A 115,343-nucleotide genomic window follows, 5' to 3' on the forward strand; every position below is an offset into this window, starting at 1 on the left:
TTCCCAGTGGCCGGTAGCGTAGGGTTTAAACCCTACGCTACCGGCCACTGGGAATTTTTCATTGCCGTCTGCTTTAGCTGACGGATTAAAGCCCTCCATTTCAGAAGTTTCCCGTAAAAGAGAAGAAAAACTAATAACCTTTTCTTCAGAAGCATTATGGCAAACCCTGAAATCATAGATATTACGCCGGCCGACCTTACGAATTACGCCGGATTCTGGCGCCGCGCGGCTGCCCTTTTCATCGATCTGCTTATTCTTTCGGTTCCTACTTATTTTCTGGCGGTAATGCTAAGCGACGATCCCGCGGTCAGTACCAACACAACGGAAACGGTACGGACGCATGCTATCAACGTTTACAACATGGTTAGCTTACTTATAAACTGGCTCTATTTTTCGATCATGGAAAGCTCGCCCCGGCAGGCCACATTCGGTAAACAGGCCGTGGGCATTTTTGTAACCGACCTGGCCGGAAACCGCATTTCCTTCGGCAAAGCAACCTTGCGTTATTTTGCCAAGGTACTTTCCAGCCTTACGTTATTGATCGGCTATTTAATGGCTGCCTTTACCGAGCGCAAACAGGCCTTGCACGACTTTATTGCCGGCACCCTTGTGTTAAGCAAAGAGTAGGATTTTTCCTCAGAAAAGTACCAGCAACCCATTTGCAAGCTGTTCGTTAATTCAACTTGGCGTAGTATGCGCCATTCCTGAATCTATGAACACAGTAGTCCAACTTCCCCAGCCTGGTATCGATGCCTTTCCGTTTCAAACGATATTAAGCTTTTCTCCGATAATTGAATACTGGAAGGCCAAAACCAACGACCCCAACAAAGCCTTGTCGCTGGTAGCCCGGCAGATTGCCAAAGAACTGAAAGACGCCCCTGAATTATTAGAACCGATCGAAAACTTTGAAGTACTGGAAAAGCATTACGAACTGGTTGGCCTGCTCATGTCGGCCATTTTCCCGCCGGCCACATTCGAAACCGAAACCGTGGGCGCTATTACGCCTTTGCAGGATTTCAGCTTTTATTTTTCGCCCAAATTTTCCGAGATTATTCTGAACGAAGACCATCATTTAAAGCAACCGCTGAACATGGATGCTGAAACCCGCCGGTATTACCTTACCCGGCTGGCGTACCTGCTCATTCTCGAAAAATTCTACCACATTCCCCAGCCGGCCCGCGAACCTCTGATCTTTACCATTCCCGATTACAAAACCGGCCTGTACCGCCACTACAACATCGAACTGAACGCTTCATTCCTGAAAGTGCGGCACGATGGCCCGGTGCAGGAACTTAGCCAGGAGGCCATTACGAGCCTTTACGACAACTTTCACGACCTGAACCTGTGGCTGGAGATCCTGCCGCCGGACCAGTTTACGCTGGAAGGCTTTTACATCATGAAAATGATCGATGTAACCGACCAGGAAGTACTTTCTTCGCTTAAATACGACCTGCTGCAAACCGATGTGATGCTGGCGGCCGACCGGTTCGAGCAATTGCAGGAAAAGATTCGGGTACTCTTCCGGCGGCCGAATTTACAATTAGGAGTAACCGCTTTCCATAAAGACCGCAATACCTTCGTAAACTTCGGCGATAAAATTAACCATAGCTTTCTGGTGCAACCGGCTACCGGCGAACCCAATTTTACTCGTGAGTTCCGCTTTTTATACAAGCAACTCATGCTCGACAACAAACCGCTGGTGGTAAAAGATGTGGCTACTTCCAACCTGCCGGAAAAGGTAAAAAAAGAACTGCTCCGCCTCGGCATCAACAACATTATTCTGGTATTGCTTCGCTCCCACGACGAAACCCTGGGCATTCTGGAACTTGGCTCGCCCAACCCTAACGACCTGGACAATTTTTCGCTGGCTAAGATCGAGCAGTTCCTGCCCTTGTTTTCGGTAGCCGTAAAACGGAATGCCGAAGAGATCGAAAACCGGGTGCAGGCCATTATCAAAGAAAGGTTCACAGCCATTCACCCGGTACTGGAGTGGCGCTTCCGCGAAGCGGCCATCAACATGATCGAAAATGCCGAGAACGGTAAATTCCCGGATATGGAGCCCATCGTTTTTTCGGAAGTCTACCCCCTGTACGGCGTTTCCGACGTCCGCGGCTCTTCCACCGAGCGGAGCAACGCCATTCAGGAAGACCTGATCGAGCACCTGCACCTGGCCGAAAACATCCTGAAAGCCGCTATCCAGCACCGCGAATTGCCCATTCTGGACGAACTTAAATTCTTCATTTCCAAAAACCTGCGCAAACTGAAGCACGGCCTGTTTTCGGAAGATGAAGTAAGCATTTTCGAATCCATTAAAACCGAAGTGGAACCGCTGTTCGAGTACCTGGATGCCACCCTGCCCGAAGTAAGGCCGGCCATTAAAGCGTATTGGGATGCTATGGACCCGAAACTGGGTATTTTGTACAAGCGCCGGAAAAACTTCGAAGAAAGCCTGACCACCTTAAACGAAGCCATTTCCGACCTGCTGGACGAGGAAGAAGAAAAAGCCCAGGCCATGTACCCGCACTATTTCCAGAAGTACAAGACCGACGGCGTAGAGCACAACATTTACGTAGGTGCTTCGCTGGTAGCAGGCCAGCCCTTCGATACGGTAGTGCTTAAAAACCTCCGGCTCTGGCAACTCATGATGATGTGCCGCATTTCCAAAACTACTGCCACATTGAAACAGGACCTGAAGGTTTGCCTCGATACCACGCACCTGATCCTGATCTACGGGCAACCGCTTTCCATCCGCTTCCGCCTCGACGAGCGACAGTTCGACGTGGACGGCGCCTACAACATCCGGTACGAGATTCTGAAGAAGCGCATCGATAAGGCATACCTGGCCAACTCCGATGAGCGGCTTACGCAGCCCGGAAAAATTGCCATTGTGTATTCCCAGGCCAAAGAAGCCACCGAATACCTCGAATACATCGATTACCTGCAGCATAAAGGGGTTCTGACCGATGAGATCGAGAACGTGGAAATTGAAGAGCTTCAGGGGGTAAAAGGGTTGCAGGCCTTGCGGGTTAAAGTGAAACTCTAACCCATTCCCCTTGCTTTTTCAACCATTCACGAACAAAACACGGCATTTCCTTCATTTTGCTTTACTTTGCATTTGCCTGTGTTAAATAATACCTATATTCAGGCCTGCAATCTTATGTTGGTAAGAACATAATTAAATTTCGTTTCTTACGGATGCGAAGAAGAAAACTTAATTATGCTCCAAGTGCTGCCGGGTATGGCATCCCGGTGTTTCAAATAAAATGAAGAAATTACTATTCCTGCTCCTCTTTTTTTCCGCTTTAAAACTCACCGCCTGCCCGCAAACCGACTCCAGGCTGGATAGCTTGCTGCAGGCTTTACCCACCGCCTCCGGAAATGACCGGGTTAATATCCTGAACCAACTTTGCTGGCTTAACCGGGAGCTTTCACCGGATAAGGCAATAACCTACAGCAAACAAGCCCAGGAACTGGCAAAAAAGAATGGATTCCGCAAGGGACTGGCACAGGCTTATAAAAATTCGGGGATCTTATTTTATGACAAAGGTAATTTCGACCAGGCGCTGGAATTCTATAACCTGGCTTTACCGATCCGGGAGGAACTGAAAGACCAATCCGGTATTGCCTCTTTGTATAATAATATTGCCCTGGTGCAGGATGCCCGCGGCGATCACAAAGGCTCCCTGGCCAGCCATTTAAAAAGCCTCCGGATCTACGAAAGTCTGGGCGATAAACCGGGTATCAGCCAGACCCTGAATAACATAGCCGTAGTACACCAACGCTCGGGAGACCTCGAAACCGCCCTGGCCTACCAGCACCGGTCGCTAAAAATAAAAAAAGAAATTCACGACCGCCTGGGCCATGCCACAGCCCTGTTAAACATTGCTACCATTTACGAAGGCCTGAATCAACTCGACAAAGCGTTGGCCTATTCTGAAAAAGCCTTGGCTGACCTTCGCCAGCTGGACCATAAAGAATACCTGGCTGCCGTGTTAAACAACCTGGCTATATTATACATGAAGTCTAACCGGCACGTGCAAGGCCTTACGTGTGCTCAAGAGGCCTACCACCTTATTAAGGAAACCGGCAACCGCAAGGCCGAAGCGGCCATGCTGCTTACCATGGGCGAAATATACACCGCGGAACAGGATTTTACCACTGCCGAAAATTACTACCGCAAAGGCCTTGCTCTGGCCCGAAGCATGGACCAGCAACCCGTAATGGCCGATGCCTACGAATTGCTGGCCAAAAACCAGGCTGCCAGGCAAAACTACCGGCAGGCTTTCGAATCGGTTCGCCAGTATGCCAGCGTAAAAGATTCGCTTTTCAATAAAAACATGAGCGACCAGCTGAATTCCTTGCAACAGCGCTACGAGAACCTGAAGCAAGCCGACCAGATTGCCCTTTTAAACCGCCAGAAAGAGATCCAGCGCCTGAATATCCGGCAACAGGAACTCCTGCTCAGAGAGCAAAAAAGCCAGCTATTATACTTGTCCTGCTTATTGATCGCAATAGTAATTATTGCGGCCTTCCTGTATAGCCGGCGCCGGTTAAAGCAGCATTTGAAGGAAAAGCAATTATTGCTCGTTACCCAGAAACAGCGTTCCCTGGCCGTGGTGGAAGCAGAAGAAAAGGAACGCAAACGCATTGGGTCCGACCTCCACGATGGCCTGGGCCAGTTGCTTTCCATTGCGCGTTTAAACCTCTCGGGCCTGAAGGAAGATCTGGATACGGCCAGTGAAATGCAGCAACAGCTGCTTCAGAATGCCCTGGATGTTCTGGATGAAGCCTTAAGAGAAGTCCGCGTTATTTCGCATAACCTTGCTTCCGATCCGCTCCGACAACAGGGAATTGCGCGGGCGGTTCAGCTTCTCCTCGACCAGATAAGCCAGACCGACCGTTATACCATTCATTTCGAAGCCATTGGTTTAAAGGAAGAACCGGTACCTCAGTTTATAGAAAAAGTAGTTTACCGCGTTATCCAAGAGTGCCTGAGCAATATTCTGAAGCACGCCCAGGCCACCCACATTTCCCTGCAACTGATCCGGCACGAACATGAACTTACCGTCATGATCGAAGATAACGGCCGTGGGTTCGACCTCCATGAAATAAACCAGAAGCCCGGCATCGGGTTAAAAAATATCCGTTCCCGCGTGGAGTACCTGAACGGTACGGTCCATTTCGATTCCGACCCGACGCGCGGAACGATCATCAGCATTGCCATTCCCTTATTATCCACCGCTTCACCTACTATGCAAAATCATGAACCAATCTCTACGCAGCATCCGCTTACTACTCGTTGACGATAACCCGATGATGATTTCCGGCCTGAAAATGCTGCTCCGGCAGGAAGCCGGGATCTATATATGCGGCGATGCCCCAAATGGCAAGGAAGCGCTGGAAAAGCTGGAATATCTGGATGCTGATATTGTAATTACGGATATAAACATGCCCGTAATGAACGGGATAGAACTTACCGCCCAGATAAAAATCCGGTTTCCGTTGGTACAGGTAATTGCCCTAACCATGTATAGCGACCCGATCTATGTAAAAGACATTATGGAGGCAGGTGCTTCCGGTTACGTGTTAAAAAACACCAGCCGCGCCGAGCTCCGGGAAGCCATTATGCTGGTAGCTGCCGACAATACCTATTTCAATAACGAAATAGCGGGTTCGGTTTTAGACGCCATGCTCGATTTTCCCAAAACTAAAAACAACGGTTTTGAAGAAAGCCACCTGGTAACGCTCACGGAGCGGGAACAAAGTATTCTGCAACTTTCATCTGAAGGCCACAGCCTGGAAACGATAAGCCGGAAACTGGCCTTGCAGCTACCCACCATCGAGATGTGCCTGAAAAACATATACCGGAAAACGAACACCAAAAACAATAAGGAACTGCTGAATTACGGAAAGATCCACAACCTGATACGGTCAACGCCGGCGTAAAGCCCGGAGCTTTTTAAGGCGCCGGCGCCGTTCCCGGAAATAAAAGAATTGTTCGAGTTGCGGCACCAGCACTACTACCAGGGCACACCAGAAAATACCCGCCGAAAGCCCGGCCAGTACGTCGGTGGCATAATGCACGTTCAGGTAAACCCGGCTGAAACCGATCAGAAGTTGCCAGCAGACCAGAAAGCCGCACGCCAGCCAACGAACCAATTTATCAGGGGTATTTTTCCAGATCAGGTAAACCACGATGCCGTAAAAAGCAGCCCCGATCATGGCATGGCCGCTCGGGAAGCTGAAACCGCCTTGCGGATAAAAAGCGGTAACCGGGCGTTCCCGGCCGAAAGAGTTTTTCAGATACTGGTTTAAGGCAGCGCTTCCGGCGGTAGACAGGAAAATGTAAAGCGAATACCACCGCCACTTTTTAAAGAACAGAAAAAATAAAATGAGCGCTACCGGTACCGAAACAAAGAAACGGACCGAACCAAAGTAGGTCACAACTTTCATAACCTCTGTGAATCTGTCCGAACGCAATTCAGCTACTAGTTCGAAAGCAGCCTGATCGAAAGCCTGGTTCCGGGAGAGAAACACCTGCCAGGTGAGATAGAAGAAAAAGGAAAAGGACAGAAAGAAAAGCCCCAGTAATAAAAGCGCTTCTAAGGTAAAGAAGGTCCAGAAAGTAAGTTCTCTTTTCTTTTCGTGCCGCATACTTCCGGTTAACTTTTACCTGCAACGGAAGTTTGGGTTTCCTGTTTCGCAACCCAAAAAAATTATGGAGCGGTATTCAATAAATTTTCGGCCGGAAAACGGTAGGTTTTAAAACAAAAAAGCCGATCGGTTAAGATCGGCTTTTAAGACAGATGCTTCGTGCATCGTGCGCACGGGGAGACTCGAACTCCCACGGGACAACTCCCACAGGCTTCTGAGACCTGCACGTCTACCAGTTCCGCCACGTGCGCATTCGGTAGACTAAAACCGGTCCGGGAAACCCTTTTTCGATTTAGTGTTGCAAAGGTACGCTTATAAATTTATAATTTGCAATACTTAGGCAAAAAAAATTATTCTGTTTTTACGACTGCTTCCTGCACGATCGGGTCCAGATTCCGCCGCGAATACCTTTCCATTCTCCTTAAACCATAGATCCCTAATATAACCCACAGAAAACCAGCGGCAAAGCCAGCCATTACATCGGTAGCGTAGTGCACGTGCAGATAAACCCGGCTGCAACCGATGAGAAAAATAGTTGCAATTAAAATAAACGTGAACAAATGGTGCAGCCGCCTGTCCTGGATATTATGCCAGGAAAGGTAGATCAGTAGCCCGTAAAACGAAGCACTTACCATGGAATGTCCGCTCGGGAAACTCAAGCCTGAAGCTTCTACCAGATGCGGAATAATAGGCCGCTGACGGTTAAAGAAATACTTGGTAACCAGGTTCAGGGTAATGCTGCCCACGGCAATAACCGGCACTTTAAGCGAATACCAACGGTGCTTTTTAATGAAAAGGAAGTACACGATCAGGATAATGGCAGCTCCGGTAATAAAGGGCGCCGAACCCAGAAAAGAAAAGAACACCGCTACCGAAGTTAAAAAAGGTGTGGCAATGGTATCCATGTAATGAAAAGCGGCCTGGTCGAAGTACACTTCCCGGCCGCCCAGAATTTCGCGGCCCAGCAGCAGGAAAACAATAATGCAGGTCAGAAATAAAGCCAGAACTACGATCAGTTCCACGGTAAAAAGCGCGAACATGGCCGCCAGTCGGATCCAGGCCCGCTCAATAACTTTCCTCATAAGGCAAAAACAGTAGGTTCAGGGAGTAAAAAACTAAGTTTAGCCTGAAATTTAAATAAAATTCGACAGGGTTACCGCTCTTTTAGCGCACATCTTCGTAAAAAGTTATTCTTTAAGCCCGGAAAATCTACGCTATGAAACATTACGCCCGGTTATTTGTTGCCGCTCCGCTCCCGGAAACCGTTGTTTCGGCCCTCCAGCATTACTTGCCCGGTTTCGAGGTGCCCGGCGTTCGGATCGTACCGGAAGAAAACTGGCACCTGACCCTGCATTTCATTGGCAACGTGCCGCACAACCAGGTTCCGGAAATAAGCGCGAAGCTTTCCGAAATAGCGGCCGGCTTTAATCCGTTTCAATTAAAATTATTGCGGGTTTCGCCCGGTCCGAACAAAAAAACGCCCCGCCTGGTCTGGGCGCAATTTGCCGAAGATAAAAGCTTTGAAAAACTGGTGCGGGCTACCACGTTGGCTTTAGGAGCAAAAGTCCAGAACCAGCACCCGATCCCGCACGTAACCCTGGCGCGTTTGTCTAAAGAAAACCCGCCGCGCAACTTGCCGGTACTCGCCGCCACCGAAAACCTGACGCTGGAAGTAAAAGAACTGGCCTTATGGGAATCGGAGCTCCGGCAACCGCACCCGCGTTACAGCGTATTGCAGCAATTTCCGCTGGGCATTTAAAAGCTCAGCGTTCCTGAAAACAAGCTTAATTCCTTATGAAAGTATCCGACATCAGCCGCATTGTGCAGAAACTGCAAAGCCAGGGTTTAACCGTGGCCTTTGCCGAAAGCTGTACCGCCGGCCTTCTGGCTTCCGAATTTGTAAAAGGCAAAGGCACCGGCAGCGTCTTGCTGGGCAGCATTGTAACCTACAACGAGATGGTAAAGCAAACCCTGCTAGGCGTAAAAAAACAAACCATTTCGCTTTACACCTGTGAATCGCAGCAGGTAACGAACGAAATGGTAATGGGCCTGCACAAATTACTCAAAGCCGACATCAGCGTTGCCGTTACCGGCCTGGCCGACTCCGGCGCTTCCGAATCCGAAGACAAACCCGTAGGCACCGTCTTTTTTTCCGTTTATTACAAGGGCAAAGTAGATGAGTTCCGCGAAGAATTTGACGGCACCACCGAACAGATCCGCAAACAGGCAGTAGAATTCATTTTCCAGAAACTGGAAGACATCCACGAAAAGCATTTTTCATAATCAGAATCAGGATTTGCAGGATTTAAGGATTTTCAGGACTATTGCCTGAATCAGAATTTACAGAATTTATAGAATTTACAGAATCCTGGTTTTAAAAAATTTGCACGGACCAAAGCATATCCGATCAGAGTAAATGAGGAATTAAGGCAGAAACTTGAATTCCAAAAGCTCCCCTCCTTTTTTCAAGGAGGGGCAGGGGTGGTTCTGTATCATGCAGCACCACCGTACGCTTCAGAGAACCGAATGGATGAAAATTATTCCGTCATCTCGACGTCAGGAGAGATCCCATCAAGTTGGTAATACCTTTTATTCAGGACTTTCTTCTTTAATCCGAAAATTTGGCTTCAAGGAGCGTTTTGTTTTCTCCTTCTGCCGAGATGACTTACAATACTAAATTTCCGTAATTTCGACCAAACCTAACCCACCAGGAAAACTCCCCGCCTTTGCAAAACAACTTCAACCGGATAGCTCCTTTTTACGACTTCCTGGCCAGACGCATCTTCGGCAAAGCCATTCAGAATTCCCAAACCTGGCTCCTGCCCTTCGTTCCCGAAAATGCCAACGTCCTCATCATCGGCGGCGGCACCGGCTGGATCTTGACCGAATTCCTGAAACACACCAACTGCCGTTCGATCCTGTACCTGGAAGCCTCTGGGAAAATGCTGGAACTGAGCAAAAAACGGTATGATAAAGCCCAGAAAACCACCACCGATGTAGCATTCCGCCTCGGCACCGAAACCGTATTAAAGCCCGAAGAAACCTTCGATGTAGTTTTCACTGGCTTTCTGTTCGACCTTTTTCAACCCGAACCCTTACACGACTTAATGACCAGGCTGAACGCACACCTGAAGCCCGGCGGCAGTTGGCTGGTAGCCGACTTTGAGCCCAAAAACGCTACCAGTTTCTGGCAAAAAAGCCTGCTGAAAAGCATGATCCTGTTCTTTAAACTTACCGCCAACCTGCAGGCCAACGAGCTACCCGACCTGGAAAAAGAATTCGCCCACTTTCCTTTAAACCTTCAGCAGCAAAAGTTCTTTTATAAGAAATTGATTGCGGCCGGCGTTTACCGGAAACAGTAGGCTTTTCACCCTAAAAAGTAAAACTGCCAGGTTGCTGCTTTTCGAATGAAGCCCACAATTCGTACCTTAGCCTGTTTACCGATCCAATACTATGAAATTCCTGACCTGCCTTTTAGTTGCTTCCTTTTTCAGTTTAGAGCTTTTGGCGCAGACCGATACCCGCTATACGCTTGCCTTCCCGAATGCCGTGCACCACGAAGCGCAGGTTACGGCCACTTTCTCCGGCATTAAAGCGCCGGTGCTGGAAGCGCGCATGGCCCGTTCCTCGCCGGGCCGGTATGCGCTGCACGAATTTGCCAAGAACGTGTACACCGTAAAAGCCGAAGACAGCAAAGGCAATCAACTGAAAATTACCCGGCCAAACCCGCACCAGTGGAACGTTTCGGGTCACGACGGTACCGTAAAAATAACCTACACCCTTTTCGGCGACCGCACCGACGGCACCTACGCCAGCATCGACGAAACGCACGCCCACCTGAACGCGCCGGCTACGTTCATGTACGCGCAGGGCTTCGAACAAAAACCTTCGTTTATAAAATTTGAGCTTCCTGCCGAAAAGAACTGGACAATTGCTACCCAATTGAAACCGGAAAATCAGCCCAACACGTATTCCGCACCCAATTTCCAGTACCTCATGGATTCTCCCGTTAAAATAGCCGATATGATGTGGCGCGAATGGCAGGTGCAGGACAAAGGCAAAACCAAAACGATCCGCTTTGCGCTCCACCACAACGGCACGGCTGCAGAATTCGATAAGTATGTGGAAGAAACCAGGAAAATCGTAAAAGAGGGACAAGCGGCATTCGGCGAACTGCCCGATTTCGATTTCGGCAACTACACCTTTATAGGCTGCTACATGTCCCACGCCGCCGGCGACGGCATGGAACACCGCAATTCTACGATCCTGACTTCACCACGCCCCTTAAAAACTTCCGCTTCCGATAACCTGGGTACCGTTTCGCACGAGTTCGTGCATGCCTGGAACGTGGAACGCATCCGGCCGAAAAACCTCGAACCTTTCAACTTTGCCGATGCCAACATGAGCGATGCCCTCTGGTTTGCCGAAGGCGTAACGAACTACCTGGACGATCTGCTTCTTTGCCGTACCGGCGCCCTCAGTCAGGAAGATTATGCCAAAACCATAGGCAACAGCCTTAACTACTTCCTGCTGCTGCCGGGTAAAAACTCATATTCGCCGGTGGAAATGAGCATTCAGGCGCCCTTTGTGGATGCCGCCCGTTCCGTGGACCCGACCAACCGCCTGAACACCTATGTGTCATATTACAATTACGGCGACGTACTTGGCCTGGCCCTCGACCTGATGCTCCGTTCCCGGTACAACACTTCGCTGGATGCCTACATGCAATTGCTCTGGCAAACCTACGGGAAGCCCGAAAAGCCCTACGACCTGCCGGAACTGGAACAGGCATTAGCCCAGCTCACCAAAAACGAAGCTTTCGCCAGTGAATTCTTCCAGAAACACGTTTACGGCCACGTATTACCCGATTTTAATGATTTGCTCCGGGAGGCCGGTTTTGAATTACGTGCTGCCAAACCTGGCGAAGCCTCCCTGGGATATGCCCCGCTCTCATTTTCCGGCAACCGCGCTACCCTGCAGACCGGCACCATCCTGGATTCGCCCCTTTACAAAGCCGGCGTAGAAAACGAAGATGTGCTGTTAAAACTGGCCGGCAAAACTCTGAAAAGCGACCAGGACCTGAAAAGCCTCCTCAAGAAGCACAAGCCCGGCGATACAATAGAACTGGAGTTTGAGCAACGCGGCCAGCGCAAAACGGCTAAGATTACCCTGATCGAAAACCCGGCCGTAGAAGTGGTGGCCATAGAAAAAACCGGAAAACCCTTAACCGACAAAGCAAAGCAGCTAAGAAATGGATGGTTAAGCCCGAAGAGTTAATAAATAACTGACGTTACGCAAGCAGGAGAAGAGTCCCCCTTTGGAGGGGGTAGGGGGAGGATTTTTACATTATTTGATTTTCAAAAATGATCAGATAAATCTCCTGTCCTCCCCCTACCCCCTCCAAAGGCAGGGCCGTTTCATTCTACGAAACTCTCCCCTTCAGGGGAGCCAGAGGGGTGTAAACTACCGGTATATCCTTGCAGAAACAGCCCTTTTGAGGCTATCGCCTCACTGAAGTTGAAAACTTCAGGCTATTTGTAGGTCCAAGTTACCGCTTCGCTCAAACTTAAACCAGCAATTTTGTGAATGAAACGGCCCTGTCTCTAAAGGGGGACTTAAAAAAAAATGCTTAACGTCAGTAAATAAGTAAGCGGACAATCTTAGTTTGAATAATGTAATGTTCACTCAATGTCCTTCTGGAAGTCGTAGTGGTTTAAAGTAAATTTGTTCGCTTAGGTAAAGGCTTGAAGCCGAAGAAAACCGCTTCGTTGAACAGGAATACTTATTTTACCGTTTAATCGTTTAAGAAAAGTACAGCAGAATTTTATAACTTGCTGAATCTGAAAGTTGCTGCCCTATGAAACTGAAATTTGCTTTTATTGCCCTCTTCTCCGCTTTTGGCCTGAATACGTTTGCCCAGTCTGAAAAAACCGCGCTGGAAACAATGCCGGTTGCAACCGTGGCTCCTGACAGCGCCGTGCAAACCAAAGTAGCCGAAAACAAGCCTGAAGGCACCAAAACAGTAGTGCAGGCGCCGAAAAAAGTATTTTACAACTTATCGGCCGGAGCCGGCTTCAGCAATTTCGGCAACTACACTTATATTTCGCCTTCGGTTTTTTACCGCCTGAACCCGAAGTGGAGCGTTTTCACCAGCTTAACCTACCTCAACGGCAATTTCAGTTATTTTGGCGGGGATAACCGCCAGCCGATGGCCACTAAAAATTACCTGCTGCACGCCGGCGCCGCCTACGATGTAAACGATAAGCTTCGGCTTTCCGGCAGCGTATGGCGCGATTTTTCCGGCGCAACCACCCAGTTCAACAACAGCGGTTTCCGTCAGCCGGCCATTTACGGTACTGAATTTCATGCCCGGTATAAAATCACCGAGAACCTGTCGGTTTCCGGCGGCATCCGGACTACCAACGGCAATTTCTATTCTCCCTATAACTATAATTCCTATTACAGCCCTTCGCCTTTCCTGGGCTTCTAGAAGCTATCTCAAAAAACTGTCATCCTGAGCGATAGCGAAGGACCTCGTTGGCTCTCAGCACCAAAGCCAGATTTAAAGTTTTTACCAGGAGCCGACGGGTTGTTTCTCTATTTTTCAACATTACTGCCATTATTGAGATAGCCTCTACTCTCTTTTCAGAAATCAGAAGCTTTTCCTACCGCCGCCTGTAAATGGATAAAATTACCTACCTCCGCAACGAGCACCTGAATACCATAAAACCCGGTTATCCGGGCAATAAGCTCATAAACGGCAGGTTTGCGAACGGCGAGGAATTTTACGCGCCTTCTTTTTTAACGGTGCTGAAGTGGAAACTCGGCCCGAAGCCCCAGGCAGCAGAAAAAGCGAACGATACTTTCAGGGTAGATGTAAAGCCTTTACTGGCAGACACTTTTTCGGGAAAAGAAGATACGATTATCTGGCTGGGCCACGCTACTTTTTACATCCGCTTAAACGGCGTTTCCTTTTTAACCGATCCGGTTTTATTTGACATTCCGTTGCTGAAGCGCAAAAGCGACCTGCCCTGCCAGCCCGAAGAGATCAAAAACCTCGACTTCCTGCTGCTTTCGCACGGCCACCGCGACCACCTCGACGAACGTTCCATCAAAACGCTCATCCGCCAGAACCCCAATCTGAAAGCACTGGCTCCGCTTAAAATGCACCAATTGCTGAAGGAATTTGCGCCGGAACTGCCCGTGGAAGAAGCCGGCTGGTTTCAGCAGTTTTCGCCGGAACTCACCAAAGGCTCAGATGTATTTTATTTACCGGCCCGCCACTGGCACCGACGCGGCCTATTCGATATAAACAAAATTCTCTGGGGCAGTTTCCTGTTAAGAACCAAAGGCAAAACCGTTTTCTTCGCCGGCGATTCCGCTTCTGGTCCGCACTTTTCCGAAATTCATGAATTGTTCGGCAGTCCGGATTATTGCCTGATGCCGATCGGTGCCTATAAACCGGCCTTTCTGATGCAAAAAAGCCATCTAAACCCGCGGGAGGCCGCAGTTGCTTTCAACCAGTTAGTCGGCAAACATTTTATTCCCATGCACTTCGGCACCTTCGAGTTATCTGACGAACCGGCCTCAGAACCGATCAGAATCATAAAAGAACTGGCCGCAACAGGCAAGCTTTCAGGCAAACTGATCGCGCCGGCAGTGGGCGAGGTTATTTCGATCTGATTTTGCTCCTTTATAAGAATCTCTTTTTAAAAATCAGGCTTTTCCAAGCTTGCCCCTGTTGATGTTTTTACCATAGCAGTCAGGCCAGGAAATAGTGGGGTATTTGATCGTAGAGACGCACTATAGTGCGTCTTTTTAATATTGCGCCATCCCTGAGTGAGGCCGAAGGAACTAACGCATACCGACCCCAAACGAAAGGCATTTATTACAGCTACGCTGGGTCCATTCGACTCCCGTCTCAGGAATACTCAAATGCCATAGCAGTAACCAAAAGTTTAGCTCCGCTGAATCTTCGATTTCTTCGACAAGCTCAGAATGACCTGCTTTTTGGCTTTAGTTGATGGCAATGGTGAAATCATTGCAAAGGCTTTTCTAGCTGAAGGAAACAGGAAAAAGCAGTTACCAAATCCGAAGTAACCTATTCCACCCGCTTTTCCTTATATTTGCCCTACGCTATTTCCAATTCCGAAAATACATGTCGCCACAACTCATAATGGGCATTATTATCGCCTATTTCTGTATCCTGATCTTTATTTCCCTTATAACCAGCAAGAACACCGATTCGCAGGCATTCTTTCTGGCCAACAAGCAATCGCCCTGGTTTATCGTGGCCTTTGGCATGATCGGTACTTCGCTTTCGGGGGTAACGTTCATTTCCATTCCCGGAACGGTGGCTACCAATGCCTTTTCGTATTTGCAGCTGGTGCTCGGGTATTTGCTGGGTTACCTGGTAATTGCCACCATCTTAATGCCGCTATATTACCGCCTGAACCTGGTTTCCATTTACACTTACCTGGAGCAGCGGTTTGGCTACTGGAGCTATAAAACCGGCGCTTTTTTCTTTTTGCTTTCCCGCACCATTGGCGCAGCCTTGCGCCTTTACGTGGTGGCCGGCGTGCTGCAGCTGGCCGTTTTCGACACCCTGGGTATCCCCTTCTGGCTCAACGTTTTAATTACCATTATGCTCATCTGGGTTTATACCTTCCGGGGCGGCATGAAAACCATTATCTGGACCGATACTTTCCAGACCCTGGCCATGCTCATTTGCGTGGGAACCAGCATCGTGCTCATTTCGCAGGAACTGGATTTGAGTTTTCAGGGCATGATCAATACCATTTCGGAAAGTAAATACTCGCAAACCTTTTTCTGGGAGCCGAAAGACAGCAAATATTTCCTGAAGCAATTCTTTTCCGGCGCCTTTATTACTATTGTAATGACGGGCCTGGACCAGGACATGATGCAGAAAAATCTGAGCTGCAAGAACATCGGCGAAGCGCAGAAAAACATGTTCTGGTTCAGCATCATTCTGGTATTCGTGAATATTTTCTTCCTGGCCCTGGGCGCGCTGCTTTACATTTATGCCGAACAAAAAGGCATTGCATTACCGGCCAAAGGCGACGACGTTTTCCCCTTCCTGGCTTTAAATCATTTTAACATGGTGGCCAGCATCGCTTTTATAATCGGGATCACTGCCATTACCTACGCCTCCGCCGATTCGGCCTTAACCGCGCTTACCACTTCTTTCTGTGTCGATTTCCTGGATTTTGCCAAACGCGACGAACACCAGCGCGTGCGTTACCGTTACGCGGTGCACTTAGGTTTCTCTTTCCTGCTCATGCTCGTGATCCTGATCTTCCGGGCTATAAACGACCAGAGCGTAATTGCGGCCGTGTTTAAAGTAGCCGGTTACACCTACGGTCCGTTGCTTGGGCTATATTCTTTCGGCCTGTTTACCAAACGTCACCTCCGCGATAAATGGGTACCGCTGGTTTGCGTGGTTTGCCCGATCCTGACCTACATAACCAATGCGAACTCCAAAGAATGGCTCTGGGGCTATGAGTTCGGCTTCGAAATTTTAATGCTAAACGGCTTCCTGACCTTTATGGGACTACTATTCATTTCCAGCCGTCGGCCGGAGCAGGTTTCGGCACTGATGCCGGTAGCACCGTAAAACGATAGGATTTCTGCTGAAAAAACCGAAAGGCTACTAAAATGAAGCATTAAAAGCCCTGCTCCCGTTTTCCTGAAAAAACTAAAAATCCCTGAACTGCCCTATTCCGGCAATTCAGGGATTTTTAGTTTGCAGATAGTGTCCGACCAATTTATTTTATAGTATTTGCCTGACGGAATTTGTAATCCCACTTTTTTACAAATCAACTTGGCAATGCAGTATGTTACCCTCACTGCGAGCCTTTCTCACAAATATTTCCGAATGTGATTATTCTCTTCAATCCAAAACCGGCTATTGTAACTAACGAAATTGCATAAAGGCCACTTCCTGCTGGTTCAGGTTAGTTAGAAACCGGTAAAGTGCGCATTTGCAAAAGGCAATAAAAAAAACAGTTCCTGAAGACTTTATTCCAGCCGGTACTTTAACATGGTTTTAAAGCCCGCTCCTTTAATTTCTTTTTCTTTCTGAAAAGTTAATCGTAGTACAATATAACGCTACAGTAGTTACTGCTCCTTTATCAACTACCCCCCATTCAGTCAGGGAATGGGGTGGTCAAGTTGCTTCCGAGGCAATCTAATTCCAGTTTCAACCCAATAAAACAACAAGCTTTTGCTGGTTGACGCCACCTGCTGCCTTTTAAATGTTCTTTAACTATAATTCTATCCTATGAAAACAAACTTACCTAAAAAGAATCCTAATACAAACAAAGCCATCCAGGTTAAATCAGGCTATCGCGTTCTCTTTTTGCTTTCAGCGTTCCTGTTAAGCTCGGTATTAGCCAATGGGCAGACAAAAATATGGAACAAGGCTTTTGGTGGCTCTGCCAACGATGAACTGGAGTTCCTTGAATATACCAACGATGGCGGATATATTCTGGGCGGTTCTTCCGCATCAGGAAGCAGCGGAAACAAAACCCAGCCCAGCCGGGGAGGCATGGATTACTGGGTCGTAAAGATCAGTTCTCAGGGCAAAAAACAATGGGATAAGCGGTTTGGCGGCTCCGGGCGCGATGAACTGAAGGTTATCCGGCAAACCTGCGACGGCGGCTACATCCTGGGCGGCTCCTCCGACTCTCCGGAAAGCGGCGACAAATCGCAAAACAGGCGCGGCACAGTTGGTACCGATTACTGGGTGGTAAAAATTAGTTCCAAAGGCAAAAAGCAATGGGATAAAACTCTCGGCGGAACCAGTACAGATGGTTTAACCGACCTAATCCAAACCAAAGACGAGGGCTTTTTACTGGGCGGCTGGTCCAGCTCCGGAAGCGGCAAAGATAAATCCGAAGCTTCCCGGGGCGGCAACGATTTCTGGGTGGTAAAACTAACCAGTTCAGGATCAAAAAGCTGGGATAAAACGTTCGGCGGTAATTCTGCGGACGATCTTAAGGCCGTTCTTCAGACCCCGGATGGTGGTTACCTGCTGGGCGGCGCCTCGGTTTCGGTAGTAAGTGGCGACAAAACCGACCCGCAGAAAAGGTTTTGCGATGATGAATGCGAGTTCGATATGTGGATAGTGAAAATTGATGCTAAAGGCAGGAAAATGTGGGACCGAACCATCGGCGGTGTTGGCGGAGAGCAAGGTGAAGGCGTGCAGGCAATGGTCAGTACCAAAGATGGCGGCTATTTGCTGGGGGGAACTTCGGATTCGGGGGCCGGGGCCGATAAAACAGAACCAAATAAAGGCTTTTACTCCGACTCCCAGGATTTCTGGGTGGTGAAAATAAATGCTACCGGAGTTATTCAATGGGATAGAACGATTGGCGGCCCCGGCAATGAGGCGCTTGGAGCCATGGTAGAAACCAAAGACGGCGGATTTCTTTTAGGGGGCCGCTCCAATTCTGATATTGGCGGCGACAAAACCGAAGCGCCCAAAGACAACGACATCAACTACGATGATTACTGGATAGTAAGGCTGACTGCTACGGGCAACAAACTCTGGGACAAGACCTATGGGGGCAGCGGCGACGATAAACTTACCACTCTGGACAAAGCCGGCCCGAACAAATATGTAATAGGCGGTAGTTCCGATTCCCCGATAAGCGGCGACAGAACCAAACAAAATTTTGGCGGCTACGATTATTGGGTGGTAAAACTCGAGGAGAATGTCCACACTGCGCCAGAACTATCCATTACCTCTGCCCCAGGTTCCAATATTCAATCCCTGGCCTCCTGGCAGGCGTATCCGAATCCTTTAACTACCAGCACTACCCTTGCCTTCACGCTTCCGGAAACGCAAGAATATACCCTGGAAGTGTACAATTTGAACGGCGAACTGGTGAAACGCTGGCCTTCAGCCAGAGCTGAAGCAGGCCAGCAGGTACAAATAGCCTGGGCCCCATTCCGGGCAAAAAACGGCCTTTATACTGCCCTGCTAATAACCAAATATGGCGTACAACACCTGCATTTAATTAAGAAGTAACGGATCTGAAAAGAGAAAGCCCTGCAGGATGAACCTGCAGGGCTTTTCTGATTTACTTCGCAGACCTAACGTTTCAATCTTCGAACTTTTTAACCCAAGATTTTCTACAGTTGGAGCAGTTTTACAAGTTTCATTTTAAGCGATTCGTACAATTCGATTCCCATTCGGTCTATTGAAAATAATTATTCATGTCCTTCACATAAGAGTTCTGTATTCCTCTATTTTAAATATTTTAATAGAAAACAGCTTATCAATCTTTGCTCTTTATTTCCATAATATCGAGATAACAGCAAAATTGATCAAAAATTATTACTGCTTACTGAATTATTACTTTCATTACTTGTACGTTCTCTTCCAACACTACTCTAAGCAGGTAAACTCCAGGGGCAAGTCCGGTAGATTCTATTAAAACCCCCTGCTTATTTCTTCGACTTTGTCTTGTTTTAATTGGTTGCCCAGTTAAAGTAAAGAGCTGAGCTGTAACGTTTTCAGCAAATCCTTTCACCTTAACTTCAAAATTTCCTTGACTTGGATTTGGGAAAACGCTTATCCCTTTAACAACTTGTGCTTCCTTTATGCCAGTAGGATAACTTATAGAAATATTATCCAGGTGAAAACCGTAAGAAACTGCATCTGCTATCGTACCGCCGGTGCCGAAAAAAGCAATCATTATCTCCTGCCCGGCGTATGCACCCAGTGAAAAGGAATAAGGTGTGAGCACATTGGTAAGGCTGCCAACCGTAGTTGCGTTAAAGGAGTAAATAAGGCGGTAGGTTTTCCCGCAATCTGTAGAAACTAATACCTGTACGCTATCATCTGTACCAGCCATGCCCAGCGGAGCCGGGTTTTGGGTTCCCCAATTTGTAATAGCAGCATCGAACATTAACTGGGAAGAAGCAGTAGCGGTAAATTTTGGACCGATGAGCCAGTCCCGCTGCCAGGTATCATGCAAATACAACTCAGCTGTAGCGTTCCCGGAAGATCCAAGGCCAGTGGCGGCACCCCAATAGGGGGCTGGGGCAACTACCGGAACCTGACCGTAAGCCTCGCGCCATTCCGGGAAGACAGTGCTGAGGTTGGTACCGTTATAACCGGTGAAATCTACTGCTGAAGGACCAGAAACTACCGGGTAACGGATGCGTATGGCGTTTGTCGTGTCGTTGGTGGGTATGTTATCGCCGGCAATGGTGATATATGCTTTAAATTGATACGTTCCTGCCGGTACCATATTCAGCCCGGGCGTTAGAACTACGGTTTGGGAAGCGCCCCCAGCCAGGGTTCCGGAATTAAGGACCGCCGAAAAGGTTGCGTTAGACGCGCCGCTTACTTCTACGGTAACGGTAGCATTGTGAAGTCCAAAATCGATCTGGCTGGCATGGAAATTTTGCACTGTAACTTTTACTCCTTCGGCATTGGTGTAGCAGCCGGTAGTTAAAGGCGTTACCAAAGCAGTAACACCCAGATCAGCCGGCGGCGGGCTGCCAATAAAAATATCATCAACGTTAAAATCAAACTTATTAGGGTTGTTTATCAGGCCATCGGTTGCAAAAAGGGCTACAATAATTTCCTGCCCAGCATATTGGCCTAATGGAAAAGTAAAGGGGGTAAGGGTATTAGAAAGACCAGCAGTATTGCTGGCATCGAACGTATAAATAGGATTAAAAGAAATACCGCAGTCCGTGGATACCATAACCTGTACTTTATTATCGGTATTAGCCATGCCAGCATACATAGTCGGTCTGTTACCGGTAATTTCAGTAATAGCGGCTTTAAAACCAAATACCGTAGTGGCAAGGGGGACAATTTTGGGGCTGACCAGCCATTCATTCCTAAAGTTTGAAGTTAGCGGAATATATGCGCTTATATTCCCCGAAGGACCTAGCAGATTTTTGTTTCTCCAGCCATTAACCCTTAAGCCAGGAAAAATTGCACCCGTGGCTTCATACCAGCCTGGAAAGATAGTGGAAAGATTACTATTCCCCCCTGTTGATACATACCCACTGAAATCACTGCTTTGCGGAAGCGGGTAAACGGCACTGGTTTGACGTGTAGCTTTAATCGTATCATTAACCGGAATATTATCGCCGGCCACGCTCGCCGAAGCAATAAAATTATACACACCTGCTGCCTGCATGTTAAGGGTTGGGCTAACCGTTACATTTTGCGAAGCCCAAGGCATAAGCGTACCACTGTTTATAGTAGCTGTAAGGGTATTTGGCAGATTAGGTCCCGTTACAGTTACCTGTACCTGAACCGGGTTAGTATTAAAATCAAGCAGGTTAGCGCCATAGTTCTTTATAGTGAGCACTACGTTCTCGGCCCCGCTGTAACATTTTTTTGGGACCGGGCTTTGCAGGGCTATCACCCCTAGATCGGTTACAGGCAAGATGCCAATGAAAATGTCATCGAGGTGAAAGGTATAATCGTAATTATTTATAACGCTGCCATCGGTAGCATAAAAAGCGAGAATTATATTCTGCCCGGCGTAAGCAGAGAGGTTTATTTGCTGATCAGTAAGCACGTTGGTAAGCCCTGCTGCTGAACTGGCGTTGAAAGAGTAGATCTCGTTAAAGGAAAGACCGCAATCCGTAGAAATCATTATCCGGACCGAATCATCGGTGCCGGCAATGCTGGGTACTGCCACATTGTTGCCGCTCAAAGAAGTTATGGCCGTTTTAAAACGTAACACCGTTCCGGAGCTTACCGTGAACTTCGGGCTTATCAGCCAGTGATGATTTTTCGAACTTCTTCGAAACCGGAATACTCCGGTAGTATTTCCCGCAGTTCCCAGATCAGAGGCGAAGCTCCAATCTGAACCTGAGGTTTGCCTTTTATTTCCGCCGGCTTCCGACCAGCCCGGGTATAAGCTGCCCAGGTTAAAAGCATTGAAGCCGGTAAAGTTTAGGTTTTGCGGTAATGCCACATTGGGCGGCACCTGGCGGCTTATCGCTACTATAAGAGAATCATTTGCCGTATTGCCGTCGCCGGCTATGGTTGCCGTGGCATTAAAAGTATAACTTCCGGCAGCGCTCATGTTGTAATTATTGGCTACGGAAACTACCTGGCTGCTGCCCGGAGCCAACGTGCCGGTATTTACCAGCACCGGCGGAAAGACGAGCGGGTTCGGGCCGCGTACTACAGCCTGCACGGTTACAGGAGTAGCCGCCAGGTTAAGCGGGTTGCTGCCGTTGTTTTTCAGGTTAAACCGTACCGGTTCGCTGGTGCCAAAACAGCCACTGGGTGGTGGAGTGGATAGGCCCGTTATGCGCACATCTACCGGCAATACCGGAGGTGGGGTAAACGTATAAATCTGACCCGTAGCCGGCCAGGTACTAAGGGTATCGGTTTCAGTGGTATAACTAACAGCAGGGTTAGGGCCGGTATTGTTCAGGGATAGAAAATTACCCGAGCCAATGGCTGGGCCGACAATACCGATAGAAGCGCTGCCGCCTAAAGGCGCATTGGCTTCCCGGCGGTAAAGGAATTCGATCTTATTCGTTCCTTCATAAAGTTTCACCTGGAAAGAAATTACGGGAATACTCCTAAAGAAATCCCACTCCATGTTTTCCCATTCAAAAGTAAAGATCTGGGCACCAGGCGGGCCGGTAGTTTGATAAGCAGTTCGTGAGTTTGGAAGACCTACATCTAAAGCATCCCAGAGAGGGGCAAGCAGTGGCCGCGAGGTAATAACTCCGGCTCCCTGACCACCGCTTTGTAAGTTATTTTGACTGGAATGGACCGCATTGGAATTAAAAGATAAAAAGCCGTGCAAACAAGCGTACACATCTGTGTAATTGGTTCCGGCAAAATTAAAAGTAAAACCAAGCGGCACCGGCTTTATTAATGGGTTGGTAGTAAACGAAACCACAGATGCTGAACCGCCCAGCGAAGTGTAATTTCCATTGGAGGCAGAAAACTGGTAATCGGAAACAAATTGAGCCTGAATGGCGGAAGCTGAAAGGAAACTCAGAAAACTGACCAGGAGAACAGTTCTAACTATAGGGGAGAATGTAAATTTATGCATAAGGGTGAGATTTAAAGTATTTTGCCTTAATCTATAAAAATAGATTAAGGCAAAATACTGCTTGATGAAAAGCACTTAATTAAAAATATTAAACCAATTTCTCATTGCAATACTTTGTAATTATTGCAATGATTATTGTTTTATCAGCTTAATTATTTTAATTCCATCAGGTGTATTTATATGCAAAACATAAAGACCAGGCTTAAGATTTTCGCCTAAACTAATGAAGGAATTAGCAGCAACCTGCTTTGAAAGAATCTTTTTACCCTCTATTGTTAAAATGGAAAGGTTGAAAGAATCGAATTTATGGCTTTTTACCTGCAATGAGCTTTGATTTGAAAATGGATTTGGAGCAAGTGTTACTTCAAAATCAGATTTATCGGCCACATTAGTTGGTGAGTGAGTACTGGTATTGCTTCCAGATAAACTTACCCTATATTGGCTTTCAGGGCAATACTTCAAGCAAACATCCTCCGTTACTTTTGGGTCTACAGCCTCGATGGAAGAATTATAACCAAGCGTTGCATCATTATCGACCAAGCTATAGTCCATCAAAATTTGTGAACTTCTTTCATTCAGTGGCCAGAAGCCTATTAGCTTGTCAAAGTTATTTGGACTACGTAGATTCTTAGCACTATTGATTTCATCTTCGGATCGATAGATCTGCCAAAATCTAACTTCATCTAATCTTCCGTATAATGGGTTTATTCTGCGCATCTCATCAAATCCCATAACCAACATTTCGGAATTATCAATGATACCAGTATTACTTCCTTTACCGACTATCACACCATCCAAGTAAAATACTACATCGCTACCATTGCGGCTTACAGCTACATGATGACACTTACCGTCATAGATTGAACTTTTAAACATGGAACTTTGAGTTGTCTGGCCTTGAATTGTCAATTCTAATGTTACTCCCTTTTCACCAATTGAGAAAATAAAACCAGTATCTTGCCAGTCGCCTTTTGAAATTAAAGCTGACTCTTTTTCTACACCTGGATCTATCGTAACCCACGCTTCAAGTGTAAAGTCTTTATCAAGAACGTTATACGCTGGATTATCTGGTGCTGTGATTCGATCATCCTTTCCATCGAAATAGAAATTACGGTTTTTACCAAAAACATGGAGCGGTAGGGTAGTAACCTTTGTACAATTACCAATGATTGCTGTATTTCTGACTGTATAAACGCCCGGTGTAGCAGGCGCGGTCATGCTGCAAAAGCTATTAGTACTATTACAGGAATTTACCACTGCCCCATTTTCATCTAAAATATCAAACGTATTGGAAGTTGTTGGTTCCAGTGGACCTACGAAGATCATATCCTCCGTGCAAACTCCGTCAACATATCCTTCAATGGTGAAATTGCCATTAGATACTTTTATTGGATGTTCATTATTGATCTGACAATTATTTCCAAAATCCGTAATAAAAGTTTTAAAAGTGTAATTTCCAGGCGAACTAAATGTTCCTCCTACATTATAGCTAACAGTCTGGCCAGCAGGGATGGTAACATTTCCTAATGCTGGGCCATAAACCTGGGAATAATTGCCCTGACCTGTTACGTTGTAACTAACTGATAAATTATGACTGGAAGTACAATCCAAATTTTGTACATGAATTGTATAGGAGCCAATATCACCAGCACAAAGAGCAGGGCTTGTGGAGGTTACCCAGGTTCTTATTGGATCTGTAATTGCTGTGATAGTTTTACGAGGACTTTCAACTCCCTGAGAATTAACAGCAGCCACATAATAATATTTAAATGTATTTAATGTTGCTATGTTAGGAGTGTATTGATTGGATGTACTTACCGGGGTTCCACCAGCTGGAACTGTATACCATTTATAAGCACATGCGCCGGAAGCAGTGAGCGTCAAGGAACCAGGACCGCACCTTGTCACGCAGTTTGGCGCTGTTGGCATAGCCGGAGCTACTGCCGGGCAGGCATCAAAACTTACATCGTCAATTAGAAGGTCACCTCCGTTCCCTCCATTTGGGTCACCATATACAATAAGGTGAACATGATAATTTGGAGTTAGCGTGCAAGGCGATGTCCATGTACCTTGTACCTTAACCCATGGGCCTAGCTCTGGTAAAGTAGGCGAGGCGGCTACTGTTACTTCAGGATACGTCTGTGAATTATCCATAGGCATCACCTTTAACTTTATTGACGGAAAATCAGGTAGGCCCCAACAAACGGCATTTTTGACATAAGCAGTAAAGGTGTAAGTGGTATTCGGCTGGATGTAAATTTCTTTCGTCTTAATTATATCTCCACCGCTGGTTCTCATATCAACAACCATCATTTTATTACCAGTACGTGGAGTACCCAAAAATTTTTGGTTAAATTGGGTTGCGTTGGAAGTAAACATATAGGTGCCGTTAGTACTACAACACGTAGTTTGACATGAATAACCGGAACCATGGGCAAAATATGTTCCTGGAGAACTGCAAGTAGAATTTTCAAAGCTGCCTTCAGGAAAAAGGTTGCCACAAGGAACTTGGGCAAAAGCCCCAATACCCATTAGGGTTAAGCTACTACCAAGGAAAACCTTCCTTAGTAGGGAAAGAGATAATTTTTTAATCACAGTTTTAGTTTAAAGGGTTTATATAAAATGAACTTTAAGCGTAAACTGATTTGCAGTAGATAATTTGAAGGGCGTTTGTTGTTGTGACAAATATATACAAAGCATAATATAAAACAACACAACTCAAATTATTTTTAAAATTATTTAAATCCTGGAACAAATATTAAGTAATCCATTTATTTTCAACAAAGTATCACCAATTAAAACAAGTGCCAATGTTGTTATGATGCATCAATTTTTATTAACAGATTTGCAAATCTTTAGACTAGTAAATTGTAAGCTGTTTAAACAAATTAAACCTAAAACCTACAAAGTAATCATAGGAAGACGCCCGAGGATGCATTAAAACTTGATAAATGTCTTAGCAACAAAAAACCGCAACTAAAGCTAGCTGCGGTTTTTTAGAAATGTATCGATCAGGTAGAATGAAGCCAAACGCCAAAATAAAAGGTCAAGTAAGATTGATAATGATTCCTTAGAGCCTGTTTAAATATTAGAGGAATAAGATAAGGGGGAGCTATCAGGCGTAAATAAAGGTGCAAACCTAATTTAATTTACGATGGCTTATTCAACCGACCTGACAGACTCCCAATGGTATATAATCGAGCAAGTAACATTTGAGAAGCGGAAACGGCAGCACAGTATGCGTTTGATCTGCAACCTGTTGTTTTACTTACTTAAAACGGGTTGCCAGTGGCGGGAGTTGCCTGAGCGTGGGATAAAATGGCAGGTGGTTTATTATTATTTCCGTAAGTGGCAGGCTTTAGGAGTAGTGGAGCAGCTGCATGAACTGCTTTACAAGCAAAACCGGCAACGAAGTAAAAGGAACAGTTTTCCTACGGCTGCGGTACTTGACAGTCAATCGGTGAAAACAGCATTGGCAACCGATGCAGTAGGCTATGATGCGGGCAAGAAAGTGAAAGGCAGAAAGCGACATCTGCTGGTCGATACGCAAGGCTATGTGTTGGCTGTAAGAGTAAGCTCGGCAGCAGCAACAGACCGGCAAGCAGCTCAGGAAGTAATAAGAAAGGCCGATAAGCTGCAGATATATAAACTAAAGTTGGTATACGCTGATGGAGGTTACCGGGGGAAATTAATAAACCAGGTAAAGAAACAGTTTGGTATTCAGCTCAACATTGTCAAAAAGAAAGCTAAGGCAGGTTTCAAAGTGTTGCCGAGGCGGTGGGTGGTAGAAAGAGCCTTTGCCTGGCTAGCCAAATGCCGACGCCTGAGCATCGATTATGAAAGACTAACTGCCACCTCAGAAGCTTTTATCCTCCTAGCCATGTATAGGTTAATGCTAAACCATTATAAAAATTGAATATTTAAACAAACACTTAGAATTAACCAATCTTTTAGTGCGTTGCGCAATTTGCGGTAATCTGGCAGAGTATTTTTGCTTAAAGAAGCCTGATTATTATCCATATACCGCTGAATAGCTATTATAATGGTAAGGTCTTCAATTTTTAGCTTTGGTACTGGTTCTGGAACCGGGTCTTTTTTTATAACCTTGCCAAGCTTTAGCAACCGGTTAATTTCATCGATCATTAGTTGAGCCTGAGCGCGGCGGTCCTTCTCAATCTTATGTTTATTAATTCCAGAGCTTACCCGTTTGCGGTCTAGGTCATTTTTATTTTCAATCCATATAGAGAATTCTATGTACCAATCCCACGAAATATCACCTGAATAATCCACTAAAGGGGCCAATTCCTAGGGCTTGTCAGGGTTGGCAATTTCCACTTTTTTGGCTGAAAAATTTGGCAGAAAATCCTTTAAAACATAAAATCCCCTTAAACAGCGCGTTTAAGGGGATTTTACTTCGCAGAGAGGGAGGGATTCGAACCCCCGGACCTTTAACAGTCAACGGTTTTCAAGACCGCCGCAATCGACCACTCTGCCACCTCTCTGTTTGATGATACAAAAGTATGCAGCCGAATTGAATTTACAAAGCTCTTATCGAAAAAAAATTCAGAAAAGTTTCAAAAAATTTTGCTCCGGAGCGCCTAAGAAGGCTATACTACTGATTATGACGCAATTCGGAAATACTACCCTCCGGCAATTCTACCAGCACCCGAAATTCAAGTTCGCTAAGTTCAGGTTTGTTGTCGCGTAAAATACCTTTCGTAGTTTTAAAATAAAGACTCAGCCGAACTTTGCCGATGTTAGCTTCTGCGGTAAGTAACTGATCGGCGGGTTGCGTCGCATTTTCTTTCAGCAGGTTCCTGAGTATAGGACGCAAATCCAAAGAACTGGAATCCTGCTGGTTCCATTTGAATTGCAGGCGGGGTGTAATTTCATTCGGATCGGGTTGGCTGCTGATCTCCAGTCTATGGGTTCCTAAATTAAAAGCCTGCCTGTTATCTCCATTAGCATAAAACCGCAGCGAAACAAGGTAATCGAAACCACTCGTGCGTACGGGGGCATACTCCGAACCGTAAAACTTGAATTCCTTGAGTATGGGAACCGGTGGGGAATTCTCTGCCTGCGAAACAACGGTAGTAGAATCTTCCGGGAAATAATAAAGCGACCTTTCCAGTTGCAGCGCTCTTATTAGATCGTCAACCTGGGAATGCTCGTAGCGCCTATCCGGGTAATATTGCGCATAAATTGAATCGATCTTCGGATTAAACCAGGGCCGGATGGATTGCAAATCATGTTTTTCGTCAAGATATTCCAAAATGGAAGAAATTTCCCGGGCGTCCTCCAGCGTTACTTTTTTGGGTGCCGGCCTGAGTTTTCCGCCGGAAAGCATAGCATTTTTCTGAAAATAATATTTAAGCCGGTTTGTCTGGCTACGCTCGGAAACGGAAAATGCGCCCCAAGGGCCAAAGGCAGAGAAAAAAGCCAGCAGGCATAAGGTAAGCGGAATGAACTTAATATTTTTTGATCGGCTCAAAAGAAAATAAACGGCTACAATCAAAAGCCAGGCTGCCAGCAGGATTACGAAATAGCGTTCTTCCGTTATACCATAATCGGATACCCGCCGCCAGATGGCCAGTGCAAACAACAGCAGCAAAGGAAATAAGGCGCGATAAAACCACCGGGCATAAGTGCGGATCCAGGTATTGCCTTCGGTATTCCGGAGCGGATAAATTAGCAGCAGCGAAAAGATACCAACCACAGAAAAGCTCAGCACCAGACTTGAAACCCACCCCCGGGGCCAGTTCCAAAGAAAAATAATCTTCAGCAAATAACCGTACAGGATCAGCAGGTATACCGAAACCAGCGGCAGCAGCACAAACTGGGTAAACACTTTCAGGCCTTTTGGGTAGGTTATTTCAGGCTCCAGGGCCTGCAGGTTACGCGGAACGCCGGCCAGGAAAAACCAGGGATGAAAAACGCCGGCCAGGAAAAGGAACAACCACACGTAAACCTTGTCGCCGAGATTAACCTGAAACAGTTTGGTAATTGCCAGGATAGCAATACATAAGCCCAGGTACAGTACGGAAGTATAAAGCGTGGCCGTTAAAAACCGGATAAATAACTTTTCGTTGAATTGCCAGAATCCGTTTTCGGTGCGCGGGTTCAGGTAAGCGGCAACCGAAGCCAACAAATGCAGACTGAGCGAAAACAGGAATAACTGAATGTATTGCCGTTCGGCCAGCACTGCTGGTAGAAGAAAATAGTACCCAATTAAGGCAGCAAGTCCGGTCAGAAAAACTATTCCTGACTTTTTCGGATCAAGACCATACCGTTCGGTTATTATTTCTAAGTCGAAAAAAAGGATCAGGCCAAGCCAGGCAAACCAAAGCAGCTTCCACCAATATTGATGCGCTTCTCCCCCGCTGTCAGCAAGTTCGACCAACTGGTAGCAAACGGCAGTTCCGATAAGAGCCGAAAGCAAGGTAAGCGGAAAGCGGCGAAAAGTAGCTTCTGCTCCCTGGGCAGCCTGCTGCAACGAAAGATTATTCCCAAACATAAAACAACTTCTAAAAGCCGGATCAAGGTCGGGAATAATTCCGAAAGGCTATATATAATTACATAAAAAGCACCACCTATTTTTCCAGGCGCTTGGTAACCGTATCGATGCTGATGTTGATCTCAAAACCCAGGATCAGGATCATGGAAACGAAATCGAGCCAGATCATTAAACCGACCAGCGCACCGATGGAGCCATAAAGGTGGTTGTAGGTATCGAAGCTACTGATATAGAGGGAAAACAACCAGGAAACCAGAAAGATAAGAATGGTGGAAACTACCGCGCCCGCCGAAACAAAAGGCCATTTGTCCTGAATAGCCGGCACGTAGTAGTAGATCAGGCAGTCAGCCAAGAGGAAAAGCAATACCACCACTACATATTTCAGCACCTGAATAAGGCCGTAGGTAGAGGTCTCGGTTACGATGTCGTAATAAACCAGAGCATCCAGGATGTAGGTACCGAAGAAGATGGCGGCAATGGAGATAAACAGGATAAGCGCCAGCACAATGGTGAGAACCGTGGCAATGAGCCGCCTTTTTAAGTAGCTCCGCTGCCGGAAGGTGTGGTATTTTTTATCGAAGGCATCGAGCAGGGCCATAATGCCGTTACTGGAAAGCACCAGGGCAAACAAAAAACCGACGGACAATAATCCGCCGCGCGGCTGGTTCACAATATCGTTTATCGTTCCTTCGGCGGCCGTAAACATTTCGGGCGGCATGAAGTCGCGCAAAAAATCGATGATGTTCTGGTTAAAGTCCTGACCGCCGATGTAAGGAATGAGGGTGAACAAAAAGATAATGGCCGGAAAAATGGAAAGCGTAAAGTTATAGGCCATATACGAAGACCGCTTCGTTACCGAATCGAGCTTCATTTCATTGATAAGCACCACGAGCACGTCGTAAACGGAAGCCTGCCCGTTATTGAACCGCAACTTCTTCAGAAAAACGATGAACTTGCGGTACGGCTTGCTGTGCTTTATGTATTTATTGTGAAACCCCATCTGCAAAATAAGGCGCCATTATTCCCTGAATTTCTGCTGGCGTAGGCGTAGGCCGGCCGGTTTTCATGTCTACAAAAACCATAGTGGTTTCGCCAATGGTGAGTAATTCTTCGGCTTCGTTATAAACCTCGTATTCGAACTTTATGCGCGCACCGGTCGGGTTTTCCTTTAACAGCAACCTGATGGTAAGCAGATCGTCGTACTTGGCCGGACGAAGGTATTTGGTACGTTGCTCCAGTACCGGCATCATTACGCCGTCGGCTTCCATTTGCTTGTAATGAATGCCCAGTTGCCGGAAGGTTTCGGTGCGGGCCACTTCAAAATAAGCCGCATAATTGCCGTAGTACACGTAACCCATCTGGTCGGTTTCGGAATAGCGCACTCTTATCTGAACTTCGTTCTGGTACATTTTAAATGGTTAAATGGCTTAATTGTTAAATGGTTTACGTCCGGCTTTTAAGGCTTCTACCCTACCGTTTCTGGTTTTCCGCCGGAAAGCTTACCGTTTTTAAGCCCGGAAAGTTAAGGATTTTGTTTTAAAGCAGGAGAAAAGTCCCCCTTTGGAGGGGGTAGGGGGAGGACAGGAGAATTATATGATCGCTTTTGAAAATCAAATAATGTAAAGATCCTCCCCCTACCCCTCCAAAGGCAGGGCCGTTTCATTCTGGAAAAAACTGTTTGCTCTTCCGGATTTATAAATCCGGAAGTAACCTGATAGGGGTCTATTGACCCCAGTGTGCCATTTTAAAGCCTAAACACGGGGATTAATAAATCCCCGACAGGTGGTTTTCGGATAAAAATATCCGAAAAAGCATTTCTTAGACCAGCAATTTTGAGAATGAAAAGAACCTACCTCAAAAGGGAAACCTCAAAAAACTTACGCTACCTTACTTATTAATATGAACGCTTAAAGGATTAAATTATTAAATGCCTGAATTAAGCAACGACCTGCTTTATAGAAAAACGCTACGTTTTCAACCCAAAAACCCAACCATTTAACAATTCAACTATTTAACCATTTAAATTACTTCATGATCTTGGCGGCTGTTAGGGCTTTCTGGTAGCGGCGGGCATTTTCCATGTGCTCGGAAAAGGTAACGGCAAAGCTGTGGTACCCGGAAAAGTCTTCTTTGGCGCAAAAGTAAATGTAGTCGTGTTTTTCCGGGTTCAGCACCGCATCTATCGAGGTAATGGAAGGCAGGTTGATCGGCCCCGGCGGCAAACCTTTATTTTTGTAAGTGTTGTAAGGCGAATCGGTTTTCAGGTGCACATTCAGTACGCGGCGGATGGTGAAATCGCCTACTGCATAAACCACGGTTGGATCGGCTTCAAGCAGCATGCCTTTTCTAAGGCGGTTCAGGTAAGCACCGGCAATTTTCGGACGTTCGTCGGGGTGCTGGTTTTGCTCGGCTTCTACAATGGATGCCAATACTGAAACTTCGGTTTTGGTTAAACCCAGTTTCTGGGCTTTGGCAAGCCGCTCTTTGGTCCAGAAACGGTCATACTCCTTTTTCATCCGTTCCATGAGCTGTTCCGGCGTGGTATTCCAGTACAGTTCATAGGTGTTCGGAATGAACATCGTCATGATGGTGGTTGGGGTAAAGCCGAATTTTTTCAGGTATTCCGTATCGTTGAACATTTCCCGAAATTCGTCTTCGTCGGCATCCAGGTTCTGGGCCAGCTTGGCGGCCAGGTCGTCTTTCAGGCGTACGTTATTGAAGGTAAGGCGCAAAGGGGTTTGCCGGCCGGAACGCAAAATTCCGATCAGTTCGTAGTTCGTAGCTTGGTTAGGAATTTCGTACATACCCGGTTTTACCAGTTCCGGGTAATTCATGAGCTTGGCCATAAACCGGAAAGCCAGCTTATCTATAATAACTTTTTTAGCTTCAATAGAATCCATTACCGCCTCGTATCCCTGCCCGTTCCGGATGCGTATGTAGGTCGTTTGGCCCTTGGTGTCTACGTTGGCGGTGTACATAAGCTGGTAGGCATAATACGAAAAGCTCACGAAAAGAAAAAGCAGCAATACGAGCAGATAAGTAACTTTTGTATTCCGCGGTTTAGATTTTGTTTTGGATGCCATAGGAAATTAATTAACAAACCATTAACTTTAGCAGGTTTGGCTCACTGCCAAAATTTAAGTAGTTTTGAACCACAAAATTAACACTTATTTCAGTCGGATTATTCAACTTAACTATTAAATATGAAACATTCTTACTTAAAGAAGCTGGGATTATTGGCTTTGGTGGTAGGTGGCAGCCTGGTTGCCTCAACTGAAGCTTTTGCCCAAACGCGCATTGCTCAATATTCTTTCCCGAATTCTACTGGTTCGGAAGACTCTATTGCAGTGGATGCGCAACCGGCAAATGCAACTTTCCGGCATATGAAAAGAGGAACTGGTGTAACGCCAAGCGGTTCAGCAGGAACTATTTCCGCTTCCGCCTGGAGCACCGGAGCCCTGGACCTGGATGATTATTTTACTTTCAGCGTAAAACCGGCTGCTGGTTACCAGATCACCATCGACAGTATTAAACTCGACGAAAGACGTTCCGGAACCGGTATCCGGGATTGGGCAGTTCGCTCCAGCGTTGACAATTTTACAACGAACATCGCTACTTTTAATGTTCCTGACGATACCAACACCCGGAAAAACAATAAAATAACGCTGGGTTCTGCATTCGACAATCTTACTACGGGCGTTTCTTTCCGTTTTTATGGCTACACCGCTGAAGCCGCTGGTGGTACCTGGCGCCTTGATAGTGTAGAAGTTTATGGTTCTATTCAATCTGCCGGCCCTGCTGCTGCTACGCTTAATTTTGCTTCGGCAACTTCTTCAGTAGCAGAAAACGTAACTGGCGGAACCCTGAACATTCCGGTAACCATTACCAATCCAAGCGCTACCACGGCTACCACCGTTACAGTTGCCGTTGCTACTTCTGGTGGTACTGCTACTTCCGGTACCGATTACATCCTTACAACCGGTACCTTAACGTTCCCGGCCGGCAGTAGCACCAACCAGGAGGCAGTATTAACCATTACCGATGACATTCTGGTGGAAGGCAACGAGACCATCAACCTGATCCTGACAGGCGCTTCTACGGGAGCAGCCATTGGTGCAAACAGCACCCATACCGTTACCATTACCGATAACGAAATTGCTCCGGAAATTTCCTTTGGCACACCAGTTACTGCTACCGTTGCAGAAAACGTAACCGGTGGCACGCTAAACATCCCGGTAACCATTTCAGCGGCATCTACTTCTCCGGTTACGGTGGAAGTTGCCCTGGCAAACCCATCTGGAACGGCAACCGCCACTTCCGATTATGTGTTTGCCCCGCAGATCCTGACCTTTACTCCAGCTGGCGCGCTTACCCAGAATGCCGTTCTTACCATTGTAAACGACAGACTGATCGAAGCAAATGAAACCGTTATTCTGACGCTGAGAAACGCCACCGGCGGTAACATTGGCACTGCCAGCACTTATACCGTAACAATTGTAAGCGAAGATGCTATTCCGCTTTACACGGTTGCCCAGGTTACCACCAACCACCCTACCACTTTTGTGGCCGATTCTTTAAACAAGATCGTAAGCTTAAGAGGAACCCTTTACGGCGTAAACCAGCGTTCTGCTGGTCTGCAGCTTACTTTAATTGACAATACCGGCGGAATTGGCCTGTACAAGAACGCTATCACCCTGCCGGCGCAAGGCTGGCCTACTGTTATGCCGGTTGAAGGCGACAGCGTTCAGGTTTGGGGAAAAGTTGCCCAGTTCAATGGTCTGACACAAATAGAACTCGATTCTGTTCATACATTAGGCACACAACCGCTGCGTACCCCGAGAATTGTTACCGGCCCGTTAACCGAAGCTGAAGAATCTGAATTCATCCGTTTAGCCAACCCGGTTACCTTGGTTACACCATCGCAGTGGCCAACTACCGGTACTGCTGCCGTAGATGTTGACGTAACGGATGGCACCAACACTTACAGATTACGCATTGTACCTAGCTCAGGTCTGGTTGGCACACCTGCACCTTCCGGTCCGTTTACCGTAACCGGTATTGGTGGCCAGTTCGATAATGCAGACCCACGTGATACCGGTTATCAGTTGCTGCCACGCCGCACTTCTGATATCCAGGTTGTATTAGGCGTTTCTGAAGATCTGAGCAGCGCTGTTTCTATTTATCCGAACCCGGCTTCCGGCATTCTGAACCTGAACTTAAGCGCTTTAGCAGGTAAAAAAGCTACCATTACGGTAGTGAATACCTTAGGCCAGGTGGTTGCCACGGTACCGGCTAACGCTACTCAAATCAACGTTTCTAAGTTCCCGGCCGGCATTTACACCATTCAGGTGGTAACCCCGGAAGCAAAAGCAGTAAAACGTTTCGTAAAAATTAACTAATCCAATCCAAAACCTATTTAAAAGGCTTCAGTATTAACTGAAGCCTTTTTTATTAATTTGCCTACCGTTTCCCTCGAACTATGAGTAACGCTTTATTTCTGAAAATCCACCCCGATAACCCGCCGCAGCAAAGAATTCTGCAGGTAGTGGATGTGCTCCGGCAGGGTGGCATTGTTATTTACCCGACCGATACTATTTACGGTATGGGTTGCGATCTGCATAATGCCCGGGCCATTGAAAGGCTTTGCCAGATAAAAGGAATTAAACCCGACAAGGCGAACCTTTCCTTTATCTGCTCCGACCTCACCCACATTTCCGATTATGCCCGGGGTATTTCCACCCAAACGTATAAAGTAATGAAAAAGGCGCTGCCTGGTCCGTTTACCTTTGTACTGGAGGCAAGCACCAAAGTGCCTAAATTTGGCGGCGCCAAAAAGAAAACCGTGGGAATCCGGGTGCCGGAAAACGAGATCTGCCTTTCGCTGGTGCGGGAACTTGGCAACCCGATCATCTCCACCTCCATCCGCGATGAAGACGAGATCATAGAATATTCCACCGACCCGGAGCTGATCTACGAAAAATACCGCAACCTGGTAGATGTGGTAATTGACGGCGGTTACGGAAATAATATTGCTTCCACGGTAGTAAACTGCGTAGACGATGCTTTCGAGGTTTTACGCGAAGGCGCCGGCGACCTGGACGAATATTTGTAAGTTATCTGGCTTACTAACCTTAAAAGCGGAACGCTATCCTTTTTTCGGTAAAAGGGATAGCGTTCCGCTTTTTTAATAACTTTTAATAACTACTAATACTCAGCAAAGTTGTCTGAACACGATTTTTAGGATTAAAAAGATAGACAGGATTTTTATCCCCCAAAAATCACTTCAGGTTCAGCTACTTGTGTAAGTTAATTACTCCCATTTCGCTCCTCTTTTCAGTAATTCGCTCAACTTTTCAGCAATCTTTTATCAGGAAATCCTGTCTATCCTTTCAATCCTGAAAATCGTGTTCAGACAATTACAGCCAATCCCTGAACGAAGCGTCGCTTAACCTCGCCCCTTCTTCATGCCGATTACAGAAGCAGTCTTCTGAACCTGGTCGGGCTTTTTATGTTTCCAGCGGCGGTGCGACCAAAGGTAATCGGCCGGGTTTTCGCGGATCCAGCGTTCCAGGATTTGGGCGTAGCGTTCCGTAATCTCGAATTCCGTCACCGTTGATTTGCCGTCGTAAATGGCTTCGAAGCCGTATTCGTAATGCCCTCTTTTTATGCGTTTTGCCCCCACAAAAATAACCGGGTAATGGAAGGAAGTAGCCAGTTTGTCGGCGCCTACATAAAAACCGGTATCCTGGTTCAGGAAAGTGGTCCAGTACTGGATCTCACTTTTAGGCGGGGTCTGGTCGGAAAGCAGGCTGATGAGGCGGGGAATTTTCTGGCGCCGGATAAAATCGCGCAAGGTATCTTTCATCGGGAACAGATGCGCTCCCAGGCGGGTACGGGTGTGCTGCATGAACCTTTCGAAAAAATTGCTCGACAAAGGCTTGTACACGCCATCGGCCGGAAACGGGAAATGCACGGCCGCGCCCGATAAAGCCCACTCCCAGTTTGCCAGGTGCGAGCCCAGCACAATTACCGGCGAACCGGCTTCCAGATGCTTAAAGGCAACTTCCGGATCCGGAAAGCGGGTTCTTTTCTTTAACGTTTCGGCATCTATGGTAGCCAGCTTTAACGTTTCTACTATTACATCGCAAAGGTTCCGGTAAAAAGCCGGCAACAAAGCGTTTATTTCAGCAGTTGTTTTTTCCGGAAACGAGCGTTCCAGATTCTGCCGCACCACTTTTTTCCGGTACCCGAAAACCCGGTAAAGCAGCAGGAAAAGAAAATCGGAGAATAGGTACAGTACCGGAAAAGGCAAGCGCGAAAACCCCGTTAAAAGCCACCAGAAAGGGTAATAGCGTTTTTCGAGGGGTTTGTGCATCATCATTCGGTAATTTAAATGGTAGGTAGCAATACTAAATAACCGTATAATCTGAAAAGAAATACAACTATATAATCTGCTTTATTATAAGGTCTTATAAAAATTCAGTCCTGATACCAGTATCCAGATACCAAAATCTTTAATTCTTATTGCGGCTCGGTAGTTTCGTTGCCTTCCCGGTCGAAGGTGCGGTTATTGCGCCGGTTCCGGTCTTTTACCCCCTGGAACTTCTGGCTGCTCCTGCGGCGCCATTCGTTATCGGTAATTTCGCCTTTGGCCGTGGAATGCACCAGGGCATAATTGCTGTTCCCCAGGTTCTCCTGCAAAAACACAAAGATCCGGTTGCTTTGGTTTTCGAGCTGGTAGTAATGCCAGATCTGGTAAGGCTTGGAATCGAAGTTGTTTACCGGGCGGTTAATATCGTCGCGTTCGTTGCTGATCTTGTTCGGCTGACCATATTGCAGGTAAACCCGGCCCCGATCGGTTTCATATCCGTGGAAGGTCAGGTTCCGGAAGTTTTTTTCTACGTATTCGATGCGCTGCTTGTAATCGAGCCAGGCCTGCACCGGGCTGGCGGCCGAACGGCGCTGCCAGAACGTGTACAGGTAATTCTGCTTCTGCAATACGGTTCCTTTTTTAGTTAACGATTCAATGGTACTTCCTTCGGCCGAATTCGATAAAGGACGCAAAGACATCAAATAAAGATCCAGTTTGGTTGAATCCAGGTCCGTAGAAAAAGCCGGCGGCAAGTTTGATCCGGGAGTGGCAGCGGCTACCGTTCCGTCCGGATTAACTTCTGCCGGGTTGCTCCGCTGAATAAAGCGGCGCTGGGAGGCAATGGTTTTGTTTTCGGCGTTTCGCACTTCAATAAACAGCTCGTAGTTGCCGGAAGCTACCGTACTGATGTCTACATCCTGCATAAACACGTTTACCGACGCGGTTTTCTGAACTTTCTGTCCGCCAACGGTCAGCTTGGCCATATTGTCGCGGGTAGGCACCAGGCGGTAAAAAACTACCACCGATTTATCTTTACCCACTACGGCTTCGGTATTGTAAATTTCCAGGTAGAATTTCAGCCGGTCGAAACCTTTCGGGTAAAAACTGGAAACGTAACTCACCAGCTTCATGCCGCTTTTGGTGTAGTCATTTTTCTCGGCAGACTTTTCGTAGCTTTCCAGCAGCTGGATATCACTGATCTCTACTTTGCTTTTATCGAAGTTTACCTGCAATGGCACCTCAATATCGCTGGCCGGTTTGGCAGAATTTACGTCTTTGGCCTTCCCGGCGAACGTAAAGTTTCCGTTCTTCACGAAATAGCGTTTCTGGAGGTTAAAAGGCACCATCAAACCAGCGGTATCTGCTACCAGCGGCGATTTTAAATTAAGCTTATCGAAATATTTTACTCCGGTAGAATCGGAGATCTGAAGCTCCAGGGCCACCACTGCCTGGTAACCGCCGGGTACTTTTTTATATACTACCGAATTCCCGTTTACCGAGCAGTAAAGCTCTACCATGTTCTGGGTTTCAGAGGCCTTGAACCGTACCAGATCGAAGGTGGCATCGAGCTGCTGAGCAACGGCTGAAGTAAAAAGGGTAGCAAAAAGAGCTAAAAAAGTAAAACGTTTAAAGAACATACGCCTGCAATAAATAACTTAAAGTTACGTAAAATAAGTAATATCGCAATCCGGAAGTTCCCCGACCCGCTTATGATTTTACTATCCGAATTGCATTACCACCCCAGCATCCAGTTTTTTCAGCAAGCCTTTAAAGCCGACGAAGTTTTAATTGAAGCGCGCGAAAACTATATTAAACAAAGTTACCGCAACCGCTGCCACATTTTAACCTCGCAGGGGCCTCTGGCTTTAACCGTTCCGGTAAAAGGCGGCAACAGCAAAACGCTTATTACCGAACTGGAAATAGATTACGAACAAAAGTGGGTAAACATGCACTGGCGCACCATCCGGTCGGCCTACGGAAATGCGCCTTATTTCGAGTTCTACGCCGATTATTTCGAAGCCATTTACAACCGCAGGCCCCAATTTTTGTTCGAGTTGAACTTGGAATTTTTAAAGCTATATATTAAATTTTTGAAATTTTCAAAACCCCTGCGTTTTACTAACCGTTATGATGAAAAATACGGGTCAGAGGTGCTGGATCTCCGGTCAACGATCCATCCGAAGAAGAAAACTGACAGCCTGGCAATAAAACCGTACAATCAGGTATTTGGCAAACAATTTGTACCGGACCTGAGTATACTCGACCTGCTGTTCAACCAGGGCCCGGAAGCGGTACACTACTTGTAGAAGCCTCTGATTTCCAGACTTGAACAATAAAAGCCGAAAGGGTGTTAATACTAACAGGCGAAAACCGGAACCAGGGTTAACGCTACTTAAAAACCAGATTACTTTACTAAATACAATACATGGAAGCTAAATTCTCAAACCGAGTGAAGGAAGTGATCTCCCTCAGCCGCGAAGAAGCGATCCGGCTGGGTCATGATTACATCGGCACCGAACACCTGCTCCTGGGCATGATCCGCGAAGGGGAAGGTACGGCCATTGCTTTGCTCAAAAAACTCGGCGTTTCCATCGAAGAATTAAAATATTCCATCGAACAGGCAACCCGCAATACCGCTTCGCCGAATACTAACATTACCGGGAGTATTCCGCTAACCAAGCAAACCGAAAAAGTACTGAAAATAACGTACCTGGAGGCCAAGATCTTCAAAAGCGATATTATCGGGACCGAACATTTGCTCCTTTCAATCCTCCGGGATGAAGACAATATTTCATCACAAACTCTAGCCAAATTCAACGTGAACTACGAAGCTATCAGAGATTCCTTAGACTATCAGCAGAACAACCCGATTGCTTCTTCTGATACGGACGACAACGACGACGACAAGTTATTCGGCAGCAGCAGCTCTTCCCGTTCGGGCAGCGCCGCTTCTAAAAAGCCGGGCGAAAAATCCAGAACTCCGGTTCTCGATAATTTCGGCCGCGACTTAACCAAACTGGCCGAAGAAGACAAACTGGACCCGATCGTTGGCCGTGAAAAAGAAATTGAGCGGGTGGCCCAGGTACTGAGCCGTCGTAAGAAAAATAACCCGATCCTGATCGGTGAACCGGGCGTTGGTAAAACCGCCATTGCCGAAGGTCTGGCCTTAAGAATCATTCAGAAGAAAGTTTCGCGCGTGCTGTTCAACAAACGCGTAGTTACGCTGGACCTTGCTTCTCTGGTAGCCGGTACCAAATACCGTGGTCAGTTCGAAGAGCGGATGAAAGCCGTAATGAACGAGCTGGAAAAATCGCCGGACGTAATTCTGTTCATCGATGAGCTTCATACCATTGTAGGTGCCGGTGGCGCTTCCGGTTCTTTGGATGCTTCCAACATGTTCAAACCGGCTTTGGCCCGTGGCGAAATTCAATGCATTGGTGCTACCACTTTGGACGAATACCGTCAGTACATCGAGAAAGATGGTGCGTTGGCCCGTCGTTTCCAGATCGTAATGGTAGACCCGACTACGCCGGAAGAAACCATCGAGATCCTGCACAACATTAAAGATAAATACCAGGATCACCACCACGTAACCTACACCGACAAGGCGATCGAGGCTTGCGTGAAGCTGTCTGACCGTTACATGAGCGACCGTTTCTTACCGGATAAAGCAATCGATATTCTGGATGAGGCTGGTGCCCGCGTACACATCAACAACATTGTGGTGCCGGACGATATCCTGAAACTGGAAGAATCTATCGAGAACATTAAGGTAGAGAAAAACCAGGTGGTGAAATCTCAGAAATACGAAGAAGCTGCCCAGTTGCGCGATAAAGAGAAAAAACTGATCGACCAGCTGGATAAAGCCAAAGCGAACTGGGAAGAAGAAACCAAGAAAAAACGCTATTCCGTGAAGGAAGAAAACGTGGCCGAAGTAATTGCCATGATGACGGGAATTCCGGTACGCCGCGTGGCCCAGAACGAAAGCCAGAAGCTGCTCAACATGGGCGAAGAGCTGAAAGGCAAAGTGATCGGTCAGGATCGTGCCATTTCGCAATTGGTAAAAGCCATTCAGCGTACCCGCGTTGGTCTGAAAGATCCAAAAAAACCAATTGGTTCGTTCGTATTCTTAGGCCCTACCGGGGTTGGTAAAACCGAGTTAGCCAAAGTGCTTGCCACGTATCTGTTCGACAAAGAAGATTCTCTGGTTCGGATCGATATGAGTGAGTACATGGAGAAATTCAGCGTAAGCCGCTTGGTGGGAGCGCCTCCGGGCTACGTGGGTTACGAAGAAGGTGGTCAGCTTACCGAGAAGATCCGCCGCAAGCCGTATTCTGTGGTATTGCTGGATGAGATCGAGAAAGCGCACCCGGATGTTTACAACCTGCTGTTGCAAGTGCTGGACGATGGTATCCTGACCGACGGTTTAGGCCGCAAGGTTGACTTCCGGAACACCATCATCATCATGACATCCAACATTGGCGCCCGCGACCTGCAGGACTTTGGAGCCGGTATCGGTTTCGCAAGCAAAGCCAAACAGGACAACATGGATGAGATCATGAAGTCTACCATTCAGAATTCCCTGAAGAAAACCTTCTCGCCGGAATTCCTGAACCGTCTGGACGACGTGATCGTGTTCAACTCGCTGGCCAAAGAAGATATCTTCAAGATCATCGATATTTCGCTCAGCAAGCTGTACAAACGCATCGAAACTCTGGGTTACCACATTGAGCTTACCGATAAAGCAAAAGACTTTGTGGCCGAAAAAGGATACGATCCGAAATACGGCGCCCGTCCGCTGAACCGCGCGATCCAGAAGTACATCGAAGATCCGATTGCCGAAGAGATCCTGAAAGCGGAAATGGCGCAAGGCGACATTATTGTAGCCGACTACGAAGAAGGAAAAGAACAACTGACCTTCTCTTCGAAAAAATCGGACAAGCCTGCTCCAAAGAGCGCCTCAGACGAACTGCCGGAAACAACCGGAACAGATCCGAAGGCTTCGGAATAATCTGAGTTATGAATAATAAAAAAGCTGCCTATTTGGCAGCTTTTTTTGTTTTAAATGGTAGGGTTTTGGGTTGGAAAAGTCAGGTTTTGTAAGGAGTTCTCGTCTAATGGATTTTTATATTTAGTTTCCATTCTTTTATTCCCATTAAGTTTAAAATAAGTATTCCGCTAATTCGATACAATAAGATATTTGCTTGTCTAAGTTGTTCGGGGTTTATTTGGTCAATGCTACCATGCGTAATGTTGTTCCGAAGCTTTTTCAAATCGTCAATTTTTACAGGAAACGTTTTGGTATCTAAGTTTTGGCTTTCCAAAAACGAAACCAATTGATTCTTCATTGGTTTATTTTGTAAAAATGTTTGTACGCTGTGCCAACGCTTTTTAAAATCTTCGTGTTCTTTCTTGTCTATTGTTTCCAATAGTTTTTCCAGTGCTTCATTTTGTTTTGCTTTTGTTTGTTTCTTATCGAGGGCAGACGTAAATCTTACGTTGTCTTGTTTTTGTTTGTCACAAGTTTCAATGATGTTGTAGCGAATTAAAAACGTAGAATAACTATCAACTAAAAGCGATTGATTAAACAAAGCAATTGCCTTTGAAAGTATCGCAAAATTTTTTACAGTCTCTTTTTGCCAACTTGCTTGCAGGAACTTATTGAAATTCCAATAGATTTCAAAACCCCAAAGATTTCCGCTCGTGTCAAGGAAATTTTTCTGCTCAATGTTTTTTATCGTAATTGTATTTTCGGGCAAATGTATTCTGCTAAGAATGTAATCAATCTTAATGTGGTGATAAAATGAAGCCAACTTTAAAACTACATCACCATAAAAAACAGCTTCTTTTTCTGTAATTCCTTTTTTGTATTTGAATTGAATTTTGGGCTCTTTCGTAACTGTGGCAACTCTTTCTTTGCGATTGTCTTTTGCAACAAAATTAAATTCTGGACGAAAAGATGACTTTCCTAGTTTGTAAAACATAGTAGAGCTTTTCATTCTTCCAATGTCAAATTTGCCATCATTCCTTAAAAAGGATGTTGGAGACAAAAATGAATAAAAAGGCTCAACAACTCTAAAACCTTTGTCAGCAAAGTAAAATTCGGCTGTATGGTTTTCGCCTTCAACAGGATCCCAATAAAACTTTACAGTGTCAATTTTTATTTTAATGTATCTTTTTCTGTCTTCGTAATACCCAGAACTATCTGTACAACTAAGTAGTTTTGCTTCCGATAAATCAACTCTTTGTAAGCGTTCGTTTTTGTAGTTTTTCGTCACTTCTACTTTTAAGAATGAACCGAATTTTTTCCAATCAACTTTGCTTGCCCAATCCATCAACTTTTCGCCGAAATAGGTCTTGTCATCAAAGAAAATTCTAAGTTCAATTTTATTTTTCTTTGTGTACAAATGAGCGTGGTGAACCTTACTAACTTCAGTCCCTCTTTTTATAGAGTATAGATTAAAATCAATATTTAAAAATTCAATATCTAAACAATGGTAATTACTCATACAAGATCAACCTTATCTATTTTCGTCTAAAGTTATAATAATCTTTATCCTGGGCAGCTTATTTTCAGTTTTGTGAAGGGTTAGCGAAGCTTTCTAATGATAACAGAAGCTCAATAATTTCCCAAAACGCTACCCAATTCCCCCTAAAAACCCCTGCCCCTGAAAAAACAGCCTTAAAAAATAGTATTGCCGCCGGACTTTAATAAATTTGAGGTCGAATTAAGCAATCAGATTTTACCATGCCACATACCGTTACCGGATCCAAAGTAGAAATTTTAGAGAAAAAGAATGCCGAAGCCCTCTTGGGCGGCGGCGAAGACCGTATTGCTGCTCAGCACAAAAAAGGCAAACTAACGGCCCGCGAACGCATTAACCTGCTGATGGACGAAAACTCTTTCGAAGAGATCGGCAAGTTTGTAATGCACCGCTCCAAAGATTTCGGCCTCGATAAGGAATACTATTTAGGCGATGGCGTGGTAACCGGCTACGGTACCGTAAACGGCCGTTTGGTATACGTTTTCTCACAGGATTTCACCGTTTTCGGCGGTTCGCTTTCTGAAACCCACGCGGAAAAGATCGTGAAGATCATGGACCTGGCGATGAAAAACGGTGCACCAGTAATTGGTCTGAACGACTCCGGCGGAGCCCGTATCCAGGAAGGCGTAGTTTCACTGGGCGGTTATGCCGATATTTTCTATAAGAACACCTTAGCTTCCGGCGTTATTCCGCAACTTTCGGCTATTATGGGTCCTTGCGCGGGTGGTGCGGTTTATTCCCCGGCCATTACCGACTTTATTCTGATGGTTGAGAATACGTCGTACATGTTCGTAACGGGACCAAACGTAGTAAAAACCGTAACCCACGAAAACGTAACTTCCGAAGAACTTGGCGGCGCGAGCACGCACAGCGCGAAAAGCGGCGTAACGCATTTCTCCTGTGCCAACGAAGTAGAGTGCATCAACAACATCAAAGCTTTGCTGAGCTACATGCCGCAGAACTGCGAAGATACCGCGCCGATGCTGCCTTACGAAGCCCAGGAAGACGAAAGCCGTCCGGCGCTTGACAACATCATCCCGGAAAACGCGAACCAGCCGTACGACATGCGCGAAGTAATTGAAGGCATTATCGATGCGGATTCGTTCATGGAAGTGCACAAAAATTTTGGCGAGAACATTGTAGTTGGTTTTGCAAGACTTGCCGGCCGCAGCATTGGCATTGTGGGTAACCAGCCAGCCGTTCTGGCCGGCGTTCTGGACATCAACGCCAGCACTAAAGCTGCCCGCTTCGTCCGTTTCTGCGATTGCTTCAACATTCCGCTTTTAGTTTTAGAGGACGTACCAGGCTTCCTGCCGGGCACCGACCAGGAATGGCGCGGCATTATTACGAACGGCGCAAAACTGCTGTATGCCTTCTCCGAAGCTACCGTTCCACGCATTACCGTAATTACCCGCAAAGCCTACGGCGGCGCTTACGACGTAATGAACTCCAAGCACATCGGCGCGGACATGAACTACGCCTGGCCTTCAGCCGAAATTGCAGTAATGGGCGCTAAAGGTGCAGCCGAAATTATTTTCAAACGCGAAATTGCCGCTGCTGCCGATCCGGAAGCGAAGCTGGCCGAAAAAGTGGCTGAGTACCAGGAGAAATTTGCCACGCCTTACCGGGCAGCGCACCGCGGCTTCATCGATGAGGTAATCATGCCTTCCGAAACCCGCACCAAACTGATCAAGGCCTTCAAGATGCTGGAAAACAAAGTAGACAAACTGCCGCGTAAAAAGCACGGGAACATTCCGTTGTAATTTCTTTTCAATAAAGTTATAAAAGGCTTCGGAAGGTTACTTCTGAAGCCTCCTTTTTTTATGGCACCATCCCGGATCTATTCACTTGACTACCTGCGGGGATTAACCGCGTTCGGCATCATGTTCTTCCATTTCACCTCCTGGACCCTCGGCAGCTATTCGGCGGAAGATTTTCCGGGACGGATCGGCTTGTACGGGGTGTCGGTTTTTTACGTACTCAGCGGTCTTACCCTTTTCCTGATCTATTACGAAAATCTGAAACCAACCTGGCGCTCGCTTACCACCTTTGCCATAAAACGCACCTTCCGGATCTTTCCTTTGCTATGGCTCACGGTAGGTTTAACCTTGCTGCTTAATCCGAAACTGTTCGATCCGCGTTTGCTTTTCCTGAGTTTGACCGGGCTTTTTGGGTTTCTGGAGCCATCGAAAGGATTAGGAACGGGTGTATGGTCTATTGGGAACGAATTGGTTTTTTATGCTTTTTTCCCATTCCTGCTGCTGCTGGCCCGGTATAACCGGCTCTTATTCCTGCTGATCTCGGGATTTCTAATGGCTATCTGTGTTTATTTTGCCTTCTTTGTTCTCCGGGCAAACGAACCGCTGGGGCCGCAATGGCCCGATTATGTAAATCCACTGAATCAACTAATTTTATTTGTTGGCGGCCTGGTGCTGGGTAGCTTCACGGTAAACGGAAACTTCGGAAAACCAAATGCGGTAATAGCGACAATCGTTATTGCTGCCGCCCTCCTTTTATTCATTTTTTACCCGGCAGCCGGCGACCGCATTGTGCTCGTATCGGGCTGGAACAGAATAATTTTCCTGGCTCTATCGTTTACCATTTGTGCAACCGTTTACCTGGCCAATTACCAGCTACCGTATTTCCTGCACAAGCCTTTGGCATTTACCGGCGAAATTTCGTACAGTTTATACCTGCTTCACCCTATTGTTTATACCATAGTATTTGGGGCAAACAAAATTCTTAAACTTGGCGTATCTCCTGTCTGCCTTCTGCTCCTGGCCTTTATTGGGGCTTTTGCAGTCAGTTTTCTGGTTTTCCGTTATTTCGAAACCCCAATGATAAATGCTGGCAAAGCGCTCTCGGCAAAGTTACCGGCAGCCACTTCCGTCTAAAAAACGGATTGAATTTTCTTTTTTATAACCTTTGTTCTTCCTAAATTCAAGCCCCATTCACCCCAATTGATATGAGAAAAGAATCTTTCGAATTTTTAGAGAAATATTTAAATAACGCCTCTCCTACCGGTTTCGAAGCGGAAGGTCAGAAACTGTGGCTCGAATACCTTAAACCATACATCGACGAATATTTTGTAGACACCTACGGCACCGTGGTTGGGGTAATTAACCCGGAAGCAGAATACAAAGTGGTAATAGAAGCGCACGCCGACGAGATTTCGTGGTTTGTGAATTACATTACCGACCAGGGCTACATTTACGTGCGCCGCAACGGCGGTTCCGATGCCCTGATCGCCCCAAGCATGCGCGTAAACTTCCACACGCGCAAAGGTTTGGTAAAAGGCGTTTTCGGCTGGCCCGCCATTCACGTGCGCAAAGTGGAAAACGACAAAGCCCCTACCATTGAAAACATCTTCATCGATTGCGGTGCCAGCTCCAAAGCCGAAGTAGAAGAAATGGGCATCCATGTGGGCACGGTAGTTACTTTCACCGACGAAATGATGGTGATGAACGATAAGTATTACGTGGGCCGCGCCCTGGACAACCGCATCGGTGGTTTCATGATTGCCGAAGTTGCCAGAATGCTACATGAAAACAAGAAAAAACTACCCTTCGGTCTTTACATCGTGAACGCTGTTCAGGAAGAAATCGGTTTGCGCGGCGCGGAAATGATCGCCCACCGCATTAAGCCGGACGTAGCCATCATTACCGACGTTTGCCACGACACGCAAAGCCCTATGTACGAGAAAAAGACCAACGGCGACCAGCATTGCGGCAAAGGCCCTGTTTTAACCTACGGCCCGGCCGTGCAAAACAACCTGCTGCAAATGATCATTGATACGGCTCAGAAAAAGGAAATCCCGTTCCAAAGAGCTGCCGCTACCCGCGCCACCGGCACCGATACCGATGCTTTCGCTTATTCTTCTGAAGGTGTTGCTTCCGCTTTAATTTCCCTTCCGCTGAAGTACATGCATACTACCGTAGAAACGGTGCATAAAGAAGACGTGCAAAACGTAATTAAGCTGATGTACGAGTTCGTGATTCAGCTGGAAGCCGGCCACGATTTCCGGTATCTGAAGTAACCCCACCCAACCCTCCCCTAATTCAGGGGAGGGCTTTTTTTATTGCATTCTCTTGGCTTTCAACCGTCATCTCGACGTCAGGAGAGATCCCCTGAATAAAGTAGTGAAGCCAGAATAAAAGGTAATACCAACTTGATGAGATCTCTCACTCCGTTCGAGATGACAAGCATTGGGAAAGAAACATTCGTCTAAATTTGTAGCATAGTCTTTCCCTTGGTCTGTGAGGCACAAACCAGAGCATCACTGTTCGTTTTACATGGTATAGTTTTACCAACAAAACTCCATACCGGAAAATCGTAGATCGTAAATCCAAAATCGTAAATCAAAACCTAGTGCCTCACTTCACAGACCAGCTTCAAAACAGTATCTTTTTACCGGAAAAACCCAGACGGATCGTTTCGCTCGTGCCTTCGCAAACGGAACTGCTTTTTGATCTGGGGCTGGAAGAGGAAGTGGTGGGCATTACCAAATTCTGCATTCATCCGGCCGAAAAAGTAAAAACCAAAACGAAGATCGGCGGCACCAAGAATTTCAACTTCGAAGCAATCGATGCGCTGCAGCCTGATCTAATCATTGGCAACAAAGAAGAAAACTACCAGGAAGGCATAGAAAAACTGGCTCAAAAGTACCCGGTCTGGATGAGCGATATTTTCACCCTGGAAGATGCGCTGGATATGATCCGGAAAGTGGGTGAACTCACCGGAATGGCTCAAAATGCTTTAGAAATTGTCGGGAAAATTGCAGCCAGATTTGCCAGTCTGTTGAAGCCTGAATCGGAGCTTACTGCAGCCTATTTCATCTGGAAAAATCCGTATATGGTCGTTGGCAACAACACCTTTATCGATGATATGCTTCAGCGTTGCGGTTTCCGGAATGTGTTTGAAAACGAAACGCGGTATCCGGAAATCAGTATCGAAATGCTGCAAAAAAGTAAACCGGAAGTAATTTTGCTTTCTTCCGAACCCTACCCTTTCAAAGAAAAACACCTGCAGGAATTTCAGGAAATGCTGCCTGAAGCAAAGATCATGATCGCGGACGGGGAAATGTTCAGCTGGTACGGCAGCCGCTTATTGCAAGCTCCCGCGTATCTTCAGAAATTACTTTCCGAAATCTGAATAAAGCTTTGCAGGTCTTTGTCTCTCTTAAATGCAAGGCCATATCATTCTTAAGTGCTGGTTCAAGTTTAAGCGAAGCGGGAACTTGGACCTACAAATGATCTGAAGTTTTCAACTTCAGTGAGGCAACAGCCTCAGAAATGGCTTCCGAAAATAATTTGAACTAAATAGTATCCCGTCAGAATTAAAATATACAGAATGAAACACCTCTTGAGGGTAGAGTCGTTTCACTCCCAAAACTCTCCCCTTGAGGACAAGCCCCAACGGGAGTTTTGAGCTTGCGAGCATAGCTCACAGAGAGGTGTTAATTACCGGTTGCTCCTTGCAGAGACAGTACCATTTGAGGCTACCCCCTCACTGAAGTTATAAACTTCAGATTATTGATAGGTCCAAGTTCCCGCTTCGCTCAAACTTGAACCAGTATTTCTTGAAATGAAATAGCCCTATCTCCAAAGAAAACTTTCTTCCAGCTAAACTTCCGCTATCACAAATCCAACCTTCCTAAGTTCCTTCCAAAACTTCGGATAAGATTTTCGCACTACTTCCGGATCTTCAATTTCAATTTCCTGAAGCAAAGCCAGCGGCGCAAAAGCCATTGCCATCCGGTGATCGTGATAAGTTTTGATCTGATTTTTTGAATTTGAAAGAGGATGGGATTCGAACCCTTCACCCTTAAAATTGCTAGCGTTTTTCACTAAAAAAGCACCGGGCTTGATTTCCGTTAAAGCCACGCCGAATTTTGTAAGTTCCGTTTGCAAAGCCGCAATACGGTCAGTTTCCTTAATCCGCAAACTCTCCAGGCCGGTCATTTCAAGTTCCACGTTTTTAGTGGCTGCCAGCACGGCAAAGGTTTGCGCCAGATCCGGAATATCGGAAAAATCTATAGCCGTTTTTTCTTCCGGTTCAGCAGTTTTCGTAAGCAGCGCGCCTTCCGGCAGAAAGGTGGTTTTTACGCCGAACCTTTTCATTAATTCTGCTACTCTGCTATCACCTTGCAGGGAATTTCCCTTTAAGCCTAAGAGCAAAATTTCAGCCTCTTTGGCAAAGGCCGCAATGCTGTACCAGTAACTCGCCGCCGACCAGTCTGCTTCCACTGCAAATGCGCCACCTGCATAATTCTGCTTCTCCACTTCGATGCGCTTTCCGGCAAAAGCAGCTTTCACACCAAACTCCCGCATCAAAGCCAGAGTCATTTCGATGTAAGGCCGGGAAGCAATTTTTCCTTCCAGCTCCAATTCTAACCCGGCGGGAAGCGCCGGAGCGCAAAGCAGCAAGGCCGAAATATACTGGCTACTCACATCGCCGAGAAGTTTTACCTTTGCCTTACCGGAAAACCTTGGCTTGAAGCTTAGAATTTCCAACGGTGGGAAGCCTTCTTTATCCAGGTAATTAATTTCAGCACCTAACTCCCGCAAGGCTTCCACCAGAATACCAATTGGCCGCTGGCACATGCGTTCGGTTCCGGTTAAAATTTTGGATTGGTTTGTCAGACTGAAATAGGCCGTAAGAAAACGCATTACCGTACCGGCATCTTCGGCATTAATTTTCTTTTCCGGAGCATGTAGCAGGCGTTGCAGCAAAACGGTATCGTTGGCATCGGAAAGGTTATGCAGCGTGATTTTTTTCTGGCTTAATGCCTGAATTAAAAGGGCGCGGTTGCTTTCACTTTTGGAGGCCGGAAGCTGTACCTTGCCGCGCAAAATGCCGGTCGGGTGATAAAGTTTGATACCGTTTGCGCTCATACGATCTGGTAATATTGCAGCGAACGCTCCACTTCCGCTACCGTAACGGGCTGGTCGTAAACGGCCTTGCCGATGCCTTCCAGCAACACGCAATTGATAACCGCATTCCGGTTTTTCTTGTCTTGCTGCAGGTACGGCAAAATACCAGCAATATCTTCTGGCTTAAGCTTCACCTTCTCATAAACCATAGCCATAAACGTTTCAATCCGGCTTAGTTCGGCTTGGCTCAGCAAACCTTTTTGCTCGGACAAATAACTTTCGCAAACCAGACCCACTGCAATGGCTTCACCGTGCAGGAGCTCCCGCCCCAGTTGCGTTAGAAAATAACTTTCCACCGCGTGGCCTACCGTATGCCCGAAATTCAAAATTTTGCGCACTCCTTTTTCCAGCGGATCAGCTTTTACTATTTTGCTTTTTACTTCTACCGATTCCGGAATCAGTTTCTGCCAGTCGGCAGCCAAAAAACCGACCAGGCGCTGGGTTTCAAAAGCCGCGGCATCGGCAATGAGCCAATGTTTAATTACTTCCGCGTACCCCGATTTTATTTGTCGTGCCGGTAGCGTTTCCAAAAATAACGAATGAATGAAAACAGCCCTAGGTTCCTGAAAAACGCCTAACTGGTTCTTGAAACCCAGAAAATCGATCCCGGTTTTGCCGCCTACGCTCGCATCTACCATCGCCAGTAACGTAGTGGGCACATTCACAAACGTAATTCCTCGTTTATAAAGGGCCGCACAAAAACCGCCCATATCTCCGATTACGCCCCCTCCCAAATTTACTACTACGCCCCAACGGTCGAAAGCCTTTTCGGTCAGGAATTGCCAGATGGTTTCGGAAGTACCTAAGGTTTTATTTGCTTCGCCGGAAGGAATTTGCAGCAAATGGTGCTCCGGTAAAGCCTTTTTTAGAATCGGATAGCAATCGCGCCGGGTATTTTCATCTACCAGAATTAATATTTGGCTGAAAGCTCTGCTCCGTAAAAATTCCTGAAGTTCAGGTAAAGCTTCCGGACTGAAGAAAATGTTTTCCATAAGGCCGAAATTACGAAAATTGTCAGAATCAGGGTTTATGGGCAGCTCTCCACCTTTTCAATGTAGTTAACTTTCTGCCAGAATTCCGTTGACTGAAGTCAACGGCAATGGATAGTTTATAGTAGTACAGGTAGATAAGCAGCTTAAGTTTAGAATTGCCAATGTAAAAACAACTCCTACTCCAAATCAATTTTTATCTATTGCCGTTGACTTCAGTCAACGGATTTAAGCCGCCGCTCTCCTACCAGAATTTACTTCCGCAAATATGCGCTGCAGCTGCATAAAATGCCGTTGCTGGTGCAGGACCATGAACAGCAGCGTTTCCCCGATATTCATTTTCAGTAGGCGGAAGAACTCCACCGGAACGGCTCTTTTAGCTAAATTGACTTTTGCAGCGTTCTTTAATAGCGTTAATAACTCCTGCTGGTTTTTCAGAAACTCATCCACTACCAAAGTTTGTAAAACCGAACCTTGCGGATTCATTTTCTTCAGGGTTTTCTGCTTTTGGGTATTCTTCGGAGAGATCATTTCTACCGACTTTTTCCCGAGCCAGGTAAGCGTAATTTCCGGAGCAGGATTTACCGTTAAGTTGTTGGCAATGGCTTTTGCAAGGGCAGGATTGTAGTAAGCGGAATAGCGGTTCAGGTGCTCCAGACATTCCAGTAAACTCCAGCCGCCGTTGGCCGGACGCTGGTTCAGTTTTTCGGCGGGCAGCTTTTTTACTTCGTCTTTTACAAACTGCACAAGGCTTTGTACTTCCCGGGTTAATTGCTCTAAAGTTGGATTCATAACGCTTCTTTTTTTAACAAAGGTACAGCAGCCCGTGGCCGCAAAACCTTGACGGGAATCAAGATTTTTGCAAAATAATCCGACAGCTGCAGCCGATGGCAGTACATTCCGGTAAACGGGAAAACTACTTCTCTAATTTAGCTACGGAAGTGGCTTTCAGGCGGCTCAGCGTTTCGGGCTCCATTTTCAGGTAAGAGGCCACGTACCGTTGGGGTATTAATTGCAATAACTTCGGACTACGTTTTAATAACCGTTCGTAGCGTTCCTGGTTCGAAGCAAGATGCAATTCTACTTCCCGCTCCATCATGCCCAAAAGCGCGGCTTGCGTAAGCTGGTACCACACATCTTTGAATTTCGGCAGCGTTTCCAGCAGGTTTTTCCAGTCGGAATAATTCAGGGAAAGGAGCTCGGTTTTCTTGATGGCCTGCACGTAAAACTCCGATGGCTTGCCGGTAATAAAGGAAGGATAGGCAATTAAAATGGTACCGGGATAACCAAAACCTACACAAATTTCCTTGCCTTTGTCGAGGTAATGAATGGTTTGGGTGCCTTCCAGTACAAAATGTACCTGGGTTTCCACTTCGCCGGCCCGTACCATGAATTCGCCCCGGTTAAAGGTTTGCCGCCGGTTCCAGACGCTGGTAATTTGTTCCAGTTCGGAAGCGGTGAATGGGGCGAGGTTGGAGAGGAAATTGATTAAGGGTTCCAAAAATAAGATGGATTGGAGGTTTTTCTACTAAATTGGATTGGTAAGATATATCTTACTTTTACTCTTTTCCCATTTTGAATCCCGGGATTAAACTTTAATAAATTAGCTAATCTCAGAGCTTCTTTATCAGCATAGGTATTTAATCCTTTTAAAATTACTGGTTCTTTTACTTTTCCATTCTCATCTACAATAAATTGAATAATTACAGTACCTTGATAAGTAAGAAGAATTTGAGAGTAATTAATTTTCTGGTCAAAAAAAATTTTCAAACCTGTAGCGCCACCTTCTTTAAATTCAGGCATTGTTTCCACAAAATCATAAACCTTTTCCGAATTAAAATTATTTTCAGATGATTTTTTAATAACTGGTGTTACAAAACCTAATAATGCAGGCGGCTGATTGGATTTGCAGGAATTATTAGGTGGCTTGCTAGTTATCGATTTGTTTGTCTGGGCATCAGCCTCTTTGCTCAAAAAGCTTAACCCTAACAGCACAAATACCGAACTAAAAACCCGCCTGAATGAAAATCTGTTCTGCACCGGCTGCTCCAACTGATATTCATAAAACCTGCCGCAAACTTTCCCCTCCTGCTTTGCCAATATTTCCCGAATTTCAGCATCCGTTTTTTGGGTAAAATCTACTACTGTTTTCTGACAGCTGCCACAAAACCTCCCTTGCGCACACGGCGACATTTTATTCCAATCCTTCGGACAATTGAAGGAAAGGCTGGGCTTTAGAAAATTTTCGGAATGGTTTGCCATCAATCACCACTTTAAACGCTACCCAAATTAAGCAAAAAACCCGAAACTAACACAACTCTTCGCGGTTGCTATGTAAAGCCCGACTGTTTATTCCGCTATACCTTTTCGCCCGAAAACCGTAGCCTTCTGGAACACAAATCAGGCGGTAGCAAATTACTGAATGGAAACGCAAAACTGGCATAATTTAACCCCCGAAGAAACTTTAAAGGAACTTGCCACCTCCCCGGCCGGGCTGTCGGAAGCGGAAGTTGAAGCGCGGCTGGAAAAGTACGGACCAAACGAACTGCAGGAGAAAAAAGGTAAAAGTCCCTTGAAAATGCTCTGGGAACAGTTCACAGAAACCATGGTACTAATCCTGCTGGTGGCGGCAATTATTTCCGGCTTTTTAGGCAAAGAGGTAGAAACCATTGCTATTCTGGCCATTGTGGTACTGTTTGCGGTACTGGGTTTTGTTCAGGAGTTCCGGGCTGAAAAAGCCATGGCCGCGCTCAAAAGAATGGCGGTTCCTACCGTAAGGGTGCGGCGAGAAAACCAAGTCCAGGATATTTCAGCTACCAAACTGGTGCCCGGCGATATTCTGCTGCTTGAAACCGGCAACATTGTTCCGGCCGATATCCGGCTGCTGGAAGCCGCCAATCTCCGGTTAATGGAAGCCGCCCTAACCGGAGAAGCGGAAGCCGTAGAAAAAAGCACCGAACCGCTCGACAAAGCCGACCTGCCTATTGGCGACCGCGTGAACATGGCGTATTTCGGCACGAACGTAACCTATGGCCGCGGCACCGGCATTGTAACGGGTACGGGCATGAACACCGAACTCGGCAAAATTGCCACCCTGCTGCAGGAAGTAAAGAACCTGGAAACCCCGTTGCAGAAACGGCTCGACAAACTGGGGGAAATGCTGGCTTTGCTGGGGGTTGCGGCCGCGGCGCTTATGCTCATTATCGGGGTTGTGCTCGGCGAACCGCTCGATGAAATGTTCCTGACGGCCGTTAGCTTAGCGGTAGCCGTGGTGCCCGAAGGCCTGCCCGCGGTAGTAACCATTACCCTGGCCATCGGGTCGCAACGCATGCTGAAGCGCCACGCGCTCATCCGCAAACTGCCGGCTGTAGAAACGCTGGGCTCCGTAACCGTGATCTGCTCCGATAAAACCGGTACCCTCACCGAAAACAAAATGACGGCGGTGGTACTGCAACTGGCCGAACAACGCATCGAATTAAGAGAACCTGATTTCTCCCCTTCTTCGGATAAATATTACAAAATGGCTCTGAGCATTGCGGCCACCTGCAACGATGCCACCTTGCAAAAACAGGGCGACGAATATACTGCCCTCGGCGACCCTACGGAAGGGGCTTTGGTAATTGCGGCGGCCCAGGCCGGTTTGCAGAACCTGGAAGAAACCTTCCCCCGGGTAGATGAATATCCTTTCGATTCGGACCGCAAACGCATGACTACCGTGCACCGGGTCCAGGAAAATGCCGCCTCCCCGATCCCGCCCTCTTTTTCCGACACCGATTTTCTGGCTTTTACCAAAGGTTCGGTAGACGGTTTGCTGAAGATTTGCAACCAGATCCGGGTGCAGGAGGAAACCGAGCCACTTACCCCGGAATGGCTGCAGCGGATGCAGGAAGCCAATAATCTGCTGGCCCGGGAAGGCGTGCGAGTATTGGGGCTGGCTTATAAAATGCTACCGGAATTGCCCCGAAACCCCGAAGCAGAACTGGAACAGGAATTGACCTTTGTAGGCATGGTGGGTATGATCGATCCGCCGCGCGCCGCTGTGAAACCGGCCGTTGCAGAATGCCGCGAAGCCGGGATCCGCCCAGTTATGATCACCGGCGACCACCCGCTAACGGCAACCGCCATTGCTGCCGACCTCGGTTTTCCAGACACCGGAGATGCCCTGACCGGCGAAATGCTATTGCCGCTTTCGGACGAGGAACTGCAGGAAAAAGTAAAGCACGTTTCGGTTTTTGCGCGGGTTTCGCCGGAAGATAAATTACGCATCATTACCGCGCTGCAGAATAACGGGGAAATCGTATCCATGACCGGCGACGGCGTGAACGATGCCCCCGCCCTGAAAAAAGCCAACATCGGGGTAGCCATGGGCATAACCGGCACCGACGTAGCCAAAGAAGCTTCGGACATGGTTTTGCTCGACGATAATTTTGCCACCATTGTAGCTTCCGTAGAAGAAGGCCGCGTTATTTACGACAATCTGGTACGCTTCATCCGGTTCTCGCTCGGCGGTAATTTAGGCAAAGTTCTGGTGATGTTGCTCGCTCCATTTATAGGTATTCACATTGCCCTGCAGCCACTGCAGTTACTCTGGCTAAACTTACTTACCGACGGTTTAATGGGTTTGGGATTAGGCGTGGAACCGGTGGAAGCCACCACCATGCAAAAACCGCCGCGCCACCCCGAACAACCGATCCTGTACGGCAAAGATTTGACGTATGTGCTTTGGTTTGGCTTACTCATCGGTATGATAAGCTTAGGCATTGGTTACCTGTATTTTGATCCGGAGAATCATTCGGACACTACCTGGCAGACCATGATCTTCGCTACCATTGCTTTTACCCAGGTTGGAAATGCCTTTGGCTTACGGGCAGAAGGATATTCCTCTTTTTCCTATAAAAGCAATCCGCTGTTCATCTGGCTATCGCTGGTTACGGTGGGACTGCAATTACTGGTTATTTACCTGCCAGTTCTGAGAAATATATTTGGTTTAACGGCACTTTCTCCCCAGGATCTGGCCATCGCTTTTTCTATGGGCATCGTTACGTTTTTGGCAGCCAGATTGGAGAAATGGCGGCGGAAAAAGCAGCTGGTAAAGCATTGAAAGTTTTATCGATTGGGTTTAGATTAAAGTGGAAGGTTGCTGGGGTTTAGTAGTTTTTCTGTTTTAATAGCTACTGTTATTCATAGTAGGGCTCTGCCTTAAATTATGAAGCTGAAGTTAATTGAAAGGTTACTTCTTTGTTGTTTTCGGCCCCGAAGTATTCGGCATTTTTTACTTGAGACAGAACCACCCCTGCCCCTCCTTGAAAAGGAGGGGAGCTCCTCAAAGCCTCGTCACTGCAAAACCAGTGACAGTCCATACTATCTAGTTTTTAATTACTTATCGTGCTATTCTTGGCCCTTTGTAAGTAGCCAGAGAACCAATTTCCAATAATTCTGAAAATTCTTTAATTCTGTAAATTCTGATCCTGATTCAGACTATAGTCCTGAAAATCCTTAAATCCCGAAAATCCTGATTCTGATTAATCCCGCTCCATAATTTCCGTTTGCTTCCGGATCGATTCCAGGTGAATGAGTTTATACAGTTCTTCTACAAAGTCGGGGTTAATGCCCATTCTGGCGGCCCATTCCGGACGGGTTTTGAAAATTTCGTTCCAGCGGTCCATTTGCAGGATAGTTACGTTGTTCTGTCTTTTGTATTCGCCGATCTTTTCTACTAAAGCCATGCGGCGGGCCAGCATTTCAAGAATATCGCGGTCGGCGGCGTCTATTTTGGCGCGCAATTCTTCGGCACAATTCAGGAATTCCGGGTTCGGGCTTTGAGCAGTGCGCACTTTCAGGCTTGCCAGCATGTCGGCGAAAGCCGCCGGGGTAAGTTGTTGCTCGGCATCGCTTAACGCTACTGCCGGATTTGGGTGCACTTCTACCATCAGGCCGTCGTAATCCAGGTCGAGGGCTTGCTGGGTAAGGGGCAGAATCAGGTCGCGGCGGCCGCCGATGTGGCTGGGATCTACAATTAAAGGCAGGTTTTTATAGCGTGTTTTCAGTTCGATCGGAATCTGCCAGAGGGGTGCGTTGCGGTAGCGGTTTTCGCCTAAAACCGAAAAGCCGCGGTGAATGGCTGCCAGACTCCGGATGCCCATGTTGTAGAACCGTTCCAACGCGCCGGCCCATAAGGCCAGGTCCGGGTTTACCGGGTTTTTCACCATTACCGGAATATCCACGCCTCGTAACGCTTCAGCCAGTTCCTGTACCACAAAAGGGTTTACTGTTGTGCGGGCTCCGATCCAAATCACATCCATGTCGTAGCGCAAAGCCAATTCAATGTGCTGGGGCGTAGCCACTTCCACCGAAACCGGCAACCCCGTTTCCGCTTGCACCCGGTTCAGCCATTGCAAACCAATTTCGCCAATGCCTTCGAAGGTGCCCGGCTTGGAACGCGGTTTCCAGATGCCGGCCCGGAACAGGTCGATGCCGGAATTTTTGAGCGCCAGAGCCGTTTCGAGCACCTGGCCTTCGGATTCGGCGCTGCAGGGTCCGGAAATGAGCAGGGGTTTGTGGTGGCTCAGGAGCCGGGAAAAATAATTCTGTTCAGGATTCAGTTCCATAAAATGCGTGTACTAAGGCAAGGTTGCGCGGGTTTTCGGGCTCCAAAAGGTAGCGTTTCACCCAAAGCTTTCTTTTACAGCTTTATAACGAAAAATATCTTCCTTTTTTGCTATTACTTTCGGTGAGAGTCGCCCGGAAATAGAACACATTCACCTGCTTTTTGCGTAACTTTGCATTACAAAATTACCTGATTAAATGAATCCGAGTCAAAAAGTTTCCTTCGACGATACCGCCGTAGCTTTTGCTTCCCGTTCCAATACCGAATTGCAGAAAATGTACTGGCTTTTCGCTACCATGAACAACAACTTCCTGGTAAAAACGGGCGGCCCGTTGCTGGAAACGGCTTTTAAACTGCACCTCCCGGTGAAGTTCCTGGTAAAGCCTACCATTTTTCAGCAGTTCTGTGGCGGCGAAACCATTTCTGAGTGCACTCCTACCATCAACAAACTGGCCGAATCTAATATCGGTACCATTCTCGACTATTCGGTGGAAGGCGAAGGCGATGAAAAAAGCTTCGACCATACCATGCACGAAATAATTGCGACCATCGAGAAAGCAGCCGGCAACAAAGCCATTCCTTTTTCAGTGTTTAAAGTTACCGGGGTAATCGATACCGGTTTGCTGGAAAAAGTTCAGGATGGCAAAGCCTTAACCGCTGAGGAGCAAAGCGCTTTTGAACGGGGCCGCCAGCGCGTAAACGCGATCTGTGGCCGGGCCTTTGAGAAGAACGTGCGGATCTTTATCGATGCCGAAGAAAGCTGGATCCAGGAAACAATAGACCAGCTGACTTACGAAATGATGGCTAAATACAACCAGCAGAAAGCCATTGTTTACAATACCTACCAGCTTTACCGCCACGACCGCCTCGATGTAATTAAGCGCGATTATGAAAATGCGCTGAAAGGCGGTTATTACCTGGGCGGAAAACTGGTTCGGGGCGCGTACATGGAAAAAGAACGCCGGATCGCGGCCGAAAAAGGCCTTCCCAGCCCGATAAACCCTACCAAAGAAGCTTCCGATAATCTGTATGACGAAGCCCTGAAGTTTTGCGTGGAACATATCAACCGGATTGCCATTTGCGCCGGCACGCACAACGAAGCCAGTTCGCAATACCTTATTGAACTGATGAAGCAGCACAACCTTAAACCGAATGATGAGCGGGTTTACTTTGCCCAGCTTTTAGGCATGAGCGATAACTTATCGTACAACCTGGCGCATGCCGGTTACAACGTAGCCAAGTACGTGCCTTATGGCCCGGTAGAAGCCGTAATGCCTTATTTGTTGCGCCGTGCCAACGAAAACACCGCCATTGCCGGCCAAAGCTCCCGCGAGTTCAACCTGATTAAGAAAGAATTGGTACGCCGGAAAAACGGCAAACACTAAAAACAGCCTCCCTTGCAAGTCAGTAACTGCCGTTTTTTAGAAAGCAGTTTCTGACCTTAAAAATAACTATTCCCTGAAAGCCGTTGCCGGATATTAAGACATCCGGCAACGGCTTTTACTTTTTCTGCCAATTTTATACCGTTCCGTAACCAATTGCCTGACCTGTCGTTTAATGATACTCGGAACCAGGGCCTTACAGGTTTTGCGTTTCGCTAAAATAATATTCATTTAAACTTAAAACTTAATACGCTATGGAAAATACCACAGATAATACTCGTGGCAGAATGATGACCGGGATGTTCAGAGACCGTACCAGCGCTGAGCGTGCTTACAACTCGTTGAGCTCCCGCGGCTATACCAAAGACGACGTAAATATTATTATGTCGGACGATACGCGTAAAAGACATTTCGCTAATACAACCACCGAAACAGAGCTTGGCAATAAAGCGCTGGAAGGCGCCGGTGCCGGTTCGGCCATTGGCGGTACGTTAGGTGCCATTGTAGGTGCTTTGGCAGCCTTGGGTACTTCGGTAGCATTGCCGGGCTTAGGCCTGATAGTGGCAGGTCCGCTGGCAGCAGGTCTGGCTGGCGCCGGAGCCGGTGGGTTAACCGGTGGTTTGCTGGGTGCCCTGGTGGGTTCCGGTATTCCGGAAGAACGCGCTAAAGTATACGAAAGCGGTGTAAAAGAAGGCGGCATTGTAATGGGCGTAACCCCACGCAACGAAGAAGATGCCCGCTATTTCGAAACCGAATGGCGCAACAGCAACGGTGAACACATCTATCGTTAAGATAAATCTTTTCTTTTTTTCATTGTAGTTTTAAAAGCCCCGTTTATATAGCGGGGCTTTTTTATTTTCCAGGAATTTTTGGTGTTAAGTGGCAGGACCATAGCCGTCAAGCTAAGGAAAAGTGAGGTCATTCTGAGCTTGTCGAAGAAACTAATGGTTACTGCTATGGCATTTGAGCGTAGCAAAAAATGCCTTTCGTTAGGGTTCGGTATGCGATAGTTCCCTCAACTTCGTTCGGGATGACCTAATAATTTAGCTTAGCTTGACGGCTATGGTGGCAGGATTAAATTAACCGCTTAACCTGAAAAGAAATCAACTTGTTTCATACGGTGAATTGTATTTTATTATATATTTCAGGTCTTGATTCCAATATCCGGATGCACAGGTCTCTTTACTTATTTCCGGCAGGCACAGCATTTTTTGCAGATAACTTTTGTTAGTCTAAAAATTGCGCAACAACCGGTTTCGGCCGGCAAATTGTTCAAAAACAAACGGTAGCATTCCGTTCTTTTGCGTAAGTAACAAAAGCAGCTCCATAAAAAAGAGGCATTACTTTTGTATATATTTGCAACATACTTTAACAGCGATTATGCTTAAAATAAAATCGAAATCAATTTTCATTACTGCCATTTTTGCGGTGGTAATGCTTTTTGCCTGCTATACTTCCCATTCCGGGGAAAGAAATAAAGGAAACTCGCCCCAGGGGAAAAATGAGATCCTCCTCCGGGTACTGATGCAGGGCCTGAATACGGCGCACTTCCAGCCGGAAAAACTCGACGACGCTTTCTCCAAAAAGGTTTATAACCTTTATTTGAAGCGCCTCGATTTCAACAAAAAATTCTTATTGCAGTCGGATATCGACCAGCTTCAGAAATACCAGAACCAGATAGACGAACAGGTGCAGAATGGCTCATACGAGTTCCTGAACGCCAGCACGAAGATCTTTGCGGCGCGTTCTAAAGAAGGCCAGGACATGTACAAGGAAATTCTGGCCAAGCCTTTCGACATGGAACAGGAAGAATCTACGGAGCTGGACCCTGAAAAACTGAAATTTCCCCAGGACAAAGCCGCACAGAAAGAAGCCTGGCGCAAATACCTGAAATATCAGACCTTGGTGCAGATGGCCGAGCTGATCGATATGCAGGATAAAGCCCTCGAGAAAAAAGACAATAAAACGGTAACCAAAAGCACCACCGACCTAGAAGCAGAAGCCCGTAAAAAGGTGCTGAAAACCTATGACGATATGTTCCGCCGGATGAGCCAGATAAGCCGGGAAGACAGTGTTTCGGCTTACATAAACGCCATTGCCAACTCCTTCGACCCGCATACCGAATATTTCCCGCCAAAAGACAAAGCGAACTTCGACATACAGATGACCGGCCGCCTGGAAGGTATTGGCGCTACGCTGAGCGAACGCGACGGCCAGATAAAAGTGGCTGAAATTGTGCCGGGATCTGCTTCTTACCGCCAGGGAGAACTGAAAGCCGGCGACGTGATCATGAAAGTGGCCCAGGGCAAGGAAGAACCGGTTAGCATTGAAGGCATGCGCTTGGACAATGCCGTATCGCTGGTGCGGGGCAAGAAAGGCACCGAAGTGCGCCTGACGGTAAAAAAACCGGACGGTTCCATTAAAGTTATCCCGATTATCCGCGACATTGTAATTATTGAGGAAACCTATGCGCAATCTGCCTTAATTAATTCCGAAAAACCGGTTGGTTACATTAAACTTCCGGGTTTCTACGCCGATTTCGACAACAAAGGCGGCCGTAACAGCGCTGACGATGTGCGGAAGGAAGTTGAAAAACTGAAGCAGCAAAACATTCAGGGCCTGATCCTGGATTTACGCAACAATGGCGGCGGCTCTTTGCAGGATGCCGTTACCATGGCCGGTCTGTTTATTGAAAGAGGCCCGGTGGTGCAGGTAGAAACCAGCGGCGCGCAACCAACCATCCTGGAAGACCGCGACCCACAGGTGCAGTTCAACGGCCCGTTGGTAATTATGGTAAACCAGTTCAGTGCTTCGGCTTCGGAAATTCTGGCAGCAGCCGTGCAGGATTATAAGCGCGGCGTGATTGTGGGTAGCGCCAGCACCTTTGGCAAAGGCACCGTGCAACAGGTATTTAACCTCGACAACGTATTGCCAAGCGAATTCAACTCCCTGAAGCCTTTTGGTTCCCTGAAACTGACAACCCAGAAATTTTACCGGGTAAATGGCGGCGCTACCCAGCTACGCGGTGTGGCCCCGGACATTCTGCTGCCGGATCTGTACAGTTTCGTGGAGCAGGGCGAAAAAGATCAGGATTACCCGCTGCCTTGGGATGAAATTAAACCGGCCCGTTACCAGCCCTGGCCGAAGCAGCCGAATATCGGCAAGTTAAAATCGAATTCTGCTTCCAGGGTGGCTGCCAATCCTAACTTTAAAATGGTTACGGAGCTGGCCCAGAAAATGAAAAAGCAATCGGAAAACACCAGCCGTTCGCTTAAAATGAGCACCTTCTTGGCAGAAAACAAACGCTCGAAAGCAGATGCCAAACGCTACGAAGAACTGGAAAAAGGCAGCACGCCAATGGATATCCGGTCGCTGAAAGTAGACCTGGACAAACTGGGTGCTGACACCACTAAGCAGAACATTGCGAATAACTTCATTAAAAACCTGAAAAAGGACATTTATCTGACCGAAGCCACCAATATTATTAAAGACCAGTGGCAGGTTAAGTAATTCGCAAATTAGAGCTTAAAACCTATTTTCGTTAAAAGTAAAAACCCCGGCAAAATTGCCGGGTTTTTTACTTTTTAGAGATTTAGGTAACGTTTACTTTTCAGGGGAAATTAATAGCGTTTCATCACCATGCCGGCAATGGTTTGCCCAATGGCCAGGGAACTGGTAGCAGCCGGCGACGGGGCATTGCAAACATTAATAATGAATTCATCTTCCAGAATCAGGAAATCATCGATCAGCCCACCGGTGCGGTCACAGGCCTGGGCGCGCACGCCGGCTCCGGCTGGAACCAGGTCATCCTCCTGAATTTCCGGTACCAGTTTCTGCAGGGCACGGGTGAAGGCGGCTTTGGAGAAAGAACGGTAATATTCGCCAAGGCCCGTTTTCCAGTATTTGAATGCCACTTTCCGGAAGCCCGGCCAGCTGATAGCCTCCAGGAATTCATCTATTTTAAAGTCGGTGCGGTGGTAACCTTCCCGTTTAAAGGCGAATACCGCATTGGGACCGGCTTCTACGGCTCCGTCTATCATGCGGGTATAATGCACGCCCAGGAAAGGGAAGTTGGGGTCAGGCACCGGGTAGATCAGGTTTTTAACCAGGTATTTTTTCTCTTCCTTTATTTTATAATATTCGCCGCGGAAGGGAATAATGCGAACATCGATGTTTTTGTGATTGATTGCGGCAATTTTGTCGGAAAACAAACCGGCACAGTTAACTAAGAGCTTTGCGGAATAAGTTTTGTTTTCAGTAATTACTTCGGAACCCTTTCCTGGAGTATTTTTGATATCCACTACTTTTTCGCCCAAGAAGATCTGTCCGCCGGCCTGCTGGAATAATTCCGCGTACTTCGCCGAAACTGCCTTGTAATCGATAATGCCGGTTTGGGGCACCACAATACCCTCAATGCCGGAACAATGCGGTTCGTATTCCTTTATTTCCCGTTCGTTTATCTTTTTAAGCCCTTTCAGGCCGTTGGCAATTCCGCGCTGGTACACATTCTCCAAAGCCGGCAGCTCGGCCGCATCAGTGGCTACAATTATTTTGCCGCAGAGGTCGTATTGAATGCCGTGCTTGTCGCAGAACTCGAGTAACTGGTGATAGCCGCTAATGCAATTGGTGGCTTTTAAACTGCCGGGTTTGTAATAAATTCCGGAATGAATTACGCCCGAGTTGTTGCCGGTCTGGTGTTTGGCAATGGCGTTTTCTTTTTCGAGGAGGGCAATAGTAAGTTGCGGCTTCTGTTCTTTCAGGCGCAAAGCAGTAGCCAGCCCCACAATGCCGCCGCCTTTAATAAGTATATCGTATTGCATGAAACTGAATTCAGATTAACCCTCAAAAGTACTAAACCAGAAGGGATTTCTCCGGCATTTTTTCAGGCAGGCAAACCTGTCATTCAAATCTTCGAAAAAGCCTGCTCCAAATCGCTTATGAGGTATTCCGGGTCTTCGAGGCCAATGTAAAAGCGGATCAGGTTAACCGGCAGCTCTGATTTATAGTTTCCGGAATTGTAGGAAGCCGCAGTAGGATAGATCAACGATTCGTGTCCGCCCCAGGAAGCTGCCATTAAAAAGTGTTGCAGGCTGTCACAGAAAAGGTCAATTTCCTGAATGCTTTCGGTTTTAAGCTGAATGGTGAACTGGCCGGAGTTGTTGCGCATTTGCCGCATGGCCAGTTCGTATTGCGGATCGGTAGGCAGGAAGGGGAAAAATACGCGCTGCACCTTCGGGTGATTTACCAGGTAATCTACCACTTGGCGGGTAGTGGCGGCAATGCGCTCCATGCGGACCGGCAGCGTACGTAAACCGCGCAGCAGCAACCAGGAATTGAACGGGGAAATTATGCCGCCCAGAGTCATGAATTCTGCCTCAAAAATTTTGGTAATGGTTTCGTGGGTGCTGCAAATAATGCCGCCCATGGTATCGGAGTGGCCGCTAATGTATTTGGTTGCCGCATGTACTACAATATCTACGCCTAAAGCAATGGGGCTCTGAAACAAAGGCGTGGCATAACTATTATCGATAATGGTCACGATGTTGTTTCTTTTGGCAATGGCACAGACCGCGGCAATATCCTGCAGCTCGAAGGTAAAGGAGTTCGGGCTTTCGAGGTAAAAAACTTTGGTATTCGGTTTTATCGCTTTCTCGTAGTTGGCAGCATCCCTCCCATCCACAAACGTAACTTCCACCCCGAAACGCGGCAGGTATTTCTTCATTAAGGTGTTGGTCCAGCTGTAAGGTTTAGCTACCGTTACAATATGGTCGCCGGCGCTGATCTGGCTCATTACGGCCGCCGAAACGGCTGCAATACCGCTACCAAACGCCAGGGCATGTTCGGTTCCTTCCAAAGCAGCTACTTTCTTCTCCAATAGATCGGTAGTAGGGTTGTTGCCGCGGGTATAAAAATCGACTTCGCTTTCGTGCTGTAAGGCGTTTCGTAAGGCATCTACCGTTTTGCAGCTGAAGTTGCTGGTCTGGATAATGGGCGGAGCCACGGAATTGAAATAAAGTTCGCGGTCTTCGCCCAGTTCGTTCAGGATGTAGGAAAGGTCCATGGCAGCAGGTTTTGAGTTTGCAGATACTCCTTTAACTCGATTTACCGCTACTGGTTTTCCGATATTTTAAACGGTGTTCCTTCCGCACTTTTTCCGGTAAAAACGTAGCGTTTTCGGCCCTGAAAAAAGCCGTAAAATTCCCCTTTTATTCTCCGGAAATCAGGCTGTAAAAAAGTTCAAAAATGGTTTTCAACCAATTACCAATAAACTTATTATCAGATACTTGTAATATCAATTTACAAGCTTTAAAACGGCATTTTTGCAACTAAAAGGGTGGGTGATTTTGTTTAAAAGTATGAAAAAGTTAACGGAAGAAAATGTAATTCCGCTGTTTGCGGAGGAAGCAAAAAAGCAGGATGAGAACTGGCGGAAATCTATTCCCGCCCAGGTTTTTCTGAACCACTTTTTCGCTATCAATTATCACCTGGAACACAGCGCTACGGACGCCGGTTTACAGCACCTGAGCTTTCTAAAAAACCATCAGGCCGATCTGAACCCCGAGGAAGTAGCTGAAATTACCCGCTTGCTGCATACCTGCTGGAGCACCGAATACGCGCTGAGGTCTACAGCAGAGTTTGGCGATGAAGCTTACTTACGGCATGCCCTTTACTGGACTTTCCCCCAGGCCTATTATACTGTTTTCTCCGGCATTCAGGCGTTTCTGTTTACGCTAGGCATTAAAACCAACAATGCCGACGTCATTCAGCGGGAAATTGGCCGGTTAGTGGTGCGGAATGCTTATCCGAAAGCAATCGGTTTTTACGCCGCCGGGCCTTACAACGATTTCAACATTCACCGCTTGCCTTTGGCGGCTTACAAAGCCGGTTTACAGATCGCGGAGAAAGAAATCGATGCCCAGGCCCAGATCGGTCAGTTTTTGCGCACTACCCGGAAACAGCGGGCCATGGCGCTACGGGCTCAGATCCAGGCCAACCCGAATACGGCCATCCGGAGCCCGAAAACCGGCGATATCCTGAACCGCTGGAACGCGCAACACTGGCAGCAGATCACCTGGCGCATGGGCTATACGACTTTCTTCGACCTGCTGAGCCGCCTGCGGATTTCATCCACGCACCGCGAAATTGAGCGCTTTGTGGAGGCTGAGATCGACTTTACCTTGTTCCATAAATCGTTGCTGAACATTGTAAGCTACCTGAACGGCGTTCATGAAAGTTACGTGGCCAAGGCTTTAGGTCTGGAAAAATACAAGCAGCTCCTGGAGGAATTACCCCCGCATCTGAAAAACAGTTTCGTGGAAGCCCGGTTCCGGGAAAAAATTCAGCCTTTATTCGGCGACGAGCAGGAGTTACAGTTGGGCGTGGCAGCTTAATTCGTTGTTCGTTAGTCGTTGTTCGGTTCTTAAGAAAAAAAGCACTGCATTGGCAGTGCTTTTGTGTTTGAAAACCGTAGCGTTTTGGCCGAAAAAACCTTATACCCCAAAAACCTCACAGGTCTCGGAGACCTGTGAGGTTTCAATAATTTCAAAGCGACTTTGCAGATTAACTAATCATTAATCACTATTCACTAATCACTAAACTACATACTGCTGAAACTTTCGATTTTTACGTTTTTCGCGCCGGCATCTTCAATGGCTTTGGTTACCACTTCTTTCATACGGTCCAGGATTCCCTGGTGGCCTTTGAACAAGGTCATGATGCTTTCCGGAACGTCTTCGCCTTCGGCGGCTTTCTGCATGGCGCCGGCCTGCTCGATCATGTAGCTCATGGCTTTAATTTTCTGCCCGCGCACTTTAATAGTCGGCGAACTGAAACGGATCAGGCCTTTATTCAGGTGTTCGGTGATCAGTTCTTCCTCCGGAATATTTTTGTCGGAAAGTTCTATCAGTTTTTTGTAGCTGTCCGGGTGCAGGAATTCCTTCATCATCGGTTCCAGCATGCCTTTTACTTTATCGTCGGAAATATGGTGGGCGTACGCAATTATATTAAAAAGCCAGTTTAGGGTACCGTCGTTTTCTTCAAAAATTAACGTGATTTCACTTTTCATAGCGCGTTTTTTAAGTTTAAGCCTATAAACGGGAATATCCGGTTTTAGATTTGCTTCCGGATCTTTCCCGCTAAAAACATAGCGATTTGTCCATATAACGGACTGAAAGCAGAATGGTTGTACCAGAAAAATTGCCGGAATCCGCGAATAATTTCTCATTTTTGCAGATTGAATTTTTTCTAAGAAACCAATACTAAAAAATGCAGCTAAGCGAACAGGAATTACGTCGCCGCCACGAACGGGAAGCCCTCATGGAAATGGGCATTAACCCCTACCCCTCTGAATTATTTGAAGTTACGGCCCTGGCCAAAGAAATAAAGGAGAATTATAAACCGGAACTGAACAATTACCAGGAAGTTTCGCTGGCCGGCCGTTTAATGAGCCGCCGCATTATGGGCAAGGCTTCTTTTGCTGAACTCATGGACAGCAGCGGCCGCATCCAGATCTACGTTTCCCGCGACGATATTGCGCCCGGCGACAACAAGGAACTCTACAATACCGTGTTTAAAAAGATGCTCGATATTGGCGACTTTATCGGCATTAAAGGTTACGCTTTTACCACCCAGGTTGGCGAAATTTCGGTTCACGTGAAAGAGCTGGTTATTCTAACCAAAAGCCTGAAGCCGCTGCCGATTGTAAAGCGCGAAGTAGATGAGAACGGCGTAGAGCACGTGTACGATGCCTTCTCCGATCCGGAATTGCGTTACCGTCAGCGTTATGTGGATCTGGTAGTAAACCCGCACGTAAAGGAAGCCTTCATTAAGCGGACCCAGCTTACTAATTCTATGCGTGAATACCTGAACAACCGCGGTTACCTGGAAGTGGAAACGCCGATCCTGCAGCCTTTATACGGCGGCGCAGCAGCGCGTCCGTTCAAAACGCACCACAATACGCTGGACATGACGTTGTATTTGCGTATTGCGAACGAACTTTACCTGAAGCGTTTGATCGTGGGCGGTTTCGATGGCGTGTACGAGTTCTCCAAAGATTTCCGCAACGAAGGCATGAGCCGTTTCCACAACCCGGAATTCACCCAGGTAGAGCTTTACGTGGCTTATAAAGATTATTACTGGATGATGGATCTGGTAGAGGAAATGGTAGAGAAAATTGCTATGGACCTGCATGGAACCACCGAAGTAAAAGTAGGCGAAAACATCATCAACTTTGCCCGCCCTTGGAAACGCTTTACCATGTACGAGGCCATCGAGCACTTCACCAAGATCGATATTTCGGAAATGGACGAAGCCCAGATGCGCGAAACCGCTAAAAAACTGGACCTGCACCTTGATCCGAACATCGGCCGTGGCAAGATTATCGATGAGATTTTCGGTGAATTCTGCGAACCGCACCTGATCCAGCCAACCTTTATTACCGATTATCCGGTTGAAATGAGCCCGCTGGCGAAAAAGCACCGCGATAAACCAGGTTTAGTTGAGCGCTTCGAAGCGATCTGCAACGGAAAAGAGATTTGCAACGCTTTCTCCGAGCTGAACGATCCGATCGATCAGCGCGCCCGTTTCGAAGAGCAGCTGGAGCTCGGCAAACGCGGCGATACCGAAGCAATGGTACTGGATGAAGACTTTTTACGGGCGCTGGAATACGGTATGCCGCCAACTGCCGGCTTAGGTATTGGCATCGACCGCCTTTCCATGATCATGACGAACTCCAACTCCATTCAGGATGTGCTGTTCTTCCCGCAAATGAAGCCGGAAAAACCGGAATAAACGATACTGTTCTTAATGCAAAAAGGCCTTTTCTTTCCGGAAAAGGCCTTTTTTATACCGATTAATTAATTTCTATAAGGAAACCGAAGACTAGGTTTTAAACAACCTCCCTCATTCTACTTATTTCAGCTGAAACTTGTACTTCAGTTGGTTTTTCGATTTAATACCCACATATCAGTCTCCTTTAATCAGTTAACCGATATAGGTATTTATACGGGCGCACTTCGGCCTAAGTTACAGAAAATTAACGCGTAGCGCCAAATTAGCTTGTTGCACCACCACCTGCAGAGCCTGCACCGCCGGCATTGCCGCCCATGCCGCTACCGGTTCCGGCAGTTGTAGAACCGCCACCAGTTGTAGAAGCACCGCCGGAAGTAGATCCAGAACGGTTTCCTGCACCACCAGTAGTAGAACCAGTGCTACCTTGGCCATCGCCTTTGTTCATGCCCAGCATAGAAGAAGCGCTGTCAATTAAAGCTCCGGCATTCATGCCTTCCATTTTCGACATGGCATCCTGCAGTTTTTTCTCTAAATCTTTACCTAATTTGGAAGCAGATTTTTTCAGGGTGTCGCGGGTAGCGGTGCCGCTGTCTGGCGCCATTAATAAACCGGCGATAACTCCGGCACTGGCACCGGCTAATAGGGCTAAGATGATTTTTCCGCTATTGTCTCTCATAGTATTATAAATTTATAGTAAATTGGTTATGGTTGTTAACCGGAATCCTAAACGTTTGTAGCTGAATAAGGTAGCCCGGTACCCTGCTTAACGTTTATTCAAATATTAAGTTTTATTAATATGTAAAAAAAAGCAATTCTGAGGCTCCCTTTTTGCCGCAAGCCAATCTTTAAGTCCTCTTAAATATAGTAAAATGCTAATATAAAAACAAGCTCCCCCGCAGCCAATTTTGCGAAGGAGCCTGCTTCTTTAAAATTGGTTCGCTTAAACCAGTCCGTTTATCCAGCGGACCAGTTCCCGCTTCGATTTACCCAGTTTAATACCCAGGTTACCCAGGAGCTCATCTTCCTTGCCTTCCACATAGGTCAGGTCCTGGTCGGTAAGGTCGCCGTATTGAGATTTCATTTTGCCTTTAACGGTATCCCAGTGCCCTTGCACCTGCAGGCTGTCGCCGGCGCGGGTCAGGCCCATGTCTTCCAGCTTATCCATCGCCACCCGGAAGGTATTATCCAGCTGGTCGCCTAAACGCATCGCGCTTCTTCTTAAGCCGTCGATGGTATCTTTGCCGCTTTCCGGAGCCATTAAAAGCCCGGCAATTACGCCGGCACTGGCACCGGCCAGAGCCGCGATCCAGACTTTATTGTTGCCCTGGCCATTAGCGTGGGATTTGGTTTTTTTCTTTTTTCTCAGGGCTTTGCCGGTTCCGTATTGCCCGCTTACGGTAGATGCCGTTGTAGCATTGTGTTCTAAATGTACCCGCTTGGCGCCTGTATTGTTTTTTCCGGTGTTCATAGTTTAAATTAGGTTAGGTTTATACAAAGATTTGCCCGGATCCGGAGCAAGTTCAAAATTCGTTCTAGAGTCATTAAATGTATTAACCGGAGCCGGCATTCATCTTTCTTAATTCCTTTATTGAATAGAATCAGATGAACTTTTACAATGCCTTCCGGATAATTTCGGCTTTAAAAAGGGAATTCAAACTACTCAGGTTGATTTACCCGGCTGTTTTTAAACGTGAAATGCTATACGGGATGGTTACATTTTAGTTCACTATTTTGCAAACCATCTTAATATTTTAGCCGCAAGGCCTCAACCTGAAAACGAACCGGCATAACTATAGTATAAACAGTATATTTGAGCTGAAAAAAAATTCCTTTATGAAAAGCTTACTCTTACTCCCGGCTATTGTTCTGGCCATTTCCCTGGTCTCCTGCAAAACCCCAAAAGAAACAAAAAAAGAAACTCCGGTAAGCCAGGAAAAATCCTGCATCGATCCTGCCAAAATAAACCCCGATGGCGTTTGCATTGAAGTGTACGACCCGGTTTGCGGCTGCGACGGTAAAACCTACGGCAATTCCTGCAAGGCTTCCAATGCCGGGGTTACCTCCTTTACCAAAGGCGAGTGCCAGTAATTCCTTTTTAACCTGAAAACCCTACCCTATTATGGCCGAGAAAAACTATTTTATTCAGGACAAACCTTTCCGGGTACCCACCACCGACGGCAAAGTAATTAACGAGCATTTTGGCCTGGCTACCACCCGCACCAGGGAGTACAGCATTGCGCACATGATCGCGCCGCCGGACTGGAGCGAGCCACACCAGAAACCGGAATTCGATGAAGTAACGCTGGTGCTGCGCGGCAAAAAACGCATTGAAGTAGACGGGGAAACCATTGATCTGCAACCGGGGCAATCCATCTTAATAAAAGGCGGCGCCCGGGTCCGTTATTCCAACCCTTTTGAAGAGCCCTGCGAATATGTTTCCTTCTGCGTACCGGCTTTCGATATCAATACCGTGCACCGGGAAGAAGGTTAATGTGCTAATTGTTTAATGTGCAAATGTGTTGATGTGGTAATTTCTTCTAGCAAAAAAGATATAAGAAACGGCTTTTTCCTTGAATGCTGTGCCGGTCCTTTTTCTTCAATAAGCTTTGCTACTTTAGGCCGACGAGGTTCTTCGCTATCGCTACCCATGACGTAATTAGAAACTGCAAAAAATATTGCGTCACCCTGAGCACAGCGAAGGAACTCGTTGGCTCCCGGTAGAGGGCATACTACTAAATTCCGACAAGGTCCTTCGCTGTGCTCAGGATGACACTTACCAGTCGGCACCAGTACTGGAAACGAACTTTTGATGCATAGTAACTTTCAAAAATATTAATCCAAATTTTCTGCACTTAGGATGACTGCATTTTAAAATTCAGCCACCAATTTTCTACAAATAGCCTGAAAAACAAAAAGCCTCTGAATTGCTCCAGAGGCTTTTTGTTTAAAATATTTCAGCAGCAAATTAACTGTTTGCTTCCTGTTTCTGGTTCTGGTAGATCATATTCACTACATCTTCGGAAATACCCATGCTGGAAAAACCGCCGTCGTGCATTAAGTTCTGCATGGTTACTTTGCGGGTCAGGTCGGAGAACATCATGATGGTGTAGTTTGCGCAATCTTCGGCGGTTGCGTTGCCCAGCGGGCTCATTTTGTCGGCATAGTCGAAGAAAGCATCGAAACCACCTACGCCGGTGCCGGCGGTAGTCATGGTTGGCGACTGCGAAATGGTGTTTACGCGTACGTTTTTCAGTTTGGCGAAACGGTAACCGTAATTGCGGGCAATGCTTTCCAGCACGGCTTTGGCCTGCGACATATCGGTATAATCCGGGAATACGCGCTGGGCAGCAATGTAAGTAAGAGCTACAATAGAACCCCATTCACTCATTGCATCCTGCTTTTCGGCTACGTGCATTACTTTATGGAAAGATAAAGCGGAAATGTCCAGGGTTTTCTGGAACCACTCGTAATTCAGGTCGCCGTAATCTTTGCCTTTGCGGATGTTCGGGCTCATGCCAATGGAGTGCAGTACAAAGTCGATCTTGCCGCCCAGAATTTCGGTAGCCTGCTTGAACAGGTTTTCCAGATCTTCCACCGAAGTAGCATCGGCCGGAATGATCTGCGCGTTGCATTCCTCGGCCAGTTTATTGATCGCGCCCATACGCATCGCCAGCGGCGCGTTGGTGAGCACAAATTCCGCTCCTTCTTCTTTTGCTTTCAGCGCCACTTTCCAGGCAATCGATTTTTCATCCAGCGCCCCGAAAATTATTCCTCTTTTTCCTTTTAGCAGGTTATAAGCCATTTTTCGTCTTTCGTTATTCGTTGTTCGGTATCCGCGTTTGCCAACGCAGAAAATAATCATGCAATATTGTCAATTCCTATGAAAGCTGAAAATCTGAATCCGGAAATTTAAACCAAGCTATGGAAAACGATATGAATTTGACCTTAAAAAGCACCGTAACAAAAAACCTCACAGGTCTCAGAGACCTGTGAGGTTTTAAAATCGAAAATACGAACTTCGAATAATCGAATCTACTTCCTTACAAAGCCAGCAATTCCTTCGCGCTTTGGTAAGCATTGGAGCTTGGGTTGGCACCGGCAATCATCTGGGCAATTTCTTTTACGCGTTCTTCTTCGGTTAATTTCCGGATATTAGAAACGGTGCGGTCGGCGCGGTCCTGTTTGTAAACGAAGTAATGCTCGTTGCCCTGGGCGGCCATTTGCGGCAGGTGGGAAATAGCGATCAGCTGGTGTTTTTTGGCCATCTGCTGCATCATTTTACCTACTTTCACCGCAATTTCGCCGGAAATACCGGTATCGATTTCGTCGAATACGATGGTTGGCAAGGCCGTTTTATCCGCTAAAAGATATTTTACGCAAAGCATTAACCGGGAGAATTCTCCGCCCGAAGCAGCTTTGCTTAAGGTTTGCGGTTGAGCGCCTTTGTTCGCGCTGAACAGAATGGAAACCAAGTCGAGGCCGGTCGGGCCGGGGGTTACGGTTTGGTGCTCGATCACAATTCTGGCATTCGGCATTCCGAGTTCGGAAAGTAAGGTATGCAGCTCGGCTTCGAATTTCGGGAATACTTTTTTGCGGCTTTCGGATAGGGTTTTACCGGTAGTCTGCACTTCGGCAAAGGCTGCTTCCATGTCCTTTTTGGTCTGGGCAATGGCCGCATCCAGGTTGTGTACGCCGGAAACCTTGCCTTCCAGTTCTTCCTGCAGCAACAGCAATTCGGCCACAGTCCGCACCTGGTGCTTGCGCTGCAAGGTGTAAAGCACATTCAGCCGGTCCTGAATAATTTCCAAGCGTTGCGGATCGGCTTCGGTGCGGCGTTCGGCCGTTTCCACTTCGGCGGCAATATCGTTCAGTTCGATCAGGGCGCTGTCGAGCCGTTTCTTTAGCTCTTCGTAGCTATCGGCATAAGCTGCTACCTGACCAAGTAAGTGCGAAGCGTCTTTCATGGCCATTACCACGTTCATTTCGCCTTCCGACAAATATTGCAGCGCCTGCGAAAGTTTCAGCTTGATCTCTTCAGCGTGCTCCAGTTGCTTTAGTTCTGCTTCCAGTTCTTCCTGTTCGCCGTCCTGCAGTTTGGCTTCTACCAGTTCGTTCAGCAGGAAAGTATGGTAATCCAGCTCTTTGTTCGATTGCGCCAGTTCGTTTTCCAGTTTCCGGAAAGCGGATTCGAGCTTCTTGTAGCTTTTATAGGTTCCCTGATACCGTTCCAGTACCTGCTGATTGCCGGCGTACAGGTCCAGAATATTCAACTGGTAAGCCGAATCGCCTAATTGCAAAGTATCGTGCTGCGAATGGATGTCCATCAGGAAAGTGCCAATCTTGCGAAGACTTTCCAGCGTTACCGGGGTATCGTTTATAAAAGCGCGGGACTTTCCGGTAGGGGTAATTTCACGGCGTAGAATGCAGTTCGGATCGTAATCGATGTCTTCGGCCGTGAAAACCGGTTGCAGATTATATTCTGCAATATCGAATACGCCTTCGATCACGCATTTCTGTTCGGTATTGAAAAGCAGTTTGGAATCGGCGCGGTTGCCCAGCAGAAGCCCAATCGCGCCGAGCATGATGGATTTACCTGCGCCGGTTTCGCCGGTAATCACGTTCAGCAAGGGCGAAGGCTGCATTTCCAGCTGCTCTATTAAAGCGTAGTTCTGTATTTTAAGGTCTACAAGCATGTATCAGCGAAGCGTTTCAGAGCGAAAGCCCTGTTTAGTAAGTATCCGGCCGGGTTGTAAACAAGCAATGCCGGATATTTTAATACACAAAGATACGGCAGAAAATTCGTTTAAAGTGCGGTGAATTATGCGGTTACCCGAGAATTTTCCGGAGCTGGTTTTCTGCCGATTTTTGAATTTGAAGATTTGGAAATTTGAAGATGGAGGAATTTTCGTAATCCAGATCTGTAGAGACGTAATATATTACGTCTCCATTCAGGGCAGCTACAGCAGTACTATATTGGTAATCCAGCTACAAGCTTGAAACAAGACGTAATTATGTGTAGCAATACCAGGAAAGACGCAAACCATTGCGTCTCTACGGAATAAAAATTGCTACTTCAGAATCCCGCTGTACGTGGTGGTATTGGTTGGGTCGATTTCGGAAAGCAACAAAAAGGCTGCCTGTTTATCGGCTGGCGCGGCGCCCCGCAAAACGTTCACCAGTTCTCCGGATTTCGCCTCGAAGAAATTACGGACGATGGCTGTGCCGGGCTTTAATCGTGATACCTGTTGTATTCCCCGTAAGGCATTCAGAATATTTACGCGCGTGTCTTCGGGTTTGGTGGCGAAAACGTCCATACCTGTCCGGTGGTAGGTGTACAGCGCGGAACGAACCGGTTCCAATTGCGGATCCTGCAGGTTGGTTACGAGCCAGTAGCGGTTGCGGGTGCCTTCAAAGGCTTTCCAACCGGGATTATTCTGGCCTTGGGCAACTACGTTGTTCATTACATCCACGGCACGGTCGTAAGCGCGGGAGCCACCTTTTTCTGCAAACGTATCCATGTCCATTCCGATGATCAGGTAAGCATAAAAAGACAGAAGCGAAGCCAGGTTAGAGGTAAAGGAGTTTTCGGAGTACTGCAGCGGCTGGGCGTTGGTAAATTCAAAAGCCCAGTCTTTGTCGATGTTGGAAAGTACGATGGTTTCGTAGCTGGTGCCGTAAACCGGCCGGCTGGAAATTACCTGCACGTTGGCGCGGTAACTGCCGATTTCGGGCATGCTGGTAATAGTTATGAAAAGCTTGCAGTTGATGCGTTCTTCCAGTTTATACACGTCGTTGGTCCAACGGGTATTGTTCATGTAGTTGAAGATCTGGTTGCGCATATCGGTAAACAACCGCTTGTCGGCGGTTTGCTGCAACTGCTCAGTATTAATGGTTACTTCGCAATTCAGTTCCTGAGCCCGGCAAGTAAAAGCCAGCAACAGAAAAAAGAAAACCGATAATAAAACCTTACGCATAAATTCTTTCTTTAATCTTCCGGACAATGTCCTCCGCCACTTCCGTTTTGGCCTTCAACTCAAAGTTAGTGATTTTGTCGGGCTCCACGATAGTGATCTTGTTGGTGTCGTGTTTAAAGCCGGCGCCGGCATCCTGCAGCGAATTCAGAATAACCATGTTCAGGTTTTTCTTCTGAAGTTTTTGCTGCGCGTGCGCCAGTTCGTTATTCGTTTCCAAGGCAAAACCTACGGCAAACTGGTCCGGGCGTTTTTGTTTGCCCAGCGTAGCGGCAATGTCTACGTTTTTCACCAACTCAATACTAAACGAATCGGTGTCTTTTTTTATTTTAAGATCGGCGGCTTGTTTTGGTTTGTAATCGGCCACGGCTGCGGCAAAAACCCAGATATCAGCCTCGGCGGCATATTTCTGCACTTCAGCAAACATTTGGTCGGCGGTGGTTACCGAAACCGTTTTAATTCCCGGATGAGTGGCTTTCAGGTTTACCGGTCCGGAAACCAAGGTTACTTCGGCGCCTTCCCGGGCAAAACATTCGGCCAGGGCAAAACCCATTTTGCCGGTGCTGTGATTCCCGATAAAGCGCACCGGATCGATAGGTTCGTAAGTTGGCCCGGCGGTAAGGAGTACTTTTTTTCCGTTAAGCAATGTGCAGGTCCGTAAAATGTTGATGCAGCACTTCTACAATTTCTTCCGGTTCGGCCATACGCCCCTGCCCTACCAGGCCACTGGCCAGCTCGCCAAAACTGGCTTCAATAATGCTGTTTCCGTAGCTTTTAATTTTTTCAAAATTAGCCGTTACTGCCGGGTGCTGGTACATATCCAGGTCCATGGCCGGGGCTACGTAAACCGGGCAGCGCGCCGATAAGTAACAGGCCAAAAGTAAATTATCGCAATAGCCGTTGGCCATTTTGGCAATGGTGTTGGCCGAAGCCGGCGCAATCACCATCACATCGGCCCATAAACCTAATGCCACGTGATTATGCCATTCGCCGGATTCGTTCTTTACGAATTCGGTTAACACCGGCTTTTTGGAAAGCGTGGAAAGCGTAAGCGGCGTAATAAAAGAAGAAGCAGAAGTGGTCAGGATAACCTGCACTTCTGCTTCTTCTTTTACGAGTAAACGCACCAGGTGTGCCGCTTTGTAAGCCGCAATGCTTCCTGTTACGCCTAATAAGACTTTTTTATGCCGAAGCATAGCGTTTTTATAAAGAAGAAGTTTCTTCCTCTTCGTCCGGCATCCGGAAGAACACTTTGCCTTCAACAAACTCTTCTACGGCCAGGTTGGTTGGCTTCGGAAGGCGCTCGTAGTATTTGGAGATCTCGATCTGCTCGCGGTTCTCGAACACTTCTTCCAGGTTATCTACGGTAGTTGCAAACTCCGCCAGTTTCGAATTCAGCTCTTCTTTCAGTTTAACCGAGATCTGGTTAGCTCTTTTAGAAATGATAGCGATGGATTCGTAAACGTTGCCGGTTTCTTTGGCGAAATCGGCCATGTTGCGGGTAACTATTGATGCAGGTACAGTTGCCATATATATATCGTTTTAAATTCTTGGGTTAAGAGATGGGCCTTTTCAGGCTTTTAAATTATTCTTTGGAAGCGCTCACGCGGAGTTTTTCCAGCTGGTTTTGCGCGGCGGTATAATAGCCTTCGGCAGTACGTAAATATTTGCTCTGCGGATACTTATCTACAAAAGCCTGATAAAAACCAATTACTTCGTAGTACCGGTCGCGTTGCTTTTCCTGAACACTTTCCTTCGCGTAGTTGTACTGGGCCTCAATTCTTAAAAAAGAAGCTTCTTCGCTGTAAGCCGAGGCCGGGTAACTGTTCGTGAAATTGGTTAAAGCTACTACCGCCGACTGGTAGCGGCGCAACTGGTGGTAAAGCCGGGCGCTTTCGAAGGCCTTTACTTCCAGCTTGGCAGAAAGATCGTCGTACATTTCGTTGGCTTCGTCTTTATGCGTGGTTTGCGGGTAGCGGTTCAGGTATTCCTGAATGGCTTCGATGGCCGTAAACGTGCTGGTCTGGTCGAGCTCGAAAGAGGGAGAATCGCGGTAAAGGGATTTGGCGTGCATGAACATGGCCTCTTCGGCGAATTCGCTACGCGGGTAGGTATCGTAAAAATTGCGGAAATAATAGGAACTCAGCACGTAATCGCGCTGGTAGTAGTGGGAATTGGCAAAAAGGAACTGGGCTTTTTCCGATTCCGGGCGGCCTTTCAGCAGGGGAATAAGCTCTTCCAGCAACATTCCGGCCTTGTAATAATCTTTTTTGTCGTAGTATTTCAGCGCGGCTTCGTACTTTTTATCCACGTTATCGCTTTTCAGGATCTTCTGAAAATCGGAGCAGGCGGAAAAGCCGATGGCTGCACCCCAAAAAAGAAGTATATATAAAAATCGTTTGTTCATGAGGGCGCAAAAATAGCGAATTTCTTTTGGATTTCCCAAGGTAAACGCTAACCGGTGGTTTGTATTGTTAAGGCTTTTTTGGTGAGGCAGCCTTTTGACCGGCTTTCTGGTTTGCTTTAGCCGCTTTTTTAGCCTGCCGTTTTTGCTGGCGCGCTTGTTTGCCAGTTGCTTTGGTGTTCGTTTTTTTAGCCGGCGCTTTGGTTACCACTTTTTTCGGCAGCCTTGGCCCCAGCACCATTTCGCGGGTCGGTTTTTCGGCAATAAGCCATTGGTAGCCTTCCAGTCGGGTATCTTCGGGTTTAAGCTCGTGCGGCGGAATAAAGCGGGCTTCGGGCTTATCGATGAAGGAAATGCTCTGCAGTTTATTGTCGGCCAGCAGAATGATCATGTCCGAGCAAATGGCCCGGTTCATGCCCGTTACCACCGAATCGCCTTCCAGGGCATAGTAAATGCTTTCACCGTTGCCGTTCACGTTTACCCGCTTTATTTTGCTGTCCCGGAAAAATGCCGTCATGTCGCGGCCTTTTACCTGATTATAATTCCGAAGGGTATCTTCCGAAACGGAAAAAGCATTGGTGTACATGTACATGGTGTGCAGCTGCTTGTTGCGCAAATGCAGCTCCATGCGCTCGGCCGTTAGCTGGTTCTGGTCCGACCATAAAATGGGCCGGGTATATAAATGAATAACCGAATCTTTCTGGTTGTAAGTCAGCGAATCGCACTTGCCCTGCAGGTCGGTTTTGAAAATGCGCACATCATGGTAGGCGTAGATCAAGCTGGCCACGGCGGTATCTTTCGATTCGATGGAGATGAAAATATCGGCCGCCATAAAGAGCGTATCGTTTTCCATGATGTTCTGCATAACCGGGCTGCCGGTAACTTCGGCGCGGCCGGTATTCTGCCAGTATTTAGCCTGCTGACCGGTAATCACCACGTTGTCCTGCTTCGAAGTCATGCTTACGTTGCCATCGGCCTGCCCGTATTTGGTGATCTGGTTGTAAAACAGCCGGTCGCCGCCAAGCAGGTAGCGTTCCGTTTCAATTTTAGCGTTGCGTTCGAAATTCGAAACCTTGGTAATGGTATTGTAAGTGCCTTTTTCGGCGTAGATCTTCCCGTCTTTCCCGGTGATGGTAGTGGGCCCGTTGAAGTAAGCGATTTTGGTAACGGTGTGGTAAAGCAGGTCGTTGGTGGTAATCAGATAATCGGGCGAAGTAAGCACCACGTTCTGGGTGAAGTGGAACATTTTGGTGGTAGTATTGTAATCGCCGTTCTGGCTGACAAGGTTGTTGGTACCATCTATAATGGTGCCGCCTTCGCGGTAAGTTGCCGTTTTGCGGGCCAGGTCGTAATCGAGGTTCGGGGTGGTTAAGGTCATGCGCGGGTCTTGCATTACTACGTTGCCGCGTAGCTTGGCTTTGCGGGCATCGCCGTCGTAAAAAGCGGTATTGGAAGTTGCCGTCACCGAATCGCCCTGCGTAATGCGCACATTCCCGAAGGCTTCCATGGAATTCCGGCCGGCATACTGGTAAGCGGAATCGCAATATAAATAAGTGTCTTCCTGTTTAAAGATCACGTTTCCCAAAAGCTTCCGGATCTCCTGCCCGTTAAAAATGCCGCCTTCCAGGGCATCGGCGCGTACCAGCTCCACCTTCTGGGCCTGCGGCGTCTGTTGGGCCATGGCTGCAAAACCCATTACCAGAAACAAGAGAAAAAGCAGTACTTTCGTGATTTTCATTTAAACCTTAATAAAGGAGCAAAATTAGCAAAAAAGCCGGCAAGCCGAAACGCTACTTTTCAGGCAGAAAACGGTAGCGTTTCCATCGAAATAACCGGAAATGCTATGATTTTAACCGAAAAAAGGCCAACCGGTTCTTTAACGGCTTTCTTTCCTGGAATATATGCCCCGATGAAGAAAATGTTTTAACTGAAAATTTAAATCCTTGTAGCGTAGGGTTTAAACCCTACGCTACAAGGATTTTGAAAAAACAGCCCATTAGCCCATTAAAAATTAGCACATTAACCAATGCTCGATAAAATTTCCGCTTTTATAAAAGAAAACGAACTGGCTGCTCCCGGCGGCAAAATAATTATAGCCGTTAGCGGCGGCCTCGATTCGGTGGTTCTTGCCGACGTGTTGCACAAACTGAAATACGAAATTGCCATTGCCCACTGTAATTTCGGGTTGCGCGGCGAAGAATCGGAAGCCGATGAATTGTTCGTTAAAAAGCTGGCCAAGAAATACGAAGCGCCCTTTTATGCCGAACATTTCTCCACCCAGGCATTCGCCGACGAGCATAAGCTTTCTATTCAGATGGCCGCCCGGCAATTGCGTTACGCCTGGTTCGAGAAACTGCGCCAGGATCTTGGTTACGACTTTATAGCCACCGCCCACCACCAGAACGATACCCTGGAAACCATCCTGCTGAACCTGACGCGCGGCACCGGACTGGCCGGTCTGCACGGCATTCCACCGAAGAACGGCCACATTATCCGGCCGCTGCTTTGCATGGCGAAAGATGATCTCTATGATTACCTGGTTCAAAACCGGTTGGCCTGGCGCGAAGATGCCTCTAACGAAACCACCAAATACCAGCGCAATTTGCTGCGCCACGAAGTGGTACCGGTACTCAAGAAAATCAATCCGAATCTGGAAGAAACCATTTTTCAGACCACCGAACGCATCCGCGGCGCCGAAGCTATTTTTGAACGGTATCTTTCCGACGTAAAAAACCGGGCCCTAAAAGAAACGGACGAAGCGGCTTATATAAACGTGCCGGAACTGGAAACAAGTATATCGTTGGCGGTAGTGCTGCACGAGCTATTAAAACCCTATCATTTTCCGTTCGAGAAGTCGAAAATTATTGCCGAAAACCTGCACAACTCCTCCGGCACCCAATTCGATTCTCCCACGCATAACCTGGTAATTGACCGCGAGCAACTCGTAATTACGCCCAAAGACCTACGCCATTTTGCCTCCTACGAAATCTCCGAAACCGACACCGAACTGCAAGCCGAAAACTTCATTTTAAAAATAAACCGCGTTCCTGCCGAAGGGTATAAAATTCCGAAAGGTAAAAATGTAGCTGCCCTGGACGCCGGTTTGCTGCAATTCCCCCTCAAGCTCCGCCCATGGCAGGAAGGCGACTGGTTTGTTCCGTTGGGTATGAACGGGAAAAAGAAAATCAGTGATCTGCTGATCGACCAGAAAGTGCCGCTTAATTTAAAAGCTAAGGTGTTGGTGCTGACTTCCGGGCCAAGCATTGCCTGGCTGGTTGGGCAGCGGCTGGATAACAGGTTTAAAGTTACAGAGAAAACGGAGGAAGTGCTGGAGGTTTGGTTTGAGGGGAAAGGTTAAAAAGCAGCACCTTTACATAAAATTGTTCCCAATTGTGATTAGCATTCATCCGGTCTATTAACCTTAAAAAATGAATAAACCTTTTTTAGCACCTGTACCGAATAAAAGTATTCAAGACAATTCCAGGCCAATTTACCTGCCTGGTCTTAACGGGATCCGCGCAATTGCTGCAGTAGCGGTTGTGGTTTCCCATATTACACTTTCGCTCAATGAGTTTGGTTTAGACAGCAAGATTTTCGGTACAGATCAGGATGGAAATGCCAGAGGCTTAGACCTGGCCGGGAATGGCGTGACGATCTTCTTTACTTTAAGCGGGTTTTTAATTACCTATCTTATTTTAAAAGAAAAGGAAGTTAGTGAAGTAAAGATCAAAGAATTCTACTTACGAAGAGTGCTCCGGATCTGGCCCTTATACTACCTTTATTTCTTCGTATGCTTAATAACCATCATTCTTTATAGTATACCTATAGAGAAATCTGCAATTCCCTATTATATTTTCCTGGCAGCCAATATTCCTTTTATAATCGGAACAACGCTTCCTTTAGTTGGCCACTTCTGGTCGTTAGGCGTAGAAGAGCAGTTCTATTTATTTTTTCCGCAGATCGCCAGATTTTCCAACCGGAAATTATTGATGGCATCGATAGCCCTTCTTTTAATTTTTCTGATCCTGAAGGCGGTTTTTTGGGTAATAAGGCAAAAATCTGGGTTTGACCTGCCCCTTTTAGCTATTAGTGTAACCAGGTTCCATATAATGCTTATTGGGGTAATTGGCGCAATTCTCTATTATTATAAGCAATCTCATTTCCTTGCTGTTTCTACCCATAAACTCACGCAGGCAATATCCTGGGGGTGCATTTTTCTAATAGCAATAAACAGGTTCCACATTGCCTCGGTAATCGATTCCGAGCTTATTGCCACGATTGCGGTGTTCTTAATTATTGGGCAAATTACCCGGAAGAATAACCTGATTAACCTGGATAATAAAGTGTGCGACTTCATCGGTAAGATCTCTTATGGTATTTATGTTATTCACCCCCTCCTGATCTTCCTTTTTGCTAAATTAATCGGCCGTTTTGAATCAGCTACTGTTCTTAATTATTTAACAGTTTACTTCTCCATTACCGCAATCACCATATTGTTATCCTATATTTCCTACGAGTTTTACGAAAAACGCTTTTTAAAATTAAAAGCAAAATATTCAGTTATCAAAAGTTCAAATTCTAGAAATGGTGCTGATCATTAATTTATTTTTGCCTATTATCGAAGACATTTCTGAAACCGCAATTATCATCAAATCACCAAAATATGCCGCTGAATTTTAAAACCAGGGTTCTGGAAAAATATTCCCTATTTATCGCTATAATTATTGTTAAAGAAAAACCTGAACCTTGCTTCTAAGTAAAGGAGATAATGAGTAAGGAAGTACCTGAATCGCTACCCTTTTCACTCGGAAAACGCCATTAAATCCCTGAAATCGAATCCTACGCCTTATTCTTCTGCTTTTCCCGCACCTGTTTTAAAGCTTCACCCCAACTTACTAACTGGTCCAGCAAGGCATTCAGCTTCTTTTCCTGGAAGGCCGCAGGTTTAAAAACGCTGTAGTGCTCGAAGTCCGTAAACAGGGAAAGTGCCACTTGTTCCCGCACATCCGCCATCTGAAGTTCGGCCATGGTGCACCGCAAGTGTTCTACCGAACGGGCGCCGCCCGCATTTCCATAAGCCACGAAACCGGCCGCTTTGTTGTTCCATTCTTTGTACAGAAAATCGAGGGCATTTTTAAGCGCTGCCGGCACGCCGTGGTTGTATTCCGGCGTAACAAACACAAAGGCATCGAAGGGCATTATTCTGGCCGACCAGTCTTTGGAGTGCTGCTTGGTATATTGCTGCATAGCCGGCGGATTGGGTTCATCTAAAAACGGCAGGTTTACTTCCAGCAAATCTATGAGTTCGTAAGCCGCATCCGTTCTTTTAGACGCAACCTCATACACCCATTTTCCAACTGCTTCCCCATTCCGGCCCGGGCGAGTACTGCCAATAATAATGGCCACTTTTAACATATCTATCTGGTATATAATGCTGAAAACCCCGGTTCAGGCCGCTCTAAGTTACGGGCGGCCCCTAAAAGAAATAGTTGCGCCACGCACTACCCGCCGTATAAGTTGCCTTAAAAATTTATTGCTCTAATAACCAAAGCCTCCGTTACTTGTTCAGAAAAGCCCGGCTAGAAGCAAACGCTTTCCACATAACCTACCTTCCTAAAGCAGGAGCTGAAACCGGTGCCGTGAAGATAACTTTTTAACCTTTCAGCTGTTCTGAGAAGCGTTATCCCGGGTCCGGGATGGTTTGTTTAACGAAATGCAGGAAGCGATTATGAAAAATCAGAAAGTAGCCGTGATTACCGGTTCAGGCCAGGGAATAGGCAAAACTTTAGCCGAACGTTTGGCCAGTGACGGATTCGCTATTGTACTTAGCGACGTGAAGCAGGAAACGTTGCAGGAAGCCGAAAAAGAATTCAAAGAAAAGGGCTTTGCCGTTACCACTTTCGTAGGCGATGTCTCGAAACTGGAAGATCAGACTTCTCTGGTAAACCACGCGGTGGATACATTTGGCCGCGTAGATGTCTTCATTAACAATGCCGGCATCGAAGGACAGGTAGCCCCGATCACCGAAATAGACCCCAAAATGGTAGATCCCGTGCTGAACATCAATATAAAAGGCGTGTTGTTCGGGATCAATGCCGCCGCCAACCAGATGATCAAGCAGGGAACGGGCGGCAAAATTATAAACGCGTGCAGCATTGCCGGTCAGGAAGGGTTTGCCATGCTGGCGCCTTATACGGCTTCTAAATTTGCCGTAAAAGGAATCACGCATGCCGCCGCCAAAGAACTTGCCAAATTTAAGATCACGGTAAATTCTTACTGTCCGGGCATTGTGGGCACCTCGATGTGGGAACGCTTAGACGAGAAAATGATGAAATACATGGGCACCAAAAAAGGCGAAGCCCTGGCCAAATACGCCGAAAGTATTGCCCTGGGCCGGATTCAGACCACCGAAGATGTGGCTAACCTGGTTTCCTTCCTCGCTTCTCCAAATGCCGATTACATTACCGGCCAAAACATCCTGACCGATGGCGGCATGGTGTTCAACTAAGGAAAAAGCGTTCCGGCTCTCCTCTCTAAACCCTACCCTTTCCCCAATAAAAACTGCCTTCAATTAAAAATCCGGAAAAAACGCGGGCGGCGTTCGGTTTTTTTCTAATTTTACCCAATTGATTTTACATCACTATAAAACCTGATAATAATGAAAGTAACCGTAGTTGGCGCCGGAAACGTGGGCGCAACCTGTGCCGATGTACTGGCCTACCGCGAGATCGCGAACGAAGTAGTTTTAGTAGACATCAAAGAAGGTTTCGCCGAAGGCAAAGCGCTGGATATCTGGCAGAAATCCCCGATTAACCTGTACGACACCCGTACTACCGGCGTAACGAACGATTACAGCAAAACTGCTAACTCCGATGTAGTAGTAATTACTTCCGGCCTGCCGCGCAAACCCGGCATGACCCGCGACGACCTTATTTCTACCAATGCGGGCATCGTGAAATCCGTTACCGAAAACATCGTTAAATATTCTCCGGAAGCCATCATCATTGTGGTTTCTAACCCGCTGGACGTAATGACGTATTGCGCGCACATCACTTCCAAAATGCCGCGTACCAAAGTTATGGGTATGGCTGGTATCCTCGATACTGCCCGTTACCGCGCTTTCTTAGCCGAAGAACTGAACGTATCGCCGAAAGACATCCAGGCGGTATTAATGGGCGGCCACGGCGACACCATGGTTCCGCTTCCGCGTTACACTACCGTTGGCGGTATCCCGGTAACGGAAATGATTGCCGAAGATAAACTGAACGCAATCGTTGAGCGCACCAAGAACGGCGGCGGCGAGCTGGTGAAACTAATGGGAACTTCTGCCTGGTACGCTCCGGGTTCGGCAGCTGCTCAGATGGTAGAAGCCATCGTACGTGACCAGAAGCGCGTATTCCCGGTTTGCATTAAACTGGAAGGCGAATACGGCATTACCGGTACTTACCTGGGCGTGCCGGTAGTATTAGGCAAAAACGGCGTAGAGAAAGTAATCGAGCTGCAACTGAACGAAGACGAAATGGCGCTGTTAAAAGCTTCAGAAAAAGCCGTTCGCGAAGTAATGGACGTGCTGGACAACATGCCGGTTAACGCTTAATTTAGATTGTTCGAATTTTCGAGATTCGAATTTTCGATAAAAGAAAAGCAGCTTCGGAAACGGAGCTGCTTTTTTTGTTGGCTGAAGTTTTAACCACATAAATTGCTAATTCAGCTACTTTGATCAGATAATGTGGCAACCACCCCCAAGCCCTCCTTGAAAAGGAGGGGAGCTTTTAGCTTCCTGCTTCTTTTGCCTTTTAGAACTTCAAATCGTACCATTTTACCGCCTGCTACAAGACCCAACTGATAAACTGTAGCACAAAACAGCTCCCCTCCTTTTCAAGGAGGGGTTCGGGGGTGGTTATTTCACATTATCTGATCAAGGTCCTCCCCTGAATTAGGGGAGGATTTAGGCGGGGTCACTTCACCAGACTAACCTTAAACTTCTTCCCCTTAATCCTCCCCTGCCCTAATTTCTCTACCACGGCATTCGCCATTTTCTCCGGCACGGCTACATAAGTAAACCGCTCCAGCACTTCAATTTTCCCGATCTGCTCCATTTTTAAACCAGCTTCAGCAATTAAAGCCCCTACTATATCGCGCGGACTGATCTTATCTTTTTTACCGGCTGAAATGTGAATCGTGGTGAAAGCGGCGGTTTGGGTTTTGGGTTTGGAAACGGCAGCGGTGCGCTGGAATTGCGATACCGGCAGCCATTCATCGAGCTTTACCTGGGGCCATTCCCGAAGCTTCATTTCATCTTTTTCAGAAGCAAGCGTGTAAACTACCCCGTTTCTTCCGGCCCGGCCGGTGCGGCCGCTGCGGTGCAGAAACGCTTCTTCGTCGTGCGGTACTTCGTAATGGATAATGGTGGTAAGCGCGGAAATATCGAGGCCGCGGGCGGCTACGTCGGTGGCTACTAATACCGGAATGGTGCCGTTGCGGAAAAGCATCATGGTTTTGTCGCGGGCAGGTTGCTCCATGCCGCCGTGCAGGGGTTTGGCGCCGAGCTTTTTGCTTTGCAGGAAATCTACCAGGTTATCGGCCGTTTCGCGGGTATTCACAAAAATTACGGTGCCGGCGTGGTTAATGCTGTTCAGCAGGTTTACTAAGATGGTTTCCTTTTCTTCCGGCTTTACTTTCAGGCCAATAAAACGGATCTGGTTGGGGTTGGCATTTTTGGAGGCTTCCAGCATCTTCGGTTTGTTCAGCGACCGCACGACCAGGCCTTTCACCTTATCGGGCATGGTAGCAGAAAACAAAATGCTCTGGCGTTCCTTCGGAAGTTCCTTCAGCAATTGGTCCAGCTCTTCCTGAAAACCCATTTCCAGCAGTTTATCGGCTTCGTCCAGTACCAGTTGTTTCACATGCTTCAGGCTGAGCGTTTCGCGGGTAACGTGATCGAGCAACCTACCGGGCGTACCAACCAATATTTGCGGCGGAAAGGCCAATGACGCGCGTTCTTCCGAGAATTTATGGCCGCCGTAAAAAGCGCCGATCTTTAAATTCTGCAGTTGCTGACCGTAAAGCTTCAGTTCTTTTTGTACCTGCACGGCCAGTTCGCGGGTTGGTACAATTACCAGGGCCTGGATCTGTTGCAGGTTTAACTGAATGGCATGCAGGATCGGTAAGCCATAGGCCGCCGTTTTACCGCTGCCGGTTTCCGCTTGCCCGGCTACGTCTTTTCCTTCCAGCAACGGCGGAATGGCAGCTTCCTGAATGGCCGTTGGCGTATGGTAGCCCATTTCCTGTAAACGTTGCAGGAGCGCTGGATTTAACTGTAGATCATGAAAATTGGCCATCGAAAATCGTTAAAGTAAGTAAAAGACGTTGGTATCTGGATATTAGTATCTGGACTAAAACTTGAAATGCACTTTAATTCAACAAATTGCTCAATTAAACTCCCTTTCAGATTATGCGGCTACTTTAATCCTGCTACTGAATACAAAAGTAAGGATATTAATCTGGCAATTAGAAAAGCTTTCTCGGAAACCAACCATATTGCCGGAAAGGTAAAAAAGGAAAAGCAGCCCTGTTGCCGGAGCTGCTTTTATTTATTTCAGCAAATAAATGCGTTAAGTTTTTCTTTTGAGGTAAAAGCCCGGAATTACAGGCTGGCGTAGATCGTCTGTAGTTTAGCCTGTTCGACTTTCGCGTTCATTTCTTCTTTCAGCGCAACCTGTTGTTTCAGGATATCGGCGTATTTCGGATTTCCGGAGATATAATAGATAATGCTGTAAGAATCGTCATCCACTTCGATCCGGTTATTACGCTGGTCCCGGATCACGATATCACCCAGTTTTACGCTTGGGTCAGCCAGGTATTTTTGGCCCAGAACTGCTTTAATATTGGTAAATTTCTCGCTTTCCAGATCGGTGAACAGGTACTGCCCCATAAAGAAGGTGTTGTTCATGAAATGCAATTGCGCAATTACCTTATAGCCGCCCATGTCGTAACGGTAGAAAATAATCTCGTGGCCGGGTATCTGCATTCCGTTTTTGGTGCGGTACAAGGGTTTGCCAAATTTCCGCAACGTTTGCCGGATGGTAGAATCGAAAGCAACCTGTTTGAAAGAGATCTCTTCCTGGGCCGTAACAAAACGTTTACCCCTGTTATTTATGATGCGATCAACTTCTTTTAACGTTTTTGGAGTGTAGAACTGCCCGTAATATTCATCTATCGTATAGCGGCCAGTATAATTCGCATTTCCAAAAATGAAATTAAGTAATTTTTTACGCAAAAACCGAAACATAAATTTTAACTCAATTTAAAGGTACTCTTTATAACGAGTTAAAATTACAAGAAAGTTAATTGATAAATGAAACTTTCTTTAAAAAATTATATAACAAACTTCTTTAACCCATAACTTTTTTAATTCACCCGACTTTTCAGGCAATTAACCGGAATAGCGAAAGTTATAGTGCAAATTTTCAAGCCTGAATACAACCGCTTTCAAACAGATTTTCAGAAGCTTACTATTCACCTGTTCCATGCCGGAACAACGTAGAAATTATTTCTGACTTGCCCGGAAAAGTTTCTGTTTTTCTTCCTTCGTCAGGCTCTCGTACCCCGAAGCCGAAATCTTGTCTAAAATCAAATCAATCTCCGATTGATTCGGCCGGCTGGCAGTTCCGGCAGCGGCTGCACCGGTAGCGTTCGTGCGGTTGAAGGTCGCTTTCATTCGCGGACGGCCGGAAAACAGGCCCTGAAAGAAATCGTTGACCGCATGAATCGGTTTGCCCAGATCGGTGCCGCGCTGCAGCTGTTTTATAAAGATGAAACCGATCACGGCTCCGCCCAGGTGAGCAATATTTCCCCCGGCATTATCGCCAACGGCTCCCGATATGGAAAGCACTACCAGAAAAGCGGCAATATATTTAATGCGGACCGGACCCAGTAAAATCAGGTTGAAAGTGTAATCTGGAAGCAAAGTAGCTGCGGCCACAATTATCGCCAGCACGCTGGCCGATGCCCCGATCATGATCGAAAAAGCGGCCCGGTGCTCGAAATAAGGGATCAGGTTGTAGAAAAGCAGGTAAAGTAACCCGCCTGCCAGGCCGCCCAGCATGTACAAACTTACCAGCTTTTTATTGCCCAGGTACTCCCGTATCAGTTGGCCGAACCAGTACAGGTTCAGCATGTTAAAGATAATGTGCAGGAATTGCTCGTGGGTAAAAAAGTAGGTAATAATGGTCCAGGGCTTGAACAGGAACCGCAAAATATGCGCGGGCATTCCCAGGTTCAGGGTAATCAGATCGTAAACCGAGCTGAAACCGGTGAGAAAGGAAATGGTGCGCACCAGAATAAGGCTTACAAATACAATTACGTTTATCAGGATGAGTTGCGTAACCGCATTGCTCCCCCGGGTGAACGCATGGCGAATATCGTCGAAAATGCTGGTCATAGATCAATAAAAGTTCTTTCGGTCCCGTTCCCAAATCTTTATCAGGATATACGCAAAAAGCATCCCTCCGAGGTGCGCAAAATGCGCCACATTATCGCCGGGGTTACGCGCCAGACCGGCATACAGTTCGTATGCGCCGTAAAAAAGCACAAAATACTTTGCTTTTATCGGGAAAGGGAAAAATAAAAGCATCAGTTCGGTATTCGGGAAAAGCATACCGAAGGCCATCAATATCCCAAAAACCGCTCCCGAAGCGCCTACCATGCGGGCATTTTGCACCAGATCGTTGTAGATCTGCCGCACCGATTCTTTGGTTGCCGCGATCATATCCGGGTTATCGGCGTTGCGCTTATATTGAACCACGGCTTCCGGATTATAACGCCCCGGCAGGTGTTCTTCCAGGAAGTTACTGAAAGCTACCGGGTTCGGTTCAGCCACATACGCTGCCACGTCTTTCCGCATGTCATAATTTTCGTATTCCCGGATTCCCTGGTAAAGCAAACTGGCTCCTAAACCGGTAATAAGGTAAAAAACCAGAAACCGGTTCGAACCCCATCTATATTCCAGCATGGGCCCGAAAATGAACAAGCTGAACATATTGCTGAAGATGTGTCCCCAACCCGCGTGCAGGAACATGTGCGTAACCAGCTGGTACCCCCGGAATTTATCGGAATTAAAATCGTAAAGCGAAAACTGGTTCATCGCCTCCGGAAACACCATGGTCGTCAAGATAAATATGACCAGGTTCATGATCAGGAGGTTCCGCACCATTGGGGTAATCTGCATCATTTTTTTAGTGATTAGTGAATAGTGATTAATGGTTAGTTAATCAGCTAAATCAGTTCATGGTTTTTCGGGTAAAAGGATAGCGTTTTTAATGACTAATTTTAATGACCAATTTTATAAACCTCAGCTAACTGGTAGGAATCATGTACTTTTCAGACCCAAATCCATACCATTTCCAGCTTTTCAGATTTACTAATCACTATTCATTAATCACTAATAACTATTTAAAAAACTCCTGCAGCCGGTCTTTGTCCAGCATTACGAGGGTTTTGCTGCCGTCGGGCGTGTAGCCGGGTACCTGACAGGCAAAAAGCTTATCTACCAGCGCATTCATTTCCAGATCGCTGAGTTTGTTGGTGAAGCGGGCGGCCACTCTCTTAGCCATGGCGCGGGCCAGGCTTTCGCGTTTGTCCAGTTTTAAACCGCTCAGGTTGTTTTTATATTGCTCTATCAAGCTTTCCAGAAGTTCTTTTTCGCTGTTAGGCGGCACATCGGCCGGAATGCCGTTTATCAGCAAGGTATTATGCCCGAACTCGCTGAACTGAAAACCGAGATCTTTAAACTCCGAAGCCAACTCAATAACCAGCGAATAATCGGCCGGCGAGAAGGAAATGGCTTGCGGGAAAAGCAGGGTTTGCGATACGCCGGTTTTTTTATCTAAAGCCGTACTGAATTTTTCGAACAGGATCCGTTCCTGGGCGGCCTGCTGGTCTACGAGCATAATACCCGATTTTACCGGCACCAGCACAAATTTATTCTGCACCTGCAGGGCTTTGGAACCGGCTTTTTCGGAGTTAATGGAAGAACTTACCGTGATCTGGTCCATGCCAAAATCGAGGCTGGCCGGTAAGGCTTCATTTTTAAGAAAAGCGGGTTCGCGGCGGGCAGGTTCGTAAAGCTGTTCCCAGTTGCGGGTATTCGCACTTTTTTGCCCCGAAACCATACTGTCGTACGACCGGGCTCTTTCAAACCCACCGGTTTCGATGGTTGGCATGATGCGGGTCGGCTGCAGCGGCGCAAAATTTACGTCGCCGTCAAAGTCGAGGGAAGGAGCGATGTTGTGCAGGCCCAGCGATTTTTTTACCGCCGCCTGAACAATGGCATACACCGTTTTCTCGTCTTCGAACTTTATTTCGGTCTTGGTCGGGTGAACGTTAATATCGATGGTTTGCGGATCGGTTTCCAGGAAAAGTACGTAGAACGGATGGCTGTCTTTGGGCAGCAAGCCTTCAAAGGCGTTCATTACGGCGTGGTTCAGGTAACCGCTTTTAATGAAACGGTTATTCACGAAAAAGAACTGTTCGCCCCGCGTTTTCTTGCTGAATTCCGGCTTGCCGATAAAGCCTTTCACCACCAGGGCCGGCGTATCTTCCTCTACCGAAGCCAGTTGCTCTTTATAGTTATTGCCAAACAAACTCACAATGCGCTGGCTCAACTTGCCGGCCGGCATCTGGTAAACTTCCGAATCGTTCTGTATTAAGGTAAAGGCAATTTGTGGATTGGCCAGAGCCACGCGCTGAAATTCATCCAGAATGTGGCGCATTTCTACCGCATTGGTTTTCAGGAAATTCCGGCGGGCCGGCACGTTAAAGAAAAGGTTCTTTACGCAAATGGAAGATCCTTCGGGCACGGCCACCGGATCCTGCGAAACGATTTGCGAACCTTCCACTACCAGTTTGGTTCCGGTATCGGCTTCCCTCCGGCGGGTTTTCAGCTCCACCTGGGCTACCGCCGCAATAGAGGCCAGGGCTTCGCCGCGAAAACCCATGGTCCGAATGCGGAACAGGTCTTCGGTGGTTTTAATTTTGGAAGTGGCGTGGCGCTCAAAGCTCATGCGGGCATCGGTTTCGGACATGCCGCTGCCGTTGTCTACCACCTGAATAAGTTGCTTGCCGGCCTCCTTTACAATTAACTGAACGGAAGTACTGCCCGCATCCACGGAATTTTCGAGCAACTCTTTCACCACCGAGGCCGGCCGCTGCACCACCTCGCCGGCGGCAATCTGATTGGCCAGGTACTCGGGTAATAAACGTATGATATCTGCCATCAGGCACTTAAGTTAAAATTTGGAAAACGGCTGGCGTTCAGGAAAAAATCAGGCCCGGCCGGCTAATCTGACGCGGCTCTGTTACCGTCCTGAAAAAAATTATTAGTATTATTGCAGTCAAATTACCCGAAAACTTTTCCTTGCTGAGCCGCCTGCTTTTTCTGTAAAACTTCTTTTACCGGAAAAGTATGAAACCAGTTTCGGGAACGTTACTTCAGTTAAACGGTGTATATAAAGTAAAATTACCCAGTACCATCCTGTTCCTTCGCTAAAAACGGTAGGAAAAGGTGCGAAAAAGCCGGGAACGCCTTTCGATGCCGCTGTGCAAAAATAGCCGTTATTCCGACGTATTCAAATTTTAGGAGTTCAGTGCCCAATGCGTAAGTATTCTAACATAATTCTGCTGTTGCTGTTGTTCGGAGGGGTGAGCATGCTCATGTCTTTTAATTCTTCGGAAGAAAACCTGGTACAGATCCGCCAAAAAAGCTGGGTCGACAGTGTTTTCACTTCCCTCACGCCCGACCAGCGCCTGGGGCAGCTTTTTATGGTGGCGGCATTCTCCAATAAAGACGAAAACAGCTATAAAAAAATAGACCAGCTGGTGCGCGACTACAACATTGGCGGCCTGATGTTTTTGCAGGGCACGCCTTACCGGCAGGCTGTACTGACAAACCGTTACCAGAGCCTGGCCCGCACCCCGCTGCTTATTTCCATGGATGCCGAATGGGGCCTTTCCATGCGCCTGGACAGCTCCATGCACTTTGCCAAGCAAATGACCCTGGGTGCGATGGCCGAAGACAAATACATTTACTTAATGGGTAAGGAAATTGCCCTGAAAATGAAACGCCTGGGCGTACACATCAGCTTTTCGCCGGACGTGGACGTGAACGTGAACCCGGCCAACCCGGTGATCGGAAACCGTTCTTTCGGCGAAAGCAAAGAACAGGTAGCGCGCCGCGGCGTAGCTTATCTGAAAGGCCTGCAGGACAACGGCATTATTGCGGTTGCCAAACACTTTCCCGGCCACGGCGATACCGATGTCGATTCGCACCATGCCCTGCCCGTTATTAACGCCGATATGAAACGCCTGACCGAAGTGGAGCTTTACCCGTTCCGCAAAACCTTCGAAGCCGGCGTGATGGGCGTAATGGTGGCCCACCTGTACATGCCTAAAATTGACAGCACTGCCAACACCGCTACTACTTTATCGAAGAAACTGGTTACGGGCATCCTGAAAGGAGAAATGGGCTACAAAGGCCTGGTATTTACCGATGCCCTGAACATGAAAGGCGTAAGCAGTTTCTATAAACCGGGCGAAGTAGATGTGCTGGCTTTATTGGCCGGAAACGATGTATTGCTTTTCTCGGAAGACGTACCAACGGCCATTACCGGCATTAAAGCGGCCATTGCCGAAGGAAAAATTACCCAGGAAGATATCGATGAGCGCGTAAAGAAAATTCTTCGGGCCAAGTATTTTGCCGGTCTTCACAAATACAAACCCATTGTGCTGGCCAACTTAAAGGATGAGGTGGACAAACCGGTAAGCAGCGTAGTGCAGCAGGAACTCTACGAGCAGGCCGTAACGGTAGTAAAAAACAAAGAAAACCTCCTGCCCTTCCGTTCGCTCGAAACGGTCAAGTTTGCTTCCGTAACCATCGGTATAGCCGCGGACAACCCTTTCAGCCGAACCCTGGATAATTACGCACCGTTCGATAAATACAACGTACCGGACCGCTTTGCCCCGGATTCGGTTTTCGATAAGCTTTACCCGAAAATGCAGGGCCACGACGTGATCGTGATCAGTATTCACGGCATGAACAACACGCCGGTCCGCAACTTCGGAATCGGTGAAGGCACCCGTAACTTTATTAAGAACCTGCAGCTGAACGGCGCTTACAAAGTGGTAGTAGCCGTTATGGGAAATGCTTACAGCCTGAAATTCTTCGACAACAGCAACTGGCTAGTTTGCGGCTACGAAGACAATGCTATTTCTCAAACTGTGGTACCTCAGATTTTATTCGGTGCCCTTCCGGCCAAAGGGAAATTACCGGTTAGCGCCAGTCCGGTGCTGAAAGCCGGCACCGGCGTAGCTACCCAAAGCCTGAACCGCTTACGCTATGGCGTGCCGGAAAGTGTAGGCATGGATTCTAAAATCCTGAAAGGCATCGACAACATTGCCCTGGAAGCCATTGCATACGCCGCTACGCCGGGTTGCCAGGTACTGGTAGTAAAAGACGGCGCGGTGGTATTCAATAAAGCTTACGGCCATTATACCTACGATAAAACCCAACAGGTAACCAATTACACGCTTTACGACATTGCTTCGGTAACCAAGGTAGCTTCTACTTTGCAGGCCATTATGTTCCTGAAAGACCAGGGAAAACTAAACCTGGACCTGCCGATCTCTACGTATTTACCTGAACTGAAAGGCACCAACAAAGCCAACCTGATAATCCGCGACATTCTGGTGCACCAGGCCGGCCTGCAACCGTATCTTCCCTTCTGGAAAAACACACTGGGAGATTCTGCTAAATTAAGCCCGGTTTATTATGCCAGTACCCGCACCGATGCCTTCCCGAACGAGGTTATTCCGGGCGTTTTTTCGCGCAAAAGCATGGAAGATTCGCTCTGGCGCTGGACCGTAAAATCGAAACTGATCTCGAAGAAAGCCGGGGCCGAACGCTACGAATACAAATACAGCGATTTGGGTTTTTACATGATGAAGAAGCTGGCCGAAAAACTGCTGAACCAGAACCTGAGCGATTTCATGGATCAGAATTTCTTTGCCCCGCTGGGCCTTTCTACCATGACCTTCAACCCGCTTACCCGCTACTCCCGCGACCGCATTGCGCCAACCGAAAACGACAAGTATTTCCGTCAGGGCCTGGTTTGGGGCAACGTACACGACCAGGGAGCAGCCATGCTGGGCGGCGTAGCCGGACATGCCGGTCTGTTCTCGAATGCCAACGACCTGGCCGTACTCATGCAGATGAATTTGAACAACGGCAGTTACGGCGGAAACAAATACTTCAAAAACAAAGTGGTGCAGGAGTTTTCGCGCCGTCAGTACAAAGGCAACCGCCGCGGCCTGGGCTGGGACAAAGCCGATCCGGACGGTAACGGCCCAACTTCCAACTTAGCGCCTTTAAGCACCTTCGGCCATTCCGGCTTTACCGGCACCTGTGCCTGGATAGACCCGACAAACAAAGTGATCTACATCTTCCTGTCGAACCGCGTGTATCCGGATGCCGAAAACAACAAGCTGGTGCAATACAACATCCGCACCCGCATTCACGATGTGATTTATAAATCTATCGTTCCGAAATCGTAGTTTGGTTGTTGGTTGTTGGGTTAGCGGAAGAGGGGTTGTTCAGATCTTCCTGTTAATTTTTGATGCCTGACCGGCAGCCTGCCACCCCTGTAGAGACGCAATGCTTTGCGTCTCCCATTCGAAGACCTGCTGCCAAATTTCCCTGCAAACCCGGCTACAAGGCTGAAACCAGAAGCAATTATTTGTCGCAATCCCGGAAAGAGGTGAACATCATTACTGAACTGCTGTAAAGAGACGCAATGCCTTGCGTCTCTACGGTTTTAAACCGTATTCCGTCCTACCCAACGGTTATGGTGATTCACCGACAAGGGTTTTTCCTTGTTGTATCCTTAAACAACTTCACTGGTAATTCCTGAAAACCTTAAAACTACAAGGACTGGCATACGCTTTAACACTTTTTCGGCCCCGAACCTACCATTTACCAGTAGAAGTTTCCTGAAGGAAACCGGCTTTTAATTGGTTCTAAGGCGAATTTAACCGTAAAACAACCTGCAGGCATTTGGTTTCTGAAAAATAAAATTGCTATTTCCGGCAGCAAAAAAAGTATTTCTATGAAAATAGGCATTGTTTGTTACCCTACCTATGGCGGCAGTGGCGTTGTGGCAACCGAATTGGGTAAAGCACTGGCACAAAAAGGTCATAAGGTTCATTTTATCACGTACAGTCAGCCCGCGCGGCTCGATTTCTTTAACGAAAACCTCTTTTACCACGAAGTATACGTACCCGAATACCCGCTTTTCCAGTATCCGCCCTACGAACTGGCGCTGGCCAGCAAAATGGTGGACATTGTAAAGTTCGAAAAGCTCGATGTGCTGCACGTGCATTACGCCATTCCGCACGCTTCGGCGGCTTACATGGCCAAGCAGATCCTCAAGACCCAGAATATTCAGATCCCGGTAATTACCACCCTGCACGGCACCGATATTACACTGGTCGGAAAGGATGCTTCTTACGAGCCGGTGGTAACCTTCAGCATTAATCAGTCCGATGCAGTTACGGCCGTTTCCAGCGACCTGAAGACGGAAACTTACAAATACTTCCGGGTAGAAAAAGAAATTGAAGTAATTCCGAACTTTATAAACCTGGAACGCTTCCGCAAACAGCCCAAAGAACATTTCCGAGCTGCTATCAGTCCGTTCGGCGAAAAGCTGCTGGTGCATACCTCCAACTTCCGGGCCGTAAAACGCGTGGAAGACGTGATCCGGATCTTTAGCGAAGTTCGGAAATCGGTACCGAGCAAACTACTGCTAGTGGGCGACGGGCCGGAAAGACCAGGCATCGAAAAGCTTTGCCGCGACCTGCGCATCTGTCACGATGTGCGGTTCTTAGGCAAGTTGGAGGCGGTAGAGGAAGTATTATCCATTGCCGACCTGTTCCTGATGCCTTCCGAAAAAGAAAGCTTTGGTCTTGCCGCTTTGGAAGCGATGGCCTGCGAAGTGCCGGTAATTTCTTCGAACGCCGGCGGTATTCCGGAACTGAACGTGCAGGGTGTAACCGGTTTCCTGAGCAACGTAGGCGATGTAGCCGACATGGTGAAAAATGCCCTGTTTGTCCTCAAAGACGAAAACCTGCCCCGCTTTAAAGCTGCCGCCTTGGAACGCGCCCGCGATTTTGAAACGAGCAAAATTGTACCACTTTACGAGCAATGCTACCAGCGGGCCCTCGATTCGGTAGCCGCCCATTCGGCTTTGTAAGCACAAAACGATAGCATGTTCAGTTAAAAAAGTAAAGCCAGCTTCTTTCCGGAGGCTGGCTTTACTTTTTGTAATTGTTTTTACAATCAAATCCAATTATAATAAATAACAACAACGGTTTCAAATTGTTTAAACTTTTGTTATTTTAGCACCCACACCCTACCGAACTTAATATAGAAAATATGAAACTAAAGCTTACGTTGCTATTGCTTGGGATTTCCTGTAGCGTTTTCGGGCAAAGCCAAACCGTTGGAACCGCTAGCGCCACCTTAGATGTAACCAATATTAAGCCTACTATCCTTACCGGAGGCGATATGTTTCACGTGGGATCATCAGTTACATCTAATTTTAATCCGGGGTTTGAAGTACCGCGCGGAAGCGGCAAACATAGTTTTATCAGTGGTGCCCTCTGGATAGGCGGCCACGATGCCCAGAATTACCTTTATCTTTCTGCTCAAACCTACCGCCAGAGTAACCAGGTCGGGTTCTGGCCTGGACCCGTTGGCACGAATCATGATCCGGCACACAGTACTGCTTACGACAAAATCTGGAAGGTAAAAAAGGTGCAGATCCAATACCATATCCAGAACTTTAACACTCCGGGTTATTCCCCTCCCACGGATATTGCCACTTGGCCGGGCAATGGCAACACGGCTAACGGCGAGGCTGCGCAACTTGCTCCCTTTGTGGATGTAAATAACGACGGTATCTATTCCCCAGGCCAAGGCGATTATCCGGACATAAAAGGCGATCAGGCGCTTTACCAGATTCTGAACGATAAAGGTAATGTAAAAGCGCCATACACTTATCCTTTAGGCTACGAAGTTCACGTAATGCATTATGGCTTCGATGATGCTACCAACCGTCCGATCTTTAATACCCTGTTTTCCCAATACCGCATTGTTAACCGCGGCCAGGTCAGTTTACAAGACTTTTATGCCGGCATCTGGGCGGACTTTGACTTGGGTAACTGGGATGATGACTATGTGGGTTGTGACACCACGACCAACCGCTTTTTTGTTTATAACGGGGATAATAATGACGAGGACAAGACCTATACCAATGCGCAGGGTATACAAACAACAGCTTTCGGGTACGGCCTGAATCCGCCCGTGCAGTCGGTACAATTCCTTGACCAGACCTTAAGCAAATTTATATATTACAATAACTCCAACAACCCAACAAATGGAAACCCCAGTTCAGGTGTAGAATATTACAATTACCTGCGCGCAATCTGGCGAGACGGCAAACCCGTAACCTATGGTTACGATGGCACAAATCAGGCGCGACCATATACTTCTCACATGTTTCCCGGAACTCCCGGCAGCACTGGCTGGACCGAATCGAATCCGGTTCCCGGTTCTGCTACCAGCACCCCAAATACTCCGGGCGACAGAAGAGGCCTCGGCTCCATTGGTCCGTTTATTTTAAACCCAGGGCAGGAACTGAAATTTACCGTCGCTTACACCTTCAGCAAAGATCCAAATGCAACCAACAACATTCCGGTTGCGGCACAGGATGCGGTTGCCGTTCAAAATTTTTTCAATAATAACCTGCTGGCTTCTTCTAAACCAATACAGGTAAAAGAAACCCTGAAGCTCTACCCAAACCCGGCATCGGATCTGCTACAGATTCAACTGCCTAACCAGTTTGCGAACAAAGCGGCAAAAGTAGTAATTACCGACAATTTAGGCCGCAACGTTTTAGCTGCTAAAGTGCGTCAAGGAGAAAGTACGGTACACTTAAATATTGCTTCTTTAAGCAAAGGGATTTACCAGGTAAGCGTTACTTCCGAAAATCATACAGCAACCGGAAGACTGGTAAAACAGTAATCGCTTCAGCCCGAAAACCGTAGGCCGGCTTCTGATCGGAGGCTGGCTTTACTTTTAAAATGTATTTTGAACCAGAGTCAATTAAAAAATTACAACAACAATTTTCATTTGTTGAAACTTTTGTTATTTTTAACACCAATACATTCTGTATCTAACCCGGAAAACTATGAAACTAAAATTCACCTTGCTTTTACTGGGAATTTCCTTGGGAGCACTTGCCCAGGGAACCCAACCCCAAGGCACAGCAACCGCTACCATAGATGTAACGAACATGAATGCGACCATTCTTACCGGCGGCGATATGTTCCATGACCTTCAGACAACTAACCCTATGTGGGGTAGTTCAGGTGGTTATTACCAACAATATGAAGTTCCTCGGGGTAGCGGCAGGCACAGTATTTTTGCTGGTGCCTTATGGATTGGGGGGAAAGATGCTGGAGGCCAGCTTTATTCCTCATCTCAAATGTACCGTCAACGTGGGGATGTAGGTTACTGGCCTGGCCCTGTTTCAAACGCTCATACACCGAGCCACAATTCCGTTTATGATAAGATCTGGAAAGTAAGCAAAACGCAGATCCAAAATCATATTCAGAATTACAACAGCCCCGGCTATACGGCTCCGGCAGATATAGCTTCCTGGCCAGGCAACGGCAATACGACCAATGGCGAAGCTGCCCAGCTTGCTCCTTATGTGGATGTAAATCATGACGGGTTGTACTCTCCAAACCTGGGAGATTACCCGGATATCAAAGGAGATCAGGCACTTTACCTTATTTTAAATGATAAAGGCGGTACAAAGTCACCAGCATCTCCGTCAATGAATGCCGAAATTCACGTGATGTACTACGGCTTTGAAGATCCAACGAACCGGCCTCTCTATAATACGCTTTTCTCTCAGTACCGCATCATTAACCGAGGGCAAATTAATCTTCAGGATTTTTATGCTGGAATCTGGGTGGATTTTGATTTAGGCTTCTATAATGACGATTTCGTAGGCTGCGATACTCTAAATAACCGATTTTATGTTTATAATGGAGATAATGAAGATGAGGATACAGCTTACATTCCAAGTCATGGCTCCACTTGGCCTTGGCAGCTTTATTATGCAAACGGTTACGGCTTAAAACCACCTGTGCAATCTGTAATTTTCCTGGATCATAAAATGAGCCATTTTCTATATTACGACAACACTAGTAACCCTGTAAATGGAAACCCAAGCACCTCCCAGGATTACTACAATTATTTAAAAGCCTACTGGCGGAACAATACACCATTAACTTATGGTGGCTATGGCATGGATCAGCAAAATATTCCAGTTGCTTATATGTGGCCAGGAAACCCTGCTACTGGAGCAGGATGGTCAGAAGTAAACACTTTAACCAACCCTCCTCAAAATACTCCCCAAGATCGGAGAGGCATAGGTTCAATCGGTCCTTTCAATTTGCCCGCCGGTCAGGAACTCAAATTTACGGTAGCCTATACCTTCAGCCGCGATCCTAATGCCACCGATAACCTTCCGGTTGCTGCCCAGGATGCTGTAGCGGTTCAAAACTTCTTCCGCAATGGTTTACTTCCTTCCTCTAAACCTCTTCAGACAAAAGAAGTCCTGAAGCTCTACCCGAACCCCGCTTCAGACCTGCTTCAAGTTCAATTACCAACCAGGTTTAACAGCAAAGAAGCAAAAATTATAATTACTGACAATTTAGGCCGCACCGTTCTAGCTGCTAAAGTACATCAAGGAGAAAATACGGTGCACCTGAACATTGCTTCTTTAAGCAAAGGCATTTATCAGGTAAGCGTTACTTCCGAAAACCATACGGCCACCGGAAGGTTAGTGAAGCAGTAGTTGCTTTAGTAGGGAAACAGTAGCATTTTCAGCTAAAACAGTAAAGCCAGCTTCTGAACGGAGGCTGGCTTTAATTTTGATATGCTTAAATTAAAAAAATAACACCTAAGCCAGGCACTGTTTTAATTTTCATTTATCTTTAACACCAGAATCCCTGATCTCAAATTAACCTTAATGCAAAATCCGGATAAGATGAAAATAAAGTTTACCCTACTCCTTTTAGGTATTTCCTGCAGTGTTTTCGGGCAAAACCAGCCTGCTGGAACGGCCAGTGCAACGCTCGATGTAAGCAATATTAAACCTACCATTTTAACCGGGGGTGATATGTTTCATGTTGGGAATAATTATCCCACCAATTTTAGACCAGGCTTTGAAGTACCGCGAGGGAGTGGGAAACATAGCATAATGGCCGGCGCGCTCTGGATAGGTGGCGGTGCTTCTACCGGTAATCTTCACCTTTCCGCCCAAACCTACCGCCAGAATGGGCAGGTTGGCTATTGGCCAGGACCGGTTGCTACGAACCAAGCCACACAAAATACTACTTACGATAAGATCTGGAAGGTAAGTAAAACTCAGATCCAGAATCATATTCAGAACTACAACCGTCCGGGCTATACCATGCCAACGGATATTGCTACCTGGCCGGGTAATGGCAATACAGCAAATGGCGAAGCTGCCCGGCTTGCGCCCTTTATAGACATCAATAACGATGGCATTTACTCACCAAACCTTGGCGATTATCCAAACATAAAAGGCGATCAGGCGCTTTACCTGATCATGAATGACAAAGGGAATATTAAGAACCCCTATTCATTACCAATGAATGCAGAAATTCATGTAATGTACTATGGTTTCGATGATGCAACTAACCGGCCAATCTATAATACCCTATTTTCACAATACCGCATTATCAACCGGGGGCAAACAGATCTAGCTGGTGTTTATGCCGGAATATGGACTGACTTTGATTTAGGTAACCCCTTCGATGACTATGTGGGTTCAGACCCTGCTACCAACCGCTTTTTTGTGTATAATGGCGACAATAATGATAATGATACGACTTACAGTAAACAGGGCGTTTCATTAACCACCTTAGGATATGGATCAATCCCGCCTGTGCAATCGGTCCAATTCTTGGATAAGCCAATGAGCTATTTTATGACTTATGAAGACAGCCGTAATCCAACTAGTGGAAACCCAGAGCGCACTAATGAATATTATAATTACTTGCACGGGATCTGGAAAAATGGGCAAATCTTAACTTATGGTAATTATGGTAGTAATGGAGCCAATTCTCCAACCTCCTTTATGTACTCCGGGACACCGGGCGGAAGCGGCTGGACCGAATCAAACCTGCTTTCGGGTACAACTTATAATGCCAACCGTCCGGGTGACAGAAGAGGTGTAGGTTCCATCGGGCCGTTTGATTTATTTTCAGGGCAGGAACTAAGTTTTACCGTAGCGTACACCTTCAGCAAAGATCCTTCGGCAACCAACAACATTCCGGTAGCTGCCCAGGATGCGGTAGCCGTTCAAAATTTCTTCAACAACAACCTGCTCGCTTCTTCCAAACCTGTTCAGGTAAAAGAAACCTTAAAACTCTACCCAAACCCGGCATCAGACCTGCTTCTGATCCAACTCCCGGCTAAGTTTGCCGGCAAGGAAGCAGAAATTATCATTACAGATAATTTAGGCCGCAACGTTTTAAGCAGCAGCACCCGCTCCGTGAGCAGCAACCTGAACCTGAATATCGCTTCCTTAAGCAAAGGTATTTACCAGGTAAGCGTTACTTCTGAAAACCATAAGGCAACCGGAATACTGGTGAAGCAATAGTTGCTGCAAGCCGTAAACCGTAGAGCTCTTTCACCTAAAAAAGTAAAGCCAGCTTCCTATCAGGAGCTGGCTTTACTTTTTGAAACAGTATTTGAACCGATTAAAAAACCTGGTTTATTTCTTTTTTCATAATGGAAATAGCCCGCGCGGTAGGGTCGTTTTCCTGGGCGATGATGGTTTCCAGGATGCGTTTGGCCAGCTCAGTACCTTTGTTTTTGTCCTGCATTTCATGATACGACCGGTTGATGAGGGTTACCACGTTTTCCTTGGCGCTCTGGATCATTTCCCAGGTCTGGTCGGTCATGTAGATCTGCTGCGAAAGGTTGTGGTTGTATTCGTTACGGATGTCGTTGATGAGCATGCGGTGGTAATCGGAGGCGGTGTGGCCGCTGCTGCTTACCCGGATAAGCAGGTTGCTGGGCGTAATGCGTTCCAGGAAAAGCGTCATGCGTTCGTAGGCTTGCAGGCGGATCGGGAGCACGGTTTCGGCATTCTTCATCCGGAGTTCCAGCAGGCGGAGTTTGTAGTCGCGGTCCACGTATTTCTTTACCAGGAAGAACATGCCTGCCAATAATAAGGCTGCCGGCAGGATAATTTTGAGCAAATCGAATAAGAGTTCGGTAGTGGTCATTCAGCTTAGATTTTTAGCGTTCTAAATATCGGCATTTTTTTGAAATCATTTGCCTGCCATTAACGTTTTACGAAAGTACGACACCAGATTTTTTACGGAATATATTTGCTATTTTTACGCACCAAAATTTTAGATTATGGAAACTACCTCAATAAAAAAAGCACCGATCACCATTACCGAAAAAGCGCTTGCCGAAGTAAAAGTGATCATGAAAGATAAAAATGTACCGGAAGGCTATGGCCTGCGCATTGGCGTACAGGGCGGCGGCTGCTCGGGCATGTCTTACCTGTTAGGCTTCGACAAGCCGAAAGAAGCCGACGAAACCTTTGACCTGGAAGGCGTTACCCTGATTATGGATAAAAAGCACGGCATGTACGTAATGGGCATGGAAGTGGATTTTCAGGACGGCCTGAACGCCCGCGGCTTTACCTTCAACAACCCCCAGGCGAAAAGCACCTGCGGCTGCGGCAGCTCTTTCTCCGCCTAAGCAGTAACGCTATTCTTAAAACAAAAAAAAGTCCGCTTCGGTTAACCCGGGCGGACTTTTTATTTAATACGATTTCGGCGAATTTTCCGGGACTACCAGCACAAAGTCGGCTTTCTTTCGGTTTTCCTTTTCCAGCTTCTTAAGGTCTTTCTGGGTAACGTTAGAGATAGTGGCAATTTTAAGGTCGGGCTTTAGTTGTTTCAGGTACCAGTAAATGCCTTCGAAATTATCGGAATGGTAGGAACCGTTGAAATGCAGGAACTTCTGCCCCGGTTGCCAGTTAGCCAGAATAAAATAGGCCATCGTGGCATCTTTCAGGGCCTGGGCCGCTACCATTTGCCGGCCTTTCTCTCCTTCGCTGTGCGAACCGCCAAACATGTTCAGCATATTTTTATAGCCCGGTAATTCATAATCTACCGCGTAAGGCAGCGGCGCCATCAGTTTCCGGGCTTCCGGGCTGAAATTCTGTAGCGATTCTACCCCGAAATTAGCCACCGCTGCCGCATAGCGCCGCGGTACATTGGTCGCCACCACTTTCAGGCTGTTCTCCTTCGCAAAATTCACCAAAGGCTTGTAATCGGAGCCATAATTGGGCCAGGGCCGCGATTCTGCCTCAAAGTTCCGCTCCGGGATCTTTCCCGACAGATATTCATCCAGTACCAGTTGCACGTCGGTTTCGAACATTTCCATGCCCAGAACCAGGTTATTACCCTGGGTTTTAAACAGCCCTCGGGTTACCTCCAGCTGCAGCCCATGAGCCACCGAATCGTTATGCTGTTCGCCAAACAGAATCACGTCGGCTTTCGCCAGTTCCTGCAGCATTTTATCTTTATCGGTTGCTTTGCCTTCGGAAGTGAATAACCGGTAAGCAGGTTTATCTTTCATAGCCAGTAGCAGGAACAAAAATGGCAGGAAGGTAAATAAGCGTTTCATGGTTTGGGAGAATCCGGTTGCAGTTTGAATGGTCTTTTGCATTTCATAGCAGGCAGGTTAACCACCCCCAACCCCTCCTTGAAAAAAGGAGGGGAGCTTTTTGGTTTCTGCTTCTTTTTGACTTTTTGAGCTTAAAAACTTACGGTTTGCTATTAACACGTAATCTAAAATTCAGCAGTACAGCAGCTCCCCTCCTTTTCAAGGAGGGGTTGGGGGTGGTTGCCGTCAATTTAATCATTTACAGCTGAGCGCTACGGTTTCCGTTGACTAAAGTCAACGGAAATAGATACAACAAAAACAGAAATTTGAATTCTCCTTTTAAGAATCTTGCTATCCATTGCCGTTGACTTTAGTCAACGGGATTTCGGCATTGGGACCGGGGGTGGTTACCGCGTTAGCTATGAAAACGAGGGTCCTATTTAAAGCTACAGTTTAGCTATTAAGCAGAATTACCCCTTATAAAATAACCACTTGCTCAGTTCGCGGTAGTTTACTTTTTTACCGTACATCAGAATGCCTACGCGGTAAATGCGGCCGGCCAGCCAAACGGTACCGATAAAGCCTAAAACCAGCAAAGCCATGGAAAGTGCCAGTTGCCAGCCGGGTACGCCGAACGGAAGCCTCAGCATCATGGAAATGGGCGACGTAAACGGTATGATCGACATCCAGAAAGCTACCGGGCCATCGGGGTTTTTCATAATTACGGTTTGCGCCACAATAAACGACATGATGAGCGGAATCGTGATCGGAAGCATGAACTGCTGGGTATCGGTTTCGTTGTCTACCGCCGAGCCGATGGCTCCGAACAAGGCGCCGTACAATAAATAACCGCCCAGGAAATAAAAGAGAAAGCAACCCAGCAGCAAGGGCACGTTCAGGTTATCCAGCGCGCTCATGATCTTGTTCATTTCCTGTGCCTTTTCCGCCTGGCCCGCGTCCTGCATGGTTTCCATGGTCTGGCTTATCTGCTTATCCGAAAAGCGGTCGGTCTGGAAACGGCTGGAAAGGAGCGTTACCACGGCAAACGAAAGCGTGATCCAGAGCAGGAACTGGGTTAAACCCACGGCGGCTATGCCCAGGATCTTCCCCATCATCAGCTGGAAAGGCTTCACCGAAGAAATGACCACTTCCACGATCCGGTTCGTTTTTTCCTCGATTACCCCGCGCATGATCTGCACGCCGTAAATAAAAATGAACATGTAGATCAGGATCGCACCCACGTAACCGGCTCCGGACGTAACGGCCGCGTTGCTGCTTTTCTCGTCGCCGTCCTTCAGGTTCACCGTGTTGATGTCGATGTCGGTTTTTATTTTATCGAGGACGGCTTTATCTACGCCCGAACGGGCAAATTTCTGCTCTTCGATCTCTGATTTCAGCATGCGCTCCAGGTTCAGTTGCGTGCTCAGGCTGGTGTTTTCCTGGGAGAAGAGTTTAATGCCTTGCGGATTGTCGAGGTCGAGTTTCGGAATGTAAAGCAGCGAACTGTTCTCGTTTTCGGTTACCCTTTTCTTGGCGGTTTCCAGCGGTTCCTGCACATAATGGAATTTCAGTTCGCCTTTGTCCTGCAGTTTTCCAGCAAAAAAACCGCTTTCGTCCAGCACTTCAATGGTTTCTTCGCCGTCGGACGAAACGGTGGCCAACCAAACGGGTACAATGATCATGGCCGCCATTAGCAGCGGGCCAACGAAAGTCATGATAATAAAACTTTTCTTCCGCACGCGGGTCAGGTACTCGCGTTGAACAATAAGCCAGATCTTATGCATTTACTTTTTCGGTTACAGTTTGAATGAAGATTTCGTTAATACTCGGCACCTTTTCCTTAAAGGCATGGATTTCCACCCGCTCCAGCATGTAGCGCAACAGCACGTTCGGGCTCTGGTTATCCAGAATTTGTACAATGGCATGGAAAAAACCGTGATGCTCGCGCTGCTCCAGTACTTTGAAATCGGGCGAAGCCAGTAGCAATTTGCCTTTGCCTTCTACCAGGAACGTGTTGGTTTTATAGGAATCGCGGATGGTTTTTACCGGGCCGTCGAGCACTTTTTTAGATTTGTTGATGAGGGCAATGTTGTCGCAAAGCTCTTCTACCGATTCCATGCGGTGAGTAGAAAAAATAATGGTGCTGCCTTTTTCCCGAAGTTCCAGGATCTGGTCTTTGATCAGATTGGCGTTTATCGGGTCAAAACCCGAAAAGGGCTCGTCGAGAATAATGAGTTCGGGCTCGTGCAAAACGGTGGCGATGAACTGCACTTTTTGCTGCATGCCCTTGCTCAAGTCTTCGATGTTTTTCCCAACCCAGCTCCGAAGCTCCATTTTATCGATCCAGCTTTTGATGCGGGCAGTAGCATCGGCCTTACTCAAACCTTTAAGCTGGGCCAGGTACAGTAGCTGCTCCCCTACTTTCATTTTTTTATACAAGCCGCGCTCTTCCGGCAAATAACCCATCCGGTTGATGTGCTCCGGCTTCAGTCTTTCGCCTTTGAACAGGATCTCGCCGGTATCGGCGCCCGTAATCTGGGTAATAATGCGGATAAGCGAGGTTTTACCGGCACCGTTCGGACCTAATAAACCAAAAATGCTTTTCTCGGGAATTTCAAAACTGACGTGATCGAGCGCCAGGTGGCTGGCATAACTTTTACTGACATCTTTAATCTGCAACATACTTTTTGTGCGGGAAACGGTATGGTTTTAATTGTAAAACTACGGGTTTTCGGCTGTAAAACAACGGGAATAATTCACAATAACTATACTTCCGGCACAGCACCTGCTAGTCAATAATCCCAGGCTGCAATCCTACGCGTGGCATCACAACAAAGCAACTGGACATTAATTATCCAATCGCTACCCTTACATAAATATTGTTATCTTGCATCTGCAAACAACTTATAGCGTACCCTCAATTCCTGATTTAAATGCAGAAATACTTATTCTTCGCTCTGATAATTCTCACCTTAGGTTGCAAAAAAGAACAGGACGAAATTAAACCCCAACCAGATTTACAACCAGAACCTGTTCCGCTTTTCCTGAAACCTGAAAAGTACCTGATGCCCTATATGCTTTATGCCAACTGGACGATGTACAGCTCAGAAATGCCGATCGTTACATTAGAGTATGATGCTAGAGGAAATGTAATTAAACGAAATGGTGGTCTTCTCCCGATAAACCCTAATTCTGGATATGATGGTATTTACAGCCCCGGCGTTTATGAAGAAGTAAAGTATTTTCAAAATGAAATTTTAATTACTCAGGCAGATACTTTTAAAAATTTAAATGTCTATCCAAACCCGAAAAGAATCTTTTTGGATCAACAGAACCGGATTCAAAAAACAATTAAAGAAACTACCATTTACAACACTTCCTACGATACTGTATTTTACTATTATACCGGCGATAAACTTACTTCAACCGTTTATCCCAAATATCCTGCTACCTTAACCAAGCACTTCATTTACAACCATGCTGGAAACTTGATCCAAACGAATGCAATTTATTTCAACAAGTATCTAAACGATACCATGTATACTGAAACAGAAACTTTTACAAATTACGATAACGCCCCGAACCCGCTTAAACGCTTGGGTATTTTCGATGAATTATTCTATCGTTCTTTGTCTCAGAATAATTTCCGTAGTTACTCCTTTGTCAGGATTGATAAATATGGATATATAATGAAAAGTAATAACCGAAACTGGCAGTTTAAGTACGACAGCAGTGGCAACATTATTCTCTATGAATAGTTACAATCTTTAGCAACTATTGGCTACAGCAACTCTCTTTCTTAAACAATGAGCAGTAATTTATTCATCAGGATTATATTTCTTCCCTTCCTTCTCTTCAATATTACATTCGCCTTTGCTCAAAAACATAAGCCGGAAGATTTCGGTTACCGGTTTGTGCAAACGCTTTACAAAAAGGATACTGTTAACCTGGTAATTGTTTCGAAAAAGGGCGAAGCGATGAAAAAGAAACCGGTAATTCTGTTCGAGAAAGGTTCATTGCCAATACCGCTTATAATTGAAGACGACCGGGGCTTTTTCCCCATCATGCCGTTCGACACTAAAATTTTCACCGAAGATTATCACCTTGTTTTCATCAGTAAGCCCGGCGTACCGGTAAGGTATCCGGCGCATGAATTAAGTCCGCGCATGGAATACAACGATCCGAAAACCGGTCTTGTACCGCAATTTTACCAGGAACGCAACCACCTCGATTATTATGTAAGCCGCGATGTCCAGATCCTGAAATTTCTGAAAAAGCAGCCCTGGGTAGATAAAAATAAAATGGTAATTGCCGGGCATTCCGAAGGCGGTACGATTATGGCCAAACTTGCTACCGTTTCCAAAGACGTAACGCACGTAATCAGTTCCGGCCAGAACCCTTTCGGGCAAATGGCCACCATCATGGCCCAAACCCGCGCTTACGACGATTCGGCAGGAACGTATGCCAACGCCCAGTTCGAATTCTGGGAAAAGCTGGTTAATAAATCGCCTGACATTCCCTTTCCGGCCGGCTACAACCTCGAGCAGCAGTACCGGTATCAGTACGGGTTCAGCCTGCCGGCAATCGATTACTTTAAGCGCATAAAAGTACCCGTACTGGTAAGTTATGGCACCAAAGATAATTGTGCGCTCTATAACGATTACATGCGCATTACCATGATCCGGGAGCAGAAAAAGAATTTCACCTTTTTGCCCTATATTGGTTTAGAGCACAATTACTTTAAACTGGATGAACAGGGAAAAGCAATTCCGGATAATGTTGGCTGGAATAATGCGGCTAAAGATTGGAAGGCGTGGCTGGAAAAGCAGTAAGCGGCTGAACTTCTTTGACTGGAGGCCTATCATTTACGTAAGAAGAAATTGCTCCGCAAGTATTCCAGGCGATTATTAATGTAACCTTAAATTAAACGTATGAAAGCACTTATCTTATTGGGTACATTAAAGAAAACAGGCTTATCGAATACCGAAACCTTGTCGGAGTTTTTTGCGGAACATTTAAAAAAGCAGAATATAGCCTGTAAAATCATTAAACTGGTAGCTTATAATATCCTGCCGGGTACGTACAGCGACATGGGAAAGGATGACGACTGGCCCAAAATTCTGGAACAGATCCTGGCTGCTGATATCCTTATTTTTGCCACGCCTATCTGGTGGAACAACCAGTCTTCAGAAATACAGCGGGTAATAGAAAGGCTCGATGAATTGCACGATGAAATTCTGGCCGGCAAAAAATCGAAGCTCGAAGGCAAAGCGGGCGGCATTATTATTACCGGCGACTCGGATGGCGCCCAGCACATTATTGCCAACATCAGCAATTTCTACAATGCCATCGGCATTAACTTCCCGGCTTACGCCACACTATCGGTTTTATGGGAAAAGCAGGCAAAGGGTGTGAAAACCTCCCGCGAAGAACTCATGGAAAAATACCGGAAAGACTACGAAAAAACGGCCGAAACCATGGTGAAGCAACTTATGCAGTTTGCCGGCCTGCCCAAACCGGAATAAGTTTCCAACAGAATTAATCTTTACTTTTTACGGCCCAAACCCTACCTATTTCCCAAAAAGAAAAAGCCGTGCCGAAGTACATCGGAACGGCTTTTTAACAAACAATTAAAACAGGGGAAACAAATTCTTACTGAAAATACTCTTTCACTTTCTCGAAGAAGCCTTTTTCGTTCTTACCCGGGTTTGGGGTGAAGTTGTCAGAATTCCGGAGTTTCTCAAGCGTTTCTTTTTCGGAGTTGCTCAGGTTCTTCGGGGTCCATACGTTGATGTACACCAGTTGGTCGCCTTTGCCGTAGCCGTTCAGGTCTTTAATGCCTTTGCCGCGCAAACGGAGGATCTCGCCGCTTTGCGTGCCCGCTTTCAGGCTGATCTTGGCTTTTCCTTCGATGGTTGGCACTTCGATGTTGGCGCCTAAAGCCGCATCCACGAAGCTGATGTACTGGTCGTAAACCACGTTGTTGCCGTCGCGCTTCAGGAACTGGTGCGGTTCTTCTTCTACCTGGATCAGCAGGTCTCCCGGAATGCCGCCGCGCTCCGGCACGTTGCCTTTACCGCTCATGGAAAGCTGCATGCCGTCGGCTACACCGGCCGGAATGTTTATCGGAATTACTTCCTCTTTCAGTTCGCGTCCTTCGCCGTGGCAAACATCGCACTTCTGGGTAACTATTTTACCTTCGCCGTGGCAGGTTGGGCAGGTTGCCGTGCTCACCATCTGGCCCAGCATGGTATTTACCACTTTCCGTACCTGGCCGGAGCCCTGGCAGGAAGTACAGTTTTGCAGGGATGCGCCGTTCTTCGAACCGTTGCCATCGCACGCATGGCAGGCTACGTAGCGTTTCACCTTGATCTTTTTCTCTACGCCGTTGGCTACCTCTTCCAGGTTCAGCTTCAGCTTAATCCGTAAGTTCGAACCTTTGCGTACGCGCCGGCCACCGCGTTGCTGACCGCCGCCAAAGAAATCGCCGAAGCCGCCACCGCCAAAAATATCGCCGAACTGGGAGAAAATATCCTCCATGTTCATGTGGCCGCCGCCATAGCCGCCGCCGTTGCCCATACCCTGATGACCGAAACGGTCGTAGCGGGCCTTTTTCTCCTGGTTGCTCAGTACTTCGTACGCTTCAGCAGCCTCTTTAAATTTATCTTCCGCTGTGTGGTCGTCCGGGTTTTTGTCCGGGTGGTATTTAATGGCAATTTTGCGGTAGGCTTTTTTAATTTCCTCCGCACTTGCCTCCCGGGTAACGCCTAACACATCGTAATAATCTCTCTTTGCCATTTTTTATGCTCCAATAATAACTTTTGCGAAGCGGATAACTTTGTCGTTCAGGTAATAGCCTTTTTCGATCTCGTCCACTATTTTACCTTTCATATCATCGCCCGCCGGGGTTTGGGTAATCGCTTCGTGCAGGTCCGCATCGAAGGGCTGACCGGTAGCCTCCATAGGTTTAAGGCCTTTTTGCTGCAAAACGTTCGTTAATTTATTGAAAATCAGCTCCAAACCTTCTTTCACAGCGTTAATATCGGTAGCCGTTTCAATGGCAGCCTTGGCGCGGTCCAGATCATCCATAACCGGTAGCAAGGCCAGCATCATGTCCTGGTTAGCTGATTTAATGAGGTCCTGACGCTCTTTGGCCGTACGACGGCGGAAGTTGTCGAATTCAGAATAAAGGCGCAGGTACTTGTCCTTCATCTCGCTTAATTCTTCTTCCGTTTTAGAAAGCGCATCGTTTGGCACGTCCGGCATCTGATGATCGGCCGGAACGGCGGTTTCCTGCTCGTTTTCCGTAGCGTTTTGAGCCGTAGTTTCCTCAGGAGCAGGATTTTGTTCCTTCTCCGAATCGTGGGATTTATGTTCTTTTCCGGATTTCATACCTGTAATTATCTGTTTAGACTTGCTTGCCAGCCTATCAATTAATTTGCCAAACCGCTTTGCTGACATTCTGACACAAGGTTTTAATTAATAATGAATAATTAACAATTAATAATTGAAAATGGCTCCCCGAACCCTATTTTCGCCTTCAGACTTTTCCAGCTGAAGCAGTAGCGTTTTCAGCGAAAAGCAAATACGATCTACCAGGATTGTCATTCCGGAGTAAATGTTGATGCAGACGCCTGGCAATCACAAGATTCTTTCAGAATGACAGGTGAATGACAACTGTATGTTAGGGTAATGTAAGACTGAAAAAAAACAATTAACAATTAACAATTAGCAATCAACCATTAAACAATTTAACCATTAAGCGCCTGCCAGATCATGTCTTTCAGCTGGGTGATGTTTTTCTGGGTAAGGCTGGATATAAAAACGGTCGGGATATCGGTTGGTAAAGTTTGCCGCATTTCCGCTTCCAGCTCCTCATCGATCAGGTCGGATTTGGTAACGGCCAGCAGGCGTTTTTTATCCAGTAATTCCGGGTTGAAGGTTTCCAGTTCGTTGAGCAGAATGCGGTACTCTTCGGCAATATCCGGGCTGTCGGCGGCGATCATGAATAGCAGGATCGAGTTTCGCTCAATATGCTTCAGGAACCGGATTCCTAACCCTCTGCCTTCCGAAGCGCCTTCAATAATACCCGGAATATCAGCCATCACGAAGGATTTATAATCGCGGTATGCTACTACGCCCAGATTTGGCACCAGCGTGGTGAATGGATAATTGGCAATTTTAGGTTTCGCTGCTGATACCACTGAAAGCAACGTAGATTTTCCGGCATTCGGGAAACCCACCAAACCAACGTCGGCCAGTAATTTCAACTCTAAAATAACCCATTCTTCGATGCCGGGTTCGCCTGGTTGGGCATAACGCGGCGTCTGGTTGGTGGGCGATTTAAAGTGGGCGTTGCCTAAACCGCCGCGGCCGCCGGGCGTAAGAATAATTTCCTGTCCGTCTTCAATTATTTCAGCCATCTGCTCACCGGATTCCGCATCGCGGGCAATGGTGCCGATAGGTACTTCCAGAATAATGTCTTTGCCCTGGGCGCCGGTGCTGTGGCTGGCGCTGCCGTTTTCGCCGTTTCCGGCAATTACGTGCTTCTGGTACTGCAGGTGCAGCAAGGTCCAGAGTTGGGAGTTACCGCGTAAAATAATGTGGCCGCCGCGGCCGCCGTCGCCGCCATCGGGTCCGCCTTTGGCGTTCTTTTTATCGCGGTGCAAGTGGGCAGAACCCGCTCCGCCGTGACCGGAACGGGAGCAGATCTTTACGTAGTCGATGAAATTTGAACCTGACACGTTTCTATAATTTAAAGATAAGTGAAAGCCGGTTCCGCCTTACGGCAAAACCGGCTCCCGGTAAGTTTTTCGGCCTTAAAGCGTACGGTTTTGCAGCTTTGGCCAAAATATGATTAAGCTTTCGCTTTGGTTAAATGCCGGTCGATAATGGCACAGGTATTATTGAAGATCTCCTCGATCTCGCCAATGCCATTTACAGAGAAGAATTTTCCCTGCTGCTCGTAGTAATTGGCTACCTGGGCAGTTTTGGTATTATATTCCTGTACCCGTTTCCGGATCAGTTCTTCGTTCTGATCGTCGGGGCGGCCGGAGGTTTTGCCGCGAAGCAGCAAGCGTTTGATCAGTTCCCCTTCTTCTACCTGCAGGGCAATCATGCAGGTAATGGCAGTGCTGTTTTCTTCCATCAAGCGGTCCAGCCCTTCGGCCTGCGGCACGGTGCGCGGAAAACCATCGAAAATGAAACCGCCGGCTTTTTTATTTTCCTTTAGTTTGTTGTCGATCATGCCAATTACCACTTCGTCCGGCACTAAAAGGCCGTTGTCCATGAGCGCTTTGGCTTTTAAACCCAGTTCGGTGCCCGCCGCAATTTCGGACCGGAGCAGATCTCCGGTGGAGAGGTGAACGAGGTTGTATTTATCTATCAGTTTCTGGCTTTGAGTGCCTTTGCCGGCGCCCGGAGGGCCAAATAATACGAGGTTAAGCATGCTTTCTTCGTGAAAATAAAGAGCAAAAATAAGAATTTATTGGCGGAAAGCTGTTATTCTTACAAAAATATTCTGCTGCTATGAAAACCAGGTTGTTTTTTATCTCTCTTGCTCTCTTCAGTACCCAAGCCTTTGCCCAGACCGAATCTTCTCCCCCACAAGAGAAAGAATCTTTGGAGTATCACCCTTATGTACCCGCCTGGAAAAGACCCTTTAAGCCTGAACCGGTAAATAATACGGCCATCCGGATGGAGAAAAATGCAAAAGCCCATATAGCAGCTTTTAAAGACGGGGTGCTGCTGGTACGCCTGCGGACCTCCGAAATTGCCATTAAGAAACTTGAAGATTCCGGCAACAAGCAAATGGCAGCTTCGGTGCGCCAACAGCGCGAAAAAGATAACCAGAAGCTGGCAGCAGCCTTCCGCAAGCACTTTACCTTTTGCCCGGTTTACTTCTTTTACAGCTACGACTCCGAAAAAGTGAAAGCCGGCCAGTTTACCGGGATCATGCTCGACCACAATCTGAAGCCCGATTCTTCCATTCTGCCGCCGGATAAAAAAATTTATATTTCAGAAATTACCGAGCTGGAACAATATCGCCAGCAACCCGACCTTCCCCAGGAAAGCAACAACCCGGAAGTTTCCTTTAAAGCGCTGGTGATCCGCGACGGGAAATTTCACCAGTTGGCCAAACCGTTTCCGTATTTCATAAAAGCTTCTACCAACATTCCACCGCGCAAGCGTTCGGAAACCGAAATGGTAATGCTTTTAGATAAAAACCTGCAGGACTATTACAAAGCGACCAACAAAACTTCTAAA

At 47.1% G+C, this 115,343-nt stretch carries 89 protein-coding genes and 2 tRNA genes (2 of these 91 only partly in view); 43 read left to right on the forward strand and 48 right to left on the reverse strand.

All coding sequences use genetic code 11. The features are described from left to right. Positions 1 to 156 precede the first annotated feature (156 nt). From F0P94_RS15335 to F0P94_RS15350, 4 genes are all read left to right on the forward strand, one after another. A complete protein-coding gene (locus F0P94_RS15335; protein WP_150904794.1) occupies positions 157 to 627 on the forward strand; it encodes an RDD family protein in 471 nt (156 codons plus the stop codon). 85 nt (positions 628 to 712) lie between these two features. Next, positions 713 to 3,043, forward strand: coding sequence for a GAF domain-containing protein (locus F0P94_RS15340; RefSeq protein ID WP_150904795.1), 2,331 nt, complete (start codon positions 713 to 715; stop codon positions 3,041 to 3,043). A gap of 220 nt (positions 3,044 to 3,263) precedes the next feature. Next, entirely contained in the window at positions 3,264 to 5,303 is a 2,040-nt protein-coding gene (locus F0P94_RS15345) for a tetratricopeptide repeat-containing sensor histidine kinase (RefSeq protein WP_150904796.1), read from the forward strand. Then, entirely contained in the window at positions 5,263 to 5,946 is a 684-nt protein-coding gene (locus F0P94_RS15350; RefSeq protein WP_150904797.1) for a response regulator transcription factor, read from the forward strand. Before F0P94_RS15345 ends, F0P94_RS15350 begins: the two co-directional genes overlap by 41 nt. On the opposite strand, the gene F0P94_RS15355 is transcribed toward F0P94_RS15350, so the two are convergent. From F0P94_RS15355 to F0P94_RS15365, 3 genes are all read right to left on the reverse strand, one after another. Continuing rightward, positions 5,932 to 6,654 carry a phosphatase PAP2 family protein gene (locus F0P94_RS15355; RefSeq protein WP_150904798.1) on the reverse strand — a complete coding sequence of 241 codons (723 nt, stop codon included), beginning with the start codon at positions 6,652 to 6,654 and terminating at the stop codon, positions 5,932 to 5,934. The two genes, F0P94_RS15350 and F0P94_RS15355, sit on opposite strands and share 15 nt — an antisense overlap. 167 nt (positions 6,655 to 6,821) lie before the next feature. Next, a tRNA-Leu gene (locus tag F0P94_RS15360) sits at positions 6,822 to 6,905 on the reverse strand. A 99-nt stretch (positions 6,906 to 7,004) separates the two neighbouring features. Then, positions 7,005 to 7,736 (reverse strand): phosphatase PAP2 family protein, encoded by a 732-nt coding sequence (locus F0P94_RS15365; protein ID WP_150904799.1) that lies wholly within the window; start codon positions 7,734 to 7,736, stop codon positions 7,005 to 7,007. 134 nt (positions 7,737 to 7,870) lie between these two features. Between F0P94_RS15365 and thpR the strand changes: the two genes are divergently transcribed. The 8 genes from thpR (at position 7,871) to F0P94_RS15405 (ending at position 18,706) form a co-directional block, all read left to right on the forward strand. Next, a complete protein-coding gene (thpR, locus tag F0P94_RS15370) occupies positions 7,871 to 8,413 on the forward strand; it encodes an RNA 2',3'-cyclic phosphodiesterase (RefSeq protein ID WP_150904800.1) in 543 nt (180 codons plus the stop codon). Positions 8,414 to 8,448: 35 nt separating this feature from the next. Then, the gene (locus F0P94_RS15375; protein ID WP_150904801.1) at positions 8,449 to 8,937 is read left to right on the forward strand and encodes a CinA family protein; all 489 of its coding nucleotides are present in this window, start codon (positions 8,449 to 8,451) and stop codon (positions 8,935 to 8,937) included. Between the two features lie 443 nt (positions 8,938 to 9,380). Next, positions 9,381 to 10,016: a class I SAM-dependent methyltransferase gene (locus F0P94_RS15380; protein WP_150904802.1), complete on the forward strand. Its 636-nt coding sequence runs from the start codon at positions 9,381 to 9,383 to the stop codon at positions 10,014 to 10,016. Positions 10,017 to 10,107: 91 nt separating this feature from the next. After that, positions 10,108 to 11,931, forward strand: a complete 1,824-nt coding sequence (locus tag F0P94_RS15385; RefSeq protein ID WP_150904803.1) for a M61 family metallopeptidase — start codon at positions 10,108 to 10,110, stop codon at positions 11,929 to 11,931. A gap of 580 nt (positions 11,932 to 12,511) precedes the next feature. After that, a complete protein-coding gene (locus F0P94_RS15390) occupies positions 12,512 to 13,144 on the forward strand; it encodes a hypothetical protein (RefSeq protein WP_150904804.1) in 633 nt (210 codons plus the stop codon). A gap of 191 nt (positions 13,145 to 13,335) precedes the next feature. Further along, a complete protein-coding gene (locus tag F0P94_RS15395) occupies positions 13,336 to 14,337 on the forward strand; it encodes an MBL fold metallo-hydrolase (RefSeq protein ID WP_150904805.1) in 1,002 nt (333 codons plus the stop codon). A 475-nt stretch (positions 14,338 to 14,812) separates the two neighbouring features. After that, the gene (locus tag F0P94_RS15400; protein WP_150904806.1) at positions 14,813 to 16,288 is read left to right on the forward strand and encodes a sodium:solute symporter; all 1,476 of its coding nucleotides are present in this window, start codon (positions 14,813 to 14,815) and stop codon (positions 16,286 to 16,288) included. A gap of 666 nt (positions 16,289 to 16,954) precedes the next feature. Beyond that, positions 16,955 to 18,706, forward strand: coding sequence for a T9SS type A sorting domain-containing protein (locus F0P94_RS15405; protein WP_150904807.1), 1,752 nt, complete (start codon positions 16,955 to 16,957; stop codon positions 18,704 to 18,706). 316 nt (positions 18,707 to 19,022) lie between these two features. Here the strand turns inward: F0P94_RS15405 and F0P94_RS15410 are convergent, their stop codons facing one another. Together F0P94_RS15410 and F0P94_RS15415 are read right to left on the reverse strand one after the other, a co-directional pair. Next, positions 19,023 to 22,730 (reverse strand): T9SS-dependent choice-of-anchor J family protein, encoded by a 3,708-nt coding sequence (locus tag F0P94_RS15410; RefSeq protein ID WP_150904808.1) that lies wholly within the window; start codon positions 22,728 to 22,730, stop codon positions 19,023 to 19,025. Between the two features lie 132 nt (positions 22,731 to 22,862). After that, entirely contained in the window at positions 22,863 to 25,325 is a 2,463-nt protein-coding gene (locus F0P94_RS15415) for a LamG-like jellyroll fold domain-containing protein (RefSeq protein ID WP_150904809.1), read from the reverse strand. 559 nt (positions 25,326 to 25,884) lie between these two features. Here F0P94_RS15415 and F0P94_RS15420 point away from each other — a divergent pair. Beyond that, on the forward strand, positions 25,885 to 26,646 hold the full coding sequence (locus tag F0P94_RS15420) for an IS5 family transposase (RefSeq protein WP_150904810.1): 762 nt from the start codon (positions 25,885 to 25,887) through the stop codon (positions 26,644 to 26,646). Here F0P94_RS15420 and F0P94_RS15425 read toward each other — a convergent pair. From F0P94_RS15425 to mltG, 6 genes are all read right to left on the reverse strand, one after another. Then, the gene (locus tag F0P94_RS15425) at positions 26,634 to 27,032 is read right to left on the reverse strand and encodes a hypothetical protein (protein WP_150904811.1); all 399 of its coding nucleotides are present in this window, start codon (positions 27,030 to 27,032) and stop codon (positions 26,634 to 26,636) included. The two genes, F0P94_RS15420 and F0P94_RS15425, sit on opposite strands and share 13 nt — an antisense overlap. 115 nt (positions 27,033 to 27,147) lie before the next feature. After that, positions 27,148 to 27,232, reverse strand: a tRNA-Ser gene (locus F0P94_RS15430). 110 nt (positions 27,233 to 27,342) lie between these two features. Beyond that, a complete protein-coding gene (locus F0P94_RS15435; protein ID WP_150904812.1) occupies positions 27,343 to 29,244 on the reverse strand; it encodes a DUF4153 domain-containing protein in 1,902 nt (633 codons plus the stop codon). A gap of 76 nt (positions 29,245 to 29,320) precedes the next feature. Continuing rightward, positions 29,321 to 30,244: a YihY/virulence factor BrkB family protein gene (locus F0P94_RS15440; RefSeq protein ID WP_150904813.1), complete on the reverse strand. Its 924-nt coding sequence runs from the start codon at positions 30,242 to 30,244 to the stop codon at positions 29,321 to 29,323. Continuing rightward, positions 30,228 to 30,653 (reverse strand): acyl-CoA thioesterase, encoded by a 426-nt coding sequence (locus tag F0P94_RS15445; RefSeq protein ID WP_150904814.1) that lies wholly within the window; start codon positions 30,651 to 30,653, stop codon positions 30,228 to 30,230. Before F0P94_RS15445 ends, F0P94_RS15440 begins: the two co-directional genes overlap by 17 nt. 615 nt (positions 30,654 to 31,268) lie before the next feature. Beyond that, on the reverse strand, positions 31,269 to 32,327 hold the full coding sequence (mltG, locus tag F0P94_RS15450; RefSeq protein ID WP_150904815.1) for an endolytic transglycosylase MltG: 1,059 nt from the start codon (positions 32,325 to 32,327) through the stop codon (positions 31,269 to 31,271). A gap of 120 nt (positions 32,328 to 32,447) precedes the next feature. Here mltG and F0P94_RS15455 point away from each other — a divergent pair, with 120 nt between their 5' ends. Continuing rightward, positions 32,448 to 34,643 carry a Calx-beta domain-containing protein gene (locus F0P94_RS15455; RefSeq protein ID WP_150904816.1) on the forward strand — a complete coding sequence of 732 codons (2,196 nt, stop codon included), beginning with the start codon at positions 32,448 to 32,450 and terminating at the stop codon, positions 34,641 to 34,643. A gap of 80 nt (positions 34,644 to 34,723) precedes the next feature. After that, a complete protein-coding gene (locus tag F0P94_RS15460; protein WP_150904817.1) occupies positions 34,724 to 35,356 on the forward strand; it encodes an L-threonylcarbamoyladenylate synthase in 633 nt (210 codons plus the stop codon). 333 nt (positions 35,357 to 35,689) lie between these two features. On the opposite strand, the gene F0P94_RS15465 is transcribed toward F0P94_RS15460, so the two are convergent. Next, positions 35,690 to 36,625 carry a lysophospholipid acyltransferase family protein gene (locus F0P94_RS15465; protein ID WP_150904818.1) on the reverse strand — a complete coding sequence of 312 codons (936 nt, stop codon included), beginning with the start codon at positions 36,623 to 36,625 and terminating at the stop codon, positions 35,690 to 35,692. Between the two features lie 140 nt (positions 36,626 to 36,765). Further along, a complete protein-coding gene (locus F0P94_RS15470; protein ID WP_150904819.1) occupies positions 36,766 to 38,253 on the reverse strand; it encodes a GWxTD domain-containing protein in 1,488 nt (495 codons plus the stop codon). A gap of 72 nt (positions 38,254 to 38,325) precedes the next feature. Here F0P94_RS15470 and F0P94_RS15475 point away from each other — a divergent pair, with 72 nt between their 5' ends. After that, positions 38,326 to 38,922 (forward strand): WbqC family protein, encoded by a 597-nt coding sequence (locus F0P94_RS15475; RefSeq protein WP_150904820.1) that lies wholly within the window; start codon positions 38,326 to 38,328, stop codon positions 38,920 to 38,922. A 119-nt stretch (positions 38,923 to 39,041) separates the two neighbouring features. Further along, positions 39,042 to 41,627, forward strand: coding sequence for an ATP-dependent Clp protease ATP-binding subunit (locus tag F0P94_RS15480; protein ID WP_150904821.1), 2,586 nt, complete (start codon positions 39,042 to 39,044; stop codon positions 41,625 to 41,627). Positions 41,628 to 41,730: 103 nt separating this feature from the next. Here F0P94_RS15480 and F0P94_RS15485 read toward each other — a convergent pair whose 3' ends face one another. Further along, positions 41,731 to 43,125, reverse strand: coding sequence for a hypothetical protein (locus F0P94_RS15485; protein WP_150904822.1), 1,395 nt, complete (start codon positions 43,123 to 43,125; stop codon positions 41,731 to 41,733). Positions 43,126 to 43,364: 239 nt separating this feature from the next. Here F0P94_RS15485 and F0P94_RS15490 point away from each other — a divergent pair, with 239 nt between their 5' ends. From F0P94_RS15490 to F0P94_RS15505, 4 genes are all read left to right on the forward strand, one after another. Further along, positions 43,365 to 44,924, forward strand: coding sequence for an acyl-CoA carboxylase subunit beta (locus tag F0P94_RS15490; protein WP_150904823.1), 1,560 nt, complete (start codon positions 43,365 to 43,367; stop codon positions 44,922 to 44,924). A gap of 60 nt (positions 44,925 to 44,984) precedes the next feature. Next, positions 44,985 to 46,055: an acyltransferase family protein gene (locus F0P94_RS15495; RefSeq protein ID WP_150904824.1), complete on the forward strand. Its 1,071-nt coding sequence runs from the start codon at positions 44,985 to 44,987 to the stop codon at positions 46,053 to 46,055. A 71-nt stretch (positions 46,056 to 46,126) separates the two neighbouring features. Then, on the forward strand, positions 46,127 to 47,197 hold the full coding sequence (locus F0P94_RS15500; RefSeq protein ID WP_150904825.1) for a M42 family metallopeptidase: 1,071 nt from the start codon (positions 46,127 to 46,129) through the stop codon (positions 47,195 to 47,197). A gap of 332 nt (positions 47,198 to 47,529) precedes the next feature. Then, the gene (locus tag F0P94_RS15505; protein WP_150904826.1) at positions 47,530 to 48,312 is read left to right on the forward strand and encodes an ABC transporter substrate-binding protein; all 783 of its coding nucleotides are present in this window, start codon (positions 47,530 to 47,532) and stop codon (positions 48,310 to 48,312) included. Between the two features lie 470 nt (positions 48,313 to 48,782). Here the strand turns inward: F0P94_RS15505 and F0P94_RS15510 are convergent, their stop codons facing one another. The 5 genes from F0P94_RS15510 to F0P94_RS15530 all read right to left on the reverse strand — a co-directional run bounded on the left by F0P94_RS15510 (position 48,783) and on the right by F0P94_RS15530 (position 53,344). Then, complete coding sequence (locus F0P94_RS15510) at positions 48,783 to 50,054, reverse strand: 3-phosphoshikimate 1-carboxyvinyltransferase (RefSeq protein ID WP_150904827.1); 1,272 nt, start codon at positions 50,052 to 50,054, stop codon at positions 48,783 to 48,785. Further along, entirely contained in the window at positions 50,051 to 51,085 is a 1,035-nt protein-coding gene (gene aroB, locus F0P94_RS15515) for a 3-dehydroquinate synthase (RefSeq protein WP_150904828.1), read from the reverse strand. The genes F0P94_RS15510 and aroB overlap by 4 nt, the downstream gene beginning before the upstream one ends. Before the next feature lie 225 nt (positions 51,086 to 51,310). Beyond that, the gene (locus tag F0P94_RS15520; protein ID WP_150904829.1) at positions 51,311 to 51,874 is read right to left on the reverse strand and encodes a DinB family protein; all 564 of its coding nucleotides are present in this window, start codon (positions 51,872 to 51,874) and stop codon (positions 51,311 to 51,313) included. Between the two features lie 124 nt (positions 51,875 to 51,998). Next, entirely contained in the window at positions 51,999 to 52,583 is a 585-nt protein-coding gene (locus tag F0P94_RS15525) for a Crp/Fnr family transcriptional regulator (protein WP_150904830.1), read from the reverse strand. After that, entirely contained in the window at positions 52,571 to 53,344 is a 774-nt protein-coding gene (locus tag F0P94_RS15530) for an energy transducer TonB (RefSeq protein WP_150904831.1), read from the reverse strand. The genes F0P94_RS15525 and F0P94_RS15530 overlap by 13 nt, the downstream gene beginning before the upstream one ends. 160 nt (positions 53,345 to 53,504) lie before the next feature. Here F0P94_RS15530 and F0P94_RS15535 point away from each other — a divergent pair, with 160 nt between their 5' ends. Then, positions 53,505 to 56,183 carry a cation-translocating P-type ATPase gene (locus F0P94_RS15535; RefSeq protein ID WP_150904832.1) on the forward strand — a complete coding sequence of 893 codons (2,679 nt, stop codon included), beginning with the start codon at positions 53,505 to 53,507 and terminating at the stop codon, positions 56,181 to 56,183. A gap of 421 nt (positions 56,184 to 56,604) precedes the next feature. On the opposite strand, the gene F0P94_RS15540 is transcribed toward F0P94_RS15535, so the two are convergent. Continuing rightward, on the reverse strand, positions 56,605 to 57,690 hold the full coding sequence (locus F0P94_RS15540; RefSeq protein WP_150904833.1) for a bifunctional 3-deoxy-7-phosphoheptulonate synthase/chorismate mutase type II: 1,086 nt from the start codon (positions 57,688 to 57,690) through the stop codon (positions 56,605 to 56,607). A 196-nt stretch (positions 57,691 to 57,886) separates the two neighbouring features. Between F0P94_RS15540 and F0P94_RS15545 the strand changes: the two genes are divergently transcribed. The 3 genes from F0P94_RS15545 to F0P94_RS15555 all read left to right on the forward strand — a co-directional run bounded on the left by F0P94_RS15545 (position 57,887) and on the right by F0P94_RS15555 (position 62,581). Beyond that, complete coding sequence (locus tag F0P94_RS15545; RefSeq protein ID WP_150904834.1) at positions 57,887 to 59,074, forward strand: proline dehydrogenase family protein; 1,188 nt, start codon at positions 57,887 to 57,889, stop codon at positions 59,072 to 59,074. Between the two features lie 251 nt (positions 59,075 to 59,325). Continuing rightward, positions 59,326 to 59,862: a hypothetical protein gene (locus tag F0P94_RS15550; protein ID WP_150904835.1), complete on the forward strand. Its 537-nt coding sequence runs from the start codon at positions 59,326 to 59,328 to the stop codon at positions 59,860 to 59,862. A gap of 589 nt (positions 59,863 to 60,451) precedes the next feature. Continuing rightward, the gene (locus F0P94_RS15555; protein WP_150904836.1) at positions 60,452 to 62,581 is read left to right on the forward strand and encodes a carboxy terminal-processing peptidase; all 2,130 of its coding nucleotides are present in this window, start codon (positions 60,452 to 60,454) and stop codon (positions 62,579 to 62,581) included. A 110-nt stretch (positions 62,582 to 62,691) separates the two neighbouring features. Here F0P94_RS15555 and lhgO read toward each other — a convergent pair whose 3' ends face one another. Both lhgO and F0P94_RS15565 read right to left on the reverse strand, forming a co-directional pair. Further along, positions 62,692 to 63,891, reverse strand: a complete 1,200-nt coding sequence (gene lhgO / locus F0P94_RS15560) for an L-2-hydroxyglutarate oxidase (RefSeq protein WP_150904837.1) — start codon at positions 63,889 to 63,891, stop codon at positions 62,692 to 62,694. 83 nt (positions 63,892 to 63,974) lie between these two features. Further along, positions 63,975 to 65,132: a trans-sulfuration enzyme family protein gene (locus F0P94_RS15565; protein ID WP_150904838.1), complete on the reverse strand. Its 1,158-nt coding sequence runs from the start codon at positions 65,130 to 65,132 to the stop codon at positions 63,975 to 63,977. A gap of 295 nt (positions 65,133 to 65,427) precedes the next feature. Here F0P94_RS15565 and F0P94_RS15570 point away from each other — a divergent pair, with 295 nt between their 5' ends. Next, entirely contained in the window at positions 65,428 to 66,462 is a 1,035-nt protein-coding gene (locus F0P94_RS15570) for a hypothetical protein (RefSeq protein ID WP_150904839.1), read from the forward strand. A 206-nt stretch (positions 66,463 to 66,668) separates the two neighbouring features. On the opposite strand, the gene F0P94_RS15575 is transcribed toward F0P94_RS15570, so the two are convergent. After that, entirely contained in the window at positions 66,669 to 67,136 is a 468-nt protein-coding gene (locus F0P94_RS15575) for a hypothetical protein (RefSeq protein WP_150904840.1), read from the reverse strand. A 200-nt stretch (positions 67,137 to 67,336) separates the two neighbouring features. On the opposite strand from F0P94_RS15575, the gene lysS reads away from it, so the two are divergent. Further along, entirely contained in the window at positions 67,337 to 68,860 is a 1,524-nt protein-coding gene (gene lysS, locus F0P94_RS15580) for a lysine--tRNA ligase (protein ID WP_150904841.1), read from the forward strand. Positions 68,861 to 69,122: 262 nt separating this feature from the next. On the opposite strand, the gene F0P94_RS15585 is transcribed toward lysS, so the two are convergent. Together F0P94_RS15585 and F0P94_RS15590 are read right to left on the reverse strand one after the other, a co-directional pair. After that, positions 69,123 to 69,536, reverse strand: a complete 414-nt coding sequence (locus F0P94_RS15585; RefSeq protein ID WP_150904842.1) for a YtxH domain-containing protein — start codon at positions 69,534 to 69,536, stop codon at positions 69,123 to 69,125. Positions 69,537 to 69,800: 264 nt separating this feature from the next. Then, positions 69,801 to 70,328 carry a YtxH domain-containing protein gene (locus F0P94_RS15590; protein ID WP_150904843.1) on the reverse strand — a complete coding sequence of 176 codons (528 nt, stop codon included), beginning with the start codon at positions 70,326 to 70,328 and terminating at the stop codon, positions 69,801 to 69,803. A 365-nt stretch (positions 70,329 to 70,693) separates the two neighbouring features. On the opposite strand from F0P94_RS15590, the gene F0P94_RS15595 reads away from it, so the two are divergent. Both F0P94_RS15595 and F0P94_RS15600 read left to right on the forward strand, forming a co-directional pair. Further along, the gene (locus tag F0P94_RS15595) at positions 70,694 to 70,948 is read left to right on the forward strand and encodes a Kazal-type serine protease inhibitor family protein (protein WP_150904844.1); all 255 of its coding nucleotides are present in this window, start codon (positions 70,694 to 70,696) and stop codon (positions 70,946 to 70,948) included. Between the two features lie 31 nt (positions 70,949 to 70,979). Beyond that, positions 70,980 to 71,351, forward strand: a complete 372-nt coding sequence (locus F0P94_RS15600; RefSeq protein WP_150904845.1) for a cupin domain-containing protein — start codon at positions 70,980 to 70,982, stop codon at positions 71,349 to 71,351. 474 nt (positions 71,352 to 71,825) lie between these two features. Here the strand turns inward: F0P94_RS15600 and F0P94_RS15605 are convergent, their stop codons facing one another. The 8 genes from F0P94_RS15605 to F0P94_RS15635 form a co-directional block, all read right to left on the reverse strand. Further along, positions 71,826 to 72,662: an enoyl-ACP reductase FabI gene (locus tag F0P94_RS15605; RefSeq protein ID WP_150904846.1), complete on the reverse strand. Its 837-nt coding sequence runs from the start codon at positions 72,660 to 72,662 to the stop codon at positions 71,826 to 71,828. A 238-nt stretch (positions 72,663 to 72,900) separates the two neighbouring features. Further along, a complete protein-coding gene (recN, locus tag F0P94_RS15610; RefSeq protein ID WP_150904847.1) occupies positions 72,901 to 74,553 on the reverse strand; it encodes a DNA repair protein RecN in 1,653 nt (550 codons plus the stop codon). A 375-nt stretch (positions 74,554 to 74,928) separates the two neighbouring features. Then, positions 74,929 to 75,834: a type IX secretion system protein PorD gene (porD, locus tag F0P94_RS15615; RefSeq protein WP_150904848.1), complete on the reverse strand. Its 906-nt coding sequence runs from the start codon at positions 75,832 to 75,834 to the stop codon at positions 74,929 to 74,931. Then, complete coding sequence (gene coaBC / locus F0P94_RS19985; protein WP_191907064.1) at positions 75,827 to 76,477, reverse strand: bifunctional phosphopantothenoylcysteine decarboxylase/phosphopantothenate--cysteine ligase CoaBC; 651 nt, start codon at positions 76,475 to 76,477, stop codon at positions 75,827 to 75,829. Before coaBC ends, porD begins: the two co-directional genes overlap by 8 nt. Then, the gene (locus F0P94_RS19990) at positions 76,470 to 77,027 is read right to left on the reverse strand and encodes a flavoprotein (protein WP_191907065.1); all 558 of its coding nucleotides are present in this window, start codon (positions 77,025 to 77,027) and stop codon (positions 76,470 to 76,472) included. Before F0P94_RS19990 ends, coaBC begins: the two co-directional genes overlap by 8 nt. Positions 77,028 to 77,034: 7 nt before the next feature. After that, positions 77,035 to 77,361 (reverse strand): DNA-directed RNA polymerase subunit omega, encoded by a 327-nt coding sequence (locus F0P94_RS15625; protein WP_150904849.1) that lies wholly within the window; start codon positions 77,359 to 77,361, stop codon positions 77,035 to 77,037. Positions 77,362 to 77,416: 55 nt separating this feature from the next. Further along, entirely contained in the window at positions 77,417 to 78,238 is an 822-nt protein-coding gene (locus tag F0P94_RS15630; protein ID WP_150904850.1) for an outer membrane protein assembly factor BamD, read from the reverse strand. A gap of 67 nt (positions 78,239 to 78,305) precedes the next feature. Continuing rightward, positions 78,306 to 79,973: an OstA-like protein gene (locus F0P94_RS15635; protein ID WP_150904851.1), complete on the reverse strand. Its 1,668-nt coding sequence runs from the start codon at positions 79,971 to 79,973 to the stop codon at positions 78,306 to 78,308. Between the two features lie 288 nt (positions 79,974 to 80,261). Between F0P94_RS15635 and tilS the strand changes: the two genes are divergently transcribed. Next, the gene (tilS, locus tag F0P94_RS15640; RefSeq protein ID WP_150904852.1) at positions 80,262 to 81,593 is read left to right on the forward strand and encodes a tRNA lysidine(34) synthetase TilS; all 1,332 of its coding nucleotides are present in this window, start codon (positions 80,262 to 80,264) and stop codon (positions 81,591 to 81,593) included. 70 nt (positions 81,594 to 81,663) lie between these two features. After that, positions 81,664 to 82,836, forward strand: a complete 1,173-nt coding sequence (locus F0P94_RS15645) for an acyltransferase family protein (protein WP_150904853.1) — start codon at positions 81,664 to 81,666, stop codon at positions 82,834 to 82,836. Between the two features lie 238 nt (positions 82,837 to 83,074). On the opposite strand, the gene F0P94_RS15650 is transcribed toward F0P94_RS15645, so the two are convergent. Further along, positions 83,075 to 83,650, reverse strand: coding sequence for an NADPH-dependent FMN reductase (locus tag F0P94_RS15650; protein ID WP_150904854.1), 576 nt, complete (start codon positions 83,648 to 83,650; stop codon positions 83,075 to 83,077). A 313-nt stretch (positions 83,651 to 83,963) separates the two neighbouring features. On the opposite strand from F0P94_RS15650, the gene F0P94_RS15655 reads away from it, so the two are divergent. Together F0P94_RS15655 and mdh are read left to right on the forward strand one after the other, a co-directional pair. Further along, entirely contained in the window at positions 83,964 to 84,743 is a 780-nt protein-coding gene (locus F0P94_RS15655) for an acetoin reductase (protein ID WP_150904855.1), read from the forward strand. 150 nt (positions 84,744 to 84,893) lie between these two features. Then, entirely contained in the window at positions 84,894 to 85,832 is a 939-nt protein-coding gene (gene mdh / locus F0P94_RS15660; protein ID WP_150904856.1) for a malate dehydrogenase, read from the forward strand. Between the two features lie 361 nt (positions 85,833 to 86,193). Here mdh and F0P94_RS15665 read toward each other — a convergent pair whose 3' ends face one another. The 5 genes from F0P94_RS15665 to mutL form a co-directional block, all read right to left on the reverse strand. Continuing rightward, the gene (locus F0P94_RS15665; RefSeq protein WP_150904857.1) at positions 86,194 to 87,576 is read right to left on the reverse strand and encodes a DEAD/DEAH box helicase; all 1,383 of its coding nucleotides are present in this window, start codon (positions 87,574 to 87,576) and stop codon (positions 86,194 to 86,196) included. 305 nt (positions 87,577 to 87,881) lie between these two features. Next, positions 87,882 to 88,514: a hypothetical protein gene (locus tag F0P94_RS15670; protein ID WP_150904858.1), complete on the reverse strand. Its 633-nt coding sequence runs from the start codon at positions 88,512 to 88,514 to the stop codon at positions 87,882 to 87,884. Between the two features lie 270 nt (positions 88,515 to 88,784). Further along, positions 88,785 to 89,678: a rhomboid family intramembrane serine protease gene (locus F0P94_RS15675; protein WP_150904859.1), complete on the reverse strand. Its 894-nt coding sequence runs from the start codon at positions 89,676 to 89,678 to the stop codon at positions 88,785 to 88,787. 3 nt (positions 89,679 to 89,681) lie between these two features. Further along, the gene (locus F0P94_RS15680) at positions 89,682 to 90,467 is read right to left on the reverse strand and encodes a rhomboid family intramembrane serine protease (protein WP_150904860.1); all 786 of its coding nucleotides are present in this window, start codon (positions 90,465 to 90,467) and stop codon (positions 89,682 to 89,684) included. A gap of 217 nt (positions 90,468 to 90,684) precedes the next feature. Next, positions 90,685 to 92,511: a DNA mismatch repair endonuclease MutL gene (gene mutL / locus F0P94_RS15685; RefSeq protein WP_150904861.1), complete on the reverse strand. Its 1,827-nt coding sequence runs from the start codon at positions 92,509 to 92,511 to the stop codon at positions 90,685 to 90,687. A 376-nt stretch (positions 92,512 to 92,887) separates the two neighbouring features. Between mutL and F0P94_RS15690 the strand changes: the two genes are divergently transcribed. From F0P94_RS15690 to F0P94_RS15710, 5 genes are all read left to right on the forward strand, one after another. Further along, a complete protein-coding gene (locus F0P94_RS15690) occupies positions 92,888 to 95,842 on the forward strand; it encodes a glycoside hydrolase family 3 N-terminal domain-containing protein (RefSeq protein ID WP_191907066.1) in 2,955 nt (984 codons plus the stop codon). A 551-nt stretch (positions 95,843 to 96,393) separates the two neighbouring features. Further along, complete coding sequence (bshA, locus tag F0P94_RS15695) at positions 96,394 to 97,536, forward strand: N-acetyl-alpha-D-glucosaminyl L-malate synthase BshA (protein WP_150904862.1); 1,143 nt, start codon at positions 96,394 to 96,396, stop codon at positions 97,534 to 97,536. 182 nt (positions 97,537 to 97,718) lie between these two features. Then, a complete protein-coding gene (locus tag F0P94_RS15700; RefSeq protein ID WP_150904863.1) occupies positions 97,719 to 99,368 on the forward strand; it encodes a T9SS type A sorting domain-containing protein in 1,650 nt (549 codons plus the stop codon). Between the two features lie 166 nt (positions 99,369 to 99,534). Then, entirely contained in the window at positions 99,535 to 101,214 is a 1,680-nt protein-coding gene (locus F0P94_RS15705) for a T9SS type A sorting domain-containing protein (RefSeq protein ID WP_150904864.1), read from the forward strand. Between the two features lie 192 nt (positions 101,215 to 101,406). Further along, the gene (locus tag F0P94_RS15710; protein ID WP_191907067.1) at positions 101,407 to 103,047 is read left to right on the forward strand and encodes a T9SS type A sorting domain-containing protein; all 1,641 of its coding nucleotides are present in this window, start codon (positions 101,407 to 101,409) and stop codon (positions 103,045 to 103,047) included. Positions 103,048 to 103,147: 100 nt separating this feature from the next. On the opposite strand, the gene F0P94_RS15715 is transcribed toward F0P94_RS15710, so the two are convergent. Continuing rightward, positions 103,148 to 103,678 (reverse strand): DUF7935 family protein, encoded by a 531-nt coding sequence (locus tag F0P94_RS15715; RefSeq protein WP_150904866.1) that lies wholly within the window; start codon positions 103,676 to 103,678, stop codon positions 103,148 to 103,150. Positions 103,679 to 103,814: 136 nt separating this feature from the next. Here F0P94_RS15715 and F0P94_RS15720 point away from each other — a divergent pair, with 136 nt between their 5' ends. Next, positions 103,815 to 104,165, forward strand: coding sequence for a HesB/IscA family protein (locus F0P94_RS15720; protein ID WP_150904867.1), 351 nt, complete (start codon positions 103,815 to 103,817; stop codon positions 104,163 to 104,165). Between the two features lie 63 nt (positions 104,166 to 104,228). On the opposite strand, the gene F0P94_RS15725 is transcribed toward F0P94_RS15720, so the two are convergent. The 3 genes from F0P94_RS15725 to F0P94_RS15735 all read right to left on the reverse strand — a co-directional run bounded on the left by F0P94_RS15725 (position 104,229) and on the right by F0P94_RS15735 (position 107,759). After that, positions 104,229 to 105,140 (reverse strand): ChaN family lipoprotein, encoded by a 912-nt coding sequence (locus F0P94_RS15725; RefSeq protein ID WP_225307245.1) that lies wholly within the window; start codon positions 105,138 to 105,140, stop codon positions 104,229 to 104,231. Positions 105,141 to 105,547: 407 nt separating this feature from the next. Continuing rightward, positions 105,548 to 106,861 (reverse strand): ABC transporter permease, encoded by a 1,314-nt coding sequence (locus F0P94_RS15730; RefSeq protein ID WP_150904868.1) that lies wholly within the window; start codon positions 106,859 to 106,861, stop codon positions 105,548 to 105,550. After that, positions 106,854 to 107,759, reverse strand: coding sequence for an ABC transporter ATP-binding protein (locus F0P94_RS15735; RefSeq protein WP_150904869.1), 906 nt, complete (start codon positions 107,757 to 107,759; stop codon positions 106,854 to 106,856). Before F0P94_RS15735 ends, F0P94_RS15730 begins: the two co-directional genes overlap by 8 nt. 251 nt (positions 107,760 to 108,010) lie before the next feature. Here F0P94_RS15735 and F0P94_RS15740 point away from each other — a divergent pair, with 251 nt between their 5' ends. The 3 genes from F0P94_RS15740 to F0P94_RS15750 all read left to right on the forward strand — a co-directional run bounded on the left by F0P94_RS15740 (position 108,011) and on the right by F0P94_RS15750 (position 110,602). Continuing rightward, positions 108,011 to 108,835, forward strand: a complete 825-nt coding sequence (locus F0P94_RS15740; protein ID WP_150904870.1) for a hypothetical protein — start codon at positions 108,011 to 108,013, stop codon at positions 108,833 to 108,835. A gap of 48 nt (positions 108,836 to 108,883) precedes the next feature. After that, entirely contained in the window at positions 108,884 to 109,909 is a 1,026-nt protein-coding gene (locus F0P94_RS15745) for an alpha/beta hydrolase family protein (RefSeq protein ID WP_150904871.1), read from the forward strand. Positions 109,910 to 110,008: 99 nt separating this feature from the next. Next, positions 110,009 to 110,602 (forward strand): flavodoxin family protein, encoded by a 594-nt coding sequence (locus F0P94_RS15750; protein ID WP_150904872.1) that lies wholly within the window; start codon positions 110,009 to 110,011, stop codon positions 110,600 to 110,602. Between the two features lie 127 nt (positions 110,603 to 110,729). On the opposite strand, the gene dnaJ is transcribed toward F0P94_RS15750, so the two are convergent. The 4 genes from dnaJ to F0P94_RS15770 all read right to left on the reverse strand — a co-directional run bounded on the left by dnaJ (position 110,730) and on the right by F0P94_RS15770 (position 114,525). Next, complete coding sequence (gene dnaJ, locus F0P94_RS15755; RefSeq protein ID WP_150904873.1) at positions 110,730 to 111,875, reverse strand: molecular chaperone DnaJ; 1,146 nt, start codon at positions 111,873 to 111,875, stop codon at positions 110,730 to 110,732. Positions 111,876 to 111,878: 3 nt separating this feature from the next. After that, positions 111,879 to 112,469, reverse strand: a complete 591-nt coding sequence (locus F0P94_RS15760) for a nucleotide exchange factor GrpE (protein ID WP_150904874.1) — start codon at positions 112,467 to 112,469, stop codon at positions 111,879 to 111,881. Between the two features lie 359 nt (positions 112,470 to 112,828). Continuing rightward, positions 112,829 to 113,821 (reverse strand): GTPase ObgE, encoded by a 993-nt coding sequence (gene obgE, locus F0P94_RS15765; RefSeq protein ID WP_150904875.1) that lies wholly within the window; start codon positions 113,819 to 113,821, stop codon positions 112,829 to 112,831. A 113-nt stretch (positions 113,822 to 113,934) separates the two neighbouring features. Beyond that, on the reverse strand, positions 113,935 to 114,525 hold the full coding sequence (locus F0P94_RS15770) for an adenylate kinase (protein WP_150904876.1): 591 nt from the start codon (positions 114,523 to 114,525) through the stop codon (positions 113,935 to 113,937). A gap of 80 nt (positions 114,526 to 114,605) precedes the next feature. Here F0P94_RS15770 and F0P94_RS15775 point away from each other — a divergent pair, with 80 nt between their 5' ends. Then, on the forward strand, positions 114,606 to 115,343 hold the 5' portion of the coding sequence (locus F0P94_RS15775) for a hypothetical protein (RefSeq protein ID WP_150904877.1). It continues 3 nt past the right edge of the window; the window shows 738 of its 741 coding nt (coding positions 1-738); its start codon is at positions 114,606 to 114,608; the stop codon falls past the right edge of the window. Beyond that, a protein-coding gene (hpt, locus tag F0P94_RS15780; protein ID WP_225307246.1) for a hypoxanthine phosphoribosyltransferase crosses the window boundary here: on the reverse strand, positions 115,339 to 115,343 show its 3' end. The gene runs 535 nt beyond the window's last position; 5 of the gene's 540 nt are visible here — the last part of the coding sequence; its start codon lies beyond the right edge, outside the window; it ends in the stop codon at positions 115,339 to 115,341. The two genes, F0P94_RS15775 and hpt, sit on opposite strands and share 8 nt — an antisense overlap.

It is taken from the genome of Adhaeribacter soli (genome assembly GCF_008727925.1).
GTDB lineage: Bacteria > Bacteroidota > Bacteroidia > Cytophagales > Hymenobacteraceae > Adhaeribacter_A > Adhaeribacter_A soli.

What these genes read in the sequence shown, in the direction of transcription:
- F0P94_RS15340 (WP_150904795.1), top strand. Translation starts at nt 713, where the DNA reads ATGAACACAGTAGTCCAACTTCCCCAGCCTGGTATCGATGCCTTTCCG.
- lhgO (WP_150904837.1), bottom strand. Translation starts at nt 63,891, where the DNA reads ATGCAATACGATATACTTATTAAAGGCGGCGGCATTGTGGGGCTGGCT.
- F0P94_RS15680 (WP_150904860.1), bottom strand. Translation starts at nt 90,467, where the DNA reads ATGATGCAGATTACCCCAATGGTGCGGAACCTCCTGATCATGAACCTG.
- F0P94_RS15520 (WP_150904829.1), bottom strand. Translation starts at nt 51,874, where the DNA reads ATGAATCCAACTTTAGAGCAATTAACCCGGGAAGTACAAAGCCTTGTG.
- F0P94_RS15760 (WP_150904874.1), bottom strand. Translation starts at nt 112,469, where the DNA reads ATGAAATCCGGAAAAGAACATAAATCCCACGATTCGGAGAAGGAACAA.
- F0P94_RS15440 (WP_150904813.1), bottom strand. Translation starts at nt 30,244, where the DNA reads ATGGGGTTTCACAATAAATACATAAAGCACAGCAAGCCGTACCGCAAG.
- F0P94_RS15600 (WP_150904845.1), top strand. Translation starts at nt 70,980, where the DNA reads ATGGCCGAGAAAAACTATTTTATTCAGGACAAACCTTTCCGGGTACCC.
- F0P94_RS15635 (WP_150904851.1), bottom strand. Translation starts at nt 79,973, where the DNA reads ATGAAAATCACGAAAGTACTGCTTTTTCTCTTGTTTCTGGTAATGGGT.
- aroB (WP_150904828.1), bottom strand. Translation starts at nt 51,085, where the DNA reads ATGGAAAACATTTTCTTCAGTCCGGAAGCTTTACCTGAACTTCAGGAA.
- F0P94_RS15650 (WP_150904854.1), bottom strand. Translation starts at nt 83,650, where the DNA reads ATGTTAAAAGTGGCCATTATTATTGGCAGTACTCGCCCGGGCCGGAAT.
- F0P94_RS15645 (WP_150904853.1), top strand. Translation starts at nt 81,664, where the DNA reads ATGAATAAACCTTTTTTAGCACCTGTACCGAATAAAAGTATTCAAGAC.
- F0P94_RS15405 (WP_150904807.1), top strand. Translation starts at nt 16,955, where the DNA reads ATGAAAACAAACTTACCTAAAAAGAATCCTAATACAAACAAAGCCATC.
- F0P94_RS15400 (WP_150904806.1), top strand. Translation starts at nt 14,813, where the DNA reads ATGTCGCCACAACTCATAATGGGCATTATTATCGCCTATTTCTGTATC.
- F0P94_RS15375 (WP_150904801.1), top strand. Translation starts at nt 8,449, where the DNA reads ATGAAAGTATCCGACATCAGCCGCATTGTGCAGAAACTGCAAAGCCAG.
- F0P94_RS15575 (WP_150904840.1), bottom strand. Translation starts at nt 67,136, where the DNA reads ATGAAAAGTGAAATCACGTTAATTTTTGAAGAAAACGACGGTACCCTA.
- F0P94_RS15390 (WP_150904804.1), top strand. Translation starts at nt 12,512, where the DNA reads ATGAAACTGAAATTTGCTTTTATTGCCCTCTTCTCCGCTTTTGGCCTG.
- F0P94_RS15410 (WP_150904808.1), bottom strand. Translation starts at nt 22,730, where the DNA reads ATGCATAAATTTACATTCTCCCCTATAGTTAGAACTGTTCTCCTGGTC.
- F0P94_RS15710 (WP_191907067.1), top strand. Translation starts at nt 101,407, where the DNA reads ATGAAAATAAAGTTTACCCTACTCCTTTTAGGTATTTCCTGCAGTGTT.
- F0P94_RS15510 (WP_150904827.1), bottom strand. Translation starts at nt 50,054, where the DNA reads ATGAGCGCAAACGGTATCAAACTTTATCACCCGACCGGCATTTTGCGC.
- F0P94_RS15470 (WP_150904819.1), bottom strand. Translation starts at nt 38,253, where the DNA reads ATGTTCTTTAAACGTTTTACTTTTTTAGCTCTTTTTGCTACCCTTTTT.
- F0P94_RS15435 (WP_150904812.1), bottom strand. Translation starts at nt 29,244, where the DNA reads ATGTTTGGGAATAATCTTTCGTTGCAGCAGGCTGCCCAGGGAGCAGAA.
- F0P94_RS15590 (WP_150904843.1), bottom strand. Translation starts at nt 70,328, where the DNA reads ATGAACACCGGAAAAAACAATACAGGCGCCAAGCGGGTACATTTAGAA.
- F0P94_RS15535 (WP_150904832.1), top strand. Translation starts at nt 53,505, where the DNA reads ATGGAAACGCAAAACTGGCATAATTTAACCCCCGAAGAAACTTTAAAG.
- F0P94_RS15675 (WP_150904859.1), bottom strand. Translation starts at nt 89,678, where the DNA reads ATGACCAGCATTTTCGACGATATTCGCCATGCGTTCACCCGGGGGAGC.
- F0P94_RS15495 (WP_150904824.1), top strand. Translation starts at nt 44,985, where the DNA reads ATGGCACCATCCCGGATCTATTCACTTGACTACCTGCGGGGATTAACC.
- recN (WP_150904847.1), bottom strand. Translation starts at nt 74,553, where the DNA reads ATGCTTGTAGACCTTAAAATACAGAACTACGCTTTAATAGAGCAGCTG.
- F0P94_RS15550 (WP_150904835.1), top strand. Translation starts at nt 59,326, where the DNA reads ATGGAAAATACCACAGATAATACTCGTGGCAGAATGATGACCGGGATG.
- F0P94_RS15485 (WP_150904822.1), bottom strand. Translation starts at nt 43,125, where the DNA reads ATGAGTAATTACCATTGTTTAGATATTGAATTTTTAAATATTGATTTT.
- F0P94_RS15385 (WP_150904803.1), top strand. Translation starts at nt 10,108, where the DNA reads ATGAAATTCCTGACCTGCCTTTTAGTTGCTTCCTTTTTCAGTTTAGAG.
- tilS (WP_150904852.1), top strand. Translation starts at nt 80,262, where the DNA reads ATGCTCGATAAAATTTCCGCTTTTATAAAAGAAAACGAACTGGCTGCT.
- F0P94_RS15770 (WP_150904876.1), bottom strand. Translation starts at nt 114,525, where the DNA reads ATGCTTAACCTCGTATTATTTGGCCCTCCGGGCGCCGGCAAAGGCACT.
- lysS (WP_150904841.1), top strand. Translation starts at nt 67,337, where the DNA reads ATGCAGCTAAGCGAACAGGAATTACGTCGCCGCCACGAACGGGAAGCC.
- F0P94_RS15730 (WP_150904868.1), bottom strand. Translation starts at nt 106,861, where the DNA reads ATGCATAAGATCTGGCTTATTGTTCAACGCGAGTACCTGACCCGCGTG.
- porD (WP_150904848.1), bottom strand. Translation starts at nt 75,834, where the DNA reads ATGCGTAAGGTTTTATTATCGGTTTTCTTTTTTCTGTTGCTGGCTTTT.
- F0P94_RS15705 (WP_150904864.1), top strand. Translation starts at nt 99,535, where the DNA reads ATGAAACTAAAATTCACCTTGCTTTTACTGGGAATTTCCTTGGGAGCA.
- F0P94_RS15565 (WP_150904838.1), bottom strand. Translation starts at nt 65,132, where the DNA reads ATGGACCTTTCCTACATCCTGAACGAACTGGGCGAAGACCGCGAACTT.
- mutL (WP_150904861.1), bottom strand. Translation starts at nt 92,511, where the DNA reads ATGGCAGATATCATACGTTTATTACCCGAGTACCTGGCCAATCAGATT.
- F0P94_RS15455 (WP_150904816.1), top strand. Translation starts at nt 32,448, where the DNA reads ATGAAACATTCTTACTTAAAGAAGCTGGGATTATTGGCTTTGGTGGTA.
- F0P94_RS15655 (WP_150904855.1), top strand. Translation starts at nt 83,964, where the DNA reads ATGAAAAATCAGAAAGTAGCCGTGATTACCGGTTCAGGCCAGGGAATA.
- F0P94_RS15545 (WP_150904834.1), top strand. Translation starts at nt 57,887, where the DNA reads ATGAATCCGAGTCAAAAAGTTTCCTTCGACGATACCGCCGTAGCTTTT.
- F0P94_RS15720 (WP_150904867.1), top strand. Translation starts at nt 103,815, where the DNA reads ATGGAAACTACCTCAATAAAAAAAGCACCGATCACCATTACCGAAAAA.
- F0P94_RS15500 (WP_150904825.1), top strand. Translation starts at nt 46,127, where the DNA reads ATGAGAAAAGAATCTTTCGAATTTTTAGAGAAATATTTAAATAACGCC.
- F0P94_RS15750 (WP_150904872.1), top strand. Translation starts at nt 110,009, where the DNA reads ATGAAAGCACTTATCTTATTGGGTACATTAAAGAAAACAGGCTTATCG.
- F0P94_RS15420 (WP_150904810.1), top strand. Translation starts at nt 25,885, where the DNA reads ATGGCTTATTCAACCGACCTGACAGACTCCCAATGGTATATAATCGAG.
- F0P94_RS15345 (WP_150904796.1), top strand. Translation starts at nt 3,264, where the DNA reads ATGAAGAAATTACTATTCCTGCTCCTCTTTTTTTCCGCTTTAAAACTC.
- dnaJ (WP_150904873.1), bottom strand. Translation starts at nt 111,875, where the DNA reads ATGGCAAAGAGAGATTATTACGATGTGTTAGGCGTTACCCGGGAGGCA.
- F0P94_RS15715 (WP_150904866.1), bottom strand. Translation starts at nt 103,678, where the DNA reads ATGACCACTACCGAACTCTTATTCGATTTGCTCAAAATTATCCTGCCG.
- F0P94_RS15490 (WP_150904823.1), top strand. Translation starts at nt 43,365, where the DNA reads ATGCCACATACCGTTACCGGATCCAAAGTAGAAATTTTAGAGAAAAAG.
- F0P94_RS15365 (WP_150904799.1), bottom strand. Translation starts at nt 7,736, where the DNA reads ATGAGGAAAGTTATTGAGCGGGCCTGGATCCGACTGGCGGCCATGTTC.
- F0P94_RS19990 (WP_191907065.1), bottom strand. Translation starts at nt 77,027, where the DNA reads ATGCTTCGGCATAAAAAAGTCTTATTAGGCGTAACAGGAAGCATTGCG.
- thpR (WP_150904800.1), top strand. Translation starts at nt 7,871, where the DNA reads ATGAAACATTACGCCCGGTTATTTGTTGCCGCTCCGCTCCCGGAAACC.
- F0P94_RS15690 (WP_191907066.1), top strand. Translation starts at nt 92,888, where the DNA reads ATGCGTAAGTATTCTAACATAATTCTGCTGTTGCTGTTGTTCGGAGGG.
- F0P94_RS15540 (WP_150904833.1), bottom strand. Translation starts at nt 57,690, where the DNA reads ATGGAACTGAATCCTGAACAGAATTATTTTTCCCGGCTCCTGAGCCAC.
- F0P94_RS15740 (WP_150904870.1), top strand. Translation starts at nt 108,011, where the DNA reads ATGCAGAAATACTTATTCTTCGCTCTGATAATTCTCACCTTAGGTTGC.
- F0P94_RS15725 (WP_225307245.1), bottom strand. Translation starts at nt 105,140, where the DNA reads ATGCAAAAGACCATTCAAACTGCAACCGGATTCTCCCAAACCATGAAA.
- bshA (WP_150904862.1), top strand. Translation starts at nt 96,394, where the DNA reads ATGAAAATAGGCATTGTTTGTTACCCTACCTATGGCGGCAGTGGCGTT.
- F0P94_RS15530 (WP_150904831.1), bottom strand. Translation starts at nt 53,344, where the DNA reads ATGGCAAACCATTCCGAAAATTTTCTAAAGCCCAGCCTTTCCTTCAAT.
- F0P94_RS15465 (WP_150904818.1), bottom strand. Translation starts at nt 36,625, where the DNA reads ATGATGATGCACAAACCCCTCGAAAAACGCTATTACCCTTTCTGGTGG.
- F0P94_RS15480 (WP_150904821.1), top strand. Translation starts at nt 39,042, where the DNA reads ATGGAAGCTAAATTCTCAAACCGAGTGAAGGAAGTGATCTCCCTCAGC.
- F0P94_RS15355 (WP_150904798.1), bottom strand. Translation starts at nt 6,654, where the DNA reads ATGCGGCACGAAAAGAAAAGAGAACTTACTTTCTGGACCTTCTTTACC.
- F0P94_RS15570 (WP_150904839.1), top strand. Translation starts at nt 65,428, where the DNA reads ATGAAAAAGTTAACGGAAGAAAATGTAATTCCGCTGTTTGCGGAGGAA.
- F0P94_RS15665 (WP_150904857.1), bottom strand. Translation starts at nt 87,576, where the DNA reads ATGGCCAATTTTCATGATCTACAGTTAAATCCAGCGCTCCTGCAACGT.
- F0P94_RS15625 (WP_150904849.1), bottom strand. Translation starts at nt 77,361, where the DNA reads ATGGCAACTGTACCTGCATCAATAGTTACCCGCAACATGGCCGATTTC.
- F0P94_RS15595 (WP_150904844.1), top strand. Translation starts at nt 70,694, where the DNA reads ATGAAAAGCTTACTCTTACTCCCGGCTATTGTTCTGGCCATTTCCCTG.
- F0P94_RS15475 (WP_150904820.1), top strand. Translation starts at nt 38,326, where the DNA reads ATGATTTTACTATCCGAATTGCATTACCACCCCAGCATCCAGTTTTTT.
- F0P94_RS15585 (WP_150904842.1), bottom strand. Translation starts at nt 69,536, where the DNA reads ATGAGAGACAATAGCGGAAAAATCATCTTAGCCCTATTAGCCGGTGCC.
- F0P94_RS15735 (WP_150904869.1), bottom strand. Translation starts at nt 107,759, where the DNA reads ATGTTGCAGATTAAAGATGTCAGTAAAAGTTATGCCAGCCACCTGGCG.
- F0P94_RS15335 (WP_150904794.1), top strand. Translation starts at nt 157, where the DNA reads ATGGCAAACCCTGAAATCATAGATATTACGCCGGCCGACCTTACGAAT.
- F0P94_RS15555 (WP_150904836.1), top strand. Translation starts at nt 60,452, where the DNA reads ATGCTTAAAATAAAATCGAAATCAATTTTCATTACTGCCATTTTTGCG.
- mdh (WP_150904856.1), top strand. Translation starts at nt 84,894, where the DNA reads ATGAAAGTAACCGTAGTTGGCGCCGGAAACGTGGGCGCAACCTGTGCC.
- F0P94_RS15605 (WP_150904846.1), bottom strand. Translation starts at nt 72,662, where the DNA reads ATGGCTTATAACCTGCTAAAAGGAAAAAGAGGAATAATTTTCGGGGCG.
- F0P94_RS15445 (WP_150904814.1), bottom strand. Translation starts at nt 30,653, where the DNA reads ATGTACCAGAACGAAGTTCAGATAAGAGTGCGCTATTCCGAAACCGAC.
- mltG (WP_150904815.1), bottom strand. Translation starts at nt 32,327, where the DNA reads ATGGCATCCAAAACAAAATCTAAACCGCGGAATACAAAAGTTACTTAT.
- F0P94_RS15460 (WP_150904817.1), top strand. Translation starts at nt 34,724, where the DNA reads ATGAGTAACGCTTTATTTCTGAAAATCCACCCCGATAACCCGCCGCAG.
- F0P94_RS15700 (WP_150904863.1), top strand. Translation starts at nt 97,719, where the DNA reads ATGAAACTAAAGCTTACGTTGCTATTGCTTGGGATTTCCTGTAGCGTT.
- F0P94_RS15630 (WP_150904850.1), bottom strand. Translation starts at nt 78,238, where the DNA reads ATGAACAAACGATTTTTATATATACTTCTTTTTTGGGGTGCAGCCATC.
- F0P94_RS15745 (WP_150904871.1), top strand. Translation starts at nt 108,884, where the DNA reads ATGAGCAGTAATTTATTCATCAGGATTATATTTCTTCCCTTCCTTCTC.
- F0P94_RS15395 (WP_150904805.1), top strand. Translation starts at nt 13,336, where the DNA reads ATGGATAAAATTACCTACCTCCGCAACGAGCACCTGAATACCATAAAA.
- F0P94_RS15350 (WP_150904797.1), top strand. Translation starts at nt 5,263, where the DNA reads ATGAACCAATCTCTACGCAGCATCCGCTTACTACTCGTTGACGATAAC.